Below are 112684 nucleotides of genomic sequence, written 5' to 3' on the forward strand. Positions count from 1 at the left end.
GCGACGACGCGCCGGCTCTTGGCGAACGTAGGCATCACCAGCCGCCAGTTGGCGAACGCGCTGACACCGGGACCGGAGCCGTGGATGAGCACCAGCGGCACGCCGGGCGCCGCCGGATTCAGATCGTGCAGGTTCGTGCGGATACCGGCCGCGACGATGCTGCTGCCGATCTCCGGATTGGAAGTGGGCTCGCTCATGCTCAGGCGTACTTCACGCAGACATTGCGCAGCTCGGTGTAGAACTCCAGCGAGTGCACGCCGCCTTCGCGGCCGATGCCGGACTGCTTGCTGCCACCGAACGGCGTGCGCAGGTCGCGCAGGAACCAGCTGTTGATCCAGCACAGGCCGACGTGGATGCGCGTGCCCATGCGCAGGCCGCGCGACAGGTTGGTCGTCCACACCGTCGTGCACAGGCCGTAGGGCGTGTCGTTGGCCAGGTGCACGACTTCGTCTTCCGAGTCGAACGGCGCGATGTGGCAGCAGGGCCCGAAGATCTCCTCGCGCACGACCGTGGCCGTCTCCGGCAGGCCGGTCCAGATCGTCGGCTGCACCCAGGCGCCCTTGCGCAGTTCGTCGGGCATCTGCGGCACGCCACCGCCTGTGACGATCGTCGCGCCTTCCGCGCGCGCCTTGTCGTAGTAGGACAGGACCTTCGCGAGGTGCTCCTGGCTGATCAGCGGGCCGATGCCGGTGCTCTTGTCCTGCGGCAGGCCGGGTTTCATCGCCTCGGCGCGCGACTTCAGCGCGGCGACGAAGCGATCGAAGATCGGGCGCTCGACGTAGACGCGCTCGGTGCCGAGGCATACCTGTCCGCAATTGACGAACGCGGCGCGCGCGATGCCGTCCACGGCCGCGTCGAAATCGGCGTCGGCGAACACGATGCCGGCGTTCTTGCCGCCCAGTTCGAAGGAGACCGGCCGCAGGCCTTTCGAGGCCGCGCCCATGATCGCCTCGCCGGTGCGCGTCTCGCCGGTGAACGTGATCGCGTTGACGTCCCGGTGCGACGTCAGGAACTCGCCGGCCGAGTCGGGACCCAGTCCGTGGACGACGTTGTAGACACCCTTCGGAATGCCGACCGCGTTCATCACTTCGCCGAGCAGGGTCGCCGTGGCCGGCGTCTCCTCGGACGGCTTGACGACGACCGCATTGCCGCAGGCCAGCGCGGGTCCGACCTTCCACGTCATCAGCAGCAGCGGCAGGTTCCACGGGCAGACCACGGCGATGACGCCGCGCGGCACGCGCACCGCGTAGTTCAGCGCGCTGCCGCCATCCGGCGTCGCCATCTCGAACGTCTCGGTCGGCACATTCTTGATGACGTCGGCGAAGACCTTGAAGTTGGCCGCGCCGCGCGGGATGTCGATGTGCGAGGCCAGGCTCACCGGCTTGCCGGTGTCCGCGACTTCGGCCGCGAGGAAGTCGTCGAAGCGCCGCGTGATCTCGTCGGCGACCTTGTAGAGCAGCTCCACGCGCTGCGTGACCGGCATGCGGCCCCAGGGGCCGTCCATCGCGGCGCGCGCAGCCGCGACGGCCGCATCGACTTCCGCGCGGCCGCCTTCGCAGACCTGCCCGATCAGCGAGCCGTCGACCGGATTGCGGTTCTCGAACGTCCTGCCGCTCTTCGACGCGACGAACGCGCCGTCGATGAAGTGACGGAATTCGCGCGTCTCCGTATGCGGAGTCGAGCGCGCGCTCGAGGGACTCTTCAGATCATTTGCCACGTCGTTCATCCTTCGGCGCCGATCGCGGCCAGACCCGCTCGTGCGCACTGTTCGTCCTGTTCTTCGGAGCCGCCCGACACGCCGATGGCGCCGAGCAGTTCCCCCTGCACTCTCAGCGGCAGACCGCCGCCGAATGCGACCAGCCGCGGCCTGCGCGGCAGCCCGTCGCGCGCGGCCTTCGAAAGCCCTTCCAGCGCACCGCTCCAGGCCGACGTCGGAAACCCGAAACCGGCCGCCGTGTAGGCCTTGTCGATCGCAATCTCGATCGAATGCAGGAAGGCGCCGGGCATGCGCAGGAACGCAGCGAGATTGCCGCCGCTGTCGGCGACCGCCACGTTGATGCGGATGCCGAGCATTTCGGCCTGCCGCACGGCCGCGTCGACGGCGGCGTGTGCGGCCTCCCAGTGCACGACCGACTGAGGTGCTGCTGCGCGCATCAGGTCACCACCGACAGGAAGGCTTCGTTGAGCTTGCGGTCGTGATAGAAGATCGCCGGTCCGAGCTGGTCGTCCGTCCACGTCACCGTGGGCTTGTCCGGGTAGTAGATGTAGCCGCCGGCGAAGACCTCGTTGCGATTGCCGCTCGGGTCGAAGAAATATATCGTCTCGCCACGCGTGATGCCGTGGCGCGTCGGCCCGAGATCGATCGAGATCTTCCGCTTCGAGATGATGTCGGCGGCCTTGAGCACCTCGTACCAGTTGTCGAGCAGGAACGAGGCGTGGTGGAACTTGTTCTTCATCGGCTGGCGGATGAAGGCCACGTCGTGGACCTTGTTCGAGCAGGACAGGAACGCGGCGATCCGGAACTTCTCCGGTCCTGCAACGACTTCTTCCGCGAGCCCGAAGCCCAGCACCTCGGTGAACAGCTTCACCGTGCCATCCAGATCGTCGCCGTACAGCAGGCAGTGATCGAAGCGCGACGGCGCCATGCCCTTGAGACCATCCGGCCAGGGCTCCGGGTTCAGATAGCCGGTGGAGCAGCCCGTCGCATCCTTCTGCGCATACAGCTCCATCACGTGGCCGGTCGGGATCGTGAAGCGGAAGCGCTTGCCGGTGTGCGGGTGCTCGCCGGCCGCGATCCAGCTCGTGTCGGTGACGAGCCCGGAGTTCTTCACATCGCCGGCCAGGCGTTCGAGCGTCGCGGCCGAATCCACCTTCCAGCCCATGTAGTCCATGCCGGCCTCGTCGGCCTGGCGCAGGACCACGCTGTGGTGATCGGCCTCGTCCCAGGCCTTGAAGAAGACGCGGCCCTTGTCGTCGCGCGCCACCTCGATCAGACCCAGCGCGTCGGTGTAATGCGCGACCGCCTTGTCCAGATCCATCACGCGCAGGACCACGTGCCCCGGTCGAAGTACGCCTGTGAGTGCCATGGGTCTCTTCTCCTCGTTCAGTTGTTGGTCTGCGACGCTGCGCCTTGCAGGCCGTAGACGTGAAAGCCGCCCGCCGATCCGGCGAAGCAGCGCGCCATCTTTCCCACCACCTGCAACCGCAGATCGCCTTCCGCGAACAACTTGCAGGCGAGCGCGTAGCCGTCGGACTGCTCGTCGACGCTGACGCAGGCGCGGCTCATCGCACCGGTGCGATACGGTCCTTCGACGACGCGCACCTTGCAGATCCCGCAGCCGCCGCCGCGGCAGCCGACCGGAATGCCCTTGCGACCCAGGCATTCCATGGCGCGCAGCACGTCGAGGTCCGCGGGGCAACCGAAGCTCTCGCTGCCATTCACGATCTCGATGCGATGTTTCATCGCCTGCGTCACAGCGCGCGGAACAGCGGGCTGCGCGCCAGCGCACTGGCGCCATCGGCCGAGGTCAGGAACTTCTCGGTGAAGATGTCGCGCTCGAACAGGCGGCCCTGCATCAGGCTGCGGATGCAGGCCTCGATCATCACCGGCGGACCGCACAGGTACGCGCGGTGACCGCGGAAGTCGTTGCCGAACTTCGCGATGGCGGCGTCGTGCACGAAACCCTTGAAACCGGTCCACGCACAAGCCTCGGTCGGCTCGTTCAGCGCGGGGACGTAGTGGAAGTTCGGGTGCTTTTCGGCGAGCGCGACGAACTCGTCGTGGTAGTACAGCTCGCCCCGATTGCGCGCGCCGTAGACCAGCGTGATGTCGCGCGTCTCGCCGTTGTCCAGCAGGTCCAGAATCATCGAGCGCGGGCTCGACAGGCCCGAGCCGCCCGCCATGAAGATCAGCGGCTGCGGGTCCGACGAGCGCACGAAGAAGCGGCCGAGCGGACCGGAGAAGCGAATCTCGTCGCCCACTTTCAGCTCGTCGTGCATCCAGCCGGTGCCCTTGCCGTTGGGCACGCGACGCACGTTGAGTTCGATGCGGCCTTTCTCGCCGGGCCGGTTGGCCAGCGAGAACGCACGCGGCTGATCGAGGCCCGGTACCTGCACCTGTACGTACTGGCCGGCCTGGAACTCGACGCCCTCGCCGCCCACGTCGACATGGATGCCCTTGATCGTCGGTGACAGGTCGACGATCGCGGACACCGTGCCGCGGAAATCGCGGACGGGGTGATGCCGCGCATCCGGATCCTCGTCTACATCGGCCTCGATCGTGACGTCGGACTGCAAGGTCGCACAGCAGGCCAGCGCCTTGCGCTCGTCGCGCTCGAAATCCATCAGCGCGAACGGCGACGCGGCGCCGTGCTCGATCTCGCCGTCGACGATCTGCACCTTGCAGGTCGCGCACAGGCCGTGACAGCAGGCGTGCGGCAGCCACACGCCGGCCCGCAGGCAGGCGTCGAGGATCGTCTGGCCCTCTTCCGCCTCGACGGTCTGGCCCAACGGCTCGATGGTGATCTGGTAGCTCATCGTCGCCAGGCGCTCAGCTGCACGAACCCTTGATGCCGGTCAGCCCCGGCGTGCGGAAGCGCAGCGAGGCCTTGTGGCCCAGTCCGTTGTCGGCAAGGCTCTTCGACAGGTCCGGCGTGAACGGCTGCGACGACGAGAACCACTCGACCTTGCTCCAGTCGATCGCCGATGCATCCGGGTGGGCGGCGTACAGGTCGGGAATGATCTGCGCGGTCAGCGCGCCGAACGGCAACGTCGGCGGCACCGGGATGCACAGCGGTGCGCAGAACATCAGGTGGTCCTCCCAGCCGATGTACAGCAACTGCTGACCGTGGAAATTCTCGACCCGATCCTTGATCTCGCCGGTGTAGCCGGGCTTGAGGGCGACGACGCTCATGTGATTTCTTCTGGCGTGGCTTCAGATCGAGACACCGGGCTTGCCGGTCCACTGTTCCCAGTGCTTCTTGTCCTCGGAATCCAGGTACTCGCCGCCGTCCTTGCCCACGTTGAAGTTGTAGTACTTGAGGACCTCGAGCAGCGGATCGAAGCCGGGCGCCGTCGGGTCCGTTCCCGGCCGGAAGCAGTTGCCCTGGTAGACCTGGTGCACCGGCAGCCAGCTCTGCACGTACTTCTCCGGCTCGAAGTCGAAGATGTCCTTGCAGCCGTCCGAGCAGAAGTGGAACTTGTTGTCGCGGTAGTGCGACTCGCGGTAGCAGATCTTCGTGGGGTCGTCCGGCTCGGTGAACCCCATCGGGATCTGGCAGGTCTGGCACAGCATCGGCAGCGTCTTGTTGTAGAAGCGCTCGCCCTTCTTCTGCTGATCGCGCCAGTACTCGAAACGCGGGCGATAGTGCTTGTCGAACGTCGCCGGGTACTTCTCCGACAGCCACTTCATCTCGCCCTCTTCCGGCACCCAGGTGTGGAAGCCGGCCGCGTGCGTGTAGTTGTAGAAGATGCCCCAGGTCTCGTGCGACAGGCGATCCTTCTCCTTGGCCGCGACGTCGTGGTACTTGGGCATGCGCACGCCGTAGCGCGCCAGGTCGTTGAACAGCGCACCGCCGTTCTGCTCGAAGTACATGCCCCAGGCTTCCGACCAGCTCATGACGCGCTTGGGCAGCATGTAATCCATCATCATCGCCACCAGCGCCAGCAGCCGGTAGCCGCGCCAGAACCACTTGTCGAGCCAGCGCTGCACGATCGGCAGGTTGGCCGGATCCTGTTCGAGGATGAACTTCACCACCTCCAGGCCCAGCGTCATGTGGCGTGACTCGTCCGACTGCGCGGAGAAGCCGAACGTCACCGTCGCCATGTCGCCGTTGAACGCCGCGCCGCTCATGAACGGCATGAACAGCAGGTTGGTCAGCACGTACTCGAACGAGAACGAGATCGCGGTGACGAACTCGAACGGCCCCGCCGTCATCGCATCCTCGAAGTAGGACTTCGGGACCGACAGGTACCAGACCCGATCGAACATGTGGATCGGGTCATGCATGCCGTGGAAGAACTTGTTGTAGTGGCTGATCGTGTGCGCCTGCGTCTGCGCGTGGCGCAGCTCGTCGATCGCCTGCATCTGCGCGGCGATGCTCGCACCGGCACCCTTGAAGTTGCGGCCCGCCATCGCGAAACCGCGGTGCGCGCCGTATTCCAGCGGGCTCACGCCGGTCAGGAACAGCTTCAGCGTGTTGATGTAGCGCGCGTCGCTGACGTTGAACTGGCCGTTGTTCTGCTGGAACGCATCGACGATGGCGTAGAGCTTGCGCTCCTTCTCACCCTGGTACTTCCAGTAGGCGTCCATCGTCAGACGGAACGGGTCCTCCCACTTGTCCCAGTCGTGGATCTTGATGCCTTCGAAGTCGCACTGCGGAAACACCTTGTCCATCGACTCGTAGCTGGTCTCCCAGCCCAGTCCGCGCGTGAGCAGCGCGTAGTTTTCCTTGAGGCTGAGTTTCTTCGGCGGCTTTCCGCTGATGGGCATGTTCATTCGATCGCTCCTTGCGTACGTCTTGTTTTCTAGTTGCCCCAATGCAGGACGAACTCGTCTTCCGACTCTTCGATGTTTCCGGACAGCGAGATCAGGTTCAGGTGCAGCTCGCGCAGGTCGAAGTCGCGACCGATGCGCTCCTCGATCGATTCGCGCCGCACGACCAGCCGCCCCGGTGCATCGACTTTCACCATCGCCGGGAATCGCGCGACGGTGGCGGCCGCGTTGTCGTGCGTGATGGCTTCGACGATCGCGCGCGTGTCGTCGTTGGTCTGGAACGCGATGAAGACGGAGTCGGTCATGACGCTTTTCCGGTGGAACCGACACCGAGCTTGGTCAGTCGGGCCTCCAGCGTGGCTTCGACCTTCGCGAGCGCGCCGGCCGCGTCTTCGCCGAACAGCTCGGCCGCGTAAGCACCCAGCGCTTCCATGATCTCGCTGTGTGATTCGGCGATCCATCCACGCAGTCGTTCGGCATTCGCCGGCGATTCGGCCGCGGCTGTCTTGATCGTCGCGTCGACCCAGCGCGAGCTCTCGTCGAACCACGTGGTCATGAACTCGGTCAGCAGGCTCAGCGCCGGGCCGTGCTGCGCCGAGATCCGCGGCTCGAACTGGCGGAACACCAGCGGATGCAGCAGGCCGTCCAGCACGAGGTTCTGCTTGACGAACAGCTCGAACCAGTCGCGACAGATCATCATCCGTTCCATCAGGCGCCGCAGCGGCTGCCAGGCGGCGTGTTCCATCCACAGCGTCTTGGCGTGCGCCAGCGACTCTCCGCTGTTGCCGTCGAGCAGCAGGCCGATGCGGCTCAGGTACTGCGCGAGGCCCAGCCGGTCCATGCCGTGGAACATCGTGGCCTGCGTGATCGCCGTTCCGTAGCCGTAGGCGGTGACGAAGCAGTTGTTGAGGTTGGCGCCCCACTCGAGATGCCGCATCGGCACCAGCGCGAAGATCACCGCGTTGCGGATCTCCTGCGGCAGATCGCGCAGCAGGCCGCGCTTGTCGACGAACTCGAGGCTCTTCTCCATCGTCTCCTGCTGGCGGGAGCGCACGATGGTGTAGCTGCCGTAGTAGTACTGGCGCGGGTCCTTGAACGCGTACCAGTCCTTCATCTCGATCTGCGTACGGCGTACGTCGTACAGCTCGCGCTCCGGTTCCCACAGCGGGCGGTAATGGAAGTTGGCCGTGGACTGCAGGTTGAGGCTCGCCTCCTGGTAGCGCGATGCGGGCTTGTCGCTCCCGAGATGGCGCGCCACATGGGAGAACGTCTCGCGAAGCTGGACCACCGACGTGGTCTTGATGTCGACTTGCATGGGGCTCCTCAGTCTTGCTGTCCGGGCGCACCGAAGCGCCACTTGGATTTCTCGAAATCGATGTCCTCGGCCTGCTCGCGCGTCAGGTAGGTCACGGCCTGGGTGCGGCAGAACTCCTGGTACGCGCGCAGCGGCAACGTCAGCTCCACCGCCAGTTCCGGGTCTCCGATGGCGAAGTCGAACTGCACGTAGCCGCGCGCATCGAGCTCGCGATAGCGGACGTATCGGCGATCGACATCGAACACGGGCTTGCGTGGCGGCAACTGATGGAGCGACACCGTTTCTCCTCCGGCGGTGAACAGGACGCGTCGCCGGGGTGCTGCTTGGTCACCCCGATCGAACATGGACGCCTGCTCGTGGAGTGCCGGATTGCACCGGCCATGCCATGCGACGCGATGCCGCACTGCACCATCCTTCAAGCGATTGGCGGGCTGACGATTTCCTCGCTTCGCGCAGCGAAACGTCGCGCGTTTCTGCTTCTTCGCGAACGACGTCGCTTGAATAAATTCAGTGAAAAGCCGAGCCTCGCCGCCGGGCCATTCAATAAAAATCTTCAAACTGATCCCGAGACGGCGCGGCTTCATCGAGGCGAACACGGCGCATCAGACGCTTCGCCGGAATGGCACGAGCCGTGCTCGACCACCGCCCACGACTAGCCGCACGGGTACGTCCCGGCGGTACGCAGGAGGACGATTCATGAAATCAACGATGGGCACGCCGCCAATGCCGGCCTCCGACTGGAAGCCGAGCAGCGCCGCCGTGGACCCGCAGCGCTACCCCGACATCGCCGACCTGATGGCGCGCCTGCACTTCTCGCCGGCGGATGGCCGCATCTGGCTCGACGACCAGCGCATGCAGCTGATCCACACCTCGGCGATGGGCGTGATGCGGCGCGAGCTGATCGAAGGCCTGGGCATCGAACGGGCGCGCGGACTGCTGACGCGCATGGGCTACAACTCCGGCGGCCATGACGCCGAACTCGCGCGTCGGCTGCGTCCGCATGCCGGACTGAGCGACACGTTCGCCGTCGGCCCGCAGCTGCACGCGCTCGAAGGCATCGTTCGCGTCGATCCGCCGGTGCGCCTGGAGATCGACGTCGAGCGCGGTCACTACCTCGGCGAGTTCATCTGGCGCGATTCGTCCGAGGACGAGGAGCACATCCGCAACTATGGCATCGGCGCCGAGCCCGTGTGCTGGATGCAGATCGGCTACGCCTGCGGCTACACCAGCGTGTTCATGGGCCGGCCGATCCTGTTCCGCGAAGTCGAATGCCGCGCCACCGGCCACTCGCATTGCCGCATCGTCGGCAAGCCCGCCGAGGAGTGGAAGGACGCCGAGGACGACATCCGCTTCCTGCGCGCCGAGCCGTTCAGTCGTGGCCTGATCGCCACCACGCGCAAGCCGGCCGAGAAATCGGCGCAGGAGCACCTGGCCTCGATGTTCGAGGACGGCGCCATCGTCGGCGTGTCCACCGGCTTCAACGCGGTCTGCCACATGGTGCGCCGCGTCGCCGATACCAGCGCCACGGTGCTCTTCCTCGGCGAGAGCGGCGTCGGCAAGGAAGTGTTTGCGCGCACGCTGCATCGCAACAGCCCGCGCGCGAACCATCCCTTCGTCGCCATCAACTGCGCCGCGATTCCCGAGAACCTCGTCGAGTCCGAGCTGTTCGGCGTCGAGAAGGGCGCGTTCACCGGCGCCACGGTCTCGCGCGAGGGACGTTTCGAGCGCGCCCACGGCGGCACGCTGTTCCTCGACGAGATCGGCATCCTCGGACTCGCCGCGCAGGGCAAGCTGCTGCGCGCGATCCAGGAAGGCGAGATCGAGCGGGTCGGCGACACCAAGGTGCGGCGCGTCGACGTCCGCCTGGTGGCGGCGACCAACCTGGATCTGCGCGCAGAGGTGAAGGCCGGCCGCTTCCGCGAGGACCTGTACTTCCGCCTCAACGTCGTGCCGGTGAAGGTGCCGCCGCTGCGCGAGCGCCGCGACGACATCCCGATCCTGATGAATCACTTCCTGGCGAAGTATCGCCATCGTCACAAGCGCGATGTCACCGGCTTCACGGCGCGCGCCATCGACGCGCTGCTCAACTACGAACTGCCGGGAAACATCCGCGAGTTGGAGAACATGATCGAGCGCGGCGTGATCCTGGCCCCGAGCCAGGGCGCGATCGACGTCAGCCACCTGTTCATCGGCGGCGAGAACCTGGACAGCGTGTCGTTCGGCCTGAGCGGTGACGGTCGCGTCGGTTCGGGCGGGCGCCTGGACGCGGATGATCGTGCCGCCGCCGGTACCGATCCCGCCGATGTCATCCGTTCGATCGCGGCGCGCTGCGAGAAGATGTTATCGGATGACACCGATGCCGACGCCGTTTCACTCGACGAGATCGAGACCTCACTCGAGAAGGCGCTGCTGCAGAGCGCCATCAAGCGCGCGAACGGAAACCTGTCGGCCGCGGCCCGATCGCTCGGGCTCACACGCTCGCGCCTGGTCTATCGCCTGAACAACCGGGGCATGGCGCCGTTGCCGGAGTGAGTTGGAGACGGCTCCGTCGCCCCCGTAGCCCGGACGAAGTCCGGGGATTGCTCTGCCGCCGAACAAAAGCCCCGGACTGCGTCCGGGCTACGGGGCGCGCCGGCGCGTTCCACCGCACGCGGAATCCGGAGCGTCTCGATCCGTACGCGTAGCCCGGGTGAAACCCGGGATCAACGCCCGGTCTGCGAGGAGAGCCCCGGGTTTCACCCGGGCTACGGCGATCCTCGAAACGGGTGCGATCGTCGCAACCGGCGCATCTCAGTCGCCAGACGCATCCCTGTCCCGCTTCTTGAGCCGATACTCCATCTGCCCGCGCCGCAACCGCAGAAGCCGCGCCGCCGCCGACAGATTCCCGCCCGCGCGTTCCATCGCGCGTTGAACGAACAAGGTCTCGATCTGTTCGAACGAGCTCAGCGACGTCAGCAGTTCGTCGGCCAGCAGCCGCTGCTTCTCGCCGGGGCCCGCATCGGTCTGCGCGGCGCTCGGCACCAGCGCGCCGTGCACGTCGAGATTGAACGACGAAGCCTTGAGCTTCTCCCCGCCGGCGAACAGATGCTGCACATCGATCGCTCCGCCCGGCTCGGCGAGGATGACGGCGCGCTGCACCATGTTCTCCAGCTCGCGCACGTTGCCCGGCCAGTCGTAATCCCATAGCGCGTCATAGGCACGGGCGGTGAGTCCGCCGACCGCCTTCGAGAATCGTGCCCTGTAGCGTTCCAGGAACAGTGCGACCAGCAGCGGGATGTCCTCGCGTCGTTCGCGCAGCGGCGGAATCTCGATCGGGAACACGTTCAGCCGGTAGAAGAGATCCGCCCGAAAGCGGCCCGCCTCCATCTCGGCGCGCAGGTCGCAGTTCGCAGCCGACACGATACGCACGTCCACTTTCAGCACCTGCGAACCGCCCACGCGCTCGATCTCGCGCTCCTGGATCGCACGCAGCACCTTGCCCTGCGCCTGCAGCGACAGGCTATGGATCTCGTCGAGGAACAGCGTTCCGCCTTCGGCGCGCTCGAAGCGGCCGGCGCGTGACCGATCGGCACCGGTGAAGGCGCCCTTCTCGACGCCGAACAACTCGGCCTCGACCAGTTCCGGCGGGATCGCGGCACAGTTGACCGCGATCATCGGCTTGGCCGCCCGCGGGCTGATCGAATGCAGCGCGCGGGCGAACCGTTCCTTGCCGACCCCGCTCTCGCCGCGGAACAACACGGTGGAATCGGTGGGCGCGACGCGCCGCACGAGTCGCGCCACCCCGTTGAAACCCGGCGACACGCCCACGAACTCGCCGAAGGCCGGGTCGAGCGCGGTCTCCGTGGGAGCGGGCGACGGCGTTGCGACGAAGCTGTCGATCTTGAGAAAGCCGATGTCCGCTTCGAGCAGCCCTTCCCATTGCGAAAGTGGCCGCCCGATGACGCGGCATTGCGCGTGACCCATCGCGACGCATTCTACTTCGCGCCAATGGATCGGCATGCCGACGATCGCGGTGGAGCAGCCGCTGGCGTAACCGCTCATGATCCAGCACGCGGGCTCGCCACCGATTCCGATCTGCTGCAGGTGCGCTTCGGCTTCCCATGACGCCGCCCAGATGAAGTCCCCCCAGAACTCGCCGCGTTCGACGTCGAAGCGCATCTCGTCCATCGGCCGCATGCCGACGAAGCCCTCGGTTTCGCGCAGCCGCGGTCCCAGCGCGAGCGCATGGGCAGGATCATCCGGGTAGAGCGCGCGCAGGCGCTGACCGTCCTCGGCGCCCTGCTGGTAGCCCAGGCGCATGAGCATCTCGCGCGCCTTGGCGGTGCCGAGCTGCTCGATGAGTTCACGCCGGAGCTGCGCGAACGAATTCGCGTGCATCAGCAGCATGCGTTGCCCGAAGAGCTGGATGTGACCGGCATCCGGCGAGAAGCGCAGGTGCTCGGCGATCGTCTGCGACAGGCGCGCCGCATCGGCGGTGGCCTTGTCCGGAACGGCACCGGCGCGGCGCGCGCGTGGCTTGGTCCTGGCGGGGTTCTTCGCGGATTTCATGGCGGTCGCCTTCTCGGTTCGGAGCCGAGCTTGCTTTCTCAAATAAAGAATCACAAGCCACGACCACTTCCTGAATTGGATAATTTCCAGTTCGTGCCCGATCAGCCTACCAAGCTATCCGTAAAGTATTCCTCTTCAATATCAGTGTTCTTTTAAGATCAACTCCGCCTGGCAGGCGCCTTGCTATCTCCCCTTCAAAGACTCGCATCGATGAGTCATTTCACAACAAAAGGAGATTCCGATGGACATGCCGACTTTCCCCGTTCGCCCCGAGACCACGTACGACGCCATCGTCGTGGGCGCCGGTTTCGCGGGCCTGTACATGCTCCACCGACTGCGCCAGATGGGTCTCAAGGCGCGCGTCTACGAGGCGGGCGAGAACGTCGGCGGCACCTGGTACTGGAACCGCTATCCCGGCGCAGCCTGCGACATCGAGAGCCTCGAGTACTCGTACTCGTTCGACGAAGCGCTGCAGCAGGAGTGGAAGTGGACCTCGCGCTTCGCACGGCAGCCCGAGATCCTCGCCTACATCAACCACGTCGCCGACCGCTTCGATCTGCGCCGCGACATCCAGTTCGGGACACGCGTCAGTTCGGCGGTGTTCGACGACGCGACACGCTGCTGGAAGGTCGAGACGAATCGCGGCGACGCGGTGACGGCGCGCTTCTGCGTGATGGCGACGGGCTGCCTGTCCGCGCCCAAGCCGATCGAGTATCCGGGGGCCGAGACGTTCCGCGGCCGCATCCTGCGCACGCAGGCCTGGCCGCGCGAAGGCGTCGACTTCACCGGCCTGCGCGTCGGCATCGTCGGCACCGGCTCGACCGGCATCCAGTGCATCCCGATCATCGCCAGCCAGGCCAGGCACCTCACGGTGTTCCAGCGCACACCGAATTTCAGCATCCCGGCCGGCAACGGACCGATGGACCCCGCGTACGAAAAGCAGATCAAGGCGAACTACGGCGAGCTGCGCGCCATCGAGCGCGATTCGGATGTCGGCATCTGCGCACGCCTGCGCCCCGAGACGCGCCGCGCGCTCGACGTCGATGCAAACGAGCGCGAGGCCGAGTACGAACGCCGCTGGACGGCCGGCGGCCTCTACTTCTACGGCAGCTTCGTCGACCTGCTCACCGACAAGGCCGCCAACGACACCATCACCGCCTTCGCGCAGCGCAAGATCCGCGAGAAGATCACCGATCCGAAAGTGGCCGACCTGCTGGTGCCCAAGGACTACCCGTTCGGCGCCAAGCGCATCTGCGCGGACACGGGCTACTACGAGACCTTCAACCGCGACAACGTGTCGCTGGTCGACGTGAAGGCGCAGCCGATCCGCGAGATCACGCCGAACGGACTCAAAGTCGGCGACGACGAGCACGAACTCGACGTGCTGATCTTCGCCACCGGCTTCGACGCGATGACCGGCGCGCTGGCCAGCATCGACATCCGCGGGCGCGACGGCGTGAAGTTCAACGACTGCTGGAAGAACGGCCCGCGCAACCATCTCGGCCTGATGACGTCGGGCTTCCCGAACATGTTCATGACCACCGGCCCGGGCAGTCCGTCGGTGCTCTACAACATGGTGCTCGGCAACGAGTACCACGTGGACTGGATCATGGGCTGCATCACCTACCTGGACCGCAACGGTCGGAGCACGATCGAAGCCACGCCCGAGGCGGAAGCCGACTGGCGCCGCACCGTCGACGACATCGGCAGGCAGACGCTCTTCGCGAACGCGAGTTCCTGGTACATGGGCGACAACGTGCCGGGCAAGCCGAGAGTCGTGCTTCCCTATCTCGGCGGCTTTCGCGCGTACAAGAAGACCTGCGATACCGAGGCCGAAAGCGGTTATCCCGGCTTCGCGATCGCGTGAAGCCGCGGCCGGTCTATTCCGGCAACCCCGCCCTGCGCAGCCCGTCCAGGATCGTGACCAGATGCTCGGGCAGCTGGATCGGCAGCCACTCTCCGATCGTGGAGAGGCGCAGGCTGGGGTCGAGCCGGCGCAGGGTTTCCATCGCGCGCTGCGCCTCGGTCGTGCGACCGGCGAGCGCGTGGCTCGCGGCGAGAATGGCGGCGGCGAGCAGGAAGCTCGGCAATTCGCGGAAGGCCTTCTCGGCCCACGACGACGATGCGTCCAGGCGCCCGAGGAACAGATGCGCCACCGCCATGCCGGCCTGCATCCGGTACTGCTCCGGATCGACGGGGCTCAGGCGCATCGCACGCGAGAAGTAGTCGATCGCCACTTCGGGCTCGCCGTTCCATATCTTGAGAAACCCGCCGAGGAACCACGCAGCCGCGAGGTTCGGATTGAGCATCAGCGCCTTGTCGATCAGGGCGATGCCGCCTGCGATGTCGTTCGCCAGATAGCCCAGCGCGTGACCGCTGCGCGTGAGCGCCACCGCATCGCTCCTGTCCAGCTCCACCGCGCGGCGCGCCAGGCGCGCGCCTTCCGCCATCTCGTGTGATCGATCCGTCATCCAGCCGTTGATCTTGCGCCAGCAGTGGCACCACGCCGCCATCGCGTAGGCCGATGCGAATACAGGATCGATCTCGATGGCCTTGTGCAGCAGCGGCAGGGCCTGCTCGAGGGCGTCGCGCGTACCCTGATGAAGCTTGGCCGTTCCGCGCAGGTAGTAGTCGTAGGCATCCAGGCTTTCGGTCGGCTTGTGGCGCGCGCGTTCGAGTTCGGCGCGCTCGACTTCGGGTGCAATGGCGCCGACGACGCTGGACGTGATCTGGTCCTGCAGTTCGAAGATGTCGTCGAGCACGCCTTCGAAGCGACCCGCCCAGTGATGCGCGCCGGTGGCCGCGTCGATCAGCTGGCCGGTGATGCGCACGCGCTGGTTCGCCGTGCGCCAACTGCCCTCCAGCACGTAGCGCACGCCCAGCTCGCGGCCGACCTGCTTCACGTCCATCGGGCGGCCCTTGTACGTGAAGCTCGAATTGCGCGCGACGACGAACAGCCAGCGATGCCGCGACAGCGCCGCGATGATGTCCTCCACCACGCCATCGGACAGGTAGTCCTGTTCCGGATCGCCGCTGAGATTCACGAACGGCAGCACGGCGATGGAAGGCCGGCTCGGCAACGTCGGCGCAACGGCGACGGCGGCAATGGACGCGACCGGCTCGACGACGGCGGCCTCGACGACGCCCGTCGATGAGCCGGTGTCGCTGACCTCGGCCACGAAACGGAATCCCTTGCGGGCGACGGTGCGGATCACCTGCTGCGCCTGGCCGCTGTCGCCCACCGCCTTGCGCACCGCGTTGATGTGGCTGTCCAGCGTCGACTCCGAGACGATCCGCCCCGCCCAGATCACCTGCATCAGGTCATCGCGGCTGACGACACGCTCGCGGCTCTGCACCAGATAGACCAGCAGATCGAAGACCTGCGGCGGGGTGGCGACGACCTGCGACGCCCGCGCCAGCTCCCGCCGGTCCAGGTCGAGCACGCAGTCGTTGAAAACCAGCGGCATTCAGGGCTCCATGGGGTCCCGGGCGGTCACCAAGGAGAAAACAAGGGAAACCCAAGGGTTCGACAAAGTCTCTCGTTCCGCGAATCCGCATCCTGCTTCCGTCGGTCGCCACAACCCTGATGGGCGACCCGGAATCGAGGAGCGGAACATGAAAATCGTTGTGATCGGTGGTAACGGCCTGATCGGCTCGAACATTGTAAGCAGGCTGCGTTTGAACGGTCACCAGACCGTGGCGGCGTCGCCGCGGACCGGCGTGAACACGGTGACCGGCCAGGGACTGGCCGAGGCACTGGCAGGCGCCCAGGTCGTCGTCGACGTCTCGAATGCACCATCGTTCGAGGACCGGGCGGTGCTGGAATTCTTCGAGACCTCCAGCCGCAACCTGCAGGCCGCCGAGGCGGCCGCCGGCGTCGAGCACCACGTGGCGCTGTCGGTGGTCGGCCTGGAACGGCTGCCGGACAGCGGTTACTTCCGCGCGAAGCTCGCGCAGGAAACGCTGATCAAGGCGTCGAAGATCCCGTACACGCTGCTGCGCGCGACGCAGTTCTTCGAGTTCGTCGAGGCCATCACGAATTCGGGTGTCGACGGCAACGGCTTCCGCCTGTCGCCGGCGCTGATCCAGCCCATCGCCTCGGACGACGTCTGCGCCGTGCTGGCCGATCTCGCGGTGGGCACGCCGGTGAACGGCACCGTCGAGGTGGGCGGCCCGGATCGCTTCCCGCTCGATGAACTGGCGCGCAAGTTCCTGGCGTCGCGCGGCGACAAGCGCGAAGTGATCGCCGATATCCGCGCGGGCTACTTCGGCGCCAAGCTGGACGATCGCTCGCTGGTGACCGATGCCGATGCCCGCATCGGCCCTACCCGTTTCCAGAACTGGCTCAGCCGCGCGTCGGCGGCGACGTCGTGAAATCGGCATCGACCTTGTCGCGCCACGGCCTGCAGGCGAGCGTGGCGCTGTGCGCCGCGCTGCTCGCAGGCTGCGCGGTGGGTCCCGATTTCACGAGGCCCGAGAACGGCCTCGGCGATGTGGTGCTCGCGCCGCGAGAAATGTACGAAGGGTCCAGCGCGCTTTCCAATGTCGCGGTGCCGTCGCAATGGTGGAAGCGGTTCGACGACGCGCTGCTCGCGGAACTGGAAACCCGCGCGCTTGCCGGCAATCTCGATCTGCAGCTCGCCGCCGAGCGGATCGCGCAGAGCCGCGCCCAGCTCGGCATCGCGAACGCGGCGCTGCTGCCGGATCTGGCCGGCGGCGCCAGCTATGCACGCGAAGGACTCAGCGAGCACGGCAAGTTTGTCGCGCTGGGCGCACCGAGTGCGCCCAGCGATTTCTGGCAACTGGGTTTCGACGCGAGCTGGGAGATCGACCTGTGGGGCCGTGCGCGCCGCGCCCGCGAAGGCGCGGCGGCGAGCGTCGAGGCCACGCAGTACGACCGTCACGCGGCACAGGTGGCCGTGTCGGCCGAAGTGGCGCGAACCTACCTGCAGTTGCGCGGTGTGCAGGCGCAGCTCGACATCGCCGGGCAGAACCTGGACCTCGCCGACCACGTCGTGCGCCTGGCCGAAAGCCGCGAGCGCAACGGCGTCGCCACGCGTTTTGAGACCGCCTCCGCCCGCGCACAGCTCGCGACGATCAAGGCGACGATTCCCGAGCTCGCCCGCCAGCGCAACAGTCTGACGAATGCGCTGGCCCTGCTGCTGGGCGAGCCGCCGCGCGCACTCGATGCGCAACTGCGCGACGCCATGCCGCTGCCTTCGCTGCCGCTCGATGTACCCACCGGCGTGGGTTCCGAGCTGGCCCGCCGACGACCGGACATCCTTCGTGCCGAGGCGCGCCTGCACGCCGCCACTGCGGCTGTGGGTGTGGCCCAGGCCGACTTCTATCCGCGCATCGGCCTGCGTGGTCGCATCGGCGTGGAAGCTTTCGAAAGCGGCGATCTGGAGAGCTGGGATTCGCGCTTCTTCTCGGTGGGCCCGACGGTCTACCTGCCGATCTTCCAGGGCGGCCGCCTGACGCAGCGCCTGGTGCTGAACGAATCGCGCCAGCGGGAAGCCGCGCTCGCCTATCGCCAGACGGTGTTGGGCGCCTGGCATGAAGTGGACGACGCCCTCGACGCCTGGTCGGCGCAGCAGGGCGAGCACGCCGACCTGCTGGCTTCGCACGAGCAGAGCGCGCAGGCGATGCACGCGGCCGATCGTGGCTACCAGCAAGGCGCTGCCGATTACCTGAGCGTGCTGACGGCGCAACGCAGCCTGCTGGCCAGCCAGACCCGTCTCAACGACAGCGCGACCCACGCCGCGCTCGTGCTGGTGAATCTCTACAAGTCGCTGGGCGGCGGTTGGGACGCGGACGGCCGATGAACGCCTTCGTCTCCTTGCAGGCGGAAGCCCTCCAGCAGACGCCCCTTTCGGTGCCGATGCCCGCGCTGTCGAAGCCGCCGCTGCTGGGACTCGCCGGCGTGTTCCTCGCCGCCATCATGGCGGGCCTGAACAGCCGCGTCGGCGCGCTCGCGCTGGCCGATGTGCGCGGCGCATTGGGATTCGGTTTCGACGACGCGTCCTGGCTCAACACGGCCTACAACGCCGGCGAACTGGTGGCGATGCCGTTCGCGACCTGGTTCGCCATCACGCTGTCGGTGCGCCGCTTCGAGCTCTGGATGATCGTCACCTGCGCGCTGCTCGCGCTGATCCTTCCGTTCGTCCGTGATCTGCATCTGCTGATGGGCTTGCGCTTCACGCAAGGCGTCGCCAGCGGCACGCTGATCCCGGTGCTGATGATGGCCGCGCTGAAGTTCCTGCCGCCGCCGATCCGCCTGTACGGCCTGCCGCTCTACGCGATGACCGCGACGCTCGCGCCGAATCTGTCGATCTGGCTCGCCGGATACTGGACCGACGGCGTGCACGACTGGCGCTGGGTGTACTGGCAGGTCGTGCCCCTCGCGCTGATGGCGGCCGTGCTGGTGGCCCGGGGCATGCCGCAGGAATCCATCCAGCGCGCGCGCTTCGGACAGGCCAACTGGTTCGGCATGGCCTGCGGCGCAACGGCGCTGGTGCTGATTGCCATCGCGCTCGACCAGGGCGTGCGGCTGGACTGGCTGGCTTCGCCGCTGATCGCATCGTCGCTATCGATCGGTGCGGCCCTGCTCGCGGTGTACCTGATCAGCGAGTGGTATCACCCGGCGCCGTTCATCAAGTTGCAGATCCTGGGCCGTCGCAACCTCGCGGTGGGCTGCACGCTGTTCGTCTGCCTGCTGGTCGTGCTGACGTCCAGCTCGCTGCTGCCGATCAGTCATCTCGGCGCGCTGCAGGCGTATCGGCCGCTGCAGATGGCGTCGATCGGAATGATCGTGGCACTGCCGCAACTCGTGCTCGGATTCGCGGTGTCGCTGCTGCTGTACCAGAAGTGGATCGACGCGCGACTCGTGCTCTGCGCCGGGCTGTGCCTGATCGCGCTGGCCTGCCTGTCCGGCGCGCAGCTCACGTCCGACTGGAACGGCGAGCAGTTCGTCGCCGCGCAGATCCTGCAGGCCTTCGGACAGCCGATGGCCATCGTGTCGATGCTGTTCCTGATCACCAGCGTCGTGCAGCCCACCGAAGGTCCTTTCGTGGCCGGCACCATCAATGGGCTGCGTGCGTTGGGCGCACTGGCCGGCGCCGCGCTGGTGACGCAGTTCATGACGGTGCGCGGTCGCTTCCACGCCGACCTGCTGCTCGACCACGCCGCGACGGTGGATCAGGCCCTGCCGAATCTGCTCGCCCCATCCGAGCTGGCCCGCGTCATCGGCCAGCAGGCGCTGGTGCTGTCGATCGCCGATGCCTACCGCGTGCTCGCGGTTCTGGCGCTGCTGCTGATTCCGCTGGTGCTGCGCTTCACGTACATCGCTCCGCCCCTGCAGCGCGCTGCCGCTGCCCGTCCTTCTGCTCAACCCTCTGCTGGATGAACCCGTCATGGCCTTGCCAATGAAAGCCAAGCTTCTCAGTGCCGCGCTGCTCGCGACCGCGATCGCAACCGCGATGCATCTCAACGCTTCCGAATCCGACGCATCGAGCCAGTCCACCGACGACGCCTACATCCAGGCCGATTTCACGACAGTGGCCTCGCAGGTGTCCGGAAGAGTCCTCGAGGTCCTGATCGAGGACAACCAGCCGGTGAAGAAAGGGCAGCTGCTCGCCACGATCGACGATCGCGATTTCGTCGTGGTCGTGAACGCCGCGAAGGCCCAGGTCGCCAGCGCACGCGCCGGCATCCTGAGCCTGGAGGCACACAAGGTTCAGCAGGACACGTCGATCCGCCAGGCGCGCGCAGCGGTCGTCGCCGACGAGGCTTCGCTGAAGCTGGCGCAGATGAATGCCGTGCGCTACCAGAACCTGGCCACTGACGGATCCGGCACCGTGCAGGCGCTGCAGCAGGCGCAAGCCCAGCTGAGCGTGCAGTCGGCAGGCCTGGAAAAGAATCGCGCCGGCCTGCAGATCTCGCGCCAGCAGCAGGACGTGCTCAGCGCCGATGTGGAGAAGGCCAAGGCCGCGCTCGAACTCGCTGAAGCCGCGCTCGCCGCGGCGGAGCTGAAACTTTCCTACACCCGTATCACGGCGCCCATCGACGGCATGGTGGGACAGCGCTCCATTCGCGTCGGCGCGTTCATCGATGCCGGCAAGTCCCTGCTCGCGATCATTCCGCTGGAGGCCGTCTACGTGGAGGCCAATTTCCGCGAGACGCAGCTCGCACACGTCCGCTCGGGGCAATCGGTGGAGATCGACGTGGACGCGCTGCCGGGCAGCACGCTCAAGGGCACGGTGGAAAGTCTCGGTCCGGCCAGCGGCGTCAGCTACTCGGCCGTCGCGCCCCACAATGCCACCGGCAACTTCACGAAGATCGTGCAACGTCTTCCGGTGCGTATCCGCATCGATCCCGATCAGGCGGCGCGCGAGCATCTGCGGGTGGGCATGTCGGTGACGCCGACGATCCGGATCGGGAAGTGATGCCGAGGGCGTGCAGCGACAGGACACCTCGTGTCTGGCAAAGCGCCTTCGAGGACTGGAGAATGCGGCGATTCGATCCGAGGTAACGAAACATGACACCGAAGAAGGGGAAGGCCCCCGATCTCGCCCGCCTCGACCGCGTCGTCGCGGATGCCGTGCGTGCCGCCGACCAGCGCAACCTCGGTTATCGCGAACAGGCGATGAAGATGTACCCGTGGATCTGTGGCCGCTGCAGCCGCGAGTTCAACAACGCCAACCGCCACGAGCTGACGGTCCATCACCGCAACCACGACCACGATTTCAATCCGCCGGACGGCAGCAACTGGGAGCTGCTGTGCCTCTACTGCCACGACAACGAGCACTCGCGGTATCTGGATGCGCGCGGTGGCGCCTCGGCGGCGCCGGACGCTGCAGCGGCTGCGACCGGCAATCCGTTCGCGGATCTCAAGGCGATGCTGAAGAAGAACTGACGGGCGCGACCGCGTCGCGATAGCGGGCGAACCCTCTTCGTCCGCCGCCCCGGCCTTCGCTAGAGTCCGGGAAGGCCCAGGGCCTGCCGCCACGAGGAGATCGCCATGTTCAAGCTGATTGCGCTGTGGAGTGCGCCGAAGGATCGCGCCGCGTTCGAGGACGCCTACCTGGGCACGCATGCGCCGCTGGCGCGCAAGGTGCCGGGTCTCGCCGGGCTCGACACCATCCTGATCGGCGAAGGACTCGAAGGCAGTGCGCCGCCGTTTCATCGCACTGCGGTGATGATCTGGCCGGACAAGGCCTCGTTCGAACGCTGCGAGCAGTCGCCGGAGTGGGCCGCGCTGCGCGCCGATGCCGGCCAGATGATCGAGCGCTACGGCGTCACGCTGACCTCGTTCATGGGCCACGACGGCTGAGCGCGGCATGGCCATCCTCGTCACCGGCGGCACCAAGGGCATCGGGCTCGCCATCGCGCGCCGCTTCGCCAAGCCGGGCGTCGATGTCTTCCTGAACTATCGCGCCGACGAAGCCGCAGCGCAGCGCGCGCGTGGCCAGATCGATGCGCTGGGCGCGCGCTGCCACGTCATCCGCGGGGATGTCGGCACGCCGGCTGGTGCCCATGCGCTGCTCGATCAGGTCAAGGCGAAGACCGACCGCCTCGACCAGCTCGTCCACTGCGCGGTGAAGGTGTTGCCGGGCCCGCTGCTGGGGATCGATCCGGTGGCGTTCACCGAGGCGATCAATCTCAATGGAACGGCGCTGGTGTACCTGGCGCAGGCGGCGCGGCCGCTGCTCCAGCGCGGCAGCACCGTGTTCTTTCTCTCGAGCCGCGGCAGCCGCGTGCCTCTGGCCAACTACGCGGCCGTCGGCGCCGGCAAATCGCTGGCGGAGAGTCTGGTGCGTTACCTCGCGCTGGAACTCGCACCGCTGGGCGTGCGCGCCAACTGCGTCGCGCCGGGCGCGGTCGACACCGAAGCGCTGCGCCAGGTGTACGGCGACAGGACCGACGAGATCCTGAGCCAGTCCGCTGCCGCCAACCCGAGCGGGCGCAACGTCACCGACGAGGACTACTGCAGCCTGATCGAATATCTCGCCAGCCCTGGCGCGGCGATGATCCAGGGACAGGTGGTGTTCGTCACCGGTGGCTCATACCTGGCGGCCTGAGCCCGCCCTCCCCCGAACTGGACGGATATCGACGCCGTGGGGCGACGGTCCGGACGTCCGATCCGCGACTGCGAGGACTAGCTTTTCGCCCTGCCCCCACGAACTCCGCTCCCGGGAATTCGGGCGCCACGAACTTTCGACGGGGCGCATCCGAACCAGCGCCGGCACGAGCGCGTCAACGCCGAGTGTTCGGAGAGTCCCAGCATGTTCGCCAGATGAGGCAGCGACATTCGGGTTTCCTCGAGATATCGCCGCGCCAGATCCTTGCGCATGCCGTCGCGCAGCTGATCAAACGTCGTCCCTTCCGCCTCGAGCCGGCGCTGAAGAGTCCTCGGATGCACATTCAGCAGGCGGGCAATATTGGGGCGGCTGTCGGCCGGCGTTCCCAGAGCGTGTCTGAGCGCCTGTTGAACCCGGGAAGCGAACGTCGTCTCCGGGGTATCGAACGCGAGCGCCAGATAGTCGATTGCGATCTTGCGCAACGCCACGTTGACCGAACCCAGCGCCGTCGACAGCGTCGTGCGAGCGACGTGAAGCGCCGCGTGTGCTTCTTCGGGCATGACCCGAGCTCCAAAGAAGCGCTCGTAGGTGCGGTCCGAGCCCAGTGTCCACGGGACGGTGACCGCCCGAAGGACATAGGCCTTGCCGGCCAGCAGGCCGAGCATGTGATGAAGATCGGCCAGGCTCAGGTCCAGCGTCTGGCGATGAGCCGCGCGGGGAAGGCGTATCTCCACGCGCAGTTCCGCGCAGCCTTGAACGATCGAACTCTCTTCGCTATTGGTCAGGACCAGTCCCGGACTTTGCACGAACAAATAGCGTGATGCGTAGTTGAGCGCGTCGCCCACCGAAGCGGCGTTCTGCATGGCGATCGCAACCGGCCCGAGAACGCTGATGTCCTGTTTGAGCGCCAGCCGCAGACCGAAGTCGGGCCGCCGGGTCATCGCCGCACTCGCTTCGAGCAGCGCGGCGAGAGACTGCAGCGGAATCAACGCATCCTCGTCCTGAAGCGAAGCCGCCCGAATCCGGTATCGACGCAGCAGAGCCCCCGGATCGGCTCCGAGCTGCCGCATCAATGCTTCATAACCCCGAAGACTGCTGGTCCGGACCGTCGGCGACATCATGTCTCCAACTGTCCAGAGATTGTCTCCTTGGGTCAAGCCCAGTGCATGCGATGCGCTCACGCTGCGGCCTTCTGGATTCCTGACCGTAGCGGAGGAGATGCGAATGAACGACACGCCGTCGGAAGAAGTGGCCCTCGTCGACGCGGTGGTCGTCGGCGCCGGCTTCGCCGGTCTGTACATGCTGCATCGCTTGCGGCAACAGGGTCTGACGGCAACGGTCCTGGAACGCGGCAGCGGTGTTGGCGGCACCTGGTTCTGGAACCGCTATCCGGGCGCGCGCTGTGACGTCGAGAGCCTCGAATATTCCTACAAGTTCGATGAGGCCCTGCAATCCGAATGGGCGTGGAGCGAGCGATACGCCACGCAGCCCGAGATCCTTCGCTACATCGAGCACGTCGTCGAGCGTTTCGATCTGCGGCGCAATATCCGATTCGACAGCAACGTCATCTCGGCCGACTATTCGGCGCGCTCGAGACGCTGGAACATCACGATCGAAGGCGGCAAGCGCTACGAGGCGCGCTACTTCATCGCCGCGACGGGATGCCTTTCCCAACCGAACGAGCCGAAGTACCCCGGACAGGAAAGCTTCGGCGGCGACATCCACTACACGAGCCGCTGGCCGCAGCAGGGAGTGGATTTCACGGGCAAGCGGGTTGCCGTGATCGGGACCGGCTCGTCCGGCATCCAGTCCATCCCCCTGATCGCGGCACAAGCCGCGCACCTGACGGTGTTCCAGCGCACGCCGAATTTCTCCGTCCCGGCGTGCAACCGACCGCTGCAGCCCGATGAGGTCGCCAAGACGAAGATCGAGTACGGCCGCTTTCGCGAGCACAACCTCGAACAGCCTTTCGCCTTCAATCTGTTCGTCAACCCCCGAAATCTCGCGGACGCATCCCCGGCGGAGCGCGAGCGCGAGTTCGAGCGCCGCTGGTCCGCGTTCGGCGGTCTTCAGTTTCTCGGTGCGTTCCAGGATGTGTTCACCGATCCGACCGCCAACCGGGCCGCGCAGGAATTCATACGCGGCAAGATCCGCTCGATCGTCCAGGATCCGCGCAAGGCAGAACTTCTGATGCCCTCCGATCATGCGGTGGGCTGCAAGCGGCTGTGCAGCGACTCGGGCTATTTCGAAACATACAACCGCCCGAACGTCGATCTCGTCGACATTCGTGCCGAGCCGATCGAGTCGTTCGTCCAGAACGGCGTACGCGTGGCCGGCCGTGTCGTCGAGGTCGATGCCATCGTCTACGCCACGGGGTTCGATGCCATGACCGGAGCGCTCTCCCGCATCCGGATCCAGGGACGGGAGGGTCGCCGTCTGACCGACGAATGGGCGCAGGGCGCGCAGACCTATCTCGGCCTGATGTCGGCCGGTTTTCCGAACTTCTTCATGGTGACGGGCCCCGGCAGTCCATCGGTACTGACCAATATGGTCATGGCCATCGAAGATCACGTCGACTGGATCTCGAACTGCATTGCCTTCCTCGACGCCGAGGGCATCCACACGATCGAGACGCCGGGCGAGCGCCAGAACGAGTGGATGCGCGACGTCTCGGCGATCGCCGAGGCCACCCAGTTCAGCGGCTGCAACAGCTGGTATTACGGCTCGAACATTCCGGGCAAGCCGCGAGTGTTCACGATCTACGTCGGGTTCGCGGACTACCGCAAGAAGATCGGGCAGATCGCTGCCCGGCAGTACGACAGCTTCACGCTGGAGCGCGAGACCGCGGTCGCCTGATGCCGCTGTCCATTACAAGAACGTCCGAGGAGAACTGACATGAATCCCGAAACCGAGAAGAAATTGGCCGAGCTGAGTTCGTACAGCGCGCAGAATCTGCAGTGGGCTCGTCTCGAGGGTGGCGACGCGTTCGACTACCCCATCGACTATTGGGTCGCCGTCATGGGCACCGACGTCGCCAAGGGCAGCGCCGACTTCCTCGTGCGCTGGGAACCGGACCGCTACTGCCACTTCCACAAGCACATGGGCAAGACCACGGTGGTCGTGCTCGAAGGCGAGCATCACGTCGTGGAAGAGAGCGACACCGAGACCGTCCACAAGACCCGGAAGCCGGGTCATGTGACGAAGAATCCCGCGGGTGACCTGCACATGGAATACGGAGGCCCCGCAGGATCGCTGCTGTTCTTCAGCATGCAGGCCGACGATGGCGTGCTCTTCGAGTTCCTCGATCGCGCAGGCGGGCTTCTGCGCCTCGTGACCGTCAATGACCTGGCAACGGCAAATATCTAGCAGCGCTAGCGTTTTGCCGGAGAGGTGAGCCCCTTGCTCTGGTGCCACTGCGCCAGCGACAACTTGGGATAGTTCTTGAAGCGCGGATCATCGGGGCGGCCCTCGATCCGGACCCATGGCGCCTTCGAGCCGACCAGGCAATGCACGTTGTCGGGGGGTGCCGGGAGCGCCGTGTCGACCGCGCCCGCGTGGGGATGCACGAGCTCAGGCCAGGTCGGATCCCAGACCCAGAGTGCACTGCCGCAGAACGTGCAGAAATGGCGCCGCGCCTTGCTCAGATGCGTGCCGGCGCCATTCTCGTTGGGAAGTCGGGCGCGGTAGATCTTCAGGAACCGTTTGCCGGTCACCTTCAAGGTTCCGGCGTCGGCACCGAGATTGATCGCATAACCCCCGGCGCCTGCGGTCTTGCGGCAGATCGAGCAGTAGCACCGCATGAACGGAACGGGCTCGGCCGACTCGACCGAAAAACGGACCTTGCCGCAATGGCACGAACCTTTCAGATGCACGGCAATCTCCTTGAGTGTTCCATCGGTCCTGCTTCGCCAGCGCGGCCTCGTCAGATCCGCTTCAGCGCTCCGTCGAGATCAGAGCGCAAGTCATCGACGTCTTCAATGCCGACCGACAGCCGCACGAGGCTGGACGTGATGCCGTTCTGCAGGCGCTCCGGCTCCGGCACGCCCGAGTGGGACATGGACGCCGGATGCCCGACCAGACTCTCCACGCCGCCGAGGGACTCGGCGAGTTGGAACAGCTCGAACCCTTCGAGGAAGCGCCGGGTTCCTGCGAGGTCGGTCTCCAGTTCGATCGCGACCATGCCTCCGTATCCGCTCGCCATCTGCCTGCGGGCCAGCGCATGCTGGGGGTGGGACGCCAGCCCCGGGTAATGCACGGTCCTGATCTTCGGGTGCCGTTCGAGCCACGCCGCCAATTCCTGCGCGTTCTGACAGTGCCGCTGCATCCGCAGCGCGAGCGTCTTGACGCCGCGCAGCGCCAGATAGGCATCGAAGGGACCCGCGATGGCGCCGACCGCCGTCTGCAGCACGCGAACGCGATCCGACAGCGCGGCGTTTTCACCCGCGATCACCACGCCGCCCACCATGTCGGAGTGGCCGTTGAGGTACTTGGTGGACGAGTGCGTGACCAGGTCGAATCCGAGTTCGAGGGGTCGCTGGAGAATCGGCGTCGCGAAGGTGTTGTCGGCCAGCGTCAGGATGCCGCGCGGTCTGGCGACGGCGACGATCGCCGACAGATCGCATAGACGCAGCATCGGATTGCTGGGCGTCTCCACCCAGATCAATCGGGTTTCGGGTCGGATCGCCGCCTCGAGTTCCGACGTATCGCGCAGGTCGACGTAGCTGAAATCCAGGCCCGCGCTGCGCTTGCGCACGTCGGTGAACAGCCGGTAGCTGCCCGCGTAGAGATCCTTCGGGGCGATGACGTGACTGCCGGAATCGAGCAGCTCGAGCACCGTGGCGATGGCCGCCATTCCGGACGCGAAGGCCCAGGCATGACGGCCCGATTCCAGCGCGCAGATCGATCGCTCCCACGCAAACCGCGTCGGATTGTGAGCGCGTGAATAGGAGAACCCCGAATGCACGCCGGGCGACTGCTGAACGTAGGTCGTCGCCTGCGAAATCGGCGGCACCACCGCACCGGTCGCGGGATCCGGTGATTGACCCCCATGAATGCATCGGGTGGACAGCGCAAGCTTGGAAGAGTCCATCGCAGACCGATGACCGTGGAAGCGCGGGACTCCGGATCATACCTTCGAGGCAGGCGCCCGAATCGCCGGCGCCGGACATTCGCGGGGCGAGCCGATCCCGCAGGACGAGACTACGAAACGATCTCCACGCGGTCCGGATAGAACGCCAGGTGTTCCTTGATCGGTGCCACCGCCTCGTAAGGATTCTCGTACGTCCAGATGGCGTTTGCCCCCCGCTCGCCGAGGGCCGGAATGCCGTAGTAGTTCGCATCCCCCTTGAACGGACAGTACGTCGTGTGCTCGCTGCGCTCGAGGCTCTCCATCCTGACGTCGGCGCGCGGGATGTAGAGCACCGGCGGGTATTTCGCTTCGCGCAACTCGAGCGCATTCTCGGTCTGCGCAATCAGCTTTCCGTCGACTTTCACCGTCACCCGCCGGCCTGCGAGCTCGATGTCGATGGGATGTTCCGGCGAGGGTTTCAGGATCCGCCTGCTTGTCATGTCGATCTCCGGGCTGCGGCGCTGCGCGCGTCGTTCGATCCGACGGCGTTTGGGCCGAATCCCATCTTAGAAGAGTGCATGCAGCCGCAACGCTCGCGACACGTGCCCATCGACCTACAGGTAGCGCGCGCTGGGCGCGCTTGTTGCTGAACCGCCGTGCCGGAGCAGGGTGCCTCAGGCCGCGCGAAGGGAGCGGACGAGGCCCGGACGGCCCTGAGGACACGCACTCCTGTCACCCCGCGGTGAAAGAAACGATCATTCACACTCGGAACGCCGACGAACGCGTCGTTGGCCCTGCCCGTTTTCCTGAAATTCGCCTGCCGACGATCCACACGCAGCGACCGCCGTTCGCCACGTTTCGTCCAGTGACCTTTGACCCGGGGACCCGCATGCCCTCCTCCGCCTTCAGATCGTATTCGAAGAAAGCCCCTCGCCCCGAGGTCCTCAACGGGGCTCTGGCCGAGGCACCGTGTACCAGTGGTGGAGCGCACGTCGATGCCTGCGATGCACCGCTGCTGGTCCGCTTCCTGGCGGTGCGGGCACGCACGGTGCAGCTCATCGCGCATCTGAGCGACGAGGACATGGTGGTCCAGTCCATGCCCGATGCCAGCCCCACCAAATGGCATCTGGCCCATACGACCTGGTTCTTCGAGCGATTCATCCTGCGCGAGCGCAGCCCCGGCTACGAGCCGTTCGACGACCGCTTCGACTTTCTCTTCAACTCCTACTACGAGGCCGTCGGTGCGCGGCATCCGCGACCGATGCGCGGACTGCTCACGCGCCCGACGCTCAAGCAGATCCTCGAATACCGGCGCCACGTCGACACGCAGATGCGCTGCCTGCTGGGCCAGCCGCTGGAACCGGAAGTGGACGCACGGGTGCAACTGGGACTGGCGCACGAAGAACAGCATCAGGAACTCCTGGTGATGGACGCGATGCACCTGTTCGCGCAATCGGCGCTGAAATCCGTGTTCGATCCCGAGTGGCCGCTGGCCGCGAGCGGGCGCGCGGCCGGGTTCCGCTGCAGCGGGGGCGGATGGGCGCGCATCGGCGCGAGCGCCACGCATTTCGCGTTCGACAACGAAGGCCCTCAACACCGCGTCTGGCTCGCGCCGTTCGCCATCGCGGATCGACTGGTGACCAACGGCGAATGGCTGTCGTTCATGTCGGCCGGTGGTTACCAGGACGCCCGGTTCTGGCTCTCGGATGGCTGGGAGCAACGCTGCGCCGAGGACTGGCAGTCACCGTTCTACTGGGAACGTCACGGCGATCGCTGGTTCCAGATGACGCCGGCGAGCCTGCAGCCCATCGACCCGGCCGCGCCCGTGCTGCACGTCAGCTATTTCGAGGCGGACGCCTATGCCCGATGGGCCGGCGCCCGTCTGCCCACCGAGTTCGAATGGGAACACGCAGTACGCACCGTCCAGGGACTCGAGCAGGTGTACGACACCGCCTGGCAATGGACCTCGTCTTCCTACGCGCCGTATCCGCGGTTCCGCGCGGCCGCGGGCGCCGTCGGCGAGTACAACGGCAAGTTCATGAGCGGGCAGATGGTGCTCAGAGGCGCCTGCATCGCGACGCCGCCCGGCCATGCCCGTGCGTCGTATCGCAACTTCTACCGCGCAGGACAGCGCTGGATGTTCTCCGGCGTCAGGCTCGCCCAGGATGTCGATCAGTCGTCGGACGCACCCGACCCCGATCCCGAATTCATGTCCGACGTGCTCGCAGGACTGACGCGGCAGCCCAAGGTCCTTTCGCCGAAGTACTTCTACGACGACCGCGGCTCCGATCTGTTCGAGGCGATCTGCGAGACGCCCGAGTACTACCCGACGCGCACCGAGATCGGGATGCTGCGACGCATCGCGCCGGAAGTCGCATCGCTGCTGGCCGATGACACGATGCTGCTCGAGCTGGGAAGTGGTGCCAGCATCAAGACGCGGATGCTGCTCGATGCCTCGCCCAAGCTCAGCGTGTATGTGCCCGTCGACATCAGTCCCGATGCGCTGCATGCCGCCAGCGAGCGCCTGCGCATGGACTACCCGTCGCTGACCATCCTTCCGCAGGTCGCGGACTTCACGCGGCCCCTCGAAATGCCGGCGTCCCTCAAGGGCCAGCCGGTGCTCGTCTTCTTCCCCGGCTCGACGATCGGAAACTTCGAACACGACCAGGCCCTCGCCCTGCTGCGCGGGCTGCGACGAGGCCTGGGTGCGGGTGACCGGCTGCTGATCGGCGCCGACCAGGTGAAGGACCCCGCCACCCTGCACGCGGCCTACGACGACGCGGCGGGCATCACGGCGGCGTTCAATCGCAATCTTCTGCAGCGGATCAACCGCGAGCTCGACGGCGATTTCAATCCGCTGTCCTTCCGGCACGAGGCGCGCTGGAACCCGAGGTTCGCGCGCATCGAGATGCACCTGGTGAGTACACGGGCGCAGATCGTCTCCGTCGCCGGTCGTGCGTTCTCCTTCGAAGAGGGCGAATCGATCCACACGGAGAACTCGCACAAGTTCACGCGCGAATCTTTCACCGGCCTGGCGGCCGAGGCCGGGTGGGTGCTCGAACGCGAATGGATCTCCGGCGCTCCCAGCTTCGGCGTCTTCCTGTTCCGGGCGCGCTGACCGCACGCGCGCGGGATCTTCTCCGGCACCCTGGCGCACAGGTCACGACGCCGTGTCTTCCTCACACGACGGATGCGGACGGCTCGCCATCCCTGCGCCTGGCGCAACGGCGTCCGGATGATCGCGTTCGAAAACGTCACGTACGACTACCCGGGCGTGACCGCGCTGCGTGACGTCACGCTGTCGCTGGATCACGCAACGACCACCGCGCTCATCGGCCCCAGCGGCTGCGGCAAATCCACGTTGATCAAGATTGCCGTGGGCCTGCTGATTCCCTCCCGGGGCCAGGTCCGCATCGGGGAGCAGGCTCTCGAATCCGCCCATCTCGCTGCGCTGCGGCATCGCATCGGCTACGTCATCCAGTCCGGCGGCCTCTTTCCCCACCTGACGGCGCGGGAGAACGTGACGCTGTGCGCGCGACATCTTCGGCGCCCGGCGCCCTGGATCGCCGAGCGCTTCCAGGCACTCGCCGAGCTGGTGCGGCTGCCCGGCGATCTGCTGGACCGCTACCCCGGCCAGCTCTCCGGCGGCCAGCGCCAGCGGGTGAGCGTGATGCGCGCGCTGATGCTCGACCCGGACGTGCTGTTGCTGGACGAGCCGCTGGGCGCGCTCGATCCGATGGTGCGTCACGAACTGCAGCAGGACCTGCGCGCGCTGTTCGATCGGCTGCGCAAGACGGTGGTGCTGGTCACCCACGATCTGGCCGAGGCGGCCTTCTTCTCCGACAGCATCGTGCTGATGCGCGAGGGACGCATCGTGCAGCGGGGAACCCATGCCGACCTGCAGCGGGCGCCTGCGGATGCATTCGTCCGCGCGTTTCTTGCCGCACAGCAGCCGCTGCCACCGCTTCATGACTAGGATCGCGCGCCTCGTTGTCCTGATGCTCGCGTTGAGTTGCGCGAACGCGAACGCCGGTCCGGTCGTCATCGGATCCAAGGCGTTCACCGAGTCCGTGATCCTGGGCGAGCTGGCCACGCAGATGCTTCGAAACGGCGGCATCGAGGCCCGGCACCAGCGGGAGCTCGGCGGCACGGCCGTGCTCTGGAGCAGCCTGCGCCGCGGAGACCTCAGCTGCTACGCCGAGTACACCGGAACGCTGCGTGCCGAGATCTACGCGCGCGAGGCGGCCGGCACGGACGCCCAACTGGCGGCACTGCTGCAGCGCGACGCCATCTGGGCATCGCCACCCATCGGCTTCAACGACACCTATGTGCTGGGCATGCGCAAGGCAGCGGCGCAGAAGCTGTCGGTGATGCGCATGTCGGATCTGGTTTCGCATCCGGGGCTGCGCCTGGCTTTCAGCAACGAGTTTCTCGATCGCGCCGACGGCTGGCCGGGACTTCGTGCGGCCTACGGACTGCCGCAGGCCGACGTACGCGGCATGGACCACGATCTGGCCTATCGCGCGCTCGCCGCAGGATCGATCGACGTCACGGATCTGTATTCGACCGACGCGGAAATCGCGTACTACGACCTGGTCACGCTGCAGGACGACCGGCATTACTTCCCGGCTTACGATGCGTTGTTCCTGTGCCGCGCCGATGTGGCGCCGGACGTGCGCAAGGTCTTCGAGCAACTCGCCGGCACGATCGACGCCCCCACGATGGCGCGGCTCAACGCCCAGGCCAAGCTCGATCACGTCCCCGAAGCCAAGGTGGCCCAGGCCTTCATCCGCGACGCCCTGGGCGTCGAGTCGCGCATCGCGAAGGACTCTCGATCGGCGCGGCTGCTGCGGCGCACGCTCGAGCACCTGTCCATGGTGGGGCTGTCGCTGCTCGCGGCGGTGCCCTTCGCCGTCGCGCTGGGCGTGCTGGCGTTTCGCCGTCCCCGGCTGAGCCGGCCGATCTTCGCGGTAGCGGACGTGCTGCAGACCATCCCGGCGCTCGCGCTGCTGGTATTCCTCATCCCGTGGCTCGGGATCGGATACGCGCCGGCCGTCACGGCGCTGTTCGTCTACAGCCTGCTGCCGATCCTGCGCAACACGCACGCCGGCCTTGCCGACATCCCGCAGGACCTGCGCGACTCGGCAGACGCGTTGGGTCTTTCGAGCAGGGCCAGGCTGCGCTTCATCGAGATGCCGTTGGCAGCGCGCTCCATTCTCGCCGGCATCAAGACGGCAGCCGTCATCAACGTCGGCACCGCCACGCTGGGCGCATTGATCGGCGCGGGGGGATACGGGCAATCGATCCTCACCGGCATCCGTCTGGACGACCACGCGCTGATTCTCGAAGGCGCGGTGCCAGCCGCGCTGCTCGCGCTCGCCGTGCAATGGGCGTTCGGCATGCTCGAACGACGATGGGTCCGGGTGCACTGAGGCGGCTGCTCCAGCCGCCGGTGGTCTGTCCGTCGCGGCGCAGCGTCAGCAGCGTCAGCAGCGGCCGCCGCTTCACGGCCGTCTGCGCGCGTCCGTCAGCGGACGTATCGGCAGGCCGTCACTTCCGGATCTCGTCCCTGCCCAGCTTGCGGCGAATCAGCGACCGCTCGCCGGTACTGCCGCGATTGACGCCCACCACGCCCTTGGCGAGCGTGTTGCCCGGCGCGCTCGCCAGCTGCGCGCCTGCCGCCGTGAGCCCGCCATCGACCGCGATGTCGGTACCCGTCATGAACCGTGATCCGTCGCTGCACAGGAAAGCGATGACATCCGCCAGGTCACGCGGCTCGCCGCGATCGGGCCACGGCTGGAGGGCCGACAGGTCCGGCCCGGCGCCGCCACCGAGCGCCAACGGCGTGCGGATGAAGCCGGGGCACACCGCGTCGACGCGAATCCGGTGGGCCGCCAGTTCCAGCGAGACACTGCGCGTGAAGTTGATCACCGCCGCCTTGGCGCTCGAATAGGCGACCGGCCCGCCGCCGCCGTAGAGCCCGGCAACGGAGCCGACGTTGACGATCGCCCCACCTTCCCCACGCGCGATCATGGCGCGGGCGCCGTGCTTGACGCCCAGATACACGCCGCGCACCAGCACGTGGAACGTGTAATCCCAATCGTCGACGTCGATCTCCGTGATCGGTCCGAAAGCGCCGCCCAGACCTGCGTTGTTCACCAGCTTGTCCAGCCGGCCGAACGTATCGACGGCGCGCGTCACGGCAGCGGCGATGTCCGCCTCTTCGGCGACGTTGGTGCGCACGAAGATCAGCCGGCCCTCGCGGCTCGGTCCGGAGAGTTCGGACAGCAGGCGTTCGCCGTTCTCTGCATTCAGGTCTGCGGCCACCACCGCATCGCCGTCTTCCAGCATGCGCTCGACGGTGGCGCGCCCGATGCCGCTCGCACCGCCCGTCACCAGTGCGACCTTGCCGCTGTACGAATGAGGCATCGCCTGTTCTCCCGATGGGTACGGAGCGCCCCTCAACGAGCGCAGGCCGCGATGGTCGCGCGTTCTTCGGCCGACCGCGACCGGTGGTGATTCCTGGCCATCGTGCAGATCGGGGCCCGAAGGCGGACCACCGCAGTTCCGGAACAGCGGCGTTGAACGCCATCCGGCCAGACCGAGGAACTCGTCGAGCGATCAGAACTCGAACCCTGCACGACGATCGTCGTGCTTCGATTCGAACCATCCGAGGTTCCGCATGCCGGGTATCCACGACTCCGCAGAACAGGGCTACGCGCTCGGCGCCGCCACCTACCAGCAGGGCCGGCCGGATTATCCCGCCGCGATCGTCGACTGGCTGCGCTCGAGCCTCGGGCTGATCGCCGGCCGCACGGTGTGCGACCTGGGCGCGGGTACCGGAAAATTCCTGCCGTTCCTGGCCGCAACGGGTGCCGACATCATCGCCGTGGAACCCGTTCGCGAGATGCGGGAAAAGCTTCAGGCCGCTCACCCGGGCGCAGTCGCGCTCGAAGGATCGGCCGAAGCGATTCCGCTCGGCGACGCGTCGGTGGACGCGGTGATCTGCGCGCAGGCCTTCCACTGGTTCGCCAACGCCACCGCGCTCGGCGAGATCCATCGGGTGCTGCGGCCGGGCGGCCGGCTCGGACTGGTCTGGAACGTCCGCGACGAGAGCCTCGACTGGGTCGCCGCGCTGTCGAAGATCATCGATCGACACCAAGGCGATGCGCCGCGCTTCGTGAGTGGCGCCTGGCGACGGCCCTTCGGGACGACGACGATGTTTTCGCCGTTGCGCGAGCAGCGCTTTGCGTACCGGCATGTCGGGCCGCCGCACCGGGTGATCGTCGATCGCTCGCTGTCGGTAAGTTTCATTGCGGCGCTGCCGCCGAGCGAACGATCCCGGGTCGAGCGGCAGGTGGGCGCGCTGATCGCGTCGACACCGGCCCTGGCGGGCAAGGACGAGGTCGCGTTCCCCTACGTCACGATGGCGTATTCGGGCGTTCGCCTGGGCTGATCCGGGGCGTCGCCGTGATCGGCATGCCCGCACGGCCGGGCATCGCCGCCCGTGTTTTTCAGCGCCCGACGGCGCGTGCCGGAGCAGCACGCGTCTGGCGCAATCCTTCCCTCGGAATACGGCAGCAAGAACCGGAGTGAGCGGCCCGGCTCGCGATCGCAGACTGGTCGCACCTTCACCACCGCGAACGTTTTTTGCCATGACCGCATCCAACATCAAGACCATCAGTGTCGAACCGGCGATCCTCTACTGGGGCACGCCCGTCGTCCTGATCAGCACGACCAACGAAGACGGCACCTCGAACATTGCGCCAATGTCCTCGGCGTTCTGGCTCGGGTGGCGCTGCATCCTGGGGCTGGACGCCAGCTCGAAGAACACCGAGAACCTGATGCGAACCGGCGAGTGCGTGCTCAACCTGCCCTCACCGGCCCAGGTCGAGCATGTCGATCGGCTGGCGCGTCGGACCGGAAGCGATCCCGTCCCCGCTGCGAAGGTGATGCGCAACTACACCCACGAAAAGAACAAGTGGGAAATCTCGGGCCTCACGCAGGCGCCAAGCGAGACGGTCAAGCCGCCTCGCGCACTGGAATGCCCGGTCCAGATGGAAGCGGTGCTGTCGGCCACGAACGGATTCATGGCGGACGATCCCATGTGGAAGGTCGGGATCAAGGTGTTCGAGGTCCGCATCCAGCGCGTGCACGTGCACCCCGAATTGCTGATGCAGGGCACGAACGACCGCATCGACCCCGACAAGTGGGGGCCCCTGATCATGAAGTTCCAGAAGTTCTACAGCTGCACGACCGAGCAGGTTCATTCGTCCCGCCTGGGCGAGATTCCGGAGGCGACCTACCTGAGCCCCGACGTCGGGCGGGCACGCGCGGCGGCCAAGGCCTAGCGCGCTGCCGCCCACTGCGCGGCCGGAGCGATGCCGGCCGCGCACAGCGGCGCCTGTTCATGATCTGCGCGACGGCGAATCCTATCGGGCGCCGCAACCTGCAACGGAGCGTCAGGTTGCAATCGGGCCGCGCTGTGTGAACCTATGGCGCAGGGCCAGTGCTCCGCCGGTGAGGCGAACAGTCGATTGTCGAACGCAGACATCACCACCTGGGAACGGATCCTCCAGACCGAGACATCACCGGTCTGCGCCTTCGATCTGGAGTATCGCCTCACCGCGTTCAACCAGGCGCACAGCGACGGCTTCTTCGGCATCTACGCCTATCGCGTGAAGGTCGGCGACGTGTTCCCCGACCTGTTCCGCGCGGAGGACCAGGCCAGGGTGATGCGCGGGTTCATGACCCGTGCGCTGGCGGGCGAGCGCTTCGACGTGGTCCAGGACTTCGGCGACCCCGACCTGTCCAAGCCCTTCTGGCAGATCTCGTACACGCCGCTGCGCGACGCCGCCGGCAAGATCGTCGGTGCCTTTCACCGTGCGCAGGACATCAGCGCGCGGCTGCGCACCGAAGCCGAACTGGCCGCGGCGCGGCAGGTCATCGAGCAGACCAACGCAGTCGACCGCAAGCTGCGGCGCGCGCTTCGGGATCTGGACGACCAGCTGCGCGACGTGGCGGATCCGACGGCGATCGCGCGGGTGGCCGGGAAAGCCGTCGGAATCGCGCTCGAGGTCGGGTCCGCCAGCTTCGGCACGATGCGGGACGACGGCGAGACGCTGGAGGTCGCAGACGACTGGACGGCAGCAGGTGCGCCCAGCCTCGTGGGCGCGCACTGGCTGCCGCATTACGGAACGCCGCTGGACGTGCTGCGACGCGGCGACGACGTGGTCTTCGACGACGTCGACGCAACCGGGCTGCACTCGCTCAATGCGGCGGCCTGCCGGGCAGTCGGGGCGCGATCCGGGGTGAATGTCCCGGTCATGGAGGCCGGTCGCTTCGTCGCCATGTTCTTCGTGGTGGCCCCGCTGCCGCGAAGCTGGTCGCGACTGGAGCTGGATTTCATCCGCAATGTCGCCGAACGCACTCGCGCGCATGTGGAACGGCGCCGCGCCGAGTCGGCGTTGCGCGAAGCCAACGCCTCGCTCGAGCGGCGCATCGAGCAGGCGCTGGCCGAACGCGAATCGCGCTTCCGGTTCCTGGCCGAGGCACTGCCGATCGGCATCCTGGCCGCGACGCCGGACAGTCGATTCGATTTCGCGAACACCTGGATCCAGCAGGAGCTGGGCTTCCGGCTCGACGACATCCAGATGGCGAGCTGGTCGCAGATCCTGCACCCGGACGACATGGAAATGGTGCATCAACGCTGGGCCGAGATGGCGTCGGGCGGCCCGCCTGCGCAGATGGAGTACCGCCAGCGCTCGCGTGACGGCGAGTACCGCTGGTATCAGACCCGCGCGGTGCTGATGAAGGATGCGCAGCAGCGCCCGGTGCGCATCTTTGCCGGCGTGATGGATATCGAGGAGCTGATCCGCGCCCGGCAAACGGCGGAAGAGGCGACGCGGGCCAAGAGCAGTTTCCTGTCGACGATGAGCCACGAGATCCGCACGCCGATGAATGCGGTGATCGGCATGACGAGCCTGCTGCAGGACACGCCGCTGAGTGCGGAACAGCACGACTTCGTCAGGACCATCCGCAGCAGTGGCGATCACCTGCTGGCATTGATCAACGACATTCTGGATTTCTCCCGGATCGAATCCGGGACGATGACCTTGGAGCGACAACCCTTCAGCCTGCGCGAGTCCCTGGAGACGGCGATGGACCTGGTCGCGCCGCGCGCCTCGTCCAAGCACCTGGAACTGCTGCTGCAGGTGGAATACGGCGTACCCAAACGCGTCGTCGGCGACGTTGGACGCCTGCGCCAGGTGCTGATCAATCTGCTGGCGAACGCCATCAAGTTCACCGAGTCCGGAGAGGTGGCGCTGAGCGTCCGGGCCGATCCCCGCAGCGACGGCCATCACGACCTGCAGTTCTCGGTACGCGACACCGGCATCGGCATCGCGCCGCACCACATGGAGCGCCTCTTCAGCGCGTTCTCGCAGGCCGACGCCTCGATCGCGCGCCGCTACGGCGGCAGCGGCCTGGGCCTGGCGATCTGCCGCCGTCTGGTGAGCATGATGGACGGTCGCATCTGGGCCGAGAGCGAGGCCGGTTGCGGCAGCCAGTTTCATTTCACGGTGCGGCTCGGTGTCGATGCGCAGGCGGACCCTGCGCCCGATCCCGCTCCGACCGGCCTGGCGGGCCGCCGGATCCTGGTGGTGGACGACAACGCCAGCCATCGCGCGATCATCGAGGGCTTCCTCGGCCGCTGGGGCGTCGAAGCCGTGCTGTCCCCCTCGCCGCGCGACGCGCTGAACCGGTTATGGCGAGGCGAGTCGTTCGATCTTGCGCTGCTCGACTACTACATGCCCGAGATCGACGGCGCGCAGCTCGCCGCGTCGATCCATGCCTTGACCGCGTACCGGACGCTTCCGCTGATCCTGTTGAGTTCGATGGCGCCTGGCGACGCCTTGGGCGAGTTCGTGACGCGACTGACCAAGCCGGTCAAACCGTCCCAGCTGTTCGAGGCGATCAGCGATGTGCTCCATCACGCGCAACGGCAGCCGCGCAGCGGTACCGTCACCAGCGAGCTGCCCGGACATCGGCGTCCGCTGAAGCTGCTGGTGGCTGAAGACAACACGACCAACCAGAAGGTCGTGGGCTTGCTGCTTCGCAAGCTGGGCTACGAGGCCGACTTCGTCGCGGATGGCCAGGAGGCGCTGCTGGCGGTCGAGCGTCGTCCCTACGATGCGGTGCTGATGGACGTCCAGATGCCACAGATGGATGGCCTGCAAGCAACCCGCGAGATTCGGCGGCGATGGGGCGATGCACATCGGCCTCGGATCGTGGGCCTGACTGCGAATGCGATGACGGAGGATCGGCTGATGTGCCTCGACGCCGGCATGGATGATTTCCTCAGCAAGCCGGTGACATTGGACAAGCTGGACGAGGCGCTGAGGCGCTGCGAGCCGAGGCTCGAATAAGCGCAGACCGTCAGGCAGGCGCCACGTTTCGCATCCAGTCCGCGGTGGGCTGGAGTGCGGTCAGCAGGTGATCCCGCAGCGCGGGATCGAGCCCCACATCCGACATCGCGCCGGCCATGCACGCAAGCCACTGGTCCCGCTCGGACTCGCCGATGGCGAACGGAAGATGCCTCGCCCGCAGTCGCGGATGACCGAAGCGGCTGACGAAGTGGTCCGGTCCACCGGTCCATCCGCACAAGAACCAGAACAGCTTGTCGCGGGAGCCCGCGAGCGAGGGCGGATGAAGTGCGCGAATGACGCGATACGCCGCGTCAGCTTCCATGCGGTCGTAGAAAGCATCCACGAGCCGGCGCAGTCCCTCTTCGCCCTCGAGCGCCTCGAACATCGATTGGCTGGTCATCCGACGACTATAAGGCGCGGCCCCCCGACCGTCTTCCCGGCGGCGACTTCAGCAGCCCGTTCACGAACTGCCGCTCCCCGGAAAACCCCACCCCATCCTGTTGACGCCGGAGATCGGCGGAGTGCGAGGCAGGCACATCCGCACCTCGCCGCATCACGTTGGCCCGATGACACGACGCGTGTTGCGGGGGGCGCTCAGACTGCCGCGCCGCCGCTGTCCACATCGTCCTGCAGATGCTGGATGCAGTGCAGGCGCTGGATCTTCCACGGCGGCGCAGCTTCGATCCAGGTCAGCGCCGTGTTGTGCCACCGCTCAGGCGCCACCGCGCCCGCGCCCAGGCACAGGTGACGTTCGATCAGCGCATGGCAAACCAGACCGTGGGTGACGACCAGCAGGCTGCCCGGTACGCGTGCAGCCAGCTGCGTCACGCGCGTCCACGCTCGCCCGACGCGCTCGTGAAAATCCGCCACGGTCTCGCCGTTCGGCGGCGCGTAGTCGATGGCGAACGGGTCCACTCGCAGTTCGGCATACGGCGTTCCGCGCAGGTCGCCGAAGTCGCGTTCCCGCAACAACGGATCCGTCGTGAGGGGCACACCGGTGCGCGCGGCGATCGGCGCCGCGGTCTCGAGCGCGCGCGCCATGTCACTGCAAAGGATGTGCGCGATGCCGCATTCGGCGATCCGGCCCGCCAATCGCTCCGCCTGCTGCCGGCCCGTCGCGGACAGGCGCGCATCGGGGAACTGGACGACGCGCGCCGCATTCGAGTCGGTTTCGCCATGACGCACCAGCAGAATCGGCGACGTCATGGCTGCGGCTCTCGCACGAAGCCGAGCGCGGCCGGCGCATCGCGATCGTCGAGGCGTTCGACCGGCAGGCTTTGCCCGCCGATGGACAGGCGCAAGCGCGTTGCGCTGCCGCCAGGAGTTGCAAGCGCCGCGAGCAGGCAGTCCTCGACGTCGGACCCATCGTCCGCGTGCAGGTGTGCGAGCACCCCATCCAGATCGTTGGAGTCGACGCCACCCGCGCCGTGCTCGGTCGCGATCAGGAGCGACCCCTCCTCGTCGAGATACGCCGACCGCAGCTGCTCCACCGGACGGCCGTTGTGCGTCATCAGCAAATCGCCCTCGCCCCGGCGCAGCACGAACGGCATCCACTCGAGATTCATGTAACCGCGCTGCGGACCGTTCTGGAAGAACCAGCAGCCGCGCGCATCTGCCGCGTAGTTGGCGCCAATGGTTTCGACGATCTGCGGACGACTGATCGTCTCGCCGCGAATACGCCAGCGGCCGCGACGGTCGAGCGACAGCCACCCGTAAAGCGCCGGGACGTTCGGCCACTTGTCGAGCGCGCGTTCGACCCAGGATTCAAAGGGCATGTGGCGATGCTATGCCACCCGTGGGTGGGCGGGAAGGCGGGTTGTTGATGACTCGGGGCATCGACGGGCGATGGCGGCGATGTGCCAGGAGCAGCTGCACGCTAGTGACTGCTCTGCGGCACCAGATTTTTCCCACACCACGCTCAAGCTCGCTCAGCAACACGCTGGAGCAGACGCGTGAACGTCGGATTCCGATTCTTGGTGTCCCTTACCTTTGCCCTAGTTCTGGTAAGCCTTCCCCGGAAGGAATGAATCGGCTCTCGGTTGTCACCTTCATTCGGTCGCTCGTCATTTTTCTCTTCTGGCAACTCACAGGCCGGCCCGCAAGTTTCGCGACAGACTCGATTGCTAGTTTGGCTCCGATGACGACCAGCCATCCGGAGCAACTGCCATGCTGCACCATTCATCGCTGCTTGCCGCGCTCTTGTTGTTCGCATCTGCCTCCGTTTCGACGCGTGCTCAGGCGCAACAGGAGGCAGCGGGAGCCGTTCGCGGACGCATAGCAGATTCGGTGACGGGACGAGCGGTACCGACGGCCACCGTGCACTTGATGCGCAATCAGAAGATTCATGGCACCGCTGAAGCCGATACCGCCGGAAAGTTTTCGTTCGATGAAGTGCCCGAAGGCGTGTATTCGGTCGAGGTGGAAGAGCAGGGCTATGTGAAAGCTGTACAGGCCGATGTGCGGGTCGTGCTTCGCAGAGTGGCTGCCGTCGATTTCGAACTGGTGCGCGGGAGCGATGAGGCGCTTGAACAAGTGGTTGTCACAGCGCGCGGGCCAGCAGGGTCGCGAGCGACGCCGAACACCGTACAGCTGGAGCGCGAGGAGATACGACGTAATCCCGGCAGTGCAGGCGACGTATTCCGTGCGCTGGACGTTCTGCCGGGCGTCGTCGCGACGGGTGAGTTCTCCAACTTCACCGTTCGCGGAAACGGCCCGCGGGACAACCTGATCCTGATCGATGGCATCCCTTTCGATAAGGTTGCTCATTTCGATGAGTCGCTCGGGGAGGAAGAGATCAACGGCGGTGGGCGATATTCGATCTTTGCGCCGAACATCATCGGCAGCGCCAAATTTTCTCCGGGCGGCTGGCGGGCGGCCGAGGGCGGCAAGAATGGTTCCCTGCTCGAACTCGGGATCGCTGATGGCAACTTCGCGAGCTCCACGGTCGGCGCACGCTTCGACATCATCGGAGTCGAGGCGGACTATGACGGGCCGAGCTACGTCGCCGATAACACCAGCTTGCTGCTATCGGGGCGGAAGTTCGATTTCAGCAACCTGTTCAAAGCGATCGGTGAAGATGACATCGGCACGCCGCGCATGACTGATTTCATCGCGAAGTCCGTCACCGATCTGGATGACAACAACAGTCTCGAGCTGCTGGCGATTTACGCGGGCGAGGATTTCAAGCGCACGGTCGAGAATGCGCTCGCGTCCGATAACTTCGAGGACGTGGATATCGGCGAATCGGAGCAGGACAGCACATTGCTCGGCGCGAGGTGGCGGTGGTATCTCGGTGAGGACGCACAGTTGCGCAACACGGTCTATTACCGAAACAGCGACAAGACCAGCACGGAGGGCGAGGCATATCCGGACCTCGCGGGCCCAGACCCGACACCTGCGACGACGCCGATCCGCGAGAACATTCTGCGCATCAAGGAAGTTGAAAAAGAGATCGGCTGGCGCAGCGACTTCAGCACGGTGCTCGGCTCGGATGGAATCTTCTCTGCTGGCACGCATGTCGCTCGCGTTGATCTCGACTTCGACCGTCGTCTCTCCGGAGACTGGACGCGGTATGTATACGATCAGTCGGACTTTCGCGCCGATCCGACACAACGATACATCGTGCTGACGCCCGAGGAATTCGACTCGACGTTGAGCGCAGCGGAGACGCGTATTGCCGCGTATGCCGACTACGCCTGGACCATCGGCGATTTCACGTGGACACCCGGAATGCGTTACGAGCACGATGGGTTCGCCGGAAAGTCTGTTGTCGCTCCGCGCCTGCTTTTGAGCTGGCAGCCCGATGCGATCACCCGTGTCTGGACCGGAGGTGGCGTGTATTACCAAGCACCGCGTTATCTCGACATTGCGGCCGATCCTTCCAATCTCGATCTGAAGAGCGAGCGCTCCACGCAGTATCTACTGGGCTTCTCCCGGCACCTGCGCGAGGATCTCCGTTTTTCGGCCGAAGGCTATTATCAGGATCTCGACGACCTGATCGTGTTCGACGATCGGACCACGGACACGGCAAGGAATATCGGCGAAGGCTACGCGACGGGCGTGGACCTGATGCTTGCCAAACGCATGAGCCGAGACTGGAGCGCTTCGGCGACCTACTCCTACTCGCGCGCCCGCCGCGACGACAAGCTTGGCGAAGGCGAATTTGCGTCAGATTGGGACCGGCCGCATGCGTTCGGTATCGTTGGAGCTTGGCAGCCCACCGATCGATGGACATTGTCGGCAAAATGGAAATACGCTTCCGGACGGCCCACTGATGCGTTCATCGTGCACAGCGACGTGTTGGGAGGCGCGGGGCCCGTGCGTTACTCGAAAGAATTGACGCGCACGAACACCGAACGTCTGCCCGCTTATCATTCACTGAGCATGCGGGCGGACTACCAGCGCCGCTTCGGCCCGCTGAGCCTGGTTGCCTATCTCGACGTCCTGAACGTCTACGGTCGCAAGAACGGCAACGCTTATGAGTGGGATGAACGTCGCGGCGTCAACATCATCGAAGGACTTGACGAGCTGCTGCCCACCATCGGACTCAGGCTCGAATACTCCTGGACGCCAGGCACTTGAGCTGACTACCGAGATCGCTCATTGAGATTGCTCATCATCGAAGATAACCAGCGCCTCTGCCAGGCCGTCGCGGAGAGCCTGCGCTCCCAGGGATTCGCGGTCGATACAGCGGCCACGGCGGCAGAGGGACTGCAGATCTGGCGAGCGGCCGACTACGATGTCGTCGTTCTCGATCTCATGCTCCCGGACGGCAGCGGTCTGCGCGCGCTGCAGGAAATGCGTGGCCAAGGCAGCAAGACACCCGTGCTTATCCTCACCGCGCTAGGTGCGATCGAGGATCGCGTGCGCGGCCTGGATTGCGGCGCGGACGACTATCTCGTCAAGCCGTTCGCGATGCAGGAACTCATCGCTCGGCTGCGTGCGCTGTTGCGTCGTCCGGGCGCAGCATTGGGTCGCACGCTGACGCTCGGTAACGTGAGGCTCAATACATCCGCACGCATCGCCACCGTCGCCGAGACGCAGCTCGATCTGACACGTTCTGAGTTGATTGTGCTTGAAACGCTGCTGCGCAATCAGGGACGTGTCATCTCGAAGGATCGGCTTGGCGAATGCCTGTACGATTTTCAGCAGGAGCGCAGCACGAATTCGGTGGAGACGCACGTGCACAGGTTGCGCAAGAAGCTTGCGTCCGCGGGCGCTGATGTGTCGCTCCGGACTTTGCGCGGTCTTGGCTATCTTGCCTCCTGATCGCGACTCGATGCGCGCCCCGTCCCTACTTCGAGCACTCGTCGTTCGGCTAACCATCGTGGTCCTGCTAGCGCTGGCCGGCAGCTATCTGGTTTTGTACTTCGAATTTCGCGACGGCCTGATGGGTCTGGAAGGTCAGAGCATTGCCATCCAGGTGCAGGACCTGCGTGCGTCGATCGTGTCGGGGTCGAGCCCACCGCGGCTCGAGTTGCCACGGTCCCTGCAAGAGTTCTACGCCCAACCGGATACATTGAACGGCTACCAACTGCTGGCCGCAGATGGCACGGTGCTGGAGTCGGGCGGTTTCTCTGCGCCTGATCTGCCATTGCCGGTTGCTCAAGGCGTTGGGCAGGTCGTCATGCAGCTGGAAACGAATGCGTTGTCAGGCAACAGCGTCATGGCTGCCGCGCTCGATCTCGAAGATCGTCACGGCCGTTCCTGGTTGCGTGTGGTGCGGAATCTCAAAGATACGGAGAGCTTGGTCGCCCAGCTCATGCTCGGCGCGCTGGACGAGCTGTATCCGCCGATTGCCCTGCTGCTGATCGCCGTGGTCAGCGTCGTAGTCGTGACGGTGCTGTCATCGCTTCGCTCCTTGCGCTCCGTCTCGCATCAGGCCTCGATGTTGTCGCTGAATCGTTTGGGCGAACGGTTGCATGCCAAGAACCTCCCTCGGGAGCTCGTTCCGCTCGTTCAGGCAGTCAATGCGTCGCTCGATCGGCTCGAAGCGGACTATCGCGTGCAGAGGGAATTCACCGCCAACGCTGCGCATCAGTTCCGTACACCGCTCGCGACGTTGCGAGCACGGCTCGAGTCCCGCTTCTCGGCGCAGATACTGGGCGATGTCACGTTCGAGATCGAACAGCTCGCGCGGCTCGTCGAGCAACTGCTCTGTCTTGCGCGCCTCGATTCGCAGGAGGAGTTCCAGTTCGCCGCGTTCGACGCTTACGCCGTTGCGCTGGACGTGGCTCGGGAGCTGGCGCCGTCTGCGCTCGAGTCAGAACACTACGTGACCGCCGCGACGCCCGACGCTTCCGTGCCTGCGCACGGGAATGCAACGCTGACGCGCCTCGTCTATCGCAACCTGATCGAGAACGCGATCCAGTACACGCCCGCCGGCACGTCGATCACGCTGTCCTCTGATTCTACGGGCGTGATCATCGCCGATGATGGACCGGGAATCGCTGTGCACGCTGCTGCGTCCCTGTTCGAGCGGTTCCGCCGCGGTCCCAATGCTTCGGGCCCTGGCGCGGGCTTGGGGCTCGCCATCGCGAAGTGCATCATGGAACGGCAAGGCGGCCGCCTGTCGCTCGACGCGGGTGCTGCCCGCGGAGCACGTTTCGTGGTGGAGTTTCTCCAGCCACGCTAGATTTCACGCGCGGCCAGACGTACACGGGTCCGAGCGATCGATGGCTAATCGCAAGCCACGCAGTGGGTTGCCGTCCGGCTCGAGGGACGCTCGACCCGCGACCTCCGAGGTCACCTCTGGACTGATCGGCAACGGTCACTTCGGTGCCGAGAGGCGTTGCTCCATAACCTCCGCATTCAGGATGCATGAACGCGCTGCACTGGTGACCGCTTCGGGCCGACAGCCCCCTTTCCCTACCCGCGACGACAGCAGGTCATTGATGCCCGCGATAAGGGGCGGGAATCCTTACGCGCGACGTACTCAACTGCGGCCGTCGCTGTCACCTCTTCAACGTGGTCGACGATTTCAATTGCGAGGTCCTGCACGTGGAGGTCGCCCTGCGGGAGCAGGTGTGGCTCGATCTGGGACCAATGCAGGTACCGCACGCAGTCAACGCGGCAACGGTTGATCACATGCAGGTCGAGCTGATCAGGTGGGACGGCACGCGCTGTCCATGATCAGGCAGAAATGAACGTCCAGACTTCGCAGACGACATGGCGATCGTTTATCGTTTCAAGTCTCGGCTCTTCATCCACACTTCGTCGCATGAAACACATCGTATCGCTCGCCATATTGTCCGTCCTGTTCTTGCCGGGCTGCGTCAGCTCGGGAAAATTCAAGAATATGGACGACGATAGTAGCGGTGGGATCTCGAGGCAGGAGGCGAGTCACTCTCAAGCCCTCGCGGACCTCTTCAACAGCGCGGATGAGAACAACGACGGCGTCCTCGACGAGGAAGAATACGCACTGGTCTATCAGGTCATCTCCAAAAACCGCGCGCCGACCCAGCAGCGGCGGAAGATGATGACCGAGAAAGGAGGCCGTTGAGATTCTTGGGCGTCGACGGCTTCTCGCCTGTTTAGCGTCATCGCGCGTCGCGCGCTCGAGCTGGCCAACGCCTGAATTAAGACGCGCCGCGAAGCGGCGTCGGCTTGAATGAATTATTAGGCTGCGCCCGCAGGGAATACACGCTCAAACTCCTGAAAGACGATAGGCATGTCAGGTCGAGGCTCATAGCCAGTTCCCTTCAGCTCTTGATGGTAGTAGTCCCAGTGGGCTTTGCGCCACCAGTCAAGTGAGCCATCACCCTCACCTTCAATTCTTGCGTGAATCTCTGTGACCTCATTCAGAGGCAAGATCAGCACCCGGGTGGTGCGAACAACACATATAGCTTCACCGGCCCAGTCAGTCACTATGTTGAGATCACCACGGCTAGGCAAAGCCTCACCGCTGCTCTCGAACGACCACAGCGACGGTGACGTTGCACGCTTTATACCCGCCAAAACTAGCTGCGCACACTCGTTAGCATCTCCTTCGTTGTCGCAGAAATGCCATGCCGGAGGCGGGTCAGCACTGAGCTGAGATGGCTCAGGTTGATGAGCAACGTAGTCGTCCCATATTCGCTTTACAGATGGGTGCATAAGTAGTGTCTTAGCGGCCTAACGCCAATTGGACCGAAAAGTGCGGCACAACACGTCCATGTTAAGCGTTATGCCGCACAGCTTCGGAGCCGACGAGCGTCCGCTTCGCGACGCCTGCAAAGACCGAACGGGCGACCGCTTTGGGCTGGTCAGCGACCGTCATTGATCGCTGACCAGCTCCGCCGATCCCGTCAGACCTCCGTCTGTTCGGCCATCTCCAGCGCGTCGTCCACCTCGATTCCCAGGTACCGCACCGTGCTCTCGAGCTTGGTATGGCCTAGCAGGAGTTGAACGGCCCGAAGATTCTTTGTCCAGCGGTAGATCAGGGTCGGCTTTGTGCGACGCATCGTGTGAGTGCCGTATGCGGCTGGGTCGAGGCCTATTCGTTCAACCCACGAGCCAACCATCCGCGCGTACTGCCGAGTCGAGAGATGAGGCGAGTCGTGCTGCCGACTCGGAAAGAGGTAGTCGGCGGCACCCAGCCCGGCTTTTCTGATCCACGATGAGACGATCTCGCGAGTTCCCTCCGTGATCTCGAACTGGACCGGCCGATGCGTCTTCTGCTGCATCACGATCGCCCGCGCAGACACTCGATCACCGTGACAGACATCGTTCACCCGAAGCTTGACCAAGTCACACCCACGAAGCTTGCTGTCGATTGCCAGGTTGAAGATGGCCAGCTCGCGGATCCGCTTGGCGAGTTGCAGGCGCACCCGAATCGCCCATATCTCCTTCAGCCTTAGCGGCGACTTCTGACCGACTAGCTTTCCCTTGTTCCAAAGACCGTGAGTCTTTGCTGCGTTAGACGTGCTCTCCATGACGATCTCCAGCGACGATGGAGAAGGCAGTCTGCTCCTGTGCTGGTCGCCCGATCGTGGACGCCGCCAGCGCGGACGGTCGCTGTTGTGCCAGATGTGGTCGCGTATCAGTGATCGCGATCGGGCGGCCTGAAGTACTGGCTATCTAGGATCCAATGGCAGGGATGCCTGCTACTACGAAGCGAATCATGTCGTCATCTAGAGCAGTGAAGTCTGCCAACCTCATCTCGCTTGCTGGCGACACATCCTCTCAATTCGGGCGCGAATTTCCCATCGTTCGGGCCGGCCTGACCGATCGCCTGAATGCGGCGGGGGTTACCCCCACGGCACGGCGGAACATGTCCGTGAAGTGTGACTGACTGGAGAACCCACACGCGAACGCGATGTTGACCATCGGCACACCATGCAAGAGCTTTTCCGTCGCTCGGGCGATGCGTCGCCCGAGCAGGTACTTATGCGGTGACGTTCCCGTCGACGCACGGAACGCGCGCGTGAACTGCGACCGGCTCATGTCGCAGATCTTCGCGAGTTCATCCAGCGTCGTGCCCTCGGCAACACGGCTCTCGATATGTTCGTAGACCTTGGCCAGCATGGCGGCCGGCAGCTTCCCGGCGCGAATCCTGTCGAAGTGGCTCTCCGAGTGATGCTGGAGCAGATGCATCGCGATGGCATCTGCCATCGCGTCGGCGTACAGCGGGCCGCGCTGCGTCGGGTTGTGCAATTCGTGAACCAGCAGCGACGCTGACTCCGCAATGAAGGGATCGCGCAGCGCGAACTCGAATCGAATGTCCCGCATCAGGTCCTCGCACGGCGTGTCGTCGACGAGCGCCTGAAACCGTTCGGGGGGAAGGTGCAAGGTGCAGGAATGAACCTCGCCGAACACATCCCAGACGATGGGCGTCGCCGGCGGCACGATGGTGACGAGGCCAGGCTGCGACCATCCCTCGACTGAACGTCCATCCTTGACGACACCCAGGCGGTTACCGCCGGTCTGGATGCCGAGGACCACCTCCCGAAACGGAGCGTAGCTGCAACGTTCGGCCGAGCCACGCCAGATCAGCAGTCGCAAGTTGGACCACCCGGCCGATTCGCTGGACAGAATCGGCTGGAAACCGAGTGCCTGCTGCAGTGCAGCGGGCCCATCTTCGAGCGCTGGCGCAGTGCCACGACGATTTGGGGGCATCGCGGTTTCTCCGTTTCCCGTCCGTTCTCCTCGCCTCGACGATAACCCGGCGGGTCATGTAGCGGGAGCTTCGCTCCGAACCTGACAAAACGCGGCCACACCTGAAAGACCGCAGGCCGCACTCCTGCTTTGATTCGGGCCGGCGACACCAGCCCAATCCGACAGGACGAGCCCGCATGAACGCACCGACCACCGCGAGGAACTTGCAGATCGACTACTCGGCGTATGCCGACACCTATCGGCGCGACGGCGTCGTCATCATTCAAGGTGCCCTCGACGAAGCGCAGATGAAACGGGTCGAAGGCGCCTTCGAGGCGCGCCTCGCAAACCCGGGGCCACACGCCGAGCGCATATTCCCCGACGACCGTGCGGTGACGCTGCAGACCGTCGGAATATCGGCCGATGATCCGATCATCGTTCCTCTGCTGCATCACACTGCGCTCGCCGATATCGCGCAGAGCCTGCTCGGCGGCGTGCCGCTCTGGTACATGCAGGATCAGCTCTGGATGAAAGAGGGCGGCAATGCCCGCCGCACGTGCTGGCATCAGGATTCGTCCTACTTTCCGGCCAATGGCCTCGATTCCGTCGTAATGTGGTTCTGCATGGACCCGGTCGCCAAGGTGAATTGCCTCGAGGTCGTCCGCGGGTCGCACAAGGGACCGACGTATAACGGCTCACTGCTCGATCCCGCCGATCCCACCGAGCCGCTCTATGAGGGAACGGACTATCCACGGCTCCCGGACATCGAGGGCAATCGCAGCCGCTGGGACATCGTCTCCGCCGACATGGAGCGCGGCGATGTGTTGGTGTTCAACATGAACTCGCTGCACGGTGGAGCCCCCACCTTTCCCGGCCAGCGGCGGCGCACATTGAGCTTCCGCTTCTTCGGGCCCGACTACCACTTCGCAACGCGGCCGAGGATCCGCACGGATCATCCGATGGCCGCTGCACGCGCGAATCAGGATTCCGAAAGGTTGTCCGTCGGATACGCAGGTCTCTCGGTTGGAGATCCGATCGGGAAGAGCGCCTTCTTCAAGAAAGTTCGCGACGCCGGACCGGGTTGGAAGGCTGCCGTCTGAACCAGCGCGCGCTCTGCGATTACCAAGGCGTTCGCAGTTTGGAGCGCCACCTTCGCTCGGATCGATATCTTTCGCGACGGACCACAGTGCGTAGGCCAAGCCTGCCATTTGTCGTCGGACGGCCACGCGCTCTTGGCGGTTATCTGCGAACGTCCGCTTTGTGGCGGATGAGAATCTGGGCCAGGTGACCGCTCTGGGCTGATAGGGACCGACTGGTTAGTGCCAGTTGCGGTCCTTCGCAAATGGCCGCTTGCAGGCGATCGGCTCTTTGACCAGATGGCGCCGGAGATCGGTCCGCGAGCCGTGTAAGTCGGGCACCTCCCTTGTTGCGATACAGGGCGAGCCCGCCACGTTCACGCCTGATTACGTGTCCTCCGTTGTTCACGAATAATGCAGATATGTTTTCTATGAATGCGGGGGAGGCCTTGTGCTCAGCGCCTATCAACAGCTTGAGACGCACTACGCGCTGATCGGCAAGCTTGCCGGCGCCAATTCCCTTCTGTTCCGGGACCGCAACGTCGTCATGCGACCCGGCTCGGCCGCCGGTCATGCGGACATCTCCGGAGCAATGGCCGAGATCATCACCGAGAAGGCTGTCGATCCGCGCGTCGGCGAGTGGTTGAGCAAAGCCGAAACGCAGCGCGGAACTCTGCAACCCTGACCAAATCACCGGGGCGCGGCTCGTCCATGTCAGGCAGCCGGTCTTTCGGCAGCGCGGGGACGATGGAAGAGCGCTGTCGCTCCACCGACGAGCAACCCGGCACCGATCGCGATCAGCCACTCATCGCCATGCAGCGGCTCCAGCTTCAACAACGCCGCGATCGGCTTCACCGGGATGAGGAGCGCCGCAGACGCCAGGGTCGCTGCCACCGCGATCCACGCTGCCCGGGTGCGGAAGCGGCACAAGCCCGCGGTGGTCGCGGCGCTGGCCACGATCAAGGTCAGCATCGCCATCGAGCGTGCGTGCCCCACGTTGCCATCCGACCCGAGGCTGTAGGCGTAACCGGATCCGACCAGGACAGTCAGCAGTGCGCCGCACAGGCCGATCACGGTCCACTCCCGTGTACCGAAGAATCGGTGACGGGAATCGCGACGAAGCCTCTGCAGGCGCGCGCCCGCCGGCAGTTGCTGGAACACCAGGATGGCGGTGGGGTGGATGATCAGCTCGAGCCAGACGATGTGGATCGGCAGGTAGAGCAGCGGGAAGCCCGCCAGGGGCACGAATGCCGCCGTGAGCACCAGTGGCAGGTGGATGATGAGCAGGTAGGCGAAGCTCAACTGGAGATTGGCGAACAGCTGGCGCCCCTCCGCGATGGCTCCGACGATCGTGCGGAAGTTGTCGTCCAGCAGGACGATCGCGGCGATCTCGCGCGCGGAACGCGTGCCGCGTTCGCCCATCGCGATCCCGATGTCGGCGCCCTGGAGGGCCGGCACGTCGTTGACCCCGTCGCCGGTGACGGCCACGATCTCGCCACTGGACTGCAACGAGCGGACGATGCCCAGCTTCTGGGCCGGCAGGCAGCGTGCCACCACGTCGATGTCGCGCAGCGCGTCCGCTCCGCCTCGCGCGAGCCGCGCGGACAATTCCGCGCCGTCGATGAGGCGCGGCGTGCTGGCGCCAATACCGGCTTCGCGTGCGATCGCGCCCGCCGTGAGGGGATGGTCTCCGGTGATCATCAGGATGCGGATGCCGGCGTTCTGCGCTTCGCCGACCGCGTCGGCGACGCCGGGGCGCAGCGGATCCTCGAATGCGAGCAGTCCAGCGAACTCGAAGTCGCGATCCGGCTCGCCCCCGGGCCATTCGGACAGGACGCGATGTGCGCAGGCGATGACTTTGTGCCCGCTCGCCGCCAGTTCACCTGCCTGCCGGAGCCATTCGTCGCGTCGCGAGTCCCGGTCGTGCGACATGGCCAGGATCGTTTCCGGCGCACCCTTTGCGACGGCGATCGCGCGACCGTCCCCGGCATCGAACACGGCGACCTCGCGCCGGCTCTGCTCGTTGAACGGAAAGGTCGCCAGCCGCGCGCCCTCGACAGTCCCGGCACATTCGAGGATGGCGAGATCCATGGGATCGTTGCTTTCGCGCCGGGAGGCGCGCGCAGCGACCAGCAGGAGGGACGGTTCCGTCCCGGGGGGTGCGGGCAGCACATGCTCGAGACGCAGGCGGCCTTCGGTCAGCGTGCCGGTCTTGTCGGAACAGATTGCGGTCACGCGGCCGATGTTCTCGACGACAACAGCCCGGCGCACCAAGGCCTTGCGACGCGCCAGTCGAAACACGCCGACACCCAGGAAGACCGTGAACACGACGGGGAATTCTTCGGGCAGCGCCGCGACCGCGAGCGTGACCGCGCTCAGCAGGGCATCGACGATGCCGTGACCCTGGAAGTACCGGGTCAGCGCCAGGCCCAGGCACAGGACGCCGGCGGCGAACAGGAGCGCGGTCACCATCGAGCCGAGCGCCTGCTGCAGCGGGGTGCGCCCGAGAGGACCCGCCTGCGCGAGGCGCACGATCTCGCCGTACAGCGTGTTCGCACCGGTATTGACGATGCGCAATCGAAGCTCGCCGGTCAGAAGCCGCGTGCCCGCCGCTCCCCAGCAGGCATCATCGACGCCAGACGTGGCGCTTCCATCGCCGGTCACCAGGGGCCGCTTGCGCTGGGGCAGAGATTCGCCTGTCAACGCGGATTCGTCGATCTGCAGAGCCTCGCCGGCGACGATCACGCCATCCGCGGGGAGATACTCGGATGCCGACACGAGGACGAGATCGCCTGGTACCAGTTCCGTCGTGGAAGGTTCGGTTGGCGCTCCGTCTCGAATGACCCGGCTTTGCACGGCCAGGCGACTGGTGAGACCTTCCGTGCTCGCGCGCGTCCGTCGGTGCAGCCAGGCGTCCATGCCGAGAATCGGCAGCAGCGCGAACGACAGTACCGCCGATTCGGGGTAGTCACCCAGCGCCGCGAACAGGACCGCCGTCCCGACCAGGAACCAGATCATGGGATCACGCACGGTGTCGCGCAGCACTTCGCGCCACCCGTTCGTGGTCGGGTCAACGATGTCGTTGGCCCCGAACGCTTCCCGGCGCGCCGTGGCTTCGGCGGTGCTGAGCCCGCGTGACGGATCGTCGAGATGCGCGACCCGGTCGGCTGGCATTTGGTGTCTCATCGACCCGCTCCGCGGACTTGCGCCATCTACTCGTCGATCGCCTTGCCGGGCAGGATCTTGCGCCCGGTGAACATCGCCGACACGAGGTTTCCACCTTCGCGGAGCTCGGTCACAACCACGGCTGCGATGTGCAGGACGACAGCGGCCACCAAGGTGTAGAACGCGTACACGTGCACGGTTGCGAACGGCTCCCGCATTGCGCGCATCTCCTGGTAGGCAGCCTTGTCGTACATCTCCTGTGCATAAGGAACCAGCGTCGCGGGGTCCGTGCCGGGAGCCGCGATCGACTGGGCGAACCAATGTCCCAGCGGCGGGTAGAAGATGTCGGTCCCGGCGAGCAACAGGCCGGTCACCGCCTGCACGGCGATCAAGGTGAACAGCAGCGCAACGGCGATACGTCCGATCGGATTGTGACCCAGGTAGTGTTCGGGATTGCCGGAGACGAAGGATGCGACGTAGCTGCGCACACGGTGTCCATACCCGGGCCCGCCGGGCAGCATCTGACGCCAACGGGCGTAGCGGTTCCCGAGAAAGGCCCAGACCATTCGTGCGAACAGGTTCAGCACCAGCACATAGCCGAACCAGACGTGCAGCGTCTTCAATGCAATCTTTCCGGCGTTGGTGACGCCCAGAGTGCCGCCGTTCAGGATCACCAGGCCCACGGCGATCAGGCCGAGCACGCTCAGCACATTGATCCAGTGGAACCATCGCGTCGGTGCATCCCACACCGGGTAAGACTTCAGCTCGTTCATCGATCGCTCCGTTCGTCCGTCCTCAATCGTCATCCCGCTCGCCGCTCTCACGGCGTTCGTCGGCACTGCGGTGGCACTTGACGCAATTCTCGAAGTCGCGGATCCCCTCCTCGACGTGCTCGGCGCGGATTCCCGCGGGCGAATGCTCGTGACAGCCGTAGCAGGTGTAGTTGGTGTAGTTGGCGAAGTCGCCGGCGACGTGGCACGTCGCACAAGCCGCTTCGTGCTCGCCCTCCAGGAGGAAGAACCTGGCGTGATCGAATGTCGCCGGGCGCCAGGCGTCGGAGCGATGGCACTGCTGGCACCCTCCGTCGATCTGGCCGTGCAGCGAGTCCTGTGGCTTCACGTGGCACGAGGCGCATTCGGCGCGCACCGTCGGGTCGAGCAATTCATGCGAGAAGGGCTTCATCGTCCGGGCGCTTGCCGTCCCGCGATGCTCGGCGTGGCAGGCCATGCAATCGTGTTCGGTCAGGTGCTGGTGAAATGCGGCCTTCGTTGGCCCGATGGGCTGCCCGGCCGTCGTGAACAGGCCGATGCGATCCACTGCGTGACAGGTGACGCACTTCTCCGGGCGGCTTCCGAGAAGCGGGGTGTGACATGCAAAGCAATCGTCACCGATCGATTCGTGCGCGCCGAGCAGCGCGCCAGGGCTGATCGCGGTCCGGGGTGACACGAATGCGAACACAAGTGCACCGACGAGGATCGATCACCGCGATCCACAGTGCTCGACTGTTCATCGCCAGCCCCAGAACAGGAAGATGACCAAAATGTGGCCGACGACCAGCCCGGCGAACGCCAGTGCGATCGGCAGGTGCACGACGCGCCAGCCCTTGAGAAGGTCGAGTGTGGTCGCGTCCCAGAACAGTCGCGTCTCGATTTCAGCGGGACTCAGGCCACGCTCCACCATGGACTTGCGCCGCGACTCGACATACGTGCGAGCCCGGCTCCGCAGAAACGCGCCGGTCAGCCCGCTGACGACATTGACCAGCATCGCGGCGATGGCCATCCACGGCAGGACCGCATTGAAGTGAATGCCCGCGTGGACCAGGACGAGAAGGGAGCCGAACCACGCCATCGCCTTGTGCGCCCTGAGCAGGCTGGCAGGATTTCCCGCTGCAACGATTTTGCGCTTGCGCAGCGAATAGAACATCGATGCGACGATCAGCAGCACGCCGGGGATGCCCAGGTAACGTCCGACCCAGACGATGTTGACCTTGTGAAGGAATGCGTCGACCAGCAGAGTCGCGGCCACGAGGGCCGCGAACAGCAGGGCGAGAGGCAGGACTTCGTTTCGCAACAGCGATCGGTTCATACGCAATTGGCTCCCATCGCTTGGGACGGGATCGATCAAGGTTAGGCCCGCAATTGCGGCTTGCCATTGACCCAAGTCAATCGGCGCGCGCCACCGAGCTGGTCCACGTTGCCGCAGCAGAATCCGCCCCGGCTATCCTCTGTGCGTTTCCTCCAGAACGCTGAAGCGTCGCCTGCAGCGGCAAGGGCTGAGCTACCGGCAGCTGCTGGACGACGTGCGCCTGGGCCATGCGGTGGAACTGATGAATCAGCCCGGCCTGTCCTTAGAAGTGGTCGCCATCCACATTGGCTAGAGCAGCGCAGCGAATTTCTCGCCCGCATTCACGCGGTGGGCTGGGGTCACGCCGGGGCGCTTTCGCGAGCAGGGCAACATGGTCGCGATTGCCGCCACCGGAACTTAGAAATGTATAGTTTTCACAGCCTGAAAATGTAGGCCGCTGCCCGATTGACTCCCCCATGCTCGACGTCCGGAATGTCTGCTTTCGAGCGGTGAATCGCTGCCGTTATAGGGCACTTCGGGCTGACACCGGTCCTCGAGGGGAAGTCGCTGCGGGAGATGCCACCTTGCTCGCGACGCACTGGCATCATGAGGCATGCCCCCTCACATCATCCGACCTGCTTTCCTGTTGGCTTGGATAGTCACTCTGGGGACATGCTTCGTGGCGTTTCTCGAAATGAATGAGCTGACCGATCTCCCTGCGGCGCGGATTCCCGCTTGCGATCGGCTTGCGGCGCGCGCCGGACTGCTCGCGGCGGGCGTCGACGATCCGGATCAATTCCAACAGTGGCAACAAGAGGTGCTGGCACTGAGTTCGCGTCGCGGCGGATGTGCGGCGGATGAGCGCGTCGCTCGCTCTTTCTTGCATGCCCATTTCCGGATGGATCGGCTCGATGACGCAGCACTGCTGATCGAGCAGGACCGCATGCAAGGATGGCTCACGCCCGAGCTTGCCACTGCGCAGCAGATAGAAATCGATCTTCAACGTGCGCGATCCTTGGGCGATGCTTCTAGCGGTGACGCGTTTCGCGATGCCGCGGGATCCGCGGCACATGATCTGCTTTTGCGCTGGCCTCAGTGGTGGTCTGTTCTCTCCTCATTTGAACAGGCGCTGCCGGGCGTCGATCCGCCGCCCGCGCCAAGCCTGCTGGAGGAGGTGCGTCGATGGTTCCGGCATCCCGTAGGCTTCCCCTGGATCCTTGCATTGCTGCTGATGGTGCCGGGAATGGTGCTGCTCTCGCTCGGACTGATCCTCCTGGCAAACTGGATCCAGTTCCGCAGACCGACAGTACGAATCGTGCAGGCCGGCGTCGGCGATGAAGTGACCCTGGAAGGTCAGCTATCTCTTCCCGCCGGCCGCGCCATGCTGAAGCACCCGGTCTCCGGAATCCCCTGTATTTGGTACGCGGGTCGCCCAAGGAACGGTCTACGAAGAAGCCTCGTGCCCGTTGTGTTGAAGGACGGTTCTGGTTCGGTGTTCATTTTTCTGGGTGAGGCGGCGCAAGTCTGGACAGCGCCGGGACCAGACTGGCTCGTCGAGGGCGATCGGGTCTTCGTGCGGGGCCGGATCGCAGAGCCCGACGCGCAGAGCGGATCCTTCCGACGAGTGGCCCATGGTCGGTTTTCTCTGGTTCGAATGGGATTTGGAAGCCCCGCACGGAAGCTGCCGGCGGTGCTCCGATCGGCAGTCATCTGCCTTGCGCTGTTTGCGATCATTGCAGCGTTTTGCACGGTCACCTTCATCGAACAAACTCGCCTCCCGGAGCCGACGCCCTGGGATCTTCAAGCCGCCCGTGTGGGGCCATCCGTTGTGCCGCCTCCTATCGAATGAGGACTCGTTGCGCACTCAAAGTCACTGAAGAACGTACGCGTCGCTTCGGCGCGAAGTGCAGCGCCTCCACTGAGTGGCGCTACATTCGCGATCAGGCGCGGACACCTGCGGTCGTTGACCGTCCGCTTCCGGAACGCCAAAACCTTTAGCTCTGCGACCCGTTAGGGCTGGAAGGCGATAAGAGTCGGGATACGATCGCGAGAAGCAGCCCCCGCCAGTCCAACCCGTCAGGCAAGCTCCCGACCCTCACCGGATCTCGGATCCTTTCTCGAGACTGCTTGCGCGCCGATGTCACAGATACCGCTCGCTGTGAACACTTTCCCCACGCGGCCGCGTCTGGCACCAAGCTTGGTGCGATGGATCGCGTGTGGCCTCAACGCCCTGCTGCATTTCGTCGCGCTCGCCGGAGCTCGGCCGTTCTCGCGCAGCCTCGCCTGGAGGGTCTATCAAAGCTGGGGGCGGACGGCGTACCGCATTTTCGGCATCGAAGTCTCGGTCCAGGATGACAACGGCGGTCGGACCGAGGCGCCTCGGCTCTATGTGTGGCTGAATCAATCAAATCTCGCCGAGGCATTCGCGTTTCCGCTGCTGCTGCCCCGACACGCCACGGTGATCAATCTCGAATACGCCGCGATGCCGCTGCTCGGCTGGGCAAGGACATTGATCGGCGACCTGGTGATCGTGCGTCAATGGAAATCGCAAGCCAAGCGCGGAATCGGGCGCGCCGCGCGACGCTTGGCTGACGGCGAGGATTGCATGATCAGCATCGAGGGCGTGCGAAGTGCCGACGGTCCGCTGCGCCCTTTCAAGAAAGGACCGGTCCTGCTGGCGATTCAAAGCGGAGCCACCATCGTTCCCATGTATCTGTACGGTGGTCGCGAGGTTCTGCCGCGGGGAGAGTGGCGCATCCGACCCGGCCGCCTTCAACTACGGCTTCTCGAAGCGCTGACGACGCAGGGTCTGAGCCACGACGATCGAAATGCAATCCTGGATCGGTTGCGCCGTCTGGCGGAAGAGGCGCGGTCGTCCGCCATCGCGTAGTGAATGAGAGGATGCGTCGGCTGCAAAGACGGCCGCTTCGTGCCAGAAGCTGCCGGTCGCCAGCGTCCGCTTTGGAGCGGGCTCATCCGACGCTCGACGGCTTATTCCGGGCTTCGTGGCGGCAGTCGACGGGTACTAGAAGCGGACAATTTCCCTTTCTGCGGGTCGCTAAAGACCAGCGACGGGTCATCCCCTTCCCGCTGCAAGGCGTGCGCGGCCGAGTCACGCACACCCGACCACTCACGCGATCAAACGGCACTATCGACGTCGGTGAGTTCACTCGCCCGACATGAGGACCTTGGAGTCGCAGCGTAGGTCAACGAAGGGCAGCGTGGTCCGCTTCCGGCAAAGCGACGTGAGGCTCTACTGCGCGGTCGGCGCCTTCTTCTTGGCAGCTTCCTTAGCCAGGAGCCGCAACTGTTCGACGCTAACGCGCGCGAGTTCCTTGCCGCGCTCGGCGCTGCGCTGCGCCGGGTCCTCATGCACATCCCATCGAAACTCGCAGTGGTCATGGCCCTGCATCATCGTCTTCGGTCGTTGCATGACGGCACCGTCGTGCATGCCATCCGTAAGCGGATAGTCCTGGCCACAGCAAAGCAGAAAGCCTAGCTCCGGCGCATTCAAACCGCGGTACATCTCGGCGAAGCCGCAGCGATCGACGCGTGCGTACAGCGATTTATCGTTTTGCTGTTCAATGGTGTAGTCGAACGTGCCGTCGACGTTGTACATCTTCCACAGTTCATTGATCTTGGCCCCGAAGTCCGCGCCCCCGAGTTGCGGGTAAATCGTCTTCCCCATGTCGTGAAAATAGGGGCCGATGGCCTTTGAGACGAGCGCGTGCGTGCGCTCCGGCCCCATCTCCTCGAGCAATGCTCGCACCACCGGAACCAGAATTTCGGCCTGGGCCTTGTACAGCTCGTACGGGCTGATCGCCATGAACACACGCTCCTCAGCAAGGGCCCAACGACGAGCATCGGTTCTCGTGCGTGTCCTGAGAAAGACATGGGCGGGGGCGAAGAGTAAGCCGCTCGCGACGACGTTTCACAATGCGGAAACACCCTGCATTGACGCCGTTCAATGAAGATTGGAAGGTTCTAAACCATCTGGTCTAGAACGGTAACTCCGAGTGGCCCGCGAGCGCGAGTTTGACGAGCACAAAGCGATTGACAAGGCGATGCGTCTGTTCTGGCGCAAGGGCTACGACGCCTCGCCGCTACCGGATCTGCTGCGCGAGATGGGCGTGTCGCGAGGCAGTTTCTACAATGCCTTCGGCCAAAAGCGGCAGGTGCTGGCGGATTCGGTCCGCCAGTACGTGGACGGCGGCATGGACGGTGTGCTCCTCCCGCTGCTCGAACCCGATGCCGGACGGGCGCAGATCGAGGAGACCTTCCGGCGCATGCTCGCTCATACCTCGGGCCATAAGGGCCGGTACGGGTGCCTGATCAACAACTGCATGACCGAGATCGCTCCGCGCGACGCCAACGCACGGAAGCTTCTGATCCAGGCACGCGCGGTCGTCGAGGATGGCTTCGCTCGTGCCGCGCAACGAGGCCAGACCGATGGAACGATCTCGCGCCGCGAGTCGCCACGCGCCATCGGCCGATTCCTGCTGAACACCTTCTCGGGATTGAACGTCGCGTCCAAGGGCCGCCCAGGGCGCGAAGTGCTCGAGGACATCGCGCGCGTGGCGCTTCGCATCCTGGACTGACGTTGCGGCGAGCCCGACAGGTCGGGGTGACGTGCGGCGACTGCGCGTTTCACAAGTGTGTTGAATCTGCCATCCAATTTCCGAGGAGACCCCGATGAAATTCTACGATTGTGCGATCGCCCCCAGCCCGCGGCGCGTCCGCATCTTTCTCGCCGAAAAAGGCTTGCGCATCGACACCGTCCAGGTGGACTTGATGGCGGGAGAGAATCTTGGCTCACCGTTCCTGGCCGTCAATCCGCGCGGTATCGTTCCCGTCCTGGAGCTCGACGACGGCACGCGGATCGACGAATCGGTCTCGATCTGCCGCTACCTCGAAGAGATCCATCCTGAGCCGCCGCTGATGGGAGTCGACCCGAAGAGCCGGGCCATCATCGATTCCCGCACGAGACACATGGAGTGGGACGGTTTTCTGGCCGTCGCCAACGCGTTCCGCAATTCGGTGGCGGGTTTCGCCAAGCGCGGTCTTCCCGGCATCACCGAGGAAGTTCCCGCGATTCCGGATCTCGTCGATCGCGGACACGCCGGCATCACACGTTTCTTCAAGCTCCTCGAGCGATATCTTCAAGACAGCGAGTTCGTCGCAGGTGACCGCTACACCATCGCGGACATCACGGCGTTGTGCGTGGTCGATTTCGCGGGCTGGGTGAAGCGCAGCATTCCGACGGAACATGCGCGAACACTGCGCTGGCACGAGGCGGTGTCGTCGCGACCGAGTGCCAAGGCGTAAGCAGAGTTCGTCGCCAATAGCGATCCGCGGTCCGCTTGTGCGGAGTGCGGTTCGTTACGGACGTCTGCTTCGGGATCCGTCGATCCCAAGAGTGAATGCCAGCTTTGGGCTGCCACGCGCCTGCTGAGGAATCGCGCGCTCCGAGATTCGACTCAATTTTCCGATGACGTCTTCTGCCGCCGTTTCGACGACTTCGCGCCGCAGGTAGGCATGGCGAGCAGCATGAATACCGGACGAATCGCGCCCTCCAGCAGCGCTCGCTCGGGTCGTGCTCGAACCAGCACACGCAGCGACACCATCAGGGCCAGAAGAAGGCTCGCCACCTCCTTGGGCGACAACGATGCGTTGACGGTGCCCTCGCGCTGCCCCCGGCGAATCAGCTTCTCGAATGACTTTTCGAACCTTCCCATGATCTGCAAGACGGCCTCGCGGAACACTGCATCGTGCGGCGCGAGATCCACAATGGAGTTGGCCACCAAGCAACCCTTGTTGTCAGGGTCTTCCAAGGACTTCCCGATCAGGTCGGCGAAGAAGCGCTCCAAGATCGTGAGCGGTGCGGCGTCCTCTTCGAAGTGTGCGGTCAGCGGCCCGACGACCTCCAGGACGTAGAGCTGGAGCGCCCGCTCGAAAACGGATCGCTTGTCGCCGAACGTGTTGAAGAAGCTGGAGAGCGTGACGCCCATCTGGTCGGAAAGATCGCGGACCGTGGTGCGCTCGTAGCCTCGCTCCCAGAAGCGGTTCATCGCCGCTTCGAGCGCTACATGTTCGTCGAATTGTCGGGGTCGAGCCATCACACCTCTTGCATCACTTCGTCGCATCGGCATACGTCGAGGCCGGTGAGCCGGGCACCGATATCGACCCACTTCCATTCCGCCATCAAGATCGTCGTGCGCCTGAGACACGATCCCTGGCGAACTGTAGTTTGCCATTACGGATCGCGTGATCCAAAATGATCTACGCTGCCTCCGCCGCTCCAAAAGCAGGCGGGCGGTCGAGCACACTCGCGTGAGACGCAGCTCAGGGGAGTCAATCAGCAATGGCGAAACCTTGTGTGAAGGTGGTTGCAGCGAGACATCAACTGGCCGTTTGTGCGTTGATGAGCGGCCTGCTGAGCAGCATGAGTGTGCAGGCCGGCGGCGGCTATTTTCTGCCGTTCTACGGCGGGGAGACGTCGCAAATGGCCGGCACCGCCACCGCGATCGGACTGGATAGCCTCGCGGCCTCCACTAATCCCGGCAAACTGTTCGCGGTTGGCAACCGCATGGATCTCGGCACCAACGTCGCGCTGCTTTATCGGCGCATCGAACGCGAGGACGGGCCAGACCCTTCGCTGAATTTCGGCACGACGAGCGACAACAGCATCTTCTTCGTACCGCAGGGCGGATATGCCCGTCGGCTCGGCGAGAACTACGCGTTGGGGGTCGCGATGTACGCGAACGGTGCCCTCAATACGGCCTACCCCGGCGATACGGGCGTTCCTTCCAGCAACCAGAATCCCTCAGCCTGTGGTGATCGGCCGGCCAATTTCCTGGGTGGCTGTGGAAAGCTGGGTGTCGATCTGTCGCAGGTCATCGTCGCGCCAACGGCAGCGTGGCAGTTCGCGCCGGGCAACACGTTGGGAATCTCTCCGCTGCTCGCGTATCAGCGCTTCCGTGCCTACGGCCTGCAAGCCTTCGAGCCGCTCTCTCAAAATCCGGGCAATGTCAGCAACCGCGGTTTCGACAACGCCTTCGGCCTCGGTCTTCGTGTTGGCTGGTATGGCGAGGTGCTGCCGCGGCTGACGCTCGGTGCAGCGTATGCAACCAAGATTCACATGCAGCGCTTCGATCGTTATCGCGGACTGCTCGCAGGCGACGGGCATTTCGATGTGCCGGCGAACTACAGCGTCGGCGCCGCGTTCCGGGCAACTCCGGACTGGAAGCTGGCGCTGGACGTCCAGCGTATCGAGTTCCATGAAGTCGCGGCGTTGGGCAACAGCCTGCTGAACTCGCTCCAGGACCCACAAGGCGCGCCGCTCGGCAGCAAACGGGGCAGTGGTTTCAACTGGCGCAATCAGACCAATTACCGCATCGGGACCGAGTTCACCTTGTCGCCGAGCCTGAGCATTCTTGGCGGGCTGGCCTATGGAAAGGTTCCCGGCGACCAGTCCATCGGCTCGGTGAGCGTCAACACGATTTCGCCCACACCGACGACGACGGCCAGCATCGGCTTCAACTGGTGGTACACCCCGACCCACGAGTTCCAGTTCGCGTACACGCATCATTTCTTCAGCACGTATGACGGACCCTCGGCCTTGGTGCCCGGGGCGACCGAATCCGTCGACGCCCATGTCGATGTGGTCTGGATCGGTTGGGCCAAGCGTTTCTAGCGCCTAGGTGTTCGAGATTCGTCGACTAGCTGGCCGCAACGGCCTTATCGAAGATCGACGACGGTCGCCTCGAGGGAAAGTCAGACCCCGATCGGAGGTCGCTTCACGCAAGAAGCGATATTCACTACCGTCCGCTTTGGGGTTTGCTCGACAGACCGCTCCGGGCTGAAGAGCGACCGTCACACAGGTGCCAGAAGCTGCCGGTCAAAGGTCAAGGCCGGTTCAACGGGCGTGGCCTACGGCTTCGCCTTTGATGAAGTCACTTCATTCATCACGACCTTACGAAGGGCGCCGCGTTGATCTGCTCGGCGGCAGCCACGTCGCCCTCCCCGAAGAAGGCGGGAAAGGGTGACGGAAGTCGGAGGGCACGCTCAATCGCGGGACGCGCACGGAGCCGCGCCAACCAGGCCTGCAGGCCATCCAGGCCTTCGACGGAAACCTTGGCCCAGAAATGGGTGGCGGCGTATGGATAGGTCGCCATGTCCACGATCGAGTAGTCGTCGCCGAGCAGGAAGGGCCTGTCGGACAATTGCTTGTCCAGGATTTCGAGCAGCCGGCGCGACTCTGCAACGTAGCGCGTGATCGCGAATTCATCGTGATGACCCTGCGGCGCGGCGATGCGCTGGAAGTACATCGCTTGCCCCATCATCGGACCGACGCCGCTCGACTGGAACATCAACCACTGCAGGGCACGCGACCGTCCCTTCGCATCGGTCGGAAGGAAGCGCTGATATTTTTCCGCCAGGTACCAGAGGATCGCGCCGGATTCGAACACCACGTGGTCGCCGTTGCCGCGATCCACGAGCGTGGGGATCCGACCGTTGGGATTGAGCGCGGTATACGACGCGGATTTCTGCTCCTGGTGTGAGAAGTCGATCGGCACCAGTTCGTAGCCCACCTGTGCCTCCTCGAGGAAGATCAGCGGCTTCCACCCGTTCATCGTCGGGGCCGTGAACAGCTGGATGTCGTGTTTCTCATTCATCGCTTCGACCTGATATCCGTTGTCTTCGACTGTGACCCGAGCCAAACGGATAAGGTCGCGTGCCGAGAGCCGTCACAGCTGAAGCAGGCCGGACCGAGGGCTTCCGATAGATAGGCCTTGCAGATGCGATCTACATCTCTGGCAAGCATGCGTGTGCTTCCCCAGCCGTCCAACGTCTTATGTCTTGAGATTTCTCTAACGTAGGCGTCGAGAGCCCGGCGTGCGAGCCCGATAACGCCTTGGTGCGTCACCACCGAAAGCTAGCAGGGGCCGCACGCCGGATCTCGCGTCCTGTGCCCGACCAGTTGCACGAGGCAAAGCCTCGCACCATCACCGCGCTGCACTGTCTCCAGTGTCAACCAGCAGTCTGTCGAATCCTGCCGCTGTCTTGGTCGCCAGAATCATGTGTTTGGCGACGCCATTTTCCCGATGCACGTTAGCCTCCAGATAAGCCGGACAGGTCACGAAGTCCGTGAACGCGTCCCGGCTGCTGTAGTGGACGATCAATGCCCAGTCCCAGTCCGCATCTCCGCCATGGTGGAGTGCTGCTTGGCTCACGTCGGCACCCCATACGAGCGAACAGCCTCTCCTCTTCGCCTCGGCCCCGGCGGCCGCGAGGTAGCGGTGATAAGCGTCCGCACCGGTGCCGTTTCCATCCAACGAATACGGGCGGAATTTGACCAGGTTCAGCATGGTCACGGGCCCGCGGTCCGGGTGTACCTTAAGCTCCGCCAGCAGAAAATTCTTGTTCATCGTTGTGTCTCCTCGGTCAAAGTTTTGATGTGTTTTCGGTCACCCTGGCAGCCGCTCGTAGGCGCTCTGCGTGGTGGGCGTGTCATGAAACGGCTGCTTGTCGATCATGAAAATCGCGAGGTCTGCTTTCTCGAACATCTCGGGATGGTCGAGCGTTCCCACCTTGATCCATATGACACCTGGGATCTTTGGCGTGCTACTGGCCAAGTGAGTTCCGCAGTGCGGGCAGAAATCACGCGATGCGGGAGCCTCGAGGTCTGCTCTTCGGTATGAGGTGACCGCTCCTTGGAGATAGGTGAAGCTGTCCTCGGAAATACCGAGGGAGTAATTCGGCCCTCCTCCGGAGATGTACTGGCATTCACGGCAGTGGCATTGAACCTTCATCGGGTCCTTCACCGTCGCCGCATATCGGACCTGTTTGCAAAAACAGCCACCTTCCACATTCATGGCGTCACCCTCTGTTTGGACCCGCTGATACAACCTCGGGCTACGATGCGTTACGCCCGCGCGGGCCTCGTCGACCTCGTCGCAGGTCCTGCCTTCAAATACTCGTGCTCACTACGGGAGATGCTCACTGCCCGCGGGACGGTATGGCACGGAGATCACCCCGACATCCCTCCGTCCATCGATTGAATGGACCCCGTTACGTAGCCGGCTTCTGGTCCCGCCAAGAACAACGCCATGGCTGCGATTTCTTCGGCTTTCCCGTACCGTTTGATGGAGAGGCCCGCAAGCATCATCTGCTCCATCGGGCCGCCGGCGGGATTCATATCGGTATCGGTGGGGCCGGGTTGAATGACGTTGACCGTGATTCCCCTGGGCCCGAGATCGCGTGCCAAGCCCCGGGCGAGCCCCTGTACTGCGGACTTGCTCATCGCGTATGCGGTCAAACCAACGAACGGCACGGTGTCTCCGTTGGCCGATCCGATGATCAGGATCCGCCCGTAATCGGGCATGCGCTTCGAAGCCTCCACCGCTGCGAAATAGGGCGAATGGATGTTGACGGTGAACAGTCGGTCCACTGCGTCCGTGGCGATGGTCGCGGGGTCGCCGAACACCACGACACCGGCGTTGACGACCAGGACATCGAGCGGTCCGCAGCTCGCGACGAATTCAATGACGGCATCGCGATCCGCGCTGTCGACCCTTGCTGCGCGGGCGCCCGTTTGCTTGGCCACGGCGTCCGCGGCCTCCTGGGAGGCGGAGTAGGTGAAGACGACGGTGGCACCGGCGCTCGTGAACCTCCGAACGATCGCTGCACCGATCCCGCGACTCCCGCCGATCACCAACACCTTCTTGCCACTGAAGCTATTCATCTCCCTACTTCTCCGATTCCAAAGAGTTGGAGCCGAGCGCCCTTGCAGCATCGGCCGGAAGTGCGATGCCCGAAGGGCGCTGCGTCAGATCTTCTCGAATACACCGACACGCTTCCCGGCGAAATCGGTACTGCTGTGGCGCTCCCGCATCTGTGATGCGGCATCGCCCCATACTCGGTTGACGATCATTCCGCGCTGCGCGGCCGGGCGGGCCTGGATCTCGTCAGCCCACCGCTTCACATGGGGATAGGTGTCAACGTCGAGGAACGCTTCCGCGTTGTAGAGGCGTCCCATGACAAGCCATCCATACCAAGGCCACGTGGCAATGTCCGCAATCGTGAATTTCTCGCCAGCAAGGTAGCGGGAGTTTGCGAGCCGCTGGTTAAGGACATCGAGCTGGCGTTTGACCTCCATGGTGAAGCGGTTGATGGCGTATTCGATCTTCGTTGGAGCGTAGGCGTAGAAGTGCCCAAAGCCGCCACCCAAAAATGGGGCCGATCCCATTTGCCAGAACAGCCAATTGAGGGTTTCGGTGCGTGCAGCGCCCGACGGCGGTAAGAACGCGGAATCAAACTGCTCTGCAAGGTAGACTAGGATCGATCCGGACTCGAAAACACGAGTGGGAGGCGATCCGCCCTTATCGACTAAAGCCGGAATCTTGGAATTCGGGTTGATGTCGACAAATCCGCTCGTGAATTGCTCGCCTTCGAAGATGTTGATGGTCCATGCGTCGTATTCGGCGGCATCACCGCGATCGAGCAATTCCTCGAGCATGTGGGTGACCTTGACGCCGTTGGGCGTCGCCATCGAGTAGAGCTGAAAGCGATGGGATCCCACCGGAAGGCTCTTCTCATGGGTGGCCCCGGCGATCGGCCGATTGATGTTCGCGAACTTCCCTCCACTCGGAGCCCGCCACTCCCACACTTTTGGTGGCTGATAGGTCGACGTGTCGTTCATTGTGTGGGGCTCCTGATGTGAATCAGATCTTGGCGGGGTGGTTCTGCGCGCGCGTGTTTCGGTGTGGCTTGATTAGCCGGCGACCGAGAGACGCTTGGGATGCGTGCGCGGGCCGTCGGCGTGTCGACGAAGATCCGTCGGGGTCATTCCGAACCATCGTTTACACAGGCGTGTCAGCACGGCTTGTTCTGAGAGGCCCAACAGACCGGCAACTTGCGCGATTGGAACGGTCGTCGATACCAACATCTGGCGAGCTCTCTGGCGCCGAACGTCGTCGCGCAGTGCCTCGAACGAGGTGCCTTCCGCATTGAGCTTTCGCAACAGCGAGCGAGGGTGGATGGCCAGCGCAGAAGCGATGGCTGTCTTACTGACGGAACCCATCCCAACCAATGCCCGCAGCGCGGCGTCTACCCTCTTCGACACGCTTTGCTTGGGGTCTTGGTGGCGCGAATCGAGATAGGCCACTCCGATGTTCCGCAGCGCAACATTGCCTGAGGTCAAGCGATGGCTCAGCAAGGTGCGCTCGAAGTGCAATGCTGCGAAAGGCTGGGCGGTTCGCACCGAGCAGCCGAATTCTCTTTCGTAAACTGAAAGCTTTGCGAGGGGCTGATGCGGCAGTGAGACGTGTCGCAAAGCGTAAGCATCGCCCACCAAGGCACGAAAGATTCGGTGAATTACCGTCAGCCCTAAATCTGTCACCTGACGTGCGGTCGGAACGTCGGAGATCAGGAGCTCGAAGCGCAGATCGCAGAGCTTTGCGCCGCTCGGGCTGCGCTCGAGCAGTGTCACGGCGATGCCGGGAGCATGGACAAATAGGTAGCGGGCGAAAAGACGCATTGCCTCGGATACGCTTTCGGCATTCTGCAAAACGATCGCGAGCGCTCCAAGGATTCCAATGTCCTGACGCTGAGCCAGCATCAGCCCGAACGCAGGCGCATTCAAGCTGGTGGCGCTTGCCTCCAGAAGGAGGACGAAAGCTCGCATCGGAATCAGCGACTCTTCGTTCCTTGTTGTGTCCGGATTGATCTGATGTCTGCGTAGGAGAGCCTCTGGTCGACCGTCCAGGGACTTAACCAAGGCGGAAAAGCCTCGCAGCGCTCCTACCCGGACCATCGTTGAGGGAGCTTTGCCCCGCCCATGCGTACCCGCGCTCGGTCGCCGTGGACGTGTTTCTCGTTTATCGGGCGCCTCAACAGTAGGCATGAAAGGACTCCCTTGAACCAAACGTTCCCGCGAGGCGTCGCGGTTGGGATGCGCGCGGAGCAGGGGATGGCTGTCGTTGTAAGTTCTGGGGGCGTACAAGGCGCTTACGTCTTCCATCCAGTATCGGGCTCCATTTCTTCCGGCGTACGGTAGCGTTATGGAAACTGCCCAACTTGATCGAAAGGGACAAAAAATTGACCGGTCGTGACGTCGCGGCCGATACCCGCTTCTCGCGTCCGACGAACACCAGTCTCCTGCCCGATGTCGCTACCGGTAGGCCGTGACACCGTCATATTGCGGTCCGGCTTTCGGTAGCCATTCGCGACGCATACCTAGAGCGGCATCCCCTTCCACAATCGCTCTCTTCGGTGCGGCAACGTGAGGTCTTGTAGATAAAAGCTGTCGCCTTCGACATAGCGCCGCTGTTGCACTCGTCCTTGTGGAAGAATCACCGCAAGAAGAGGCCCCAAACCAGACGGGCCTAAGTCTGAGAGTTCGAAAATTGATGATGCGGCATCCACTGGTTCGTTTGGCCTGGTGTCTGGTCGGGGCGGGGACGGGAATACTGTTCGCCCTTTTCGTCATCGGTCGATCGCATGCGGCGTTCGTGCTCGCATCTCTCGGCGGCAGTACCGTATTTCTGTTTGGGCTCACTCAGGCGCCCGCCGCTCAGCCCCGCGCCTTGCTAGGCGGGCACTTGATTGGAGCAGCGTGCGGTATCGCTTGCGTGCAGATCTTCGGAAGTTCGAACGCCAGCGCGGCAATTGCAGTCGTGCTCAGCCTCGCACTGATGTTGCTGACCCGCACCGTTCATCCTCCTGCTGGCGCCAACCCGCTGATCATGGTGGCGGCCGGCGCGACGTGGACAGCACTTTGGAACCCCGTGCTTCTGGGGGTGTTCAGTCTGATGGGGGTCGCATTCGTGTGGAGCAGGCTCTATCCAGGCTTGGTGCACTATCCGGTGTCGTTACGGACCCCGTCGCCCCCAAGCTTGAACTGGGGGGGATGGTCCTCGCCTGAGAAGCGTTGAGTCGGAAGCTTCCTTAATGGGTCGGGCGCAACGCGCCACGATGTTCCTAACACCGCAGGACTTTGATCGGTGCCTCCGATGTTTGGCTTCAGGCTTCGCGGGCCATGACGGTCTTGATGATCTACTCGTTGCCCCGCATTGCGCTGTCGAATAAGTTGCCACACGTCATTCGCGATCAGCCGACGTGCGATCGGTACTGAGCAGCTTCCCACCCTCAAACGATCGTAGTCGGCTAGTTCACCTGCGAGGGGATCACAGCTTCACGGGCCAGAGCGACATGCCAGGCCATGCCTCGGTACGCTCGTGTTCTAATTCTCAAAAGTACCGGGGAGTCTTTGCGCGGTCGGCGGGCGCCGCCCGAATGCGAAAACCAGGCCGCTTTGAGACGGTCTTGCAATGTGGTGAATGAGCGCCCCGGGCCAATTAGCAGCGCCGCTTAAGTGCCGGGAGTGAGTCTTCGCGAATGTCTGCTTCGGAGTTCCCTGGTCGCGGAGCTCGACTGTCGGCTCCGGGCTAATTCTGTTGAAAAACTCCTGCTGATTTCAGAACTGGCCTCCGGTGCTGATGTCCGATCGACGTCGAGGTTGTTCGAGGGGAGGACACGGCGATGATGGGTCAGCGATCGAGTGGTCAAGGGCGTCTGTTTTACGCATTCGATCTCGACGCACACGTTCCCGAAAACCATCTTCTTCGTGGCATTGATCGGTGCCTCGACCTTAGCGATCTGCGCACGCAGCTGGCCGATCACTACAGCAGCACCGGGCGTCCCTCGATTGATCCGGAGCTGATGATCCGGATGCTGATCGTCGGATACAGCTACGGCATCCGATCTGAGCGCCGTCTCTGCGAAGAGGTCCATCTCAATCTTGGCTACCGCTGGTTCTGCCGCCTTGGCCTGGAGGATGCGGTCCCGGATCACTCTACTTTCTCGAAGAATCGCCACGGCCGCTTTCGTGAAAGCGGCATCTTCCGCTGGGTTTTCGATGAAGTAGTCCGGCGGTGCATGGCCGCCGGCCTGGTCAAGGCCGAGGGTTTTGCCGTCGACGCCAGCATCATCGCGGCCGACGCCAATAAGCAGCGCAGCGTCCCCGGCACCGACCGTATCGATTGGTCCAGCCCAGCGCTGAGCACTCGGGCCGTGCGCGAATATCTGGAAGGTCTGGATGGCGAGGCGCTCGCCGAGGCGATGCCCAAGCGTCTCTCGCTGACCGATCCGCAGTCGAGCTGGACAGCCGCGCTTGGTGGGCCGGCATTCTTCGCGTACTCGACCAATTATCTAATCGACACCGCGCACGGCGTGATCATGGATGTGGAGGCCACGCCGGCCCACCGCACCGCAGAGGTCGAGTCCACCAAGGCCATGGTCGAGCGCGTCGAAGCGCGATTCGCCATCACGCCCGAGCGACTCATCGGCGACATGGCCTATGGAAACGCGCCGATGCTCGCCTGGATGGTGGACGAGAAGGAGATCGAGCCGCACGTGCCGGTATGGGACAAAACCCAGCGCCAGGACGGCACTCTCTCCAGCACGGACTTTCAGTGGGATGACGACGCCAACGAATACCGTTGCCCGGAAGGCCACTCGCTACGCATCGAGCGACGACCCTTCAAGAAGGCTCGTACGCACATCACCAAGCTCAACTCAATCATCTATCGGTCGAGCCAGCACGATTGCCAGCACTGCCCTCGGAAAATGCAGTGCTGCCCAAAGACGCCGATCCGCAAGATCGCGCGCAGCATTCACGAGCATGCTCGTGATGTCGCGCGGCGGATCAGGACGACACCGGAATACGCGCGGTCGCGTCGCCTGCGCAAGAAGGTCGAGATGCTCTTCGCCCACCTCAAACGCATTCTGAAAGTCACACGCTTGCGGCTACGTGGGCTGAGCGGCGCGAGCGATGAATTCACGCTGGCGGCGACTGCACAGAACCTGCGTCGCCTCGCGATGCTGACGCATGGCCCGCCCAGTCGCAGGATAGCCACGCCTGCGTGATGCAAATGCAGGTGTAGCGAGGGGAATGACGGGCTAGAGGCCCGAAGAAAACCCATGCCCGACCACTTTTCATCGCGAAAAAGCCCAACGCGACGCATCAATCCCGCAGGCGCAGTGCGTTTTTCAACGGAATTGGCTGCATTGCGCCGGTCACGAACGCTGACAAATCGAGTAGCCCGCCAAGTCCGCAGCCGGGCCATGCCCGCCCCCTCCTGGACATCGCCCCACCCGCGCGTGGATCTGCGGGTCATCCCGACACCGCCTTACAGGCGAATCAGTCCGCGGTAGATGCCGGGCTCCATCGTCTTGCGCCCTGGCGAGGGATTCTCGACGGTCACATCACCCTCGAACACGACGCCGGAGCCGAAGGCGACGAGGCCCGAGACCTTGAGGCTGCGGCAGTTCTTCAACGACGGCGCGCCGGCCGCGAGTGCGGCGTCGAGCTGATCGACGAGCTTGTAATGGTCGTCGAGCTCGACTCTCGGCGGCACGCCGCCGCAGCTCGCGACGAGGCACACGGTGCCGTCCTCGCGGACCTCGTAGGCATCGGAGCGCAGCGTGAGCAGGTCGGCGGTGGTCTTCACCGGCGCGAAGCGCGAGCGCGGCACGGCGATGGCCGCGGCATCGTCGAAGCACTCGATCGCGGCGCCCATCGCGGATTCGAGCTGGTAGACGGGCGTGGATTTCTTGTCGCGGGGATCGACGGTCTTCTTGTTCTGGATGACCGGCAGCGGAAGGAAACCGCCGGAGGTCGCGAGCACCTCGGCGAGCCTGTCGAGGCGAAGCCAGAGGTTGTTCGTGTTGAAGAAGCGATGTTTCGTGATGTCCTGGAACGCGTCCAGGTCCTCGTCGGGACACTGCGCCGACTCGCGCAGCAGCAACTTGCCCTCGCGCAAGGCCAGGTGACCGCCCTTGCGATCGGACGGCGTGCGCGCAGTGACCTCCATCGCAAACGGCGCGCCGGATTGCGCGAACCACTCGAGGAGCCTGGGATCCAGCGTCGCGCCGAGATTGTCGGAGTTCGAGACGAACAGGTACTTCACGCCGGCCGCGAGCAGGCGATCCAGCGCGCCGGAACCGGCGAGCACGGGATACAGATCGCCGTGGCCCGGCGGGCACCACTCGTTGTCGGGACTCGTCGGTGACGAAGCCGGCGTCAGCGTGGAGATGGCGATCTTCGGCGTCTTGTTCTGCAGCAGTTCGATGGAGTCCGCGCTGCCGAGTTCGGGATGCCTAGCGAGGAACGCGCGTGTGTCGTCACTGGTGCTGAAACTGTTCATCAGCAGGAAGCGGACGTTCGCGCCGCTGGTCGCACGAAAATGGAGGATCTGCTGCGCGGTGAGATCGAGGAACGTGACGCCAGGGCGCACCTCGAGCAGGGACTTGGCCTTCTCCAGACCCATGCTCGTGCCGAGGCCGCCGTTCAATTTCAGGATCGCGGCCTGTGCGAGCAGCGAGGCGATCCGGCCTGCCCCGGGCTCGGGCAGGTCGTCGGCACTGGGCAGCGACTCCACCGGCGCGATCACCTGCTCGGACAGGAACGCCGTCTGCTTCGCAACAAGCTGCGCGTAGGCGCGCTCGAACGCCTTGATGGCCGGCTCGTTGACGCCGGCGGCTTCCATCTTCTGACGGAACGATTCGATTGCGCTCATTCTTCGCGAGGTGTCTGAAAGGTTTTGCAGCCCGGATTCTCGTTGAAGAATACCTGCTGCGGCCGCCCCGGCACGTTCCGCCGCGAGACCCGATGGCCTTGCACGGGCTCCAGCAAGAACGAGCGCCATCTGCAGCCTGCACGAAGTCCGCGGACCTGCGGCCCATCGTTGAACCGGAATGCCGGGCTACGCCGGATTCGGACCCGCGCTCCTTGCTACCTGCAGCGAGGGCTGTACACGGCCTGCCCGATAGGGCACAACGTTCATCTCACGAAAGTACAGGGACGAGATCCGATGCCCGATTCGAAAAAGCCCACCCCGTCAAAGACCCCGGAAGGCATCGTCGATGCGCTGCTGGCGCACTTCAACACGATGGATGTCGACGTGATGCTCGGACTTTTCGGCCCCAACGCGATTTCGGTGACAGCGCAGGGCGAGTGCCTGCGCGGCCGGCAGGCGATCAAGGAAGAAATGGAGCGCTTCTACAGCCTGCAGCTTCCGCTCCAGGCCGTTTCCCGTCATGTCTTCGTGGCGGGCGATATCGCGTCGGTGATTCTCGACTGGAGCATCGCGGGAAAATCGGCGGCGGGCGACGAGGTTCGCGTGGGCGGTTCTGCGAACGACGTCTATCAGCGCTGCGCGGACGGTTGCTGGCGGATCCTGATCGACAATCCTCTGGGCACGCAGATCCGTCAGTAGGCGGTGTCGCGTATCGAGAGACGGCCGGGCCGCGGGTCCCTCGATACGCCCGGCCCTGCGTTGGTGGCGTGGAAGATCGATCGCCGGCCCGGCTGATCAGATCTTCCGGCTTTGCCCCGCCCAATAGCTGTCACGCAGTTCGCGTTTGAGCACCTTGCCGTTCGGGCTGCGCGGAATGGCGTCGATGAAATCCACCGACTTGGGCGTGCGCAGGCTGCCGAGTTCCTTCTTGCACAGCGCCAGCAGTTCGGCCTCGGTGACGCTCATGCCGCGGTTGAGTTCCACCACCGCCTTCACCGACTCGCCCCAATCCGCATCGGGCACGCCGACCACCGCGCATTCCTGCACCGCGGGGTGCGCCCACAGCACCTGCTCGATCTCCTGCGGATAGATGTTGAAGCCGCCGGAAATGATCATGTCCTTCTTGCGGTCGCAGATGTGCACGCGGCCGGCCGGATCCTTGAAGCCGATGTCGCCGGTGTGCAGCCAGCCGTCGATGATCGTGTTCGCGGTGATGTCGGGCTTCTTGTAATAGCCGCTCATCATCAGACCGCCCTTGACGCAGATCTCGCCGCGCTCGCCGTCAGCGACCTCGCGGTTGTCGTCGTCCAGGATCCGCACCTGCATGAGGGGCGTCGGGTAGCCGCAGCTCGCCAGGCGCTCGTCGGAACCGATGCTGCCGTCCGGTTCGAAATGATCCTTCGGCGACAGGTAGGTGCACAGCGCAGGCGCTTCGGCCTGGCCGAACACCTGCGCCATGACCGGACCGAACACACGCAGCGCCTGCTTGAGCTTCTCCACCGACATCGGTGCGGCCGCGTAGACGAAGTAGCGCAGCGTCTCGAGCTTGCGCGTCTCGACGCCGGGCACGTCGAGCATGCGGTAGATCACCGTGGGCGGCAGGAAGAATTCGGTGATGGCCTCGCGCTCGATCGAGTCGAGCATCTCCACCGGATCCGCCTTGGCCAGGATCACCACGTGCCCGCCACGGATCAGCGTCGGCAGCGAGAAGATGCCGGCCGCGTGCGTCAGCGGTGCCGCCGCCAGGGTCACCGGCAGTTCGGTCGGCAGGTACGGGAAGCAGTACATGTACGTCGACGCGAAGGTGTCGAGCGAACGGTTCGACAGCGACACGCCCTTGGAGCGGCCGGTCGTACCCCCGGTCGGCATGATCATCGCCAGGTCCTCCGCCTCGATCGGCACCTCCAGCGGCGTGTCGTCCACATCGGCGAGCCACTGTTCCAGCGAGGGCGCGTTGGGCAGTTCGGCGTCCAGGCACACGAAGGCCTTCACGCCCGGCAGGCTCGGGCGCAGTTCGTCGATGACGGCAGCGAAGCTGCGCTGGTAGATCACGACCTTGCACTCGAAGAAATCGAGCTGGTACTGGATATCGTCGGGCGAGAGCTTGGGATTGGCGGGCACCCAGGTGACGCCCGCGCGCGAGAATCCGAACAGGCAGACGAACGCGTGGATGTCGTTGACGGACAGCACCGAGGCGTGGTCGCCGCGGCCCAGGCCCAGCGAGCGGAACTTGTTGCCGATGCGATGGCTCAGCGACTGCACGTCGCGGTAGCGCATTTTCAGCTCGCCCATCTGCAGGCAGAGCGCGTCGGGGTTGCGGCGTGCGCCGTGGTCAAGGTAACGAACGAAGCTCATGGTCTGGGTACGTTGATGGCCAGGCGTCCGGCGCCCGGCGCGTGAAGGGAGGCCGTCACGCTGTTTTTGCCATACGGCCCCGTCATCGTCGATCTGGCGTGCGCCCGCCTTGCCAACGGACCGGATGCAGCGCCCGGGGCCGTCCATAGGTTCGCGTAGCCCGGGTGAAACCCGGGATCCCCTCGTGTTGCGACAGGAACCCCGGGTTTCACCCGGGCTACGGTGAACCCGCCAACATCGCGACGGCCGCCAACGTAGCCCGGGCGAAGCCCGGGGTTGCGCTCCGTATGCGAAGGGAATCCCGGGCTACGGTCGCAGGCGTCGTTGCGGCGTCAGTTCTTCAGATAGAAGTACGCGATCTGCGCCGCGACCAGCACCGCGACGATGACGTACATCCAGGTCACGATCGTGGGACCGCGTGGCGGTGGGGCCGGCGGAAACTCTCCCGGCTTGACGCTGCCGGGCTTGGCGCCCCAGTCCTCCTCGTCATCCCAACCCGGCTTGTTCGGTTCGGACTTCTTCATTGCTCATGCTCCGCCATTGGGGGTACCCGAAGGTACCGGGTTGGTCGCCGGACCGATCGCCGGTCCAGTTGGCAGGCTGCGCCCGTCGGCTTGCGCCTTGCTTAAGTCATCGTCGGATGACAGCCTGCTACGGGTCTGGGGCGTTGTACCTATTTCGATGCCGAAAGCGCGGATTCCGGGAATCCTGCTGCTGATTGCGATGGTGGCCATGCTGCTGCCGGTCTCCGCGCGCGTCGCTGCCGCCGAGATCTACGTCTTCAAGCAGAGCGATGGCACGCGCCTGTACACCGACCAGAAGAAGCGCGCGAAGGGTCTGACCTACATCAGCACCTTCGGCCGGCCGACGGCGTACAGCTCCTGCGGACGGCTGACCCGCGCGGCGCTCAAGCAACGTGGTGACAGCTACGACGCGCTGATCGCCAAGCACGCCGCGGCGCAGGACGTGCCGCCAGAGCTGGTGCGGGCGGTGATGCATGTCGAGTCCTGCTTCGACCGTCGCGCCGTGTCCCAGGTCGGCGCACGCGGGCTGATGCAGCTCATGCCGGATACCGCGTCCCAGCTCGGCGTGAAGGACAGCTTCGATGCCGGCCAGAACATCGCTGGCGGCGTCCGCTACCTGCGCATGATGCGCAACCGGTATCCGAGCGACTGGAGGCTGGTGCTGGCCGCCTACAACGCCGGCCCCGGCGCGGTCGACAAGCACAACGGCATTCCGCCGTATCCCGAGACGCAAGGCTACGTGAAGAAGGTGATGGCGCTGTACGCCAAGAGCCTGAAGCCGCCGCCGGCAAAAGCGGTCGAAAGCGTCGCGAGCGCCGATCTGCCCTGAGCTTGGGTTTCGAGCAGCAGTTCACGGCACCCGTAGCCCGGGCGAAGCCCGGGGTTCCCCTCGCCAACCGAGCGCAGCCTCGGGCTTCGCCCGGGCTACGGTGACGGAGCCACCGTAGCAAGGCGCGTTAGCCGCTGGCGCTTGATCAGCACGCACCCGCGCGATCGATGGGAATTTCCTCCGACACCCGGGCCGATGCGGCATTCACGTATTGCAGCTTGAGCTTTCCATCGGAGCCGAACACGGCGTTGGCGATGGTGCCGCCATGGGCGAACACCCTCGCCTGCGACCAGCTCCGCTTGATGCGGCACGTGGATGCGACGCCTTCGCGCACGCCAATCGGAAACACCTCGATCTCCCGTCGTTCCGCGTTGGCGACCGCCACGCGCATGCGAATCCCGTCCGTTGCGAGCACGCCGCGGTAAGGCGCCGAGACGCCCATTCGCGGGTTGTAGAACCAGGTCGTTCGGCACGCGTCGCCGCAGCTGAAATCGACGGCGCCGGTGTCGAGATTCACCCAGTGGATGTTGGGTCCCGCGGGATACGCGCGCGGACCGATCTGAACCGCCGAGCGCCCGGTCTTTGCCGAGACGTCGCACGCGCGCCTCTGGCCATCACATCGGGACAGGATGCTGACCTTGCCGTTGGGCGAGACGCTCTCGAAAGTCTTCGAGCGGATCTCCTGTGCGGCAGCGAAGCCGGGGGCGAACATCAGCAACAGGGCGGCTACCGGAAAACGAAAGGCACGATGCGCTCGCGGAGTATCCATTCCGATCTGACAGGGATCCGTCGAATTCGTTGCGTAGAAGATCGAGGTCAGCGCGCCGACGATGCCGAGGCGCAGATGACCCATGGTTTGCGGGCTCCGGCGGGAAATCGAGGTACGCGCGGAAGGGATGATCGCGGCGTGAACGGGTTCGTGCGCGGAGCGCACCCTACGCGGATCCCGCAATCGTAGGGTGCGCTTCGCGCACCTCCTCATCAGACGAGGCGGCGCGACGAGCGAGCCGGACTCATCCGGATTCGCGCGATTCTTGCGGTTGCCCGAAGCGCCGGCGAACGCTTGCCTGGTAAGCCGGGCCGCTCTCTGGCTTGACGAACAAGGCGACGACCTCGGGATGGCGCTCGCGGATCCTGAGATCGAGCGTGTGCACCCGTTCCTCGATTTCGGAAGCACGGATGTCGTCAGCAAACTCCAGGCTGAGTGCAGCGACGATCTGATTGGGTGCGAGTTGAATGGTGAGCAGCCCATTGGCCGAGAAGATCGGACGCTGTTCTTCCGCGATGCGCATGATCGAAGCGCTGAGGCGGCGATCGGCACGCTCGCCGATCAGCAGGCTCTTGCTCTCGCGTGCGAGCAGAGCGGCGGTGCCGGCCAGCACCAACCCGATCAGGATCGAGGCGATGCCGTCGAATACCGGCGCATCGAGCGTGGTGGCCGCGAAGATGCCGAGCGCGGCGATCGCGATGCCCAGCAGCGCCGCGCTGTCCTCGAACAGCACCATGAACGACGGCGGATCCTTGCTGTGGCGGAAGGCCTCGTAGTAGCCGAGCGAGCCTTTCGCAGCCTTGAACTGGCGCAACGCGACCCACCACGACGCGCCTTCGAACAGGAAGCAAAAGCCCAGGACCACGTAACTCACCAGCGGGTCACTGATCGGCTGCGGGTGACGGATGTGAGAAATGCCCTGGTAGAGCGATACGCCCGCACCGAGCGCGAAGACCAGCACCGCGACGACGAAGCTCCAGAAATACAGCTCGCGGCCGTAGCCGAGCGGATGCTCGGGATCGGCCTGGCGCATCGATCGGCGCATGCCGTACAGCAGCAGGATCTCGTTGCCGGTATCGACGAAGGAATGTACTGCCTCGCTGAGCATCGCCGAACTACCCGTCCAGACGGCGGCAACGGTCTTGGTAGCCGCGACCAGCAAGTTGCCGGCCAGTGCCGCGTACACGCTCAGGCGTGTGGAGGGAGGCGTTGCCATGGATGTGCTTCGGTGGCGATCTCTGATCCCATCCTAGGCCACAAACTCCCGGCGCCGGGCCAGCGAGCGGCGCCGCAGCAAACCGCGCTCCGCTGCGACTTCTGGTACTTGCGAAGCACCCATGCCGGCGAGAACGAACCACGACCACCGCGCGACCTTCTCGGCGGCCGCCGAGAAGCGGCCCTCCCGGGCACTACGGCGAGTGAGCAGCCTCGGCACCCGGCATCCGCCCACGCCAACTCGTGGGCGCGGCACGCTTGGCGACAGCGCGACTCTCCGTTTCCCTGAACCCGATCGCGCGTGAACCCGCCAGGACGATCAGTCCTTCGAGCCCGCCAGGCGCACGGTGTATTCACCCAGGATCGTCGTCGTCCCCTTCATCGTGCTGGCGTCCACCTCGGTGAACTGGACGCGCACCACGCCGGGCGTGCCGTCCGGGAAGTCGCTGCCCGGAATGCTGGGACGAATCTGCGTGCTGACGATGCCGCTGCCCGGCGCGGATTCAGCCAGCGGCGCGAAGGCCTGCGCGTCGCTCTCGCTGCAATCGCGGAGCAGGGTGACGCTCATGGTCAGGGACTTCGAGGCCGCCTGATCCCACTTGAAACCAATGTCCGTCCCGAAGTCGAAGCGCTGTCCTTTCTCGAACTGCGGAGCCAGACCCGGAGCGCTGGTGAAGAGATCGTGCGCCTTCTGATAGGCCTCGATCTGCTCGGGCGGCAGCAGCTTGCAGCGGCTGTTGCTCATGTCTGGTGTGAGGCTGCCGTCCGTTGCAGGCGCTTGCGCGGATGCCGCGGGAGCCGTGCTTGCCGTCTCGGACTTGTTGCAGGCGCCCAGCGAGGCTGCGGCGATGAGGGTGAGCGACGAGAGCAGCGCGACGCGAAAACGTGACGGCATGATGGACGTGTCCGGCGGGATCGGTCCCACGAAACTAGCATGGGCTTCGAGCCCGCCGCGATGTCAGCCACCGTCTCCGCGTCATGGTTCGGGTCCGCCCGGGCGCAGGGAGCCGGCGTCGCCATCCATGCAGGCCCGATCATCGCCGTTCGCCGATGCCTCCTCGGCGCATCGACCCCGGCCCCTCAATCGTCCGATCCACGATCAGCCCCGACCCGCGAGGCTGCCCGCGGCTCCGGCCAGATCACCCCGGCGGTTCTCATGCCCTTCGTGATGTCCATTTCCGGGTGCGCGAGCACCACGTCGCGATAGGACGGACTGCCGACGACTGCCGGCTTGTACTTCTCGAACGTCGCGTTGATCTGGGCCTGCAGATCAGGCGGAACGCCAAACTCGGCGTAGCACGCCTCGAGGCAATCGAACATCGCTTTCCAGTGCACCTCGGTAAGTCCCATCCCGCGGTGCGTGGTGACCATATCCCGGCCGCGGTAGCGGACGTTGCCGCCCCATTGCTCGGACAGGAAGTCCACGAAATTGATGTGCTCCTTGAAGAACGTCGATTCGGACATGTGGCTCCAGATGTGCCCGATCGCCGGATGCGCCATCGCTTTTCTCAGCGCAGCGGCCGCGAACTGATAGATGGCGTCGTAACCCCCCAGTCGCGTGTAGAGGGAAGGCGTCGGGTTCAGGCCCTGCGGTTCTTCGTTCACGAACATTCTCCTCGAAGCAGTCGATGCGATCAGGCCTGATCCGGCTCGCGACGCGCGGCATCCGCGCTGTCAGGAGCTGACGGCAGGGACCGGCCCGGGGCCGTTGTCCTGGCGCCTTGAGCGGCTCTCGTCGCAGAGGCCTCCGCGCCACCCTGGGCGTTTGCGTTGTCGACCCACGAAACCACGCGATCGCCCGGCGTCTTGTTGAGCAGCAGGCGTGTGACGTCCGGCCTGGCGTAGTGCCCGACGGGATCCGCGGCGTGCTTGGCCAGCGAGATCGTCCCGAGATCGATGTCGGCGAGCACGAGGCCTTCTTCGTCCGGCGCGAGCGACGTCCCCAGCTCCGCGCCGTCGGGTCCGTAGATCCGCGCGTACCCGCCACCGGGACGCAGCAACTGCCGCTGCAGCTCGTCGGTGCACAGCATCGCGTGCATCTGCGGCGACACCACGGCGCAGGGCGCGACGACGAAGCACTGGCCTTCCGCGGCATAGACCCGGCTGGCCGCCGTGTTGACCTCGGGTCCCAGCGCGTGCGCCTTGCCCGGATAGATCGAGAAGCTCGGCCAGGCGCCGATGTGGATCTGCTCGTTCTGCGAATACAGCGCGTACTTCGACAGCGGCTGCAGATGCTCCCAGCAGTTGAGCATGCCGACGTTGCCGACCGACGTTTGCACCACGTGCAGATCGCTGCCGTCGCCATCGCCGAACACCGTGCGCTCGACGTGCGTCGGGCGCAGCTTGCGCCGCGTCATCTGCGTGCGTCCTTCGGCGTCGATCAGGGCCTGGGCGATGTAGAGGCTGCCGCCGGCCCGCTCGCTGTAGCCGAGCGCCAGCCAGATCTTCAGCGACCTGGCGGCGTCGGCCAAGCGCTTGAACTCGTCGGATCCCACCACCAGCGAATGGTCGAAGTAGCGCTGCACGTACTGCATGCCCAGCGCCGGCGGATTCAGCCAGATCCACCAGGGGTAGCCCGGGATCCAGGTTTCGGGAAACGCGACCAGCTGGGCGCCTTGCTTCGACGCCTGCTCCATCAGGGCGATGGTCTTGTCGATCGTCCCGTCGAGATCGAGAAACTCGGGAACGGCCTGCACGGCAGCGACACGCAGGCGGGGATGGTTCGGGGCGGGCATCGTGGGAATCCGTCAGTGGAGGGACCCAAGGTCCACGGCATGGCGGGACCAAAGGGCTTTGGATATGTTGTGCCCGGGGCCGCGGCGTTTCCTGCTTGAAACGGAAGTGGCCTTGATCCAGGCGGCAGTCACGACGTGGAGATTCCGATGCAGTCGATCCTGACGACCGAGAACGTTCCTCCTCGGCGCCGAGCGGAATACTGGGAAGAAATGGTGTCGCAGGAATTCGTGCCAGCGCGTTGCGTGCCGGCGGCGCGATCGATGTTCGACGCCCGGATCCGGTCGCTGGATCTCGACGCACTCACGCTCTGCGACGTTCGCAGCCACGGCACCGACGTGCTGCGGACGCCCGGGCACATCTCCAAAGCCGACACGCCGTACTTTCTGGTGAGCCTGCAGGTGGAGGGCGTCGGCCAGCTGGTCCAAGCGGGCCGTTCGGTGATCCTCCGTCCCGGCGACATGGCGCTGTACGACACCTCGCGGACGTACGAGCTGCACTTCGGCGGCGCGCAACGTCAGCTGGTCCTGAGAATTCCTCGCGCGGACCTGATCGCCCGGGGTCCCAGCGTCGAGTCCCTCGTCTGCATCGGCATTCCCAATGCCGCGCCGGCCGCGCGGCTGGCGGCGGACATGACGCGAAATCTCGCAGCACTGGATGCGTTTCCATCGCCGCGCGCCCGGCTCTCGCTGGCGTCGACGTTGATCGATCTCGTGCTGGATGGCCTGCTGGCCCTGGATGGCCAACCGTCGACGCCGACGACATCGACCCGCTTGGCGGACGCCCAGCGCATCGCACTGAAGCATCTCGCCGACCCCGCGTTCTCCGTCGCGACATGGGCGCAGACCATGGGTATTTCGGAGCGCTACCTGCGGCTGCTGTTCGCGCCCTCGTCCCGATCGCCTGCGCAGTACCTCTGGGGACAACGTCTCGAGCGTGCCGCCTCCGAACTTCGCGCACCGGGCAGCCGTCGCCGGTCGATCACCGACATCGCGCTGGGATGCGGCTTCAGTGACAGCGCCCATTTCAGCCACGCTTTCCGCACGGCGTACGGAATGAGCCCGCGGGACTACCGCGCGTCGAACTGACGAGCCCGGGCGCAGACACGGCCGATGGGGTGCGCCCCTTAAACTGGGCGCTCCTTTCGAATCCTGCCCCGAAATGTCCCTGCCCGATTTCCTCCGACGCCTGCGCGATACGCCCGATCAGATCGAATTCGCCGACACCATCGCGGCCATCGAAGCGGGCTACGACTACACGCCGACGGCCTTTCGCAACGGCGAGGTCCACAACGCCGCCGGCCAGAACGGCGGCTCCTGCAAGATCTTTGCGTTCGCGAAGATGCAGGGCCTGGACGAGAACACGACCCTCGCGTGCTTCGGTCGCTACTACCATGACGATGTCCTGAAACATCCGGACGCGAGCGACCATCAGAACATCCGCAACTTCATGCGCACGGGCTGGAGCGGCGTCGCGTTCGAAGGGGACGCGCTCCGCCTGCGTTGAGTTCGACGCGCCGCTGCGGTTAACGGCCCAGGAAAATCGGAGCAGCCATGGATCGACTCGACGCAATGCGGACCTTCGTGCACATCGTCGACCACAACGGCTTCGCGGCAGCGGCACGCAAGCTGGGACAGTCGCCGGCGACGGTGACGCGTTCGATCGCGGCGCTCGAGCAGCACTTCGGCGTGCGGCTGCTCCAGCGCACGACCCGGTCGGTGCGCGTGACGGAAGCCGGGCATCGATTCCTCGAAGCGAGCCGGCGCATCCTGGCGGACATCGCCGACACCGAGAGCATGATGTCCGGCGAACGGGCCACACCTCGCGGAACCCTCGCCGTGACGGCGCCGGTCCTGTTCGGCCGCCTCCACGTGCTCCCTCATGTCGATCGCTATCTCGCGAGCTATCCCGAGATGCAGGTCCGTCTCCTGTTGCTGGATCGCGTCATCAACCTCATCGACGAAGGCATCGACGTGGCGGTACGCATCGGCCAGATGCCGGAGTCGAACCTGATCGCGGTGACGGTCGGCGAGGTTCGACGCGTGGTCTGCGCCAGCCCGCAGTATTTGAGCGACCGGGGGCCGATCCGGGATCCTGCCGATCTGCAGAAGCACGATTGCATCGCCGTCACGCCGCTCGTGCCTCACGAAAGCTGGTCGTTCGCGGGCGGAAAGAATACGTCGGCCACGCGGCACGTGCGGATCCAGCCGCGGCTGACCATCAACTCTCCCGAAGCGGGGATCGCTTCCTGCCTGAGAGGATCGGGCGTCGTGCGGGTGCTGTCGTACCAGGTCGCCGACGAGGTTGCGTCCGGCAGGCTGAAGATCGTCCTCGGATCCTTCGAGCCCCCGGCCGTGCCCGTGCAGGTCGTGTTTCCGGAGGCACGGATGGCGGCGGCCAAGACCCGGACGTTTCTCGACATCCTGCTGCCCGCCCTGCGCAGCAAGCTGCTGCCGCGACCGGCCGAGGCCAGGCGCGCGCCGGTGCGACGCCGCGCGAAAGCCCAGCGAGAAGAAGAACGGCGCTAGACGTCCAGGCGCACGCGCTCCGGACTGGATGCCGAAGGGACGGCGCAGCACAGCAGGACCTCACCCGGGGCCAGCTTCGCCGAGATGGGTTTGAGGTAGGCGACCTCGCCTTCGAGCAGGCGCGTCCTGCACGAGCCGCAGCTTCCGGCGCGGCAGGAAAACTCCGGCGCAAGGCCGCGGCTTTCGGCGAGTTCGAGCAGCGATCCGCCTCCGGGTGTCCATCGGGCTTCCTTGCCGGACTTCTCGAACACGATGGGCACCGGAGTCGTCGATGGCGTTCCGAGTTCGGGCGCCGACCCGGCGTCGGGCGTGCGCACGATGCCGGCAGGACCAAACGCTTCGGCATGGATGCGACGGTCCGAGACGTTCAGCGTGCGCAGACCGTCGTACAGATCCTGCGAGAACTGCGCAGGACCGCAGACGTAGAAGTCGTAGTCGTCGAACGGCAGGCGGTTCTTCAGAAGCGCCACGTCGATCCGGCCCACATGCTCCTGCGCAGCCGCGCCGGCCGCATGGCTCAGCACGCGGACGAGCGAGACGGCGCCGCCGGCCTCGTCGACGAGCGCGGACAGTTCCCGATCGAACGCGCGGTCCTGCAGCGTGCGCGTCGCATAGAAGACATGGGTCTTGCGCACGCGACGGGTTCTCAGGCCCTCGTACACCACGTGCCGCAGCATCGCGAGGATCGGCGTGATGCCGATGCCCGCCGCAAGAAGAACCGCCGGCCGACGCTCCTTCGCGTCGATCGTGAAGAGGCCGTCGGGCGCCTTGGCTTCCAGCTCGTCGCCGACGCGCAGCCCATGCAGATGCGTGGACATCTGGCCGATCCGCTTCACCGAGATGCGATAGGTCCCGTCCGAGGGCGCGCTGGACAGGGTGTAGCTGCGCAGCGTCGGTGTCTCGGAATTCGGAAGCTGCAACCGGATCGGCAGGAACTGTCCCGCCTCGTGACGCGGCAGGCCGATGCCGTCCGACGGCTCCAGCTGCAGCGAACGGATTCCGTCGGCCTCGTCGACGATTCCGGCAACCCGGAAAGGCCGCCAGCGATGGGCCAGCTCTGCAGCACGCAGACGCTCGGCGGTCTCGTTCCAGTTGCCGGTCATCAGCGAATTCGGAGACCAGCCATCGCGCTGAAACTGCCAGCGCAGCGGCAGCGCCGCACGGCGCAGCAGGATCCTGCGCGGCTTGAGCTTCCACAGCCTCTCGGCGCCCTGGAACGCTTCGGTCTCCGGCGAATCGAGAAGAACGTCGGTGTCGCCGGTGATCTGCAGCAGGTCTCCGGTCTCGAAGTCCACGAAGACCAGGCCGGCACGCGGATTGACCAGCATGTTCCCCAGCGTGTTGAAGAACAGGTTGCCGGCGAAGTCGGGGATCGTGAGCACGCCCTGCCCGTCGACTCTGACGAATCCTGCCCTGCCACCGCGATGCGAAACGTCGACCTGCTTTCGGCCCTGCGCGTCGACGACATACGAGGCGACGAAGAAGGTGTCCGCCGACGTCACCATCTCCAGCGCGCGCCCGTCGAGCTGCTCGAAGGATTCGACGGTGCCGTCCGCCTCGGCGGGCGGGACGAAACGAAAGTCCCGAAGCTGGATGTATTGCGGGCAGTTGCCATAACTCTGCCCGACCTCGATATCGAATCCGCTTGCATCGGCACCGCGCCGGATCACGCCGTTGAGGCGGTTGCGCCGGCGCGAATGGAGTTCGATTCCCAGAAGTCCGATCGAAGCCCCGTCGTGTAGACCCGCTTCGGCCGGATCATCGGGGTCACGGCCCAGCGCCGCGTGCAATCGCGACGGATCCGGTGACTGCAGGAAGCCCGGCGGCGCGGCCCGCAGCGTCGCCCATACCTCTGCGTCGGGATCCACGGCTCCGAGGACGATGAACGGGAGCTGCGGATAGAACTGGCGGTGCTGCTCGATCAGGTGATCGCGAACGACGCGCTTGCCGAGCTCCTGCATGCGCTCGGCGACGCCGACGCTGCGCTGCATCGTGATTTCGCCCGCGTGCCAGGGCGAAACCGGTGTACGAGCCTGCTCTTCGATCATGATCGCCAACTCCCTGTGTCACGCCAGCGCCGGTCAGTCCGACAGCCCGACCGTGCTCTTCTGAAACGCCACGAACCCGGGAAGCCCTTCGATCCGACGAAGCCAGGCATTCACCTCGTGGTACGCCGACAGATCGACATTGCCCTCGGGCGCACTCGAGATGTAGCTGTACAGCGACACGTCGGCAATGGTCGGGACCTCGCCGAGAATGAACGAGCGCCCGCTCAACTCCGTGTCGATCAGCTTCAGGACCTGATGCGCACGAGCGATCACCTCGGCGGCATTCAGCTTGGCGCCGAACAGCGTGATCAGGCGCGCCGCGCCGGGGCCGAACGCAATCTGCCCGGCGGCGACGGAGAGCCAGCGCTCGACGGCCGCGGCGCCGACCGGCGTTTCGGGCAGCCAGCGATGCTGCGCGTCGTACTTCTTCGCGAGGTAGACCAGGATCGCATTGGAGTCGGCGATCACGGTGCCGGCGTCGTCGAGGACCGGCACCTGCCCGAAGCGATTCAGCGCCAGGAACGCGGGGCTCTTCTGGGCGCCAGCCATCAGGTCGACCAGTTCCAGCTCGTGATCGAGCTGGAGCAGCGACAGCAGCAGTCTTGCGCGGTGCGAATGGCCCGACAGCGGATGGTGGTAAAGCTTCATCGATATTCTCCTGGTGATCGGGGCCGAAGGTTTCGGCATGGCCCGGGCTGCTCTCGGAGAAGATTGTTGAAGATCGGGTCGCCCGCGAGAATCACCGTGATATCAACTTCAGCGTTTCTGTTTCGTCAATAATCGAAACGTGACGAGCAGGCCCCGGACGGACCCGCCTAGGCTTCGGGATCCTTCGGTCCCGGCAGGTTGAACACCGGCAGCGTCAGATTGAACGCGATCGATCCGAACCGCATGACGGCGACGGTCGCCATGCCCGCTGCAGCAGCGACGCCGCCGCTCACGCCGAGCCCAAGCAGGATCACGAGCAGGCTGCAGCCGGCGATCGACGCCGTCGCATAGATGTGCCCCTTGCGGAGAATCATCGGGATCTCGTTGCACAGCACGTCGCGAAGCACCCCACCGAACGCACCGGTGATCGTGCCCATGACGACCGCGATGAGGGCCCCCTGCCCCGTGCCCAGCGCGATGCGCGCGCCGGCGACGCTGAACAACGCCAGGCCCAGAGCGTCCGCCACCATCAGGAAGCGCTCCGGCGGCCGCGCGAAACGCACGTAGGGGATCGTCAGCAAGGCCGCGATCCCGGTCACGATGATGAACTCGGGCCGCGCGATCCAGAACACCGTGCGGTCCAGCATCAGATCGCGCAGCGTGCCGCCGCCGGTGGCCGTCACCATCGCGATCACCACCACGCCCAGCAGATCCAGGGATTTGCGCCCCGCTGCGAGCGCACCCGACACCGCGAACACCGCGACTCCCGCCATCTCGATGGCGACGGACAGCGTCATGGCGCGCGATCCGACCATCGGTGCAGGCGACCACCCTCGACGAGCGCCGCCGCGATCGGGCTCGAGGGTTCAGCAGACAGATCTTCCGGAGGCATCGACGTCGAGGATCGGGGGTGTCGCCAAATCTACCATCGCCCCCACGTCCGGCATCGACGAACCACCGGACGTTCGACCTACCCGCGATACGAGGAGTGATAGGCGAACACGAACGACCCGCCCTTGATCGCATTCACCAGCTGCGGATTGACGTCGGGGTTCGTGGCGAAGCAACCCCAGCTGTTGCCGACCGAGCCCTTCGGCTTCTGGTTGACGTAGTCGGCGCCGTGGAACAGCACACCACGCTCCAGCGTACGGCCGTTGACGCCGGGCTCCAGGCCGATCAGCTTCATCGCTGGCTTGCCCTGGAGATTGCCGAGATTGCTGCTGTGCGTGCCGAGCGTCACGAACGCGCCGAGCGAGCTGAAGCGGTTGCCGTCCTCGAAGCGGCTCGCGATCTCGCCCTGGCGATCGATCGGATGGCCTTCGGCATTCTTCGGGCCGCCGCCGTGGGCGACCCAGGTGCGGAACAGCGGCGTTCGCGCCGACAGGTCGACCGTCCACAGGCGCTCCGTCTTGTTGCTCTTGCGGAAATCGACCACGGTGATCAGGTTCCAGCGCGTCAATTTGGGATGGATCGAGTGGCGCATCAGCGACATCATCGCGGCGCTCCACAGGTCGGTGGGGATGTCGCTCACAGGTCCCTGCAGAAGATTCTTGAGCGCCAGTGCATTGCACTTGATGACGCCGAACGGGTCAGGCATGTCTTCCATCAGCTTGCCGATGGTCTTCTTGCCGACGTCGATCTTGCCGTCGGGATTGTTGAAGCCCATGACGAGCCGCTGGAAATCCTCGATGTAGGGGATGGTGACCGCAGGATTGCCATCCACCGCCAGCACCTTGCGTGCACCCAGGCGGTTGGCCGCCACATAGGCGTTGAGGCGGGTCTGGACCAGCATCACGTCGTCGCGATTGTTCTGCGCGGACTTTCCTACGGAAGCCTTGATCGAGGTTGCCATGGCGTCGTTCCTGTCGGTGTGGAAGGCCCCTTGCCTTCGTCTGGAATCAGACTAGAGGACGTCGGTGTCCCGCCTGTTTCGCGACGCTGAAACATGAAGTCAGCCGATGTCAGCGTCGTTCCGTCCCGTCGGCGCGAGCAGCGGACGCGAGGCGGGGCGCGAGCTGTCCGAAGGCGACGAAGCATTCGCGATCCGCAGCGTTCGCCCCCTTGGGCTGACGGCCGTGGGATCGTATTCTTGGGCTAGCGCACATGAACGCCTCTTCAACCCGCTCGCCGCACTCGCCAGCCCGGTCCCGGGAGTCGGGTCGATGAGCGACATGCACGGATCTGGGCTCACCCAGACCAAAGAGGCGTTCCTCGACGAGCTCGATTCGCGGTTGCGGGTGCTGAACGACCCTCACGAGGTTCACCGGATTGCTGCGCACGCGCTCGGCGTGCGGCTGAATGTCGATCGCTGCCTGTACGCGGTGATGCTCGACGACGACGATTCGTTCGACGTCATCGGCAATTACCACCTTGCAGCGCCGACGATCGTCGGCCGTCATCGGCTGAGCGGGTTCGGCACCTCGGTGGTCGAGGCGATGCGCCAGGGTCAGCCCTGGAGTGTCGACAATGTCGGTGACGACGAGCGCCTGAGCGAGGTCTTCCGCGAGACGTTCCGGACGATCTCCGCTGCGGCCGGCATGTGCGCGCCGCTGTGGCGCGACGGGCAGTTCGTGGCCTTCATGGCCGTCCATTCCGTCACCCCGCGTCGATGGAGTGCCGAGGAAATGGGGCTGCTCGTGGCAGTGGCCAATCGCTGCTGGGAATCCATCGAGCGCGCCCGCGCCGAGAGGGCGGCCCGCGCGAGAGAAAATCGATTCCGCGCACTGGTCGAGGATTCTTCGCAGATCCTGTGGATCGCAGGGCTCAACGGCCAGATCGTCGAGGACTCGCCTTCGTGGCGCGCCTTCACCGGCCAGTCCTACGAGGAGTTCTGCGGCTCGGGATGGACCGCCGCGATCCATCCCGAGGATTTCCCGGACGTCATGGCCAGGACGCTCGAAGGGGTGGCCAGGCAGCAGGGCGTCGATCTCGAATTCCGCTTGCGCAGGGCGTCGGGGGACTGGGCCTGGGTTTCCGAGCAGATCCGCCCGGTGCGTGATCCCGATGGAACGCTGCAGGAATGGGTCGGCCTGATCACCGACGTTTCGGCGCGCAAGAACAACGAGCGCGGCCAGGTCCTGCTGCTCCAGCTCGACGATTCGATCCGGCCGATGACGCAGCCCGAAGCCATCGCGGGCGAAGGCACGCGGTTGCTGTGCGAGTTCCTCCAAGTCGAGCGATCGGCTTATCTGGACGTTGCAGCCGATCAGAACACCGGCACTCCGCTACGCGACTACGCGCCGCAGATGCCTGCGCTCGGCGCCGGCACTCCGCTACGCGACTACGCGCCGCAGATGCCTGCGCTCGGCGGCGTGCATTTCATGGACGACTACGGAAAGGTCTTCGCCGACGACATGCGCTCGGGACGTCCGCACGTCCTGGACGACGTGGCGCGCGCTTCGCTGGAGCCGGCGGTACGCCAGCGTTATGCGGCGCTCGGCATCGGCGCGATGATCAACATCCCGCTGCGCAAGGACGGGCGGGTCGTGGCGATCATGGGCGTCTACCAAGCCGCGCCCCGGGCCTGGACCGCGACCGAGCGCGACCTGGTGCTGGCCGTGGTGAACCGGTGCTGGGAATCGATCGAACGCGCGAGGATCACGCGTGAGCTGCGTGAAGCCGATCAGCGCAAGGACCAGTTCCTGGCAACGCTCGCCCACGAGCTGCGCAATCCGCTGGCGCCGCTTCAGAACGCACTGATGATTGCGCGCGATGCACGATCCACGCTGCCGCCGGGCCGCCTGTTCGATCTGATGGACCGGCAGATCCAGCAGCTCGTGCGCCTGGTCGACGACCTGCTCGACATCTCCCGCATCAGCCGCGGCGCCATCGAGCTGAAACCCGAGACACTGCCGCTCGACCAGATTCTCAACACGGCCATCGAGACCGCCAAGCCGGCCATCGCACTCGCCGAACATCATCTGGACATCGAATCCGCAGGTGCCCTGTACGTGCGGGGCGACTCGGTGAGACTGACCCAGATCTTCGCCAACCTGCTCAACAATGCCGCCAAGTACACGCCGCCCCGCGGTCACATCCGGGTTTCGGTCCAGACCCTGAACGACACCGTGGCGGTCTCCGTACGCGACGACGGCATCGGCATCGCCAAGGACATGCAGCAACGCGTCTTCGACATGTTCACGCAGGTTTCACAGAGCCGAGGTCATCTGCAGGGCGGTCTGGGCATCGGGCTTTCGCTGGTGCGCAATCTCGTCCAGCTGCACGGCGGTTCCATCGAAGTGTTCAGCGACGGAAACAACCTGGGCAGCGAGTTCGTCGTCACCCTGCCGCTGGTGGCCGCCAATCGCACGCTGCCCGCCGAGGCCGAGGACGCTGTCCGTCTGCAAGGCCTGCGGCTCCTGGTGGTCGACGACAATCGCGATTCGGCGGATAGCGTCGGGGTGCTGCTGCGCATGATGGGAGCGGACGTGACGGTCTGCTATTCCCCGCTCAAAGCGCTGGCGCTCATCGGCGGTGCCCGGCCCGATCTCGCCTTTCTCGACATCGGCATGCCCGAGATGGACGGCTATGCGCTGGCCCGCGAAATTCGGGCGCTTCCCGCCTTTCACACGATGCAACTCGTGGCGCTCACGGGGTGGGGACAGGAGGGCGATCGCCGTCGGTCGCGCGAAGCGGGCTTCGATCACCATCTGACGAAGCCCGTCGACATGGGCGAGCTGGAGCGGGTGCTCGCGCCCTGGCTGTCCGTTTCGGGAGAGGCGGCGCCTCCGACACGCTGAGGGTCGCGGCCCCGCGTCTGGCGCAGAGCGTCCCGAGGCAGGCCGGGGGCTCGAAGGATCCGAGGACGATCTTCAGCCTGCCGGACGCAAGAATCCGGCGGTGGGTGAAACGGGAACCGGGCGTCGACCCGAGGCGGCTGCAGTCTCGTCGCGATAGCCGGAGACGATTCCCCCCATTCGAGCAAACAACTCCCATAAACCCGTCCACACAGGCTACTGTTCGGAGGCCCTGCGAATCCCGCGCCTTGAACGGAGGATGACGTGTCCGACGAATCGAAATGCCCTGTTGCTCATGGCCCGCGCCGACGCGCGCGCACGAATACGGACTGGTGGCCCGATCAGCTCAACCTGAAGATCCTGCACCAGCATTCATCGCTGTCCGATCCGATGGAAAAAGGCTTCGACTACGCCAAGGCGTTCAAGTCGCTCGATCTGGATGCGGTGGTCAAGGATCTGCATGCCTTGATGAAGGATTCGCAGGACTGGTGGCCCGCCGACTACGGCCATTACGGGCCGTTCTTCATCCGCATGGCCTGGCACAGCGCCGGTACTTATCGCATCGCCGACGGCCGCGGCGGATCGGGCTATGGAACACAACGCTTCGCGCCGCTGAACAGCTGGCCCGACAACGGCAATCTCGACAAGGCGCGACGGCTGCTGTGGCCGATCAAGAAGAAGTACGGCCGCAAGATCTCCTGGGCGGACCTGATGATCCTCACCGGCAACGTCGCGCTGGAGTCGATGGGCTTCAAGACCTTCGGCTTCGCCGGCGGCCGCGACGACGTGTGGGAACCCGGCGAGGACATCGACTGGGGCACCGAAGGCACGTGGCTGGGCGACGAGCGCTACAGCGGCGATCGCGAACTCGCGGGTCCGCTGGGCGCCGTGCAGATGGGCCTGATCTACGTCAATCCGGAAGGCCCGAACGGCAAGCCGGATCCGCTGGCGTCGGCACGCGACATCCGCGAGACCTTCCATCGCATGGCGATGAACGACGAGGAGACCGTCGCGCTCGTCGCCGGCGGACACACGTTCGGCAAGTGCCACGGTGCGGGCGACCCCAAGCACGTGGGCGCCGAACCGGAAGGCAGCGCCATCGAGCACCAGGGCTTCGGCTGGATCAACAGCCTCGAATCCGGAATGGCGGGCCACACGATCACCAGCGGCCTCGAAGGGGCATGGACCGAGCATCCCACGCGCTGGGACAACGGCTACTTCGACGTGCTGTTCAAGTACGAGTGGGAACTGACCAAGAGCCCGGCCGGTGCACACCAATGGAAGCCCAGGGGCAGCAGCGGCGACGGCACCGTGCCCGATGCCCACGATCCGGCGAAGAAGCACGCGCCGATGATGACCACCGCGGACCTCGCGCTGCGCATGGATCCCGCGTACGAGAAGATTTCGCGACGCTTTCACCAGAATCCGCAGGAACTCGCCGACGCGTTTGCGAAGGCCTGGTACAAGCTGACCCATCGCGACATGGGACCGTTGCCGCGCTATCTCGGCAAGCTGGTGCCCAGGGAAATCCAGCTCTGGCAGGACCCGCTGCCGGCTGCCGATCACGAACCGATCGGCGATGCGGATATCGCGGCCCTGAAGGCGAAGATCCTGGCGAGCGGACTGACGATCCCGCAACTGGTGACCACGGCCTGGGCCTCGGCCTCCACGTTCCGCGGGTCCGACAAGCGCGGCGGCGCCAACGGCGCACGCATCCGCCTCGCACCGCAGAAGGACTGGGAGGTGAACCAGCCGGCAGAACTGGCGAAGGTGTTGCAGTCGCTCGAATCGATCAAGAAGGATTTCGATGCGACGGGCGGAAAGAAGAAGGTCTCGCTGGCCGACCTGATCGTGCTCGGCGGTTGCGCCGCCGTCGAAGAGGCCGCGAAGAAGGGCGGGCACAGCGTCAAGGTTCCGTTCTCACCAGGGCGGACGGATGCGTCGCAGGATCAGACGGACGTGGAGTCGTTCGCCGTGCTCGAGCCCACCGCCGATGCATTCCGCAACTATCTGCGCGGCGGCGACAGCCGTTCCGCCGAAGAGCGGATGGTCGACAAGGCGCAGCTGCTCACGCTCACCGCGCCAGAGATGTCGGTCCTGCTCGGCGGCCTGCGCGTGCTGGGCGCCAATGCCGGCCAGTCGAAGCACGGCGTGCTGACGCAGCGTCCGGGCATGCTGACGAACGACTTCTTCGCCAACCTGATCGACATGGAGACGCAGTGGAAGCCGGCCGCCACGGACGGCGTCTACGAGGGGCGTGATCGCAAGACCGGCAAGATCAAGTGGACGGGCACGCGCGTCGATCTGATCTTCGGCTCCAACTCGCAGCTTCGGGCGCTGGCCGAGGTCTACGCGGCGGATGATGCGAAGGAGGCGTTCGTGAAGGACTTCGTCGCCGTCTGGGCCAAGGTGATGAACCTGGACCGCTTCGATCTTCGCTGAGAAGCGGTAGGAAACCGATCGGCTGGCGGGTTCGCAAGGAGGCTGCCGCGAACCCCCAGCCGATCACGCAGGCGCTGCACGTATCGGAACGAAGATCCTCAGAACGAGCCGCCTATCGTGCGCGCCTCGAACCTCGACACTTCGCAGGCATTGGGAACGGTGACCTGCCCGTAGTTCTCGACGGCGAGCGCCGCTTCGACGAAAGACAGCATCAGCAACAGCAAGGTGCGCGAGGGAGCCGGCAGCTGTTCGAGCCGATGATCCTTCAGGTGATCCAGCGCTGCCTCGGTCGTCGGGAACGCCGCGTCGTAGAACGCCTTCACGTCTTCGAACCGGCTGGTAGCCCGGCGTGCCGCGCGTTCGGGCTCGGTTTCCAGCGCCCATCCGAGAAACGGCTCGAGGTGCTCGAACCCTGCCGGCAGCACGGTGCTCATGCCGCCTCCCGGATCTTGCGATCGATCACTTCCAGGCTGTGGACGATCGCCATCTCGTTCTTCTGCACGTAGTACCAGGGCTTCACGCCCGCGGCGATGCCCGCGTGGTTCTTCTCCACCAGCTTGCAGTCCTCGAGCAGGACGTCGCGCAGCAACACCTTCTGATACTCCTGCACCCATCGCTGCGCGGCGTTCTCCGGTTGCTGGAAATAGATCTTCATCTCGAAGCGCGTGCGATCCACCGCCAGCGGCCAGAACGTGTAGCCGTAGTACGCACCGAGCAGGCCATTGCCTTCCGACGGATCGATGAAGAAATTCGGAAAGATGACGTCGATGTCCTGCATCCAGATGCTGGAGCGCTGCGGATTCACGCCACGCGGAAGGCGGTCGGCGCCGCGAGGCAGATGCCGCAGCGTGGCGAGTGCAGTGGGAGGCAGCGGGGTTTCCGGATTCGCCGAGATGCTCAGACGCGTGTGATCCCCCAGCAAGGCCACGCTGAGCGGACGCCCGTAGGGATTGGCCGGCCAGTTCGCGACGTTCTTCAGCGTGCGCCGATGCACCGTCGCCACGTGATAGATCTCCTGGAAGGCGTCCTTCACCAGCTTCCAGTTCGCGTTCAGCTCGGTGGTCCAGGTGTAGCAATTCTTCGAGAACCGATCGAACGGATATCCGGCGAGCGATTCCCCCATCTCGCCCAGGAATTCCTTCAGCGTCTGCCGGGGCTCGGGGTCCAGGTGGACGAAGATGAACCCCTCCCACTGGTCCACCGCAAGCCGGCTGAGCGCGACCTGCTTGCGGTCCAGCAACGGAAACGACTCTTCGTCCGGAATGTGCCGGACCGCACCGTTGAGTTCGTAGACCCAGGCGTGGTACGGACAGGTCAGCGCTCCGCCGCAGGTCCCCGATTTCTCCCAGAGCAGCTGCTGTCCACGATGGGAGCAGACGTTGTGGACGGCATTGAGCGCGCCCTTTGCGTCCCGCGTGATCACCACCGACGGCGCGATGCCCGGCAACTCCTTCACGATGTACGAACCGGCCGTGGGCAGCTGCTCGATCCGCCCGACGTTGAGCCAGGACTTGCGAAAGACGTGTTCGATCTCGTTCTTGAAGCGTTCCGTCGACAGATAGACCTGCGCGTCGATGCGAAACGAATGCCCGTCCGTGGAGGGGAACAGGGGCGCGTTCAAGGGGGCGTTCATGTTCATCGACGCGTGCTCTCCGGACACGGGATGTGCGCCGGACTGTAGCGCGCGGATGCAGGCTCGATCCGGGGGGTTGGGCGACTCGATTCAGGGACGGCGATGGATGGGGCCTGCCGCGCGCCGTGAAGCGATCGCCTAGGCTGCGCCCGGGCTACGGATTGCCTTCGGCCTGGAAGCGAGAACGGCCATCGCAAAAGACGCAAAGAACAAACAAGAAAGGCGCAAAGGAGCATCTGGAAAATCCTTTGCGCCTTTCTGTTCCCTTTGCCCGGCTCTGCTGTAGCCGCAGCGCCGCTGCTTTAATCGCAGCTCCGTCGCGTTAGCCGTTGACGTAAATCCAGCCCCGACGGCACCAGCAAACCGCAGCCCGGGTGAAACCCGGGGTCGCGCTCCGTGTGCGAGGGGAACCCCGCGAATTCCCAATAGACGGCTCCTCACCCCGGTCCTGAGAAGCAGCGGAAGCCGTGGCATCCTTGACCGCACGGGGCCGCGCCGCGTCTGCGATGCCTCGAATACCCACTACAAGAAGATCGCGAGCCCGATTGCAAGGGCGGGGAGCAGGTCGATGAACTCATCATGGCGCTGGCGGATCGTGTTCGCGGGCTTCGCCGCGCTGTCGCTGGGAGGCGGACTGTCAGGCTGCGGAAACAGCCCGCACGGAGATGCGGACGGACAGCCCGACGGCGCGTCGGCGTTCGCCGATCCGGTGCGCGCGCAGTGCGCGGTTCGCAGCCCGCTGCGCCGGGTCGGGGCTGGCCTCGATTCGAGCGGAAGACTCGAAGCGCCGTTGCCGGTGGCGCTGGGCACTGCGTCGGGAAGCTGTCGCGACAACGAGCAGTTCCGCTTCGGCTCCGGTCTCTACGACGTCACCGGCGTGGTCGCCTACACCGGCGGCTCGGGCTGGGAATCGCCGACGCAGGTATTCCGCGGCCTGCACCAGCGCCAGTACGCGCGCGCCTACGCCATCGAATCGCCGTGCAACGGCAAACGACTGATGTTCGTGTCGGTCGACATCGGCCTGATGTACGGCTCGCTGCGACTGGGCGTGCTGGATGCGATCGCCGCGGATCCGGCGCTGTCCGGCGTCTACACCGCCGACAACCTGATGCTGTCGGCGACTCACACGCACTCGGGGCCTGCCGGTTACTCGCACCACGAGGCCGGCAACGTGCTGCACCTGGGCTACGACGCCGACGTCTACAACGCGATCGTGAACGGCATCGTCGGCGCCATCCGCCTGGCGCACGCCAATCTCGCGGCGCATCCGGAACCGGCGCCGATTCGCCTGGCGGTCGGAGAACTGCTGGACACCAACATCAATCGCTCCGAGCCGGCCTTCCTCCAGAACACCGAGGCCGAGCGACGCGAATTCCTGGATTCGCGCGGCGAACCCATCCAGGTCGACAAGCGCGTCGTGCAGCTCAACCTGGTGCGTGACGACGGCAGCGCCGTGGGCATCGTCAACTGGTTCGGCGTGCATCCCACGACCATCGGCCCGACGCAGCACTTCGTCAGCAGCGACAACAAGGGCTACGCGGCGCTGGGGTTCGAGCGCGTGATGCGGACGCGCTACGAGGCCGTGCCGGGGCCGGACAGCTTCGTCGCCGCCTTCGCGCAGACCGACGAGGGCGACTCCTCTCCGAATCTGTTCATCGAACAGTTCCCGCATCCGGATCCGGCACGCGGCGGCGGCGCAGACGACTTCGAGTCCAACGCGATCGCCGGAACCAAGCAGCTCGCGCGGGCACTGGAGCTGTACGCGCAGGGTGAGCCGCTGTCCGGGCCCGTCGACTACCGCCAGTTCCACGTGCAGATGAACCAGGTGGAAGTCACCGACCCGGTGGTGCTCGCCGGCCTGCGTCACCCTGCCGCGCTGGATGCGACGTCCAAGCGCACCTGCAACGCGGCGCTCGGCTCTTCGTTTCCGGCCGGCGCGGAAGATGGACCGAGCCCGCTCGGTGTCGAGGGCATCACCTGCGCATCGAGTCCGGACCTGATCGCCGCCAGCGTCGCCGACTTCACGGCGCTGTCGACGTTCCATCTGCCGACCACGCTCGTGTCGACACTGCTGCTGTGCAACGCCGACACGTTGCCGCTGCTGGGCCTGGACTGCCAGGCCGAGAAGCCCGTGCTGCTGCCGCTGAATCTCGGCGAATCCGCGGGTGGCGCGCTCGATGGCACGCTGCAGCCGCTGGGACTGACGGCCAACTTCGAACCGGCGGTGCTGCCGTTCCAGCTCTTTCGCATCGGCAACCTCGCCATCGTCGGCCTTCCGTGGGAAGTCACGACGATGTCGGCGCGGCGCTTGCGCAAGAACGTGCTCGAGGTGCTGGCGCCAACCGGCGTGGACACCGTCGTCATCGCCGGACTCGCCAACGATTACGTCCACTACCTCACCACGCGCGAGGAGTACGCGAGCCAGCAGTACGAGGGCGCCTCGACGGTGTTCGGGCCGTGGTCGCTGGCCGCGGTGCAGCAGGAGACGCGCAAGCTCGCCGTCGCGATGCGCGATGGCGTGGCCCTTGCGGCGGGTCCGACATATCCACGGGTCACGCCGGTGCTGCGTCGTCCGCCTTACCTGGCGTCCGACGTGGCGCTCGCCGGATTCGGCAGCCTGGTCACCGATGTGCCGGCGACCGCAGCACCCGGCGAGACGATTCGCGCGGAGTTCGCGGCGGGTCATCCACGCAACGATCTGAAGACGCAGTCCAGCTACGTCTACGCCGAACGCCAGACCGCGAACGGCTCCTGGGAAGTCGTGGCGCAGGACCGCGATCCCGAGCTGTTCTACGAATGGAACCCGGCCCTGCCCTCGCCGCTACCGATCGACCCGCCCGTGATCGGTCCCTCCACCGCTGCCGCGATCTGGCACATCCCGCCGAACACGCCGCCGGGGACCTATCGCCTACGTCACGAGGGTGCCGCCCGGACGTCTCCGCTCTCGGCGCTGCAGCCTTACGAGGGTGTCTCCAGCGCCTTCACGGTCGCAGGACCCGTGGCTGAATGTCCGTGACGCGGCAGGGAGCCTGCACGACCGACGCGCTCACACACCGCTGCGGGAGTCGGGCAATCCAGCTTCCGGCTAAAAGAGCAACCAGCGAACGCAGAGGCGCAAAGGACGCAAAGGTGCTTTAGAAATTACCCACTCCCGCTGATCAGCTTTTTCTGCTTCGAGATCTCTTTCTCCTGCTTTTCCTTCGGTCCTGGCTTTTTTCCTTTGCGTCCTTTGCGCCTCCGCGTTAGCCGTCTTTTTCTTTCCGTCAGCACTCCTTGAAGACCACTCGACAGATGAGCAACACCGTGAGGCACCTGGCCTTCATCGCGCTGAGCGTCGCGGGAATGTTGCCGGCGTTCGCCGACACGGCGCCGCGCGCCGATCAGGCCGCGTTCCGCGAGCTGTACAAGGAATTGGTCGAGACCAACACGACGCTGTCGGCCGGAAGCTGCACGCTCGCCGCCAGCAGGATGGCCGCGCGACTGCGCAGCGCGGGCTTCCCCGAGACGGACGTGCAGGTCGTCGTCGCACCCGAGCACCCGGAAGAAGGCGCGCTGGTCGCGAACCTGCGTGCCCCTCGGCCCAAGGCGAAAGCCCTGCTGCTGCTCGCACACATCGATGTCGTCGAGGCCAGGCGCGAGGACTGGACGCGCGATCCGTTCACGCTCGTCGAGGAAGACGGTTACTTCCACGCGCGGGGTGCCGCCGACGACAAGGCGATGGCGGCCATCTGGGTCGACACCCTGATCCGCCTGCGCCAGGAGGGCTTCAAGCCCAGGCGCGACATCAAGATCGCGCTGACCTGCGGTGAGGAGACGATCGAAGCGTTCGACAGCGTGCCCTACCTGCTCGCCCACCATCGCGAGCTGATCGACGCGTCGTTCGCGCTCAATGAGGGCGGATACGGTCAGCTCGACGAGCAGGGACGTCGCGTCATGTTCGGCGTGCAGGCCGGCGAGAAGACGCCGCAGGATTTCCGGCTGGAGGTCACCAACGCGGGCGGCCACAGCGCGCGACCGGTCAAGGACAACGCCATCTATCACCTCGCCGCAGGCCTGACGCGGCTGAGCCAGCATGATTTCCCGATCGTGCTGAACGACACGACGCGCAGCTACTTCGAGCGCATGGCGACCATCCAGGGTGGCGAGACCGGCGCCGCGATGAAAGCCCTGGCGGCGAATCCGGATGATGCCGGTGCGGCGGCACTCGTGACGGCGAATCCCGTCTGGAACGCCATGCTGCGCACCACCTGCGTGGCGACGATGCTCGACGGCGGTCATGCGACCAATGCGCTGCCGCAGCGTGCTCGCGCCAACATCAATTGCCGCATCTTTCCGGGCGTCCCGGTCGACGAGGTGCAGCGCACGCTCGAGCAGGTTCTCGCGGATCCGGCGATCAAGGTCACGGCGCTCGCGACGCGTGCGCCGGTCGCGGCCCCGCCCGCGTTCACACCGGCGATCCTGCGGCCGATCGAGGAGCTGGTGGCCGAGATGTATGCGGGTGTTCCGATCGTGCCGATGCAGTCGTCCGGCTACACCGACGGGCAGTTCCTGAATGCGGCGGGCATTCCCACGTACGGCGTCCGCATGTTCCTCGATCCCGATTTCGGGCACGTCCACGGGCTCAACGAACGCATCCGCGTGCAGTCGGTGTACGAGGGCCGCGACTTCCTGCATGCGCTCGTGAAGAAGTATGCGAGCGCGACACGATAGGCCGAATACGGCCGCCCGCTCTCACCAGCTATCGACGAACCTTCGCGAAGGCTCAGGGGTATCGCGCTTCGCGCGCAGGCCATCGACGAGCCAGCGCCGCGACTCCGCCGGATCGATCACGTCGTCGATCTCGAAATAGGTGGCGACGTTGGCCGCCTTGCCCTGCTCGTACATCTGGTCGACGAGCTGGCGGAAGCGCTGCTCGCGCTGCGCGCCTTCGTGAAGGGCATCGAGTTCGCGCCGGAAGCCGAGCTTCACCGCGCCCTCCAGTCCCATCGGACCGAATTCTCCGGTCGGCCAGGCCACCGTGAACTGGGGACGCTTCAGGTGCCCGCCGAGCATGGCCTGCGCACCGAGCCCGTAGGCCTTGCGCAGGACGATGCCGAACAAGGGCACCGTCAGGTTCGCGCCGACGATGAACAGCCGGGAGGCATGGCGCACCGTCGCGGCCTTCTCCGCCGCCGGGCCGACCATGATCCCGGGCGTGTCGCACAGGCTCAGCAGCGGGATGCGATGCGCCTCGCAGAGCTGCATGAAGCGCGCGGCCTTGTCCGCCGCCGCGCTGTCGATGGCGCCGGCGAGGTGCGCGGGATTGTTCGCCAGCACGCCGAGCGCCCTGCCTTCGATGCGAATGAACGCCGTCACCAGGTTCGGTGCGAAGCCGCGGCGCACTTCGAGCATCGTGCCTGCGTCCGCGAGCCCTTCGACGACGCGGCGCACGTCGTAGCTCATCCGGCGATTCTCGGGGAGCAGGTCGCGCAGCCGTTGCTGATCGGGGGCGGCGCCAGCCTCGATGTCGCCCTGGAAGTACGACAGGTACTGCCGGGCGACGCGCACGGCCTGCGCCTCGTCGTCGACCACCACGTCGACGACGCCGTTGGCGGACTGCACGTCGATGGGTCCGATGTCCTCGGGCCGGAAGCGCCCGAGTCCGCCGGCTTCGATCATCGCGGGGCCGCTCATGCCGACGTTCGAGTCGCGCGTGGCGATCGTCACGTCGCAGCAGCCGAAGAAGGCCGCGTTGCCAGCGAAGCAGCGGCCGGCGTTGATGCCGATCAGCGGCACCTGGCCGCTAAGCTTCGCGAACTCGTAGAAGGTCGGAACCTCCAGCCACGAGGCCACGACCTGGCTGATGTCGACGTCGCCCGGACGCCCGCCGCCGCCTTCGACGAAGAACACGACCGGCAGTTTCTGCGCGGCCGCGAGTTCGATCATCCGGTCGGTCTTGCGATGGTTCTGGTGACCCTGCGTCCCGGCGAGCACGGTGTAGTCGTAATGCAGGACCACGCAGCGGGCCTTGTCACGGCCCACCTCGGTTCCATTGATCTCGCCGATGCCGGACACCAGGCCGTCGGCGGCGGTGTCACGCTGCAGTTCTTCCAGGGTCTTGCGGCTGCGCTGCGCCGCGATCGTCAGCGCGCCGTATTCGATGAAGCTGCCGGGATCACACAGGTCGGCGACGTTCTCGCGCGCCGTGCGCTTGCCCAGCTTCCTGCGCTTCTCGACCGCCTCGGGGCGCGCCGCGTCGAGCCCGATACGACGCTGGTCGATCACCGCTTCCAGATCGGGACGCAGCGACTCGGGACGGCCTTCTTGTTCGACAAGGTCTTCGGGCATGGCGGGCGCGGATGTCCACGGCAGTCTGGCCCGGAGTCTCGCGGCAAGCGTGGCGCGAAGTCCATGCCGGTCGAGCACCGACGCTCAGGCTTCGAACAAGGCCTTGTGCTCGGCGAAGATCGTCTTCAGATGCTCGACCACGGTCCGGATCGGCAGATCGCTGCGACCCTGGCGCCGCGTCACCAGCCAGATCTCCCGATCAGGCGGAACCGGCGAGAGTTTGCAGAGCCACAGACCGCGTTCGACCCGTCCGAGGTAATGCGGCAGCAGCGCGATGCCGGCATGGGCGCGCGCCGCGGTCGCCTGGGCGACATGGTTGTTCGCACGGAACGACACGCGGGCGCGCGGAAACTGCTGCGCCAGCCACGCGGCCTCGGGCATGTGCGCACTGGCCTCGTCGAAGCCGACGAACACCGGCGGCGCACCCGCCTCGATCTGCTTGCACAGCGCCGCCGTGCCGTAGAAACCATAAGCCACCGCGACGAGGCGCTTGGCGACGACATCGCCATCGGAGGGCCGCAGCATGCGGACGGCGATGTCGGTCTCATGTCGTTCGAGGCTGACCTTGCGCAGGTCCGTCGCCAGTTCGATGTCCAGGCCCGGGTGTCGTGTCGGCAGGTCCGCCAGCCGCTTCAGAAGAAAGCCCTGTGAGAGCGCGGGCGGCGCATTCACCCGGACCAGTCCGCGCGGAAATTCGGCGGCACCCTCGCGTCCCAGCGTCTGTACCGCGGACTCCATGTCGCTGGCCGTCGCCAGCGTGCGGTTGCCGTCGGCCGTGAGCACGTAGCCTTCCTTGCGCCGCTCGACCAGCTTCATGCCGAGCGTGGTCTCCAGCGACTGGATGCGGCGCGCGATCGTGGCGTGATTGACCGCCAAGGCCCTTGCCGCCGAGGACAGGCTGCCGTGCCGGCCCAGCGCCAGGAACACGCGAATGTCCTGCCAATCGGGCTCTGTGCGTTTTTTCACAACCATTGTTGACCAATAGCAGCTTTTTAACAGGGCGGCCAGGCCGTCAAATAGCGGCACGTCAACGGGACGCAGCCGCGCCTCGATCAACCAGGAGCAGGAACATGAGCAAGGAACAGAAGGTCGCCATCGTCACCGGCGCGTCGCAGGGAATCGGAGCCGGCCTCGTCGAGGCCTTCCGCCGCAATGGGTACGCCGTGGTGGCCAACTCGCGGAACATCGGGCCGTCATCGGACGAAGGTGTCGTCACGGTCGCCGGATCCATCTCGGACCGCGGCGTCGCCGAGCGCGTCGTCGCAACGGCCATCGAGCGCTTCGGCCGCGTCGACACGCTGATCAACAACGCCGGCATCTTCGTCGCCAAGCCCTTCACCGATTACAGCGTCGAGGACTTCCAGCGTGTGCTCGACGTAAACCTCGCAGGCTTCTTCCACGTCAGCCAGTTCGCGATCGCGCAGATGCTGAAACAGAAGCGCGGCCACGTGCTGCAGATCACGACGTCGCTCGTCGACCAGCCGCTCTCCGACGTTCCCGCCGCCCTCGCGTCGCTGAGCAAGGGCGGGCTGGATGCGGTCACCCGGGGCCTGGCCATCGAGTACGCCAAGCGCGGGGTCCGCGTGAACGCCGTGTCGCCCGGCATCATCAAGACGCCGATGCATCCGCCGGAAGCTCACGGCTTTCTCGACGCGCTGCACCCGGTGGGTCACATGGGCGAGATCCAGGACATCGTGGACGCGGTGCTCTACCTCGAGCGCGCCACGTTCGTCACCGGAGAGACCCTGCACGTGGACGGCGGCCAGCACGCCGGACGCTGGTGAGGCGCCTGTCGTCGACGACACCGGGAGCGCGTTCGCAGCAGAATCGCTGCACTGCGCTCCCGGTGCGACGACGACGCGACCACGGCATCTTTTCCCTACGAGACACGCCATGACTTCCACGCAAGACCGCAGGATCACCGAGCTGTTCGGCGTCGAGCTGCCGATCATCCAGGCGCCGATGGCCGGGGCGACGACGCCCGAGATGGTGATCGCGGTCAGCGAAGCCGGAGGGCTCGGCTCGCTGCCAGGCGCGATGCTGTCGGTCGATCAGATGCGGGCGGCACTGGACCGGATTCGTGCGGCCACTCGCCGTCCCGTCAATCTGAACTTCTTCGTCCATGCGAACCCGCAGCCGGACGCCGAGGCCCAGGCGAAGTGGACGACGGCGCTGGCTCCCTACTACCGGGAGCTGGGCCTGGATCCGGCGGCAGCAGCACCCGCCGCCGCACGCGCACCGTTCGACGACGCCTACTGCGCCCTCGTCGAGGACTATCGGCCCGAGGTCGTCAGCTTCCACTTCGGGCTACCGGACGCGGCGTTGATGCAGCGAGTGCGGCGCACGGGAGCGAAGATCATCTCCTCGGCGACGACGGTGGCCGAGGCGCGCTGGCTCGCGGAGCGGGGCGTGGACGCCGTCATCGCGATGGGGGTCGAAGCCGGCGGGCACCGCGGAAACTTCCTGACCCACGACATGACGACGCAGGTCGGCACCTTCTCGCTGGTGCCGCAGATCGTCGACGCAGTCCGGGTTCCGGTGATCGCGGCCGGCGGCATCGCCGACGCACGCGGCGTGAAAGCCGCCTTCGCGCTGGGCGCCTCCGCGGTGCAGGTCGGCACCGCTTACCTGCTGACACCCGAGGCGAAGATCGCGGCGCTCCATCGCCAGGCGCTGAAGCGTGCTCGCGACGACGGCACCGCGCTGACGAATGTCTTCACCGGCCGGCCGGCACGCGGGCTGTACAACCGCGTGATGCGGGAGCTCGGACCCCTCAGCACCGTGGCGCCGCCGTTCCCGATGGCCGGTGGGGCCCTGCTGCCGCTTCGAAGCCTGGCCGAGGCGCAGGGACGCGACGACTTCAACAGTCTGTGGGCAGGACAGTCGGCGGCGCTGGCTCGCGAGATGTCGGCGGCGGAGCTGACTCGCGTCCTGATGGCAGCCGACCCGACGAAGTAAGCGGATCACGAAACCGGGCTGCAGAAGCGTCAAACCCCGCACGGGGCGGGGTCTGACGTTTACCGCGATCTACCGAAGCAGATCGTTCGGGCCCCGAGAAATTGGAAGAACTTCCAACGAAGCGGACGCCGAACCTGCCTGAACGGCGAGTTCGGCTGGGCCCATCTCGCGTGCTACTAGGCCTTCTTCGCAGCCTTCTTGACCGACTTGGCAGCCTTCTTCACTGCCTTCACGGCCTTCTTCACGGCCGGCTTGCGGCTCACCTTCTTCACGGCCTTTGCAGCCTTCGCCTTGACGCCCTTCTTTGCAGGAGCCTTCTTCACCGCTTTCTTGGCGGCTTTCTTGGCAACGACTTTCTTTCCAGCTTTCTTGGCAACCATCAGATGTTCCAGTTAATGACAGGCAAGAGCCTGCATCTGCCAGTACAACAAAGAATTCATGTCTTCACAACAGGCAGCGACGCATCGCTGTGTTTCGTCGATCGACATGAACGTGCTCGCAACACGAACGGGCATCGCGCAGACACGACGCGAGTCTTCTTCGCAGGTGATGAAGCGTTCCCGCATCCGATCCCGTCGCACGTCATACGAGTCGCATGAAACCCCTGAAATACAGGCTTCTTCGCACAATCGAAGAGATGTCATCGTGGCATCGACACTCGTCACCGATGCGCGACGATTCGTATTCGAGAAGCTCGACGCGTCGCGCCGATGAGCGCTCGTCATCGATGACGAGCGGTCGAAATTAAAACGCTTTGGAAGGGCAACCCGGAGCTGATAGTTTTCGAATTGCGCAATTATCCGCTCGTCGGTCGCGCGATGGATGCGCTCTTCACGACGGTCCCGCGACGTGACCGCACCGTTTCTCCATCGAGCCGCGACGATCTCACTCGCCGCACCAACCAGGGGTCCAGCCATGCAATTGTTCGGGATGTCGGTGTCGCCGTACGTCAGTCGTGTCCTGCTCGTCGCCGAACTCAAAGGCATCACGTTGCATCTCGCCGCTCCGCAGATCGACGGCGCGCTCGCGAAGATGATCGAGCGCATGTCGGTGCTTCGGGACAACCCGGATGCGTCGCTCGACCGGATCGTGATCATGGAAGGAACGCCTTTCATGCAGACCGTGAACCCGCTCGGCCGCATGCCCGCGCTGGAGGTCGATGGCCGTTACCTGGGCGAATCGATGGTCATCTGCGAATTCCTGGAAGACGCCTTTCCCGAACCTGCCCTGCTGCCCTCCGACCCGTTCGAGCGCGCGAAGGTGCGGCAGCTCTGCCTGATGTGCGACCTCTACCTGATGTCCCACCTGTGGCCGCTGGCGTGGCAGATCGATCCGCTCACCCGCGATCGCGACACGCTGCGCCGGATCGAAGAGGACCTCCATCGAAACCTTCGCGAGATCGAGCAGGTCATGGAAGACGGAACCTGGGCGCGTGGCGCCAGCGCCTCGCTCGCTGATTGCGTGCTGGTCCATTCGATGCTGATGTTCCAGTGCACGCTGCAGACCACCACCGAGAACCTGGGCATCACTGCCTTCGACCCGGAGCAGCCGTTCCCCGGGCATCCCCGGCTTCGGGCCTGGTGGTCACAGCTGCAGCGTGATCCTGTTTTCGGCGCCGCCATGACCCGATACCGACGCGACTACGCGGACCTGTTCGGGCAACTGGTCCCCGACCGGTCACCGGCGAGCTACGCCATCTGGCTCAAGGCGCGATGCCCGCGGTCATGAGCAGCTGGCGACACGCGACGACTCGACGTCGCCGTCCGGACCCGGAAGACGACCCAGAATCTCGGCGCAGTCCGCCTCCACCTTCAGACCCAGCAGCGAGTCGGCTCGGGTGCGACCCCGATTGATCGCCGCGATCGGCAGGCCCCGCTCGGCGGCTCGCGCGGCGAAGCGATAGCCCGACCAGACCATCAGCGAACTGCCGACGATCAGCAGCGCATCGGCGGCGTCGAGTGCCTCCATCGATTGCGTCACGCGCCCCGGCGGCACGTTGGCGCCGAAGAACACCACGTCGGGCTTCAACACGCCGACGTCGCAGGCTTCGCAGCCCGGAACGACGAAGTCGGAGAAGTCGCTGCGCTCGAGGTCCGCGTCTCCGTCCGGCGCATGAGCACCGGCCAGATCCGCGTACTGCGGATTCAGGGCCAGCAGCCGCTGTTGAAAGTGCTCCCGCTCGCTGCGTTCTGCGCAGGCGAGACACACCACCTGAGCGATCCGGCCATGCAGATCGATCACCGCACGGCTGCCGGCCTTCTGGTGGAGTCCGTCGACGTTCTGCGTCAGCAGCGTCTGCAGACGGCCCTGCCGCTCGATCGCGGCAAGGGCGCGATGCGCGGCGTTCGGCTGCGCGTTCCGCATGTGCGTCCAGCCGACCATGCTGCGTGCCCAGTACCGTGCACGGACCTTCCCGTCGCCGACGAACTCCTGATGACGCACCGGCGGTTTGCGTTTCCACTCGCCGGCGTCGTCGCGATAGTCCGGGATGCCGGAGCCGGTGCTGCAGCCGGCGCCGGTGAGCACGAACAGCCGGGGATGGCGTTCGAGGAAATCCTGCAACGCGGTCACCGCATCCATGACGCCTTTCACTGAGCGGTCTCTTCAAGCCTTGTGGGAGTCGCGCTGCGAATGTCGGCAGTGCCGATCCGCGTCCTCGATGCCCCGGAGGGTGTCGCGACGAGCATACCGCGGGCGTGGTGGCGGACGATCGCGTCGGTTGTCTCGCCGCAGAAGCCGAAGACACCCGATCGGCTTTCTCGATAGGCTGACGTCCGGCATTCGAAGAGGAATCCCGGCATGTCCCAGATGATCACGTTCGAGGGCGCCCGCACGTTCGAGGCCGCGCTCGATCAACTTGCCGGCGAGACGCGCGCGCTCGGGTTCGACGCGGTGGATTACGGATTCATGCCGCGGGCCAGGACCCCGGATGGCCGCTACCACTCGCCCGCCATCGTGTCGCGAAACTTCCCGCAGCGCTGGTTGCGCGGTTGGGCCCGCTTCCTGAACGAAGACCCGCTGCTCTACGGCGCCTATCCCCGCACCCTGCCGCTGGACTGGAGAAACATCGAGGACGCCGCCTGGCTGAATCCGATCCAGCGCGAGGTCTTCGGCTTCATCCATGAGCTCGGCTTCTTCGACGGCGTCACCGTGCCGATCCATCTTCCGGGAGACGCGTTCGCGTTCGTCACGGTCGCCTCGCGCCAGCGAAACGGCGCGTGGCGAGCCTCGCAGACGGCCGTGATCGATCGGCTCTTCCTGCTGGCGCACAGCTTTCACGCCGACCAGGGCAGTCGTTCTCCTTTCGCCTCCCGGGTTTCGCCGGAGCCCCTGCTCTCCGTCCGGGAGCAGGCGGTGCTCGCGCTCTGCGCCGAGGGACTGAACGCACCCGGGATCGCGCGTCGCTGCGATCGCTCGGTCGAGACCGTTCGACTTCAACGCAAGTCCGCGATGCGGAAGCTGGGCGTGCATACGAGCGCGCACGCCGTGGCACGCGCCGTGGAGCTGGGACTGATCTGATTAACCCAGCCGGGTTATTGAGGTCGCCGGTGCACGCGCAGCACGATGAGTCTCGCCTCGACACCCAGGCGAACGGCTTACGGGGCTCTCATGATCTTCAAGGAATACGCGCAGCACGACGGCCTCGGCCTGGCCGATCTGGTTCGACGGCGTGAGGTCTCGCCCGAGGATCTCGTCGACAGCGCGATCGATGCCATCGAGCGGCTCAATCCCACGATCAATTGCGTCGTGCAGATCCTGCACGACCGTGCCAAGGCAGAGATCAAGAACGGCCTGGCGTTCGGTCCGTTCCGGGGCGTGCCGTTCCTGGTGAAGGAATTCGGGATGCACTTCTCCGGCATGGTGGCGTCGGCGGGTTCGCGTCTCGCGCAGGGATACCACCACGAGCACGACACCGTGATGATGGAGCGCTGCCGCAAGGCGGGCCTCGTCGCCGTCGGCACGTCGACCTTGCCCGAGATGGCGTTCAACGCGAGTTCGGAAGCGCTGCTGTACGGACCCACGCGCAATCCCTGGAACACCGACTACTCCGCCGGCGGCTCCTCCGGAGGCGCGGGCGCGGCGGTCGGCTGCGGCATGGTGCCGCTGGCCCACGCCAACGATGGCGCGGGATCGATCCGCAATCCGGCGGCCGTCAACGGACTGGTCGGCATGAAGGTGTCCCGCGGCCGCGTCCCCGGAGGACCCGACTTCGGCATGCTGCTCTGGGGCCTGGGCGTCGAGTTCTTCGAGACGCGCACGGTCCGCGATTCGGCGGCGCTGCTGGATGCCGTCGCCGGTCCGGATGACGGCTACTTCTACACGGCGCCACCGCCGCGGCACGGATTCCTCGCCAGTGCCATGACGACGCCGGGACGCCTGCGCATCGGCGTCGTCGATGCGCTCCCCGGGACCCGGGCCAATTCGCCCGAGATCGCGGATCGGCTGTCGGACACCTGCCGGCTGCTCGAATCGCTGGGCCATGTGTGCGAGCCGCTGCGCCTGGAGTACGACGCCGGGATGTTCAACGAGTCGACGGTGCGCCTGTGGGCGACGACGCTGGGATCGGTCATGGACCAGTTCGCGCTCCACACCGGCCGCAAGATCGGCCCCGACACCACCGAGGCGGTCACGCTGTCGATCTACGAGTTCGGGCGCTCGCTCACCGCGTTCCAGCTCGACCAGGCGATGAGCCAGCAGAACCTGATCTCCCGCGCGGTGTGTACGGCGATGAAGGACGTCGACGTCGTGCTCACACCCGGGATCTGTCGCGACGTGGCGAAGCTGGGCGAGTTCAACCAGAACGCGCCGGGCGTCGACGTCTACGCGTGGTGGCAGCAGATCTGCGCGACGTACTCCACGTTCACGCCGCTGTTCAACACCACGGGACAGCCGGCGCTGATGCTGCCGCTGTGGCAGTCCAAAGCCGGCATGCCGCTGGCGATGCAGTTCGTCGGCAAAGCGGGCGACGAGGAGACCTTGTACAGCCTCGCAGGACAGCTGGAGCAGGCCGCACCCTGGGCCTCACGACGACCGCGCCATTACGCGTGATCGGCGCCTGCGCTGCGGTCAGGGCGCGGGGTTCAGCGCCCTGCCCGCGTCCGTGACTTCCCACGCCGCGACGCCGAGCCGCGTCACCAGGCCCATGCCTTCGAGCGCGACCATGGTCGACACCGTTCCGACCGGCTTGCCGTTGATCTCGACGCGAGTGCCGCCCGCGGAGTACGCCTTCCAGCCGCGGCTCATCCACGTCATCACTGCGGTCTGGGTACTGCTGAGTTTCTTTGCCATGCGCCTATCTTGCGCTCATCCGCGTGGGGTGTGATTCGGGAAGCCCTGACCGCAGGCCGACTACAGCACCGCGTCGAAAGTCTCCACTTGCGGATGTCCCAGGTAGATGCCCTTCGTGTCGCCGGCGTTGCGATGCGCCGCGCGAAAGGCCTCGGAGCGGGTCCAGTCCTCGAACGCATTGCGCGAATCCCAGATCGAGTGGGAAGCGAACAGCGTGTACTCCTCGGTGGTGGCGCCGCGCAGCAGGTTGAACGTGCGAAAGCCGGGGACGTCCTTCAGATGACTGTCGCGGTTCTTCCACACCGACACGAAGTCGTCTTCGCGGCCGAGGGCGATCTTGAAGCGGTTCATTGCGATGAACATGGGGGACGTCGATCTGGATAAAGGGGCCTGAGCGTACCGCGCGAAACGATCGACCGGCACGTCCCGGCGCGAAAATCCCGATGCCGTCGGCTAGGCGCCGACCTCGCTCGACGAGGACCGCATGACGAAGGCTTCGGGATCCGGCGCCTCGAGTCGCGCCTTGAACATGGCCATCGTCCACGGCCACTGCGTCACGATCCGGCCGGAGTCCGAGCGGTAGTACTTGCTGCCTTCGTTGCGCCAGACGGTGGTGCGCAGGTGTGCCTGCAGTTCGGCGTTGTAGCGATCCATGACCTCGCCCCTGACTTCGATCGAGTCCGCTCCGCTGCTTTCCAGCCGGACGAGCTTGTCGACGATGTACCGGGCCTGCAGTTCCAGCATGTACAGGATCGATCCGTTGTTCGTGTTGGGGCCGTACAGCATGAAGAGGTTCGGAAAGCCGGCGACCGTCATGCCCAGATAGGCCTGCGGTCCGTCGCTCCAGGCCTGCGCCAGGGACTCGCCACCCCGTCCCCGCACGTCGATCACCGACAGGAACTTGTTGGCGGCGTAACCCGTGGCGAAAACCAGTGCGTCGGCATCGATCGCCCGGCCGTCCGCGCACTGCACGCCGGTCTTCGTGATGCGTTCGATCGGTGCCGTCACCAGCTCGACGTTGGATCGATTGAAGAGCGGGTAGTAGTCGCTGGAGAACAGCGGGCGCTGCGATCCCAGGATCGTCGTGGGCCGAAGCTTCTCGCGGACTTCCGGATTCTCGACGGCCTCCAGCAGCGCCATCGCCTGGCCGCGCAGCGCCTCGATCATCTCCTGATTCTCGAAGGTGATGAGACTCTCCCAGAGCGCGTACTGATCGTCCCACCGCGTGCGGGCCCGATCCGGATCGGCGCGGCGCTCGGCCAGTTCCGACGGCGAATAGATCGGATCGTCCTTGGGAAAGATCCAGTTCGGCGTGCGCTGCAGAACCGTCAGGTGCTTCACCAGCGGCGCGATCTTCGGCATCAGCTGCACCGCGGTGGCCGCCGTCCCGATCACGGCGACGCGCTTGCCGGTCAGATCGGCGGAGGCTGGCCACGCCGCTGTATGCAGCTTTTCGCCGCTGAAATCGTCGATCCCGGCAATCTCGGGCCAACGCACCTCGTTGAACATGCCCAGCGCGCTGATGAAGATCGGAGCAACGAAAACGCGCCCGTCCGTCGTATGCAGCGACCACTCGGCGTTGGCGTCGTCCCACACGGCTTGCCGGACGTTCGTCCCGAAGACGATGTGGCGCGTCAGGTCGTACTTGTCGACGCAGCTCTGCATGTAGCTCTTGATCTCCGGCTGCTGCGCGTAGGCGCGCGTCCAGTCCGGCTTCTTGTCGAACGTGAACGAGTACAGCGCCGAAGGCACGTCGCAGGACAGGCCGGGGTATCGATTGTTGACCCAGGTGCCGCCGGCCTCACGTTCGCGCTCGAGAATCAGGAAGCTGTCGAAGCCGACCTGCTGCAGCTTCACGCCGGTGCAGATGCCGCCAGGCCCGGCGCCCAGGATCAGCACGCTGGTACGAATGGGATGGGAAATGTTTGCCGCGTTGTCCATGTCGATGATCCTGTGAAGTGCGTCTTGCGCGGCTACAGCGGCGCCAGCATTGCCGTCTGCCGATCTTCCGTTTCCCGGTAGATCCGGTACGCCTCCAGCGCCGTCATGTCGGCTTTCGGCCCCTGCCCTTCACCGATGCGCCAGATCTGCACGAAGAACCACACGAGGTTGGTCCACATCTCCAACGCCTTGGCTTCGTCATCCGTCGCACCGGCGGCAATCTCGCGCGGGTCCACCGGCAGTGCGCCCTCGTAGCTCACCGCCGCGTCGGTATCGCCGGCCAGCAGCCGCTTGCAGATGTCCGTGTCCACGCACATCGGACGCCCGAGTCCGATCACGTCCATGCCACCGCTGCGAAGCGCTTCCTCCATGCCGCCACGAGTGCGCATGCCGCCGGTGATCATCAAGGGCATCGTCGCGACGGTGCGGATCTGCTTGGCGTAATCCAGGAAATAGCCCTCGCGCCGCTGCGTGCTGGGTTTGACGTCTTCCAGCCACGGCAACTGTTCGTAGTTGCCGCCGGTGATCTCGAGCAGGTCGATCTTCTCTTCGCCGAGCCAGCGCACGACCTCCAGACATTCTTCGTTGGTGAAGCCGCCCTTCTGGAAGTCCGAGGAGTTGAGCTTCACGCTCACCGGGAAATCGGGACCCACGGCCTTGCGCACCGCGCGCACCGTCTCCAGCAGCGCCCGCGCGCGATTGCGAAGGCTTCCGCCCCAGGCATCGGTGCGGGTGTTGGACAGGCCGCTGAGGAACGACGACAGCAGATAACCGTGTGCGCTGTGCACCTGCACGCCGGTGAAGCCGCACTCGCGCGCCGTG

At 65.3% G+C, this 112684-nt stretch carries 103 protein-coding genes and 1 pseudogene (2 of these 104 running past the window's edge); 45 read left to right on the forward strand and 59 right to left on the reverse strand.

The window, feature by feature from the left end:
* The 11 genes in view from DFR24_RS09805 to DFR24_RS09855 are tightly spaced (at most 29 nt apart) and all read right to left on the reverse strand, a layout consistent with a single transcriptional unit that may run on beyond the window.
* A protein-coding gene (locus DFR24_RS09805; protein WP_133881080.1) for an alpha/beta fold hydrolase crosses the window boundary here: on the reverse strand, window positions 1–197 show its 5' portion. Its footprint begins 667 nt before the window's first position; the window shows 197 of its 864 coding nt (coding positions 1–197); its start codon is at window positions 195–197; the stop codon falls past the left edge of the window.
* A 2-nt stretch (window positions 198–199) separates the two neighbouring features.
* Window positions 200–1726 carry a 2-hydroxymuconic semialdehyde dehydrogenase gene (locus DFR24_RS09810; protein WP_133881081.1) on the reverse strand — a complete coding sequence of 509 codons (1527 nt, stop codon included), beginning with the start codon at window positions 1724–1726 and terminating at the stop codon, window positions 200–202.
* Window positions 1723–2154, reverse strand: a complete 432-nt coding sequence (locus tag DFR24_RS09815; protein WP_133881082.1) for a GlcG/HbpS family heme-binding protein — start codon at window positions 2152–2154, stop codon at window positions 1723–1725. Before DFR24_RS09815 ends, DFR24_RS09810 begins: the two co-directional genes overlap by 4 nt.
* Complete coding sequence (locus DFR24_RS09820; protein ID WP_133881083.1) at window positions 2154–3086, reverse strand: catechol 2,3-dioxygenase; 933 nt, start codon at window positions 3084–3086, stop codon at window positions 2154–2156. The genes DFR24_RS09815 and DFR24_RS09820 overlap by 1 nt, the downstream gene beginning before the upstream one ends.
* Window positions 3087–3103: 17 nt before the next feature.
* Entirely contained in the window at window positions 3104–3463 is a 360-nt protein-coding gene (locus DFR24_RS09825; RefSeq protein WP_133881084.1) for a 2Fe-2S iron-sulfur cluster-binding protein, read from the reverse strand.
* A gap of 8 nt (window positions 3464–3471) precedes the next feature.
* The gene (locus DFR24_RS09830; protein ID WP_133881085.1) at window positions 3472–4536 is read right to left on the reverse strand and encodes an NADH:ubiquinone reductase (Na(+)-transporting) subunit F; all 1065 of its coding nucleotides are present in this window, start codon (window positions 4534–4536) and stop codon (window positions 3472–3474) included.
* A gap of 13 nt (window positions 4537–4549) precedes the next feature.
* Entirely contained in the window at window positions 4550–4912 is a 363-nt protein-coding gene (locus tag DFR24_RS09835) for a phenol hydroxylase subunit P4 (RefSeq protein WP_133881086.1), read from the reverse strand.
* Between the two features lie 21 nt (window positions 4913–4933).
* Window positions 4934–6496, reverse strand: a complete 1563-nt coding sequence (locus DFR24_RS09840) for an aromatic/alkene/methane monooxygenase hydroxylase/oxygenase subunit alpha (protein WP_133881087.1) — start codon at window positions 6494–6496, stop codon at window positions 4934–4936.
* Window positions 6497–6525: 29 nt separating this feature from the next.
* Window positions 6526–6798 (reverse strand): MmoB/DmpM family protein, encoded by a 273-nt coding sequence (locus DFR24_RS09845; protein ID WP_133881088.1) that lies wholly within the window; start codon window positions 6796–6798, stop codon window positions 6526–6528.
* Window positions 6795–7808 (reverse strand): aromatic/alkene monooxygenase hydroxylase subunit beta, encoded by a 1014-nt coding sequence (locus DFR24_RS09850; protein ID WP_133881089.1) that lies wholly within the window; start codon window positions 7806–7808, stop codon window positions 6795–6797. Before DFR24_RS09850 ends, DFR24_RS09845 begins: the two co-directional genes overlap by 4 nt.
* Window positions 7809–7816: 8 nt before the next feature.
* A complete protein-coding gene (locus DFR24_RS09855; RefSeq protein ID WP_210772293.1) occupies window positions 7817–8086 on the reverse strand; it encodes a phenol hydroxylase subunit in 270 nt (89 codons plus the stop codon).
* Between the two features lie 45 nt (window positions 8087–8131).
* Here DFR24_RS09855 and DFR24_RS24400 point away from each other — a divergent pair, with 45 nt between their 5' ends.
* Together DFR24_RS24400 and DFR24_RS09860 are read left to right on the forward strand one after the other, a co-directional pair.
* Complete coding sequence (locus DFR24_RS24400; protein WP_162850941.1) at window positions 8132–8464, forward strand: hypothetical protein; 333 nt, start codon at window positions 8132–8134, stop codon at window positions 8462–8464.
* Window positions 8465–8504: 40 nt separating this feature from the next.
* Window positions 8505–10340 (forward strand): sigma-54-dependent Fis family transcriptional regulator, encoded by a 1836-nt coding sequence (locus tag DFR24_RS09860; RefSeq protein WP_246051578.1) that lies wholly within the window; start codon window positions 8505–8507, stop codon window positions 10338–10340.
* A 258-nt stretch (window positions 10341–10598) separates the two neighbouring features.
* On the opposite strand, the gene DFR24_RS09865 is transcribed toward DFR24_RS09860, so the two are convergent.
* Complete coding sequence (locus DFR24_RS09865; protein WP_133881090.1) at window positions 10599–12356, reverse strand: sigma-54-dependent Fis family transcriptional regulator; 1758 nt, start codon at window positions 12354–12356, stop codon at window positions 10599–10601.
* Window positions 12357–12597: 241 nt separating this feature from the next.
* Between DFR24_RS09865 and DFR24_RS09870 the strand changes: the two genes are divergently transcribed.
* Entirely contained in the window at window positions 12598–14223 is a 1626-nt protein-coding gene (locus DFR24_RS09870) for a flavin-containing monooxygenase (RefSeq protein ID WP_133881091.1), read from the forward strand.
* A gap of 13 nt (window positions 14224–14236) precedes the next feature.
* Here the strand turns inward: DFR24_RS09870 and DFR24_RS09875 are convergent, their stop codons facing one another.
* Entirely contained in the window at window positions 14237–15823 is a 1587-nt protein-coding gene (locus tag DFR24_RS09875) for a winged helix-turn-helix domain-containing tetratricopeptide repeat protein (RefSeq protein WP_133881092.1), read from the reverse strand.
* Window positions 15824–15971: 148 nt separating this feature from the next.
* On the opposite strand from DFR24_RS09875, the gene DFR24_RS09880 reads away from it, so the two are divergent.
* The 7 genes from DFR24_RS09880 to DFR24_RS09910 all read left to right on the forward strand — a co-directional run bounded on the left by DFR24_RS09880 (window position 15972) and on the right by DFR24_RS09910 (window position 22435).
* Window positions 15972–16730 (forward strand): SDR family oxidoreductase, encoded by a 759-nt coding sequence (locus DFR24_RS09880; protein ID WP_133881093.1) that lies wholly within the window; start codon window positions 15972–15974, stop codon window positions 16728–16730.
* Window positions 16731–16759: 29 nt separating this feature from the next.
* Window positions 16760–18181 (forward strand): efflux transporter outer membrane subunit, encoded by a 1422-nt coding sequence (locus DFR24_RS09885; RefSeq protein ID WP_407075119.1) that lies wholly within the window; start codon window positions 16760–16762, stop codon window positions 18179–18181.
* 56 nt (window positions 18182–18237) lie between these two features.
* Window positions 18238–19761, forward strand: a complete 1524-nt coding sequence (locus tag DFR24_RS09890) for an MFS transporter (RefSeq protein WP_133881554.1) — start codon at window positions 18238–18240, stop codon at window positions 19759–19761.
* Window positions 19762–19768: 7 nt separating this feature from the next.
* Window positions 19769–20800, forward strand: a complete 1032-nt coding sequence (locus DFR24_RS09895; protein ID WP_133881094.1) for an HlyD family secretion protein — start codon at window positions 19769–19771, stop codon at window positions 20798–20800.
* 92 nt (window positions 20801–20892) lie between these two features.
* On the forward strand, window positions 20893–21270 hold the full coding sequence (locus DFR24_RS09900) for a YajD family HNH nuclease (protein ID WP_133881095.1): 378 nt from the start codon (window positions 20893–20895) through the stop codon (window positions 21268–21270).
* A 105-nt stretch (window positions 21271–21375) separates the two neighbouring features.
* Window positions 21376–21687, forward strand: coding sequence for an EthD family reductase (locus DFR24_RS09905; protein WP_133881096.1), 312 nt, complete (start codon window positions 21376–21378; stop codon window positions 21685–21687).
* A 7-nt stretch (window positions 21688–21694) separates the two neighbouring features.
* The gene (locus tag DFR24_RS09910) at window positions 21695–22435 is read left to right on the forward strand and encodes an SDR family oxidoreductase (protein ID WP_133881097.1); all 741 of its coding nucleotides are present in this window, start codon (window positions 21695–21697) and stop codon (window positions 22433–22435) included.
* Between the two features lie 77 nt (window positions 22436–22512).
* Here the strand turns inward: DFR24_RS09910 and DFR24_RS09915 are convergent, their stop codons facing one another.
* Window positions 22513–23556 (reverse strand): AraC family transcriptional regulator, encoded by a 1044-nt coding sequence (locus DFR24_RS09915; RefSeq protein WP_211346594.1) that lies wholly within the window; start codon window positions 23554–23556, stop codon window positions 22513–22515.
* A gap of 103 nt (window positions 23557–23659) precedes the next feature.
* Here DFR24_RS09915 and DFR24_RS09920 point away from each other — a divergent pair, with 103 nt between their 5' ends.
* Both DFR24_RS09920 and DFR24_RS09925 read left to right on the forward strand, forming a co-directional pair.
* Window positions 23660–25291, forward strand: a complete 1632-nt coding sequence (locus DFR24_RS09920; protein ID WP_133881098.1) for a flavin-containing monooxygenase — start codon at window positions 23660–23662, stop codon at window positions 25289–25291.
* Window positions 25292–25330: 39 nt separating this feature from the next.
* Window positions 25331–25801, forward strand: a complete 471-nt coding sequence (locus DFR24_RS09925) for a hypothetical protein (protein WP_133881099.1) — start codon at window positions 25331–25333, stop codon at window positions 25799–25801.
* A 5-nt stretch (window positions 25802–25806) separates the two neighbouring features.
* Here DFR24_RS09925 and DFR24_RS09930 read toward each other — a convergent pair whose 3' ends face one another.
* The 3 genes from DFR24_RS09930 to DFR24_RS09940 form a co-directional block, all read right to left on the reverse strand.
* Window positions 25807–26307 (reverse strand): GFA family protein, encoded by a 501-nt coding sequence (locus DFR24_RS09930; RefSeq protein ID WP_133881100.1) that lies wholly within the window; start codon window positions 26305–26307, stop codon window positions 25807–25809.
* 50 nt (window positions 26308–26357) lie between these two features.
* A complete protein-coding gene (locus DFR24_RS09935; RefSeq protein WP_133881101.1) occupies window positions 26358–27524 on the reverse strand; it encodes a trans-sulfuration enzyme family protein in 1167 nt (388 codons plus the stop codon).
* 110 nt (window positions 27525–27634) lie between these two features.
* Window positions 27635–28003, reverse strand: coding sequence for a DUF427 domain-containing protein (locus DFR24_RS09940; protein WP_133881102.1), 369 nt, complete (start codon window positions 28001–28003; stop codon window positions 27635–27637).
* Between the two features lie 389 nt (window positions 28004–28392).
* Here DFR24_RS09940 and egtB point away from each other — a divergent pair, with 389 nt between their 5' ends.
* The 3 genes from egtB to DFR24_RS09955 all read left to right on the forward strand — a co-directional run bounded on the left by egtB (window position 28393) and on the right by DFR24_RS09955 (window position 32935).
* Entirely contained in the window at window positions 28393–30621 is a 2229-nt protein-coding gene (gene egtB, locus DFR24_RS09945; protein ID WP_133881103.1) for an ergothioneine biosynthesis protein EgtB, read from the forward strand.
* Between the two features lie 117 nt (window positions 30622–30738).
* Window positions 30739–31479, forward strand: a complete 741-nt coding sequence (locus tag DFR24_RS09950) for an ATP-binding cassette domain-containing protein (RefSeq protein ID WP_133881104.1) — start codon at window positions 30739–30741, stop codon at window positions 31477–31479.
* Window positions 31472–32935 carry an ABC transporter permease/substrate-binding protein gene (locus DFR24_RS09955; protein ID WP_133881105.1) on the forward strand — a complete coding sequence of 488 codons (1464 nt, stop codon included), beginning with the start codon at window positions 31472–31474 and terminating at the stop codon, window positions 32933–32935. The genes DFR24_RS09950 and DFR24_RS09955 overlap by 8 nt, the downstream gene beginning before the upstream one ends.
* A 118-nt stretch (window positions 32936–33053) precedes the next feature.
* On the opposite strand, the gene DFR24_RS09960 is transcribed toward DFR24_RS09955, so the two are convergent.
* Window positions 33054–33932, reverse strand: a complete 879-nt coding sequence (locus DFR24_RS09960) for an SDR family NAD(P)-dependent oxidoreductase (RefSeq protein WP_133881106.1) — start codon at window positions 33930–33932, stop codon at window positions 33054–33056.
* 253 nt (window positions 33933–34185) lie between these two features.
* On the opposite strand from DFR24_RS09960, the gene DFR24_RS09965 reads away from it, so the two are divergent.
* From DFR24_RS09965 to DFR24_RS09975, 3 genes are all read left to right on the forward strand, one after another.
* On the forward strand, window positions 34186–34959 hold the full coding sequence (locus DFR24_RS09965; protein ID WP_133881107.1) for a class I SAM-dependent methyltransferase: 774 nt from the start codon (window positions 34186–34188) through the stop codon (window positions 34957–34959).
* Window positions 34960–35158: 199 nt separating this feature from the next.
* Window positions 35159–35854, forward strand: a complete 696-nt coding sequence (locus DFR24_RS09970) for a flavin reductase family protein (protein ID WP_133881108.1) — start codon at window positions 35159–35161, stop codon at window positions 35852–35854.
* Between the two features lie 186 nt (window positions 35855–36040).
* Window positions 36041–38929, forward strand: coding sequence for a response regulator (locus DFR24_RS09975; protein WP_162851131.1), 2889 nt, complete (start codon window positions 36041–36043; stop codon window positions 38927–38929).
* 10 nt (window positions 38930–38939) lie between these two features.
* Here the strand turns inward: DFR24_RS09975 and DFR24_RS09980 are convergent, their stop codons facing one another.
* The 3 genes from DFR24_RS09980 to DFR24_RS09990 all read right to left on the reverse strand — a co-directional run bounded on the left by DFR24_RS09980 (window position 38940) and on the right by DFR24_RS09990 (window position 40704).
* The gene (locus DFR24_RS09980; protein ID WP_133881110.1) at window positions 38940–39329 is read right to left on the reverse strand and encodes a group II truncated hemoglobin; all 390 of its coding nucleotides are present in this window, start codon (window positions 39327–39329) and stop codon (window positions 38940–38942) included.
* Between the two features lie 194 nt (window positions 39330–39523).
* Window positions 39524–40135 carry a histidine phosphatase family protein gene (locus DFR24_RS09985; RefSeq protein ID WP_133881111.1) on the reverse strand — a complete coding sequence of 204 codons (612 nt, stop codon included), beginning with the start codon at window positions 40133–40135 and terminating at the stop codon, window positions 39524–39526.
* Window positions 40132–40704: a DUF2946 family protein gene (locus DFR24_RS09990; protein WP_133881112.1), complete on the reverse strand. Its 573-nt coding sequence runs from the start codon at window positions 40702–40704 to the stop codon at window positions 40132–40134. Before DFR24_RS09990 ends, DFR24_RS09985 begins: the two co-directional genes overlap by 4 nt.
* Before the next feature lie 391 nt (window positions 40705–41095).
* Here DFR24_RS09990 and DFR24_RS09995 point away from each other — a divergent pair, with 391 nt between their 5' ends.
* The 4 genes from DFR24_RS09995 to DFR24_RS10010 all read left to right on the forward strand — a co-directional run bounded on the left by DFR24_RS09995 (window position 41096) and on the right by DFR24_RS10010 (window position 46430).
* Window positions 41096–43510 carry a TonB-dependent receptor gene (locus DFR24_RS09995; protein WP_133881113.1) on the forward strand — a complete coding sequence of 805 codons (2415 nt, stop codon included), beginning with the start codon at window positions 41096–41098 and terminating at the stop codon, window positions 43508–43510.
* Window positions 43511–43531: 21 nt separating this feature from the next.
* Window positions 43532–44197: a response regulator transcription factor gene (locus tag DFR24_RS10000; RefSeq protein WP_133881114.1), complete on the forward strand. Its 666-nt coding sequence runs from the start codon at window positions 43532–43534 to the stop codon at window positions 44195–44197.
* 58 nt (window positions 44198–44255) lie between these two features.
* Window positions 44256–45563, forward strand: a complete 1308-nt coding sequence (locus DFR24_RS10005) for a sensor histidine kinase (RefSeq protein ID WP_162851132.1) — start codon at window positions 44256–44258, stop codon at window positions 45561–45563.
* Between the two features lie 585 nt (window positions 45564–46148).
* A complete protein-coding gene (locus DFR24_RS10010; protein ID WP_168710386.1) occupies window positions 46149–46430 on the forward strand; it encodes an EF-hand domain-containing protein in 282 nt (93 codons plus the stop codon).
* Window positions 46431–46546: 116 nt separating this feature from the next.
* Here DFR24_RS10010 and DFR24_RS25325 read toward each other — a convergent pair whose 3' ends face one another.
* The 3 genes from DFR24_RS25325 to DFR24_RS10025 form a co-directional block, all read right to left on the reverse strand.
* A complete protein-coding gene (locus DFR24_RS25325) occupies window positions 46547–47023 on the reverse strand; it encodes an ASCH domain-containing protein (RefSeq protein WP_133881117.1) in 477 nt (158 codons plus the stop codon).
* 191 nt (window positions 47024–47214) lie between these two features.
* Window positions 47215–47841 carry a tyrosine-type recombinase/integrase gene (locus DFR24_RS10020; RefSeq protein ID WP_133881118.1) on the reverse strand — a complete coding sequence of 209 codons (627 nt, stop codon included), beginning with the start codon at window positions 47839–47841 and terminating at the stop codon, window positions 47215–47217.
* 250 nt (window positions 47842–48091) lie between these two features.
* Window positions 48092–48910, reverse strand: a complete 819-nt coding sequence (locus tag DFR24_RS10025; RefSeq protein ID WP_162851133.1) for a helix-turn-helix domain-containing protein — start codon at window positions 48908–48910, stop codon at window positions 48092–48094.
* Window positions 48911–49200: 290 nt separating this feature from the next.
* On the opposite strand from DFR24_RS10025, the gene DFR24_RS10030 reads away from it, so the two are divergent.
* Together DFR24_RS10030 and DFR24_RS10035 are read left to right on the forward strand one after the other, a co-directional pair.
* Window positions 49201–50103, forward strand: a complete 903-nt coding sequence (locus tag DFR24_RS10030; RefSeq protein WP_133881120.1) for a phytanoyl-CoA dioxygenase family protein — start codon at window positions 49201–49203, stop codon at window positions 50101–50103.
* Between the two features lie 427 nt (window positions 50104–50530).
* Window positions 50531–50764 (forward strand): hypothetical protein, encoded by a 234-nt coding sequence (locus tag DFR24_RS10035; protein WP_133881121.1) that lies wholly within the window; start codon window positions 50531–50533, stop codon window positions 50762–50764.
* A 29-nt stretch (window positions 50765–50793) separates the two neighbouring features.
* Here DFR24_RS10035 and DFR24_RS10040 read toward each other — a convergent pair whose 3' ends face one another.
* The 4 genes from DFR24_RS10040 to DFR24_RS10055 are packed head-to-tail and all read right to left on the reverse strand — an operon-like array spanning window position 50794 to window position 55329.
* Window positions 50794–53265, reverse strand: coding sequence for a cation-translocating P-type ATPase (locus DFR24_RS10040; RefSeq protein ID WP_133881122.1), 2472 nt, complete (start codon window positions 53263–53265; stop codon window positions 50794–50796).
* Between the two features lie 26 nt (window positions 53266–53291).
* Window positions 53292–54017 (reverse strand): cytochrome b/b6 domain-containing protein, encoded by a 726-nt coding sequence (locus DFR24_RS10045; protein ID WP_133881123.1) that lies wholly within the window; start codon window positions 54015–54017, stop codon window positions 53292–53294.
* Between the two features lie 22 nt (window positions 54018–54039).
* A complete protein-coding gene (locus DFR24_RS10050; protein WP_366518890.1) occupies window positions 54040–54702 on the reverse strand; it encodes a cytochrome c3 family protein in 663 nt (220 codons plus the stop codon).
* A 48-nt stretch (window positions 54703–54750) separates the two neighbouring features.
* Entirely contained in the window at window positions 54751–55329 is a 579-nt protein-coding gene (locus DFR24_RS10055) for a hypothetical protein (protein ID WP_133881125.1), read from the reverse strand.
* 658 nt (window positions 55330–55987) lie between these two features.
* Between DFR24_RS10055 and DFR24_RS10060 the strand changes: the two genes are divergently transcribed.
* Window positions 55988–57157, forward strand: a complete 1170-nt coding sequence (locus tag DFR24_RS10060) for a hypothetical protein (RefSeq protein WP_133881126.1) — start codon at window positions 55988–55990, stop codon at window positions 57155–57157.
* A 351-nt stretch (window positions 57158–57508) separates the two neighbouring features.
* A complete protein-coding gene (locus DFR24_RS10065) occupies window positions 57509–58198 on the forward strand; it encodes a lysophospholipid acyltransferase family protein (protein ID WP_246051624.1) in 690 nt (229 codons plus the stop codon).
* A 363-nt stretch (window positions 58199–58561) separates the two neighbouring features.
* On the opposite strand, the gene DFR24_RS10070 is transcribed toward DFR24_RS10065, so the two are convergent.
* Window positions 58562–59134 carry an L-2-amino-thiazoline-4-carboxylic acid hydrolase gene (locus tag DFR24_RS10070; protein ID WP_133881128.1) on the reverse strand — a complete coding sequence of 191 codons (573 nt, stop codon included), beginning with the start codon at window positions 59132–59134 and terminating at the stop codon, window positions 58562–58564.
* A gap of 190 nt (window positions 59135–59324) precedes the next feature.
* On the opposite strand from DFR24_RS10070, the gene DFR24_RS10075 reads away from it, so the two are divergent.
* Together DFR24_RS10075 and DFR24_RS10080 are read left to right on the forward strand one after the other, a co-directional pair.
* Complete coding sequence (locus DFR24_RS10075) at window positions 59325–59906, forward strand: TetR/AcrR family transcriptional regulator (protein ID WP_133881129.1); 582 nt, start codon at window positions 59325–59327, stop codon at window positions 59904–59906.
* Between the two features lie 94 nt (window positions 59907–60000).
* On the forward strand, window positions 60001–60633 hold the full coding sequence (locus tag DFR24_RS10080) for a glutathione S-transferase family protein (protein WP_133881130.1): 633 nt from the start codon (window positions 60001–60003) through the stop codon (window positions 60631–60633).
* 152 nt (window positions 60634–60785) lie between these two features.
* Here the strand turns inward: DFR24_RS10080 and DFR24_RS10085 are convergent, their stop codons facing one another.
* Complete coding sequence (locus DFR24_RS10085; RefSeq protein WP_162851136.1) at window positions 60786–61376, reverse strand: TetR/AcrR family transcriptional regulator; 591 nt, start codon at window positions 61374–61376, stop codon at window positions 60786–60788.
* A 353-nt stretch (window positions 61377–61729) separates the two neighbouring features.
* Here DFR24_RS10085 and DFR24_RS10090 point away from each other — a divergent pair, with 353 nt between their 5' ends.
* The gene (locus DFR24_RS10090; protein WP_162851137.1) at window positions 61730–63001 is read left to right on the forward strand and encodes an OmpP1/FadL family transporter; all 1272 of its coding nucleotides are present in this window, start codon (window positions 61730–61732) and stop codon (window positions 62999–63001) included.
* A 271-nt stretch (window positions 63002–63272) separates the two neighbouring features.
* Here the strand turns inward: DFR24_RS10090 and DFR24_RS10095 are convergent, their stop codons facing one another.
* The 6 genes from DFR24_RS10095 to DFR24_RS10120 all read right to left on the reverse strand — a co-directional run bounded on the left by DFR24_RS10095 (window position 63273) and on the right by DFR24_RS10120 (window position 68329).
* Entirely contained in the window at window positions 63273–63983 is a 711-nt protein-coding gene (locus tag DFR24_RS10095; RefSeq protein ID WP_133881133.1) for a glutathione S-transferase family protein, read from the reverse strand.
* A gap of 330 nt (window positions 63984–64313) precedes the next feature.
* Complete coding sequence (locus DFR24_RS10100; RefSeq protein ID WP_133881134.1) at window positions 64314–64736, reverse strand: DUF1330 domain-containing protein; 423 nt, start codon at window positions 64734–64736, stop codon at window positions 64314–64316.
* Between the two features lie 39 nt (window positions 64737–64775).
* Window positions 64776–65183, reverse strand: a complete 408-nt coding sequence (locus DFR24_RS10105; RefSeq protein WP_133881135.1) for a GFA family protein — start codon at window positions 65181–65183, stop codon at window positions 64776–64778.
* A gap of 155 nt (window positions 65184–65338) precedes the next feature.
* Window positions 65339–66052, reverse strand: coding sequence for an SDR family oxidoreductase (gene bdcA / locus DFR24_RS10110; protein ID WP_133881136.1), 714 nt, complete (start codon window positions 66050–66052; stop codon window positions 65339–65341).
* A gap of 84 nt (window positions 66053–66136) precedes the next feature.
* Window positions 66137–67009, reverse strand: coding sequence for a glutathione-dependent disulfide-bond oxidoreductase (gene yghU, locus DFR24_RS10115; RefSeq protein ID WP_133881137.1), 873 nt, complete (start codon window positions 67007–67009; stop codon window positions 66137–66139).
* 72 nt (window positions 67010–67081) lie between these two features.
* Window positions 67082–68329 (reverse strand): AraC family transcriptional regulator, encoded by a 1248-nt coding sequence (locus DFR24_RS10120; protein ID WP_133881138.1) that lies wholly within the window; start codon window positions 68327–68329, stop codon window positions 67082–67084.
* Window positions 68330–68720: 391 nt separating this feature from the next.
* Between DFR24_RS10120 and DFR24_RS25335 the strand changes: the two genes are divergently transcribed.
* Both DFR24_RS25335 and DFR24_RS10130 read left to right on the forward strand, forming a co-directional pair.
* Window positions 68721–69242, forward strand: coding sequence for an HPP family protein (locus DFR24_RS25335; RefSeq protein WP_366518915.1), 522 nt, complete (start codon window positions 68721–68723; stop codon window positions 69240–69242).
* A 607-nt stretch (window positions 69243–69849) separates the two neighbouring features.
* Window positions 69850–71235 (forward strand): transposase, encoded by a 1386-nt coding sequence (locus DFR24_RS10130; RefSeq protein ID WP_133881140.1) that lies wholly within the window; start codon window positions 69850–69852, stop codon window positions 71233–71235.
* Window positions 71236–71498: 263 nt separating this feature from the next.
* Here DFR24_RS10130 and DFR24_RS10135 read toward each other — a convergent pair whose 3' ends face one another.
* The gene (locus DFR24_RS10135) at window positions 71499–72887 is read right to left on the reverse strand and encodes a UTP--glucose-1-phosphate uridylyltransferase (RefSeq protein WP_133881141.1); all 1389 of its coding nucleotides are present in this window, start codon (window positions 72885–72887) and stop codon (window positions 71499–71501) included.
* 294 nt (window positions 72888–73181) lie between these two features.
* Between DFR24_RS10135 and DFR24_RS10140 the strand changes: the two genes are divergently transcribed.
* Window positions 73182–73586, forward strand: a complete 405-nt coding sequence (locus tag DFR24_RS10140; RefSeq protein WP_133881142.1) for a YybH family protein — start codon at window positions 73182–73184, stop codon at window positions 73584–73586.
* Window positions 73587–73682: 96 nt separating this feature from the next.
* On the opposite strand, the gene DFR24_RS10145 is transcribed toward DFR24_RS10140, so the two are convergent.
* Both DFR24_RS10145 and DFR24_RS24405 read right to left on the reverse strand, forming a co-directional pair.
* Window positions 73683–75242, reverse strand: coding sequence for an AMP-binding protein (locus DFR24_RS10145; RefSeq protein ID WP_133881143.1), 1560 nt, complete (start codon window positions 75240–75242; stop codon window positions 73683–73685).
* 332 nt (window positions 75243–75574) lie between these two features.
* The gene (locus DFR24_RS24405) at window positions 75575–75766 is read right to left on the reverse strand and encodes a hypothetical protein (RefSeq protein ID WP_162851139.1); all 192 of its coding nucleotides are present in this window, start codon (window positions 75764–75766) and stop codon (window positions 75575–75577) included.
* Between the two features lie 157 nt (window positions 75767–75923).
* Between DFR24_RS24405 and DFR24_RS10150 the strand changes: the two genes are divergently transcribed.
* Entirely contained in the window at window positions 75924–76595 is a 672-nt protein-coding gene (locus DFR24_RS10150) for a lytic transglycosylase domain-containing protein (protein WP_162851140.1), read from the forward strand.
* A 145-nt stretch (window positions 76596–76740) separates the two neighbouring features.
* On the opposite strand, the gene DFR24_RS10155 is transcribed toward DFR24_RS10150, so the two are convergent.
* From DFR24_RS10155 to DFR24_RS10175, 5 genes are all read right to left on the reverse strand, one after another.
* Complete coding sequence (locus DFR24_RS10155) at window positions 76741–77448, reverse strand: hypothetical protein (RefSeq protein ID WP_133881145.1); 708 nt, start codon at window positions 77446–77448, stop codon at window positions 76741–76743.
* Window positions 77449–77608: 160 nt separating this feature from the next.
* Window positions 77609–78580, reverse strand: coding sequence for a cation diffusion facilitator family transporter (locus tag DFR24_RS10160; RefSeq protein ID WP_133881146.1), 972 nt, complete (start codon window positions 78578–78580; stop codon window positions 77609–77611).
* 318 nt (window positions 78581–78898) lie between these two features.
* Window positions 78899–79474 carry a hypothetical protein gene (locus tag DFR24_RS10165; RefSeq protein WP_133881147.1) on the reverse strand — a complete coding sequence of 192 codons (576 nt, stop codon included), beginning with the start codon at window positions 79472–79474 and terminating at the stop codon, window positions 78899–78901.
* Between the two features lie 185 nt (window positions 79475–79659).
* On the reverse strand, window positions 79660–80184 hold the full coding sequence (locus DFR24_RS10170) for a group I truncated hemoglobin (protein WP_246051581.1): 525 nt from the start codon (window positions 80182–80184) through the stop codon (window positions 79660–79662).
* A gap of 29 nt (window positions 80185–80213) precedes the next feature.
* A complete protein-coding gene (locus tag DFR24_RS10175) occupies window positions 80214–81314 on the reverse strand; it encodes a carbon-nitrogen hydrolase family protein (protein WP_133881149.1) in 1101 nt (366 codons plus the stop codon).
* Window positions 81315–81461: 147 nt separating this feature from the next.
* On the opposite strand from DFR24_RS10175, the gene DFR24_RS10180 reads away from it, so the two are divergent.
* The 3 genes from DFR24_RS10180 to DFR24_RS10190 all read left to right on the forward strand — a co-directional run bounded on the left by DFR24_RS10180 (window position 81462) and on the right by DFR24_RS10190 (window position 83840).
* Complete coding sequence (locus tag DFR24_RS10180; protein WP_133881150.1) at window positions 81462–82400, forward strand: AraC-like ligand-binding domain-containing protein; 939 nt, start codon at window positions 81462–81464, stop codon at window positions 82398–82400.
* 73 nt (window positions 82401–82473) lie between these two features.
* Window positions 82474–82818 carry a HopJ type III effector protein gene (locus tag DFR24_RS10185; protein WP_133881151.1) on the forward strand — a complete coding sequence of 115 codons (345 nt, stop codon included), beginning with the start codon at window positions 82474–82476 and terminating at the stop codon, window positions 82816–82818.
* 47 nt (window positions 82819–82865) lie between these two features.
* Complete coding sequence (locus DFR24_RS10190) at window positions 82866–83840, forward strand: LysR family transcriptional regulator (protein WP_133881152.1); 975 nt, start codon at window positions 82866–82868, stop codon at window positions 83838–83840.
* On the opposite strand, the gene DFR24_RS10195 is transcribed toward DFR24_RS10190, so the two are convergent.
* From DFR24_RS10195 to DFR24_RS10210, 4 genes are all read right to left on the reverse strand, one after another.
* Window positions 83837–85888: a 2Fe-2S iron-sulfur cluster-binding protein gene (locus tag DFR24_RS10195; RefSeq protein ID WP_133881153.1), complete on the reverse strand. Its 2052-nt coding sequence runs from the start codon at window positions 85886–85888 to the stop codon at window positions 83837–83839. The two genes, DFR24_RS10190 and DFR24_RS10195, sit on opposite strands and share 4 nt — an antisense overlap.
* A gap of 33 nt (window positions 85889–85921) precedes the next feature.
* Window positions 85922–86536 carry a glutathione S-transferase family protein gene (locus DFR24_RS10200; RefSeq protein ID WP_133881154.1) on the reverse strand — a complete coding sequence of 205 codons (615 nt, stop codon included), beginning with the start codon at window positions 86534–86536 and terminating at the stop codon, window positions 85922–85924.
* A 167-nt stretch (window positions 86537–86703) separates the two neighbouring features.
* Window positions 86704–87333, reverse strand: a complete 630-nt coding sequence (locus DFR24_RS10205) for a trimeric intracellular cation channel family protein (protein WP_133881155.1) — start codon at window positions 87331–87333, stop codon at window positions 86704–86706.
* A 173-nt stretch (window positions 87334–87506) separates the two neighbouring features.
* Entirely contained in the window at window positions 87507–88388 is an 882-nt protein-coding gene (locus DFR24_RS10210) for a murein L,D-transpeptidase catalytic domain-containing protein (protein ID WP_133881156.1), read from the reverse strand.
* A gap of 310 nt (window positions 88389–88698) precedes the next feature.
* Between DFR24_RS10210 and DFR24_RS10215 the strand changes: the two genes are divergently transcribed.
* Both DFR24_RS10215 and katG read left to right on the forward strand, forming a co-directional pair.
* Complete coding sequence (locus DFR24_RS10215; RefSeq protein WP_162851141.1) at window positions 88699–91275, forward strand: hybrid sensor histidine kinase/response regulator; 2577 nt, start codon at window positions 88699–88701, stop codon at window positions 91273–91275.
* A 261-nt stretch (window positions 91276–91536) separates the two neighbouring features.
* A complete protein-coding gene (katG, locus tag DFR24_RS10220; RefSeq protein ID WP_133881158.1) occupies window positions 91537–93714 on the forward strand; it encodes a catalase/peroxidase HPI in 2178 nt (725 codons plus the stop codon).
* A gap of 98 nt (window positions 93715–93812) precedes the next feature.
* Here the strand turns inward: katG and DFR24_RS10225 are convergent, their stop codons facing one another.
* Together DFR24_RS10225 and DFR24_RS10230 are read right to left on the reverse strand one after the other, a co-directional pair.
* A complete protein-coding gene (locus tag DFR24_RS10225) occupies window positions 93813–94148 on the reverse strand; it encodes a hypothetical protein (protein WP_133881159.1) in 336 nt (111 codons plus the stop codon).
* The gene (locus DFR24_RS10230) at window positions 94145–95353 is read right to left on the reverse strand and encodes an aromatic ring-hydroxylating oxygenase subunit alpha (protein ID WP_133881160.1); all 1209 of its coding nucleotides are present in this window, start codon (window positions 95351–95353) and stop codon (window positions 94145–94147) included. The genes DFR24_RS10225 and DFR24_RS10230 overlap by 4 nt, the downstream gene beginning before the upstream one ends.
* 562 nt (window positions 95354–95915) lie before the next feature.
* On the opposite strand from DFR24_RS10230, the gene DFR24_RS10235 reads away from it, so the two are divergent.
* Together DFR24_RS10235 and DFR24_RS10240 are read left to right on the forward strand one after the other, a co-directional pair.
* A complete protein-coding gene (locus tag DFR24_RS10235) occupies window positions 95916–98363 on the forward strand; it encodes a neutral/alkaline non-lysosomal ceramidase N-terminal domain-containing protein (RefSeq protein ID WP_133881161.1) in 2448 nt (815 codons plus the stop codon).
* 275 nt (window positions 98364–98638) lie between these two features.
* Window positions 98639–100057 (forward strand): M20/M25/M40 family metallo-hydrolase, encoded by a 1419-nt coding sequence (locus DFR24_RS10240; RefSeq protein WP_133881162.1) that lies wholly within the window; start codon window positions 98639–98641, stop codon window positions 100055–100057.
* Between the two features lie 21 nt (window positions 100058–100078).
* Here the strand turns inward: DFR24_RS10240 and DFR24_RS10245 are convergent.
* Window positions 100079–101650: pseudogene (locus DFR24_RS10245) on the reverse strand (acyl-CoA carboxylase subunit beta); the annotation flags it as partial.
* Between the two features lie 108 nt (window positions 101651–101758).
* A complete protein-coding gene (locus DFR24_RS10250) occupies window positions 101759–102646 on the reverse strand; it encodes a LysR family transcriptional regulator (protein WP_133881164.1) in 888 nt (295 codons plus the stop codon).
* Between the two features lie 98 nt (window positions 102647–102744).
* Between DFR24_RS10250 and DFR24_RS10255 the strand changes: the two genes are divergently transcribed.
* Window positions 102745–103458: an SDR family NAD(P)-dependent oxidoreductase gene (locus DFR24_RS10255; RefSeq protein WP_133881165.1), complete on the forward strand. Its 714-nt coding sequence runs from the start codon at window positions 102745–102747 to the stop codon at window positions 103456–103458.
* Window positions 103459–103567: 109 nt separating this feature from the next.
* Entirely contained in the window at window positions 103568–104632 is a 1065-nt protein-coding gene (locus tag DFR24_RS10260; protein ID WP_133881166.1) for an NAD(P)H-dependent flavin oxidoreductase, read from the forward strand.
* Window positions 104633–104808: 176 nt separating this feature from the next.
* On the opposite strand, the gene DFR24_RS10265 is transcribed toward DFR24_RS10260, so the two are convergent.
* A complete protein-coding gene (locus DFR24_RS10265; protein WP_133881167.1) occupies window positions 104809–105012 on the reverse strand; it encodes a hypothetical protein in 204 nt (67 codons plus the stop codon).
* A gap of 12 nt (window positions 105013–105024) precedes the next feature.
* Window positions 105025–105549: a hypothetical protein gene (locus DFR24_RS24410; RefSeq protein WP_162851142.1), complete on the reverse strand. Its 525-nt coding sequence runs from the start codon at window positions 105547–105549 to the stop codon at window positions 105025–105027.
* Between DFR24_RS24410 and DFR24_RS10270 the strand changes: the two genes are divergently transcribed.
* Window positions 105548–106360: a glutathione S-transferase family protein gene (locus DFR24_RS10270; protein WP_162851143.1), complete on the forward strand. Its 813-nt coding sequence runs from the start codon at window positions 105548–105550 to the stop codon at window positions 106358–106360. The two genes, DFR24_RS24410 and DFR24_RS10270, sit on opposite strands and share 2 nt — an antisense overlap.
* Here DFR24_RS10270 and DFR24_RS10275 read toward each other — a convergent pair.
* Entirely contained in the window at window positions 106355–107212 is an 858-nt protein-coding gene (locus tag DFR24_RS10275) for an NAD-dependent protein deacetylase (RefSeq protein WP_133881556.1), read from the reverse strand. The two genes, DFR24_RS10270 and DFR24_RS10275, sit on opposite strands and share 6 nt — an antisense overlap.
* A gap of 219 nt (window positions 107213–107431) precedes the next feature.
* On the opposite strand from DFR24_RS10275, the gene DFR24_RS10280 reads away from it, so the two are divergent.
* Window positions 107432–108151 (forward strand): helix-turn-helix transcriptional regulator, encoded by a 720-nt coding sequence (locus tag DFR24_RS10280; protein ID WP_133881169.1) that lies wholly within the window; start codon window positions 107432–107434, stop codon window positions 108149–108151.
* A 90-nt stretch (window positions 108152–108241) separates the two neighbouring features.
* Entirely contained in the window at window positions 108242–109681 is a 1440-nt protein-coding gene (locus DFR24_RS10285; protein WP_162851144.1) for an amidase, read from the forward strand.
* Between the two features lie 18 nt (window positions 109682–109699).
* On the opposite strand, the gene DFR24_RS10290 is transcribed toward DFR24_RS10285, so the two are convergent.
* The 4 genes from DFR24_RS10290 to DFR24_RS10305 all read right to left on the reverse strand — a co-directional run.
* The gene (locus tag DFR24_RS10290) at window positions 109700–109921 is read right to left on the reverse strand and encodes a hypothetical protein (protein WP_133881171.1); all 222 of its coding nucleotides are present in this window, start codon (window positions 109919–109921) and stop codon (window positions 109700–109702) included.
* 60 nt (window positions 109922–109981) lie between these two features.
* Window positions 109982–110284, reverse strand: a complete 303-nt coding sequence (locus DFR24_RS10295; protein WP_133881172.1) for an antibiotic biosynthesis monooxygenase family protein — start codon at window positions 110282–110284, stop codon at window positions 109982–109984.
* A 90-nt stretch (window positions 110285–110374) separates the two neighbouring features.
* Window positions 110375–111862 carry a flavin-containing monooxygenase gene (locus DFR24_RS10300; RefSeq protein ID WP_133881173.1) on the reverse strand — a complete coding sequence of 496 codons (1488 nt, stop codon included), beginning with the start codon at window positions 111860–111862 and terminating at the stop codon, window positions 110375–110377.
* Window positions 111863–111894: 32 nt separating this feature from the next.
* A protein-coding gene (locus DFR24_RS10305) for an NADH:flavin oxidoreductase/NADH oxidase family protein (RefSeq protein WP_133881174.1) crosses the window boundary here: on the reverse strand, window positions 111895–112684 show its 3' portion. The gene runs 467 nt beyond the window's last position; only the last 790 of its 1257 coding nucleotides appear in the window; its start codon lies beyond the right edge, outside the window; the stop codon is at window positions 111895–111897.

This window comes from Panacagrimonas perspica (genome assembly GCF_004364935.1).
GTDB lineage: Bacteria > Pseudomonadota > Gammaproteobacteria > Nevskiales > Nevskiaceae > Panacagrimonas > Panacagrimonas perspica.

What these genes read in the sequence shown, in the direction of transcription:
- DFR24_RS09810 (WP_133881081.1), bottom strand. Translation starts at nt 1,726, where the DNA reads ATGAACGACGTGGCAAATGATCTGAAGAGTCCCTCGAGCGCGCGCTCG.
- DFR24_RS09815 (WP_133881082.1), bottom strand. Translation starts at nt 2,154, where the DNA reads ATGCGCGCAGCAGCACCTCAGTCGGTCGTGCACTGGGAGGCCGCACAC.
- DFR24_RS09820 (WP_133881083.1), bottom strand. Translation starts at nt 3,086, where the DNA reads ATGGCACTCACAGGCGTACTTCGACCGGGGCACGTGGTCCTGCGCGTG.
- DFR24_RS09825 (WP_133881084.1), bottom strand. Translation starts at nt 3,463, where the DNA reads ATGAAACATCGCATCGAGATCGTGAATGGCAGCGAGAGCTTCGGTTGC.
- DFR24_RS09830 (WP_133881085.1), bottom strand. Translation starts at nt 4,536, where the DNA reads ATGAGCTACCAGATCACCATCGAGCCGTTGGGCCAGACCGTCGAGGCG.
- DFR24_RS09835 (WP_133881086.1), bottom strand. Translation starts at nt 4,912, where the DNA reads ATGAGCGTCGTCGCCCTCAAGCCCGGCTACACCGGCGAGATCAAGGAT.
- DFR24_RS09840 (WP_133881087.1), bottom strand. Translation starts at nt 6,496, where the DNA reads ATGAACATGCCCATCAGCGGAAAGCCGCCGAAGAAACTCAGCCTCAAG.
- DFR24_RS09845 (WP_133881088.1), bottom strand. Translation starts at nt 6,798, where the DNA reads ATGACCGACTCCGTCTTCATCGCGTTCCAGACCAACGACGACACGCGC.
- DFR24_RS09850 (WP_133881089.1), bottom strand. Translation starts at nt 7,808, where the DNA reads ATGCAAGTCGACATCAAGACCACGTCGGTGGTCCAGCTTCGCGAGACG.
- DFR24_RS09860 (WP_246051578.1), top strand. Translation starts at nt 8,505, where the DNA reads ATGAAATCAACGATGGGCACGCCGCCAATGCCGGCCTCCGACTGGAAG.
- DFR24_RS09865 (WP_133881090.1), bottom strand. Translation starts at nt 12,356, where the DNA reads ATGAAATCCGCGAAGAACCCCGCCAGGACCAAGCCACGCGCGCGCCGC.
- DFR24_RS09870 (WP_133881091.1), top strand. Translation starts at nt 12,598, where the DNA reads ATGGACATGCCGACTTTCCCCGTTCGCCCCGAGACCACGTACGACGCC.
- DFR24_RS09875 (WP_133881092.1), bottom strand. Translation starts at nt 15,823, where the DNA reads ATGCCGCTGGTTTTCAACGACTGCGTGCTCGACCTGGACCGGCGGGAG.
- DFR24_RS09880 (WP_133881093.1), top strand. Translation starts at nt 15,972, where the DNA reads ATGAAAATCGTTGTGATCGGTGGTAACGGCCTGATCGGCTCGAACATT.
- DFR24_RS09890 (WP_133881554.1), top strand. Translation starts at nt 18,238, where the DNA reads ATGCCCGCGCTGTCGAAGCCGCCGCTGCTGGGACTCGCCGGCGTGTTC.
- DFR24_RS09895 (WP_133881094.1), top strand. Translation starts at nt 19,769, where the DNA reads ATGGCCTTGCCAATGAAAGCCAAGCTTCTCAGTGCCGCGCTGCTCGCG.
- DFR24_RS09900 (WP_133881095.1), top strand. Translation starts at nt 20,893, where the DNA reads ATGACACCGAAGAAGGGGAAGGCCCCCGATCTCGCCCGCCTCGACCGC.
- DFR24_RS09905 (WP_133881096.1), top strand. Translation starts at nt 21,376, where the DNA reads ATGTTCAAGCTGATTGCGCTGTGGAGTGCGCCGAAGGATCGCGCCGCG.
- DFR24_RS09910 (WP_133881097.1), top strand. Translation starts at nt 21,695, where the DNA reads ATGGCCATCCTCGTCACCGGCGGCACCAAGGGCATCGGGCTCGCCATC.
- DFR24_RS09915 (WP_211346594.1), bottom strand. Translation starts at nt 23,556, where the DNA reads ATGATGTCGCCGACGGTCCGGACCAGCAGTCTTCGGGGTTATGAAGCA.
- DFR24_RS09920 (WP_133881098.1), top strand. Translation starts at nt 23,660, where the DNA reads ATGAACGACACGCCGTCGGAAGAAGTGGCCCTCGTCGACGCGGTGGTC.
- DFR24_RS09925 (WP_133881099.1), top strand. Translation starts at nt 25,331, where the DNA reads ATGAATCCCGAAACCGAGAAGAAATTGGCCGAGCTGAGTTCGTACAGC.
- DFR24_RS09935 (WP_133881101.1), bottom strand. Translation starts at nt 27,524, where the DNA reads ATGGACTCTTCCAAGCTTGCGCTGTCCACCCGATGCATTCATGGGGGT.
- DFR24_RS09940 (WP_133881102.1), bottom strand. Translation starts at nt 28,003, where the DNA reads ATGACAAGCAGGCGGATCCTGAAACCCTCGCCGGAACATCCCATCGAC.
- egtB (WP_133881103.1), top strand. Translation starts at nt 28,393, where the DNA reads ATGCCCTCCTCCGCCTTCAGATCGTATTCGAAGAAAGCCCCTCGCCCC.
- DFR24_RS09950 (WP_133881104.1), top strand. Translation starts at nt 30,739, where the DNA reads ATGATCGCGTTCGAAAACGTCACGTACGACTACCCGGGCGTGACCGCG.
- DFR24_RS09955 (WP_133881105.1), top strand. Translation starts at nt 31,472, where the DNA reads ATGACTAGGATCGCGCGCCTCGTTGTCCTGATGCTCGCGTTGAGTTGC.
- DFR24_RS09960 (WP_133881106.1), bottom strand. Translation starts at nt 33,932, where the DNA reads ATGCCTCATTCGTACAGCGGCAAGGTCGCACTGGTGACGGGCGGTGCG.
- DFR24_RS09965 (WP_133881107.1), top strand. Translation starts at nt 34,186, where the DNA reads ATGCCGGGTATCCACGACTCCGCAGAACAGGGCTACGCGCTCGGCGCC.
- DFR24_RS09970 (WP_133881108.1), top strand. Translation starts at nt 35,159, where the DNA reads ATGACCGCATCCAACATCAAGACCATCAGTGTCGAACCGGCGATCCTC.
- DFR24_RS09980 (WP_133881110.1), bottom strand. Translation starts at nt 39,329, where the DNA reads ATGACCAGCCAATCGATGTTCGAGGCGCTCGAGGGCGAAGAGGGACTG.
- DFR24_RS09985 (WP_133881111.1), bottom strand. Translation starts at nt 40,135, where the DNA reads ATGACGTCGCCGATTCTGCTGGTGCGTCATGGCGAAACCGACTCGAAT.
- DFR24_RS09990 (WP_133881112.1), bottom strand. Translation starts at nt 40,704, where the DNA reads ATGCCCTTTGAATCCTGGGTCGAACGCGCGCTCGACAAGTGGCCGAAC.
- DFR24_RS09995 (WP_133881113.1), top strand. Translation starts at nt 41,096, where the DNA reads ATGCTGCACCATTCATCGCTGCTTGCCGCGCTCTTGTTGTTCGCATCT.
- DFR24_RS10010 (WP_168710386.1), top strand. Translation starts at nt 46,149, where the DNA reads ATGAAACACATCGTATCGCTCGCCATATTGTCCGTCCTGTTCTTGCCG.
- DFR24_RS25325 (WP_133881117.1), bottom strand. Translation starts at nt 47,023, where the DNA reads ATGCACCCATCTGTAAAGCGAATATGGGACGACTACGTTGCTCATCAA.
- DFR24_RS10020 (WP_133881118.1), bottom strand. Translation starts at nt 47,841, where the DNA reads ATGGAGAGCACGTCTAACGCAGCAAAGACTCACGGTCTTTGGAACAAG.
- DFR24_RS10030 (WP_133881120.1), top strand. Translation starts at nt 49,201, where the DNA reads ATGAACGCACCGACCACCGCGAGGAACTTGCAGATCGACTACTCGGCG.
- DFR24_RS10040 (WP_133881122.1), bottom strand. Translation starts at nt 53,265, where the DNA reads ATGAGACACCAAATGCCAGCCGACCGGGTCGCGCATCTCGACGATCCG.
- DFR24_RS10045 (WP_133881123.1), bottom strand. Translation starts at nt 54,017, where the DNA reads ATGAACGAGCTGAAGTCTTACCCGGTGTGGGATGCACCGACGCGATGG.
- DFR24_RS10055 (WP_133881125.1), bottom strand. Translation starts at nt 55,329, where the DNA reads ATGAACCGATCGCTGTTGCGAAACGAAGTCCTGCCTCTCGCCCTGCTG.
- DFR24_RS10070 (WP_133881128.1), bottom strand. Translation starts at nt 59,134, where the DNA reads ATGGCGATCAGCCCGTACGAGCTGTACAAGGCCCAGGCCGAAATTCTG.
- DFR24_RS10080 (WP_133881130.1), top strand. Translation starts at nt 60,001, where the DNA reads ATGAAATTCTACGATTGTGCGATCGCCCCCAGCCCGCGGCGCGTCCGC.
- DFR24_RS10085 (WP_162851136.1), bottom strand. Translation starts at nt 61,376, where the DNA reads ATGAACCGCTTCTGGGAGCGAGGCTACGAGCGCACCACGGTCCGCGAT.
- DFR24_RS10090 (WP_162851137.1), top strand. Translation starts at nt 61,730, where the DNA reads ATGAGCGGCCTGCTGAGCAGCATGAGTGTGCAGGCCGGCGGCGGCTAT.
- DFR24_RS10095 (WP_133881133.1), bottom strand. Translation starts at nt 63,983, where the DNA reads ATGAATGAGAAACACGACATCCAGCTGTTCACGGCCCCGACGATGAAC.
- DFR24_RS10100 (WP_133881134.1), bottom strand. Translation starts at nt 64,736, where the DNA reads ATGAACAAGAATTTTCTGCTGGCGGAGCTTAAGGTACACCCGGACCGC.
- DFR24_RS10105 (WP_133881135.1), bottom strand. Translation starts at nt 65,183, where the DNA reads ATGAATGTGGAAGGTGGCTGTTTTTGCAAACAGGTCCGATATGCGGCG.
- bdcA (WP_133881136.1), bottom strand. Translation starts at nt 66,052, where the DNA reads ATGAATAGCTTCAGTGGCAAGAAGGTGTTGGTGATCGGCGGGAGTCGC.
- yghU (WP_133881137.1), bottom strand. Translation starts at nt 67,009, where the DNA reads ATGAACGACACGTCGACCTATCAGCCACCAAAAGTGTGGGAGTGGCGG.
- DFR24_RS10120 (WP_133881138.1), bottom strand. Translation starts at nt 68,329, where the DNA reads ATGGAAGACGTAAGCGCCTTGTACGCCCCCAGAACTTACAACGACAGC.
- DFR24_RS25335 (WP_366518915.1), top strand. Translation starts at nt 68,721, where the DNA reads ATGCGGCATCCACTGGTTCGTTTGGCCTGGTGTCTGGTCGGGGCGGGG.
- DFR24_RS10130 (WP_133881140.1), top strand. Translation starts at nt 69,850, where the DNA reads ATGATGGGTCAGCGATCGAGTGGTCAAGGGCGTCTGTTTTACGCATTC.
- DFR24_RS10135 (WP_133881141.1), bottom strand. Translation starts at nt 72,887, where the DNA reads ATGAGCGCAATCGAATCGTTCCGTCAGAAGATGGAAGCCGCCGGCGTC.
- DFR24_RS10140 (WP_133881142.1), top strand. Translation starts at nt 73,182, where the DNA reads ATGCCCGATTCGAAAAAGCCCACCCCGTCAAAGACCCCGGAAGGCATC.
- DFR24_RS10145 (WP_133881143.1), bottom strand. Translation starts at nt 75,242, where the DNA reads ATGAGCTTCGTTCGTTACCTTGACCACGGCGCACGCCGCAACCCCGAC.
- DFR24_RS24405 (WP_162851139.1), bottom strand. Translation starts at nt 75,766, where the DNA reads ATGAAGAAGTCCGAACCGAACAAGCCGGGTTGGGATGACGAGGAGGAC.
- DFR24_RS10150 (WP_162851140.1), top strand. Translation starts at nt 75,924, where the DNA reads ATGCCGAAAGCGCGGATTCCGGGAATCCTGCTGCTGATTGCGATGGTG.
- DFR24_RS10155 (WP_133881145.1), bottom strand. Translation starts at nt 77,448, where the DNA reads ATGGGTCATCTGCGCCTCGGCATCGTCGGCGCGCTGACCTCGATCTTC.
- DFR24_RS10160 (WP_133881146.1), bottom strand. Translation starts at nt 78,580, where the DNA reads ATGGCAACGCCTCCCTCCACACGCCTGAGCGTGTACGCGGCACTGGCC.
- DFR24_RS10165 (WP_133881147.1), bottom strand. Translation starts at nt 79,474, where the DNA reads ATGCCGTCACGTTTTCGCGTCGCGCTGCTCTCGTCGCTCACCCTCATC.
- DFR24_RS10175 (WP_133881149.1), bottom strand. Translation starts at nt 81,314, where the DNA reads ATGCCCGCCCCGAACCATCCCCGCCTGCGTGTCGCTGCCGTGCAGGCC.
- DFR24_RS10180 (WP_133881150.1), top strand. Translation starts at nt 81,462, where the DNA reads ATGCAGTCGATCCTGACGACCGAGAACGTTCCTCCTCGGCGCCGAGCG.
- DFR24_RS10185 (WP_133881151.1), top strand. Translation starts at nt 82,474, where the DNA reads ATGTCCCTGCCCGATTTCCTCCGACGCCTGCGCGATACGCCCGATCAG.
- DFR24_RS10190 (WP_133881152.1), top strand. Translation starts at nt 82,866, where the DNA reads ATGGATCGACTCGACGCAATGCGGACCTTCGTGCACATCGTCGACCAC.
- DFR24_RS10195 (WP_133881153.1), bottom strand. Translation starts at nt 85,888, where the DNA reads ATGATCGAAGAGCAGGCTCGTACACCGGTTTCGCCCTGGCACGCGGGC.
- DFR24_RS10200 (WP_133881154.1), bottom strand. Translation starts at nt 86,536, where the DNA reads ATGAAGCTTTACCACCATCCGCTGTCGGGCCATTCGCACCGCGCAAGA.
- DFR24_RS10205 (WP_133881155.1), bottom strand. Translation starts at nt 87,333, where the DNA reads ATGACGCTGTCCGTCGCCATCGAGATGGCGGGAGTCGCGGTGTTCGCG.
- DFR24_RS10210 (WP_133881156.1), bottom strand. Translation starts at nt 88,388, where the DNA reads ATGGCAACCTCGATCAAGGCTTCCGTAGGAAAGTCCGCGCAGAACAAT.
- DFR24_RS10215 (WP_162851141.1), top strand. Translation starts at nt 88,699, where the DNA reads ATGAGCGACATGCACGGATCTGGGCTCACCCAGACCAAAGAGGCGTTC.
- DFR24_RS10225 (WP_133881159.1), bottom strand. Translation starts at nt 94,148, where the DNA reads ATGAGCACCGTGCTGCCGGCAGGGTTCGAGCACCTCGAGCCGTTTCTC.
- DFR24_RS10230 (WP_133881160.1), bottom strand. Translation starts at nt 95,353, where the DNA reads ATGAACATGAACGCCCCCTTGAACGCGCCCCTGTTCCCCTCCACGGAC.
- DFR24_RS10235 (WP_133881161.1), top strand. Translation starts at nt 95,916, where the DNA reads ATGAACTCATCATGGCGCTGGCGGATCGTGTTCGCGGGCTTCGCCGCG.
- DFR24_RS10240 (WP_133881162.1), top strand. Translation starts at nt 98,639, where the DNA reads ATGAGCAACACCGTGAGGCACCTGGCCTTCATCGCGCTGAGCGTCGCG.
- DFR24_RS10250 (WP_133881164.1), bottom strand. Translation starts at nt 102,646, where the DNA reads ATGGTTGTGAAAAAACGCACAGAGCCCGATTGGCAGGACATTCGCGTG.
- DFR24_RS10255 (WP_133881165.1), top strand. Translation starts at nt 102,745, where the DNA reads ATGAGCAAGGAACAGAAGGTCGCCATCGTCACCGGCGCGTCGCAGGGA.
- DFR24_RS10260 (WP_133881166.1), top strand. Translation starts at nt 103,568, where the DNA reads ATGACTTCCACGCAAGACCGCAGGATCACCGAGCTGTTCGGCGTCGAG.
- DFR24_RS10265 (WP_133881167.1), bottom strand. Translation starts at nt 105,012, where the DNA reads ATGGTTGCCAAGAAAGCTGGAAAGAAAGTCGTTGCCAAGAAAGCCGCC.
- DFR24_RS10270 (WP_162851143.1), top strand. Translation starts at nt 105,548, where the DNA reads ATGCAATTGTTCGGGATGTCGGTGTCGCCGTACGTCAGTCGTGTCCTG.
- DFR24_RS24410 (WP_162851142.1), bottom strand. Translation starts at nt 105,549, where the DNA reads ATGGCTGGACCCCTGGTTGGTGCGGCGAGTGAGATCGTCGCGGCTCGA.
- DFR24_RS10275 (WP_133881556.1), bottom strand. Translation starts at nt 107,212, where the DNA reads ATGGATGCGGTGACCGCGTTGCAGGATTTCCTCGAACGCCATCCCCGG.
- DFR24_RS10280 (WP_133881169.1), top strand. Translation starts at nt 107,432, where the DNA reads ATGTCCCAGATGATCACGTTCGAGGGCGCCCGCACGTTCGAGGCCGCG.
- DFR24_RS10285 (WP_162851144.1), top strand. Translation starts at nt 108,242, where the DNA reads ATGATCTTCAAGGAATACGCGCAGCACGACGGCCTCGGCCTGGCCGAT.
- DFR24_RS10290 (WP_133881171.1), bottom strand. Translation starts at nt 109,921, where the DNA reads ATGGCAAAGAAACTCAGCAGTACCCAGACCGCAGTGATGACGTGGATG.
- DFR24_RS10295 (WP_133881172.1), bottom strand. Translation starts at nt 110,284, where the DNA reads ATGTTCATCGCAATGAACCGCTTCAAGATCGCCCTCGGCCGCGAAGAC.
- DFR24_RS10300 (WP_133881173.1), bottom strand. Translation starts at nt 111,862, where the DNA reads ATGGACAACGCGGCAAACATTTCCCATCCCATTCGTACCAGCGTGCTG.